We start from the raw sequence: 102,202 nt of genomic DNA on the forward strand, positions 1-102,202 counted from the left end.
TGGGCTTTTTAAGGATAATCTGGCGCGGATATCATCGTGGAGCTGGGAAGCTAGTGCTCCCAACAAGGACTCCGAATACATTAGCGCAAACCAACTCCGTTATTACTTAATTGTAGTTGCAATAACGGGGCGGACCATACATTTTTGTGTCTGATATTTGTCAACGCATATAAAAATGGCCGCTCAAACTAGCGGCCATTTTTATATTCTCGATATTTCGACTTTAAATCTCTTTCCACTCACCAGGCTGAAGCTGACCTACGTTCATGTCACCCATTGAATAGCGAATCAAGCGCAGGGTAGGGAAGCCGATATTTGCTGTCATACGTCTTACTTGGCGGTTGCGTCCTTCGATGATAGTAATCGCTAACCAGGTTGTCGGTATTGCAGCTCTAAACCTTACTGGAGGGGTTCTCTCCCAAACAGCAGGCTCTGACATTACTTCCACTTTAGCTGGCAGTGTCATACCGTCTTTTAGCTCTACACCTTTTCTCAATTTATCTAAATCTTCCTCAGAAGGTGCGCCTTCAACCTGTACCCAGTAAGTCTTTGGTGATTTTGAGTTCGGTTGAGTCAGCTTAGCTTGAAATATGCCATCGTTGGTCAAGACCAATAACCCTTCGCTGTCACGATCAAGTCGGCCTGCGGCATAAACATCTTTAACTGGAATAAAATCAGCCAGTGTCTTTCTGCCTTCTCCGTCGGTGAATTGGCTTAAGGTATCGAATGGTTTGTTGAACAAAATAACCTTGCGATCTTCGAGTGCAATTTTAGGTTTTGCGTTCGCCAGTTTCGCTTTGTATCTGTGTTTACTTGAGTGCGATTTCTTATGCGAGTTGCCAGTGTTATTTTTATCACTGTTTCGGCCTTGTCTGTTGCTGCTTTGTTTTAATGTGGCGCCAGAACGAGCCGGTTTGTCTGAACGAGATGCGCTGCGTGAGCGAGTAGACATGTTAACTACCTTGCAAAAATGTAAACGAAGTGTGCTGAAAAGTTTTCACTGAAACGGAATTGAGCTATCATTTGCGCGCCTAAAAGACACAAAATAGAACAAGTTTATGGACTCTTAAGCCTGATTTGTTTAATTATACCTACGTGTTTTATTATAACAACGCACTCACGGATTTGGTTCATGCTGTCATTAGATTGCATGAAAAATAAGATAGAGTACGACTATCGAGTAAGCAGTTTTCACTCTTAGAGTAGCTTACTGGTCAATTTATAACATTCTCACTATTTTAAGTGAGCTTGTCAGAACTATAGGGAAATTTCATGCCTACTGAAAAACCAACTATCATCTATACCATTACAGACGAAGCTCCGGCACTAGCAACTTATTCTTTGCTGCCAATCATTCAATCTTTTACGGCTTCTTCTGGTATTGACGTTGATACTCGCGACATTTCACTTGCAGGGCGCATTATTGCCAACTTCCCTGACTACTTGAATGAAGAGCAACGTATTGGTGATGCATTAGCAGAACTAGGTGAATTGGCTAAGACACCAGAAGCAAACATCATCAAGCTTCCAAACATCTCTGCATCTGTACCTCAACTTCAAGCAACCATCAAAGAGCTACAGTCAAAAGGCTACGCACTTCCTAACTACCCAGAAGAAGCAAACACTGACGAAGAGAAAGCAGTAAAAGCGACTTACGACAAGATCAAAGGCAGTGCAGTAAACCCAGTACTACGTGAAGGTAACTCTGACCGTCGTGCACCACTTTCAGTTAAAAACTACGCAAAGAAAAACCCACACTCAATGGGTGCTTGGTCTGCAGATTCTAAGTCTCACGTTTCAAGCATGGACGACAAAGACTTCTTTGGTAGCGAGAAATCGACAACAATCGAAGGTGCTACAGAAGTTAGCATCGAGTTTGTAGGTAAAGATGGCGCTAAGAAAACACTTAAGCCAGCTTTTGCATTGCAAGATAAAGAAATCATCGACACATCAGTAATGAACAAAGCTGCTTTGGTTGCGTTCTTCGAAAAAGAGATCGCATTGGCTAAAGAGCAAGGTGTACTGCTTTCTCTTCACATGAAAGCGACGATGATGAAAGTATCTGACCCTGTGATCTTCGGTCACGCGGTTAAGGTTTACTACAAAGACGTATTTGCTAAACATGGTCAATTGTTCGATGAGCTAGGTGTTGATGTTAACAACGGCATTGGCGACGTGTACGCTAAAATTGCGGCACTTCCTCAAGATCAAAAAGAAGCAATCGAAGCTGACCTACAAGCGGTATACGAGACTCAACCGCCACTAGCAATGGTTGATTCGGATCGTGGTATCACCAACCTACACGTACCAAGCGATATCATTGTTGATGCATCTATGCCGGCAATGCTGCGCTCTTCCGGTCAAATGTGGGATCCAGAAGGTAAGCAAAAAGATACCAAAGCAATGATCCCAGATCGCAGCTACGCGAGCATCTACCAAGCGGTCATTGATTTCTGTAAAGAGAACGGTGCATTCGACCCAACAACCATGGGTAGCGTACCAAACGTTGGTCTGATGGCTCAAAAAGCAGAAGAGTACGGTTCTCACGATAAGACTTTCATCCTAGAAGCTGCTGGTCAGGTTCAAGTGGTTGATGCTTCTGGTGCAGTACTTCTGGAGCAAGACGTAGAGGAAGGCGATATCTTCCGTATGTGTCAGGTTAAAGACGCACCGATTCAAGACTGGGTTAAGCTTGCGGTAACGCGCGCGCGCGCTACAGGTGTTCCAGCTGTATTCTGGCTAGATGCTTCTCGTGCACACGATGCAGAGCTTATTAAGAAAGTAGAAGCTTATCTTCCTGAGCACGATACTGATGGTCTTGAACTTAAGATTCTTGCTCCGCTAGAAGCAACTCAATACTCTTTGGTTCGTATCAAAGAAGGTCTAGATACTATTTCGGTTACTGGTAACGTACTGCGCGATTACCTAACTGACTTGTTCCCAATTCTAGAACTTGGTACATCAGCTAAGATGCTATCGATTGTTCCACTAATGAACGGTGGCGGTCTGTTTGAAACAGGTGCTGGCGGTTCTGCTCCTAAGCACGTGCAACAAGTAGAGAAAGAGAACCACCTTCGTTGGGATTCTCTGGGTGAGTTCTTAGCATTAGCAGCATCACTAGAGCACTTAAGCGTAGTAACTGGTAACGCTAAAGCACAAGTTCTAGCTGACGCACTTGATAAAGCAACGGGTGAATTCCTAGACAACAACAAGTCACCTTCACGTAAAGTTGGCGAGCTTGATAACCGTGGCAGCCACTACTACCTAGCAGCTTACTGGGCTAAAGCACTTGCAGAGCAAACAGTTGATGCTGAGCTAGCTGCTGAGTTCGCGGGTGTTGCGAGCCAACTGGCTGAAAGTGAAGAAGCGATTGTTGCTGAGTTGAACAACGCGCAAGGTGTTGCGGGTGATTTAGGTGGTTACTACCTACTTAATGATGCACTGGTTTCAACACTAATGCGCCCAAGCTCAACACTAAACGCATTTATTGATGCATAGTGATGGGGCTCATCGTTAGTAACTCATGAACGTGATTTGTTAACGAGTTACTTAGTTTGATGGCTAAGTAATAGATAAAGTCAAAACGAGAGACGCTTTAACGGTAACGTTAAAGCGTCTTTTTTGTTCTTTTGTCATCTCCTAGGCCTGGCTTGGTAGGAACACATCCTCGAACTCATTGTTTAGTGGGGAATCTTAGAGCTCCCAAAACGAAAAAACCGCTCACGTAATCCTGTATTACAGGTATTAAATGAGCGGTTTCAATATTCTGTTTACCTGTCAGCCGTTAAGCACGACGTATGAAGGTTAACATGAGTTGGCATTCGCCTATTTTGCGGCGCTGCCTTCTACAGGAACAACAGAGCTAGCGTGCGAGCCTTTAGGTCCACTTTCTACTTCATAGTCGACCTGCTGACCAGCCTTTAAGGTTCGATAACCTTCCATTTGTATTGTGGAGTAGTGCGCGAAAATATCGCCGTCTTCACCTTCTGGACAAATAAAGCCAAACCCTTTGGCATTGTTAAACCATTTTACTGTACCTGTAGCCATGCTATACATCCCTCATGCATTTTGTTACTAACGTTGTTATATCAATTGTTGTAAGTCAGATTGATATCATTCCTATCACCTAAAGAATTTCAGCTGATAGCTTGAATCTCATACATTGCTTACGGAAATTAACGCTACCCTGCGTAATTATTCCTTATTGTTAAGTTTTAAAGCGTGTTACTGGTTTTAAATCATGTTGCAAAAATGTATTAAAAAACCTTTTAGCTCCAATGTAGCTAATGATTGAGCACAGTCAATAGCAAATTGGTATAAAATTGATCAAATTTAATAACAAATCACATTCGAGATTAACTGCAAACTATTAACTAAATAGTAACTTAGCGGTGATCTTATCGTCAGTATCAATAGTTATGGCGTCTTTTTAATCAATCACATATGTTAATCCTGTTAATCGAGATCTTTTATTTGCAGCGATGGAAATGGTGGATTAGGCTCAGTATAGAGGAATATTTTTTGGTACTGTTTCTCGGTGCAGTTTCTTAGTACACCGTAAAGCGTGAATGTGGTAAATTTGAATTAGGCAAACACTCACGACTTCCGAAAAATAACCCTTAGCAAAGCGATATGAGCAGAAACTTTGAATGGGCATCTCCAGGCTCAGATTTACTGGAGAAAGAAGCAACAAAAGTAAAGCCACCGGCAATGTATAACGTTGTGTTAAATAACGATGACTACACGCCCATGGACTTTGTAATCGAGATCCTAGAGCGATTCTTCTCACTAGATATCGAAAAAGCAACGGAAGTGATGCTCAAGGTTCATTATGAAGGTAAAGCTATATGCGGCACGTACAGTGCTGAAATAGCGGAAACAAAGGTAGCGCAGGTCACGATGTACTCAAAGGAAAATGAGCATCCGCTACTATGTACAATGGAGCAAGTATAAATTGCTCGAACAACACTGTTGTTCCCTTAGGAGGTACTTATGCTAAATAAAGAATTAGAGTCGAGTTTAAATGGCGCATTTGCTCGTGCGCGAGACAAGCGACATGAGTTTATGACTGTCGAACACCTCCTACTAGCATTATTAGAAAATGATGCGGCCAAGGAAGCGCTCCAAGCTTGTCAGGCTGATCTCGATGCTCTTCGCAATGAGCTCGATATTTTTATCGATCAAACGACCCCACTTATCCCTGAAAGCGACGAAACTCGTGAAACTCAGCCAACATTGAGCTTTCAACGAGTACTTCAGCGCGCTGTTTTTCATGTTCAATCTTCAGGTCGCAGCGAAGTAACAGGTGCAAACGTACTTGTGGCTATTTTTAGTGAGCAAGAGTCTCACGCGGCGTATCTTCTTAAGAAAAACGACATCAGTCGCTTAGACATCGTTAACTTCATCTCACACGGCATTACTAAAGCCAGCAACGAAGGCGATAGTGCTTCATCATCGGATTCATTTGGTGGTGCAGAAAATGCTGAAGAAGCAAACTCCGAAGATCGTTTAGAAAATTTCGCGACCAACCTTAACGAAGTTGCGAAGCAGGGTAATATTGACCCTCTAATTGGTCGTGACAAAGAGCTTGAACGTACTATCCAAGTCCTATGTCGTCGTCGTAAGAATAACCCTCTACTAGTGGGTGAAGCGGGTGTAGGTAAAACTGCTATCGCTGAAGGTCTTGCATGGCGTATCGTTGAAGGGCAAGTGCCTGAAATTATTCAGAGCAGCGTGATCTACTCTTTAGATATTGGTTCACTGCTTGCGGGAACGAAATATCGCGGTGACTTTGAGAAACGTTTCAAAGCGATTCTTAAGCAACTAGAGAAAGAAGAAGACGCGATCCTATTCATCGATGAGATCCACACCATTATTGGTGCGGGTGCAGCATCGGGCGGTCAAGTTGATGCCGCAAACTTAATTAAGCCGCTATTAAGCAGCGGTAAATTACGTTGCATTGGCTCAACAACCTACCAAGAGTACAGCAGTATTTTTGAGAAGGAGCGTGCGCTATCTCGTCGTTTCCAGAAAATCGATATTGTTGAACCATCATTAGATGACACGACTAAGATTCTGATTGGTCTTAAGCCAAAATACGAAGCTCACCACGAAGTACGTTACACCAACAAAGCGTTGCGTGCAGCGGTGGAACTGTCTGCTAAATACATTAACGAACGTCACCTACCTGATAAGGCGATTGACGTAATTGATGAAGCAGGCGCTCGTAGTCGCTTAGCACCAGCAAGCCGTCGTAAGAAAACAGTAAGCGTGGCTGATATTGAGTCAATGGTTGCGAAAATGGCGCGTATTCCTGAGAAGTCAGTATCGTCTTCAGACAAAGATACGCTGCAGAAACTGGATGACCGCATGAAAATGTTGGTATTCGGACAAGACCCAGCTATCGATGTATTGAGCGAAGCGATCAAGCTAACTCGTGCAGGATTAGGTGCAGACAATAAACCGGTTGGCTCATTCCTATTTGCTGGTCCTACTGGTGTGGGTAAAACCGAGGTTACGGTTCAACTGTCTAAACTGATGGGCATTGAACTGCTGCGCTTTGATATGTCTGAGTACGGTGAACGTCACTCAGTGAGTCGTCTAATCGGTGCTCCTCCAGGTTATGTTGGTTATGACCAAGGCGGTCTACTGACTGACGCGGTAATCAAGAACCCACACTCTGTTGTGCTACTTGATGAGATCGAAAAAGCTCACCCAGACATCTTTAACTTGCTACTACAAGTGATGGATAACGGCACACTAACTGATAACAACGGCCGTAAAGCGGATTTCCGTAACGTGATCTTAGTGATGACAACCAACGCTGGTGTTGCTGAAACTGAGAAGAAATCGATCGGCCTGATCCAACAAGATCATGCGCCAGACGCGATGGGCGAAATTAAGAAGGTGTTTACTCCTGAATTCCGTAACCGTCTTGATAACATCATCTGGTTCAACAGCTTGGATCCAAGTGTGATTAGCCAAGTAGTAGACAAGTTCATTGTTGAGCTTCAGGTTCAACTGGACGCACGTGGTGTATCTTTAGAAGTTTCTGAAGATGCTCGTCACTGGTTGGCAGACAAAGGCTACGATAAGACCATGGGCGCTCGTCCTATGGGACGTGTGATTCAAGAGAAGCTTAAGAAGCCTCTTGCGAATGAATTGCTGTTCGGGAGCTTGGTTGATGGCGGTACGGTTAAAGTATCTCTGAAGAAAGACGAACTTGACTTCATCTACGTTGGTGCGAAAGAAGAGGTTATGCACTAAGCAATTGATGAATAGCTCAAAAGCTTAACTATAAAACGCATGACTTAGGTTGTGCGTTTTTTTATGCTTGCGAGATGCGAGATGCGAGATGCGAGATGCGAGATGCGAGATGCGAGATGCGAGATGCTGCGACGGAAAGGTTTTGCTAAAGGGCAATGTTCAGGCGATAAAAAACGGAGCATTAAGCTCCGCTTCTTATTGTATTCGCTAATTAATAATTAACGAGCACGGAAGACGATGCGGCCTTTAGAAAGGTCGTATGGAGTCATCTCAACAGTTACTTTATCACCAGTAAGAATACGGATGTAGTTCTTACGCATTTTACCAGAGATGTGTGCTGTCACTACGTGACCGTTTTCAAGCTCAACACGGAACATTGTGTTTGGTAGAGTATCAAGGACAGTGCCTTGCATCTCGATTACGTCTTCTTTAGCCATCTAATCCTCTTTCGAAATTTGGCGGTTTTCAACGGCTTGATTGTGCCGTTAAAATCAAAATATGTAAAGTTGTCGCGTATTCTACCCTTGCCACCGCTGATTTACTAGCCTTTGATGACGTTGAAATCGTACTTTATAGTTCATCGCAGGGCATTCATCGATTTGATAACCCAAATATAACCACTGTTTTTGCTCTTTCTGGGCATGTTGGATCTGGAATAGAACGCCAAGTGTTCCCATGGATATATCGATATCAGGATCGAAGAAGGTATAAAATGCGCTGGTGCTATGAGCCATAACATCGGTAACCGCGATTCCGATTAACTTGTTCTCGTCATAGATATGCATGAACTTTGTTGTAAGCCACTCATTTTGTGAGAATTGTAGAAACTCTTCTTTCTTTGGTGGATACATGGTACCCGAACGATGACGAGCGGTAATATAGCGACTATATAAATCAAACCAGTTGTCATCCATCGTGTCTTTTAGTTCCCAACGAAGTGATTTTGCCTTGTTGAGGACGCGTCGTTGGCTCTTAGAAAACTTAACTTCTGGAATAGAAAGACGAATGGCTTGGCACGCTGAGCAACTATCGCAATGTGGCTTATAGATCGTTGACCCGCTACGACGAAACCCGTTGGCAAGTAGAACTTCATAGTTATCTGAGGTGTGCATGTGTTCATCAAGCGTGACTGCCACTCTTTCTTCGAGGTGAGGCAAGTAGCTGCAAGCGTGATTGTCTGTTAATCCAATTCTGATTTGTTGTAAATCTGGATTCATTAAGGCGTTTCCTCTAGCCATTGGCTTTCAAAGCATGCATCGTCAACGGGCGTTTCTTTGAGTAACTCTAGAGAGCTCAGAAATTCGTCTCTCTCGACCTCGATAGCGCCTAAGGATTCCAAGTGAGGATTCATAACTTGGCAATCGATGAGCTTGCCACCGAATCGGGTAAAGTGTTTACAAAAGTACCATAGCGCAATTTTAGAGGCATTGGTCTTCAAGCTGAACATCGATTCACCGCAAAAGACTTGGCCTCTTTGTAAGCCATAAAGCCCGCCGATCAGTTCATCGCCTTGCCACACTTCAACGGAATGACAGAACCCTAATGAAGCGAGTTCACAGTAGGCCAACTGCATGTCATTGTTCAGCCACGTTTCTTCTTCGGGCCTTAGTGACGAGCAGTAACCAATAACTTTGTCAGTCGCTTGGTTTATGCTGACACGATAATTGTGTTTTCTTTGAAACTTTTTAAGACTTTTTGACGGTTCGAATGTCTTAGGATTAAATACCGCTCGCGGTGCTGGGCTCCACCAAAGTATAGGCTCACCTGGGCCATACCATGGAAATATACCTTGGCTATAAGCATTTAAAATTCGCATTGGTGACAAGTCACCACCAAAGGCGAGCAGACCGTTGGGTTCATCAAGCGCGTCGAAGGGCGAAGGAAACTCTATACTAGTAGTATCAAGTTCTGTTAGGTATATAGTCATAAGTACCGCGTTACAGATTAATCACTGACCAAGAGGTCTTTAGGAGTTTTACCATGAAGAAGTTGCTTTGGATTTTACTTGTTTTGCCCATGTTGGCAAATGCAGCTTACAACAGAAACGAAGCTCGACCAGTGAACGAAGTTGTTTATGGTGAGATCGATACGGTTAGATACATCACTCAACAAGAGATCGTTGAATCGAAAGCGAATGGTTGGGAAACCTTATTGGGCGCTGCGATCGGCGGTTTGATCGGCAACCAGTTTGGTGGTGGTACCGGCAAAGAAGTAGCGACGGCTGTTGGTGCCGTGGCTGGTGCTGGGATTGCTCGAAATCGAGGCAATACACAATATAAAATCGAGTACAAACTTGTCGAGTTATTGGTTAAAACCAAAGACAACAAGCTGGTTAACATCATCCAAGATGTCGATAACTCGATGTTGTTTAACCGAGGCGACGATGTGCGAATTCTCTATTTTTCCGATGGTGTACGTGTTGATCTAGCGTACTAGTATGTAAATACGATTGATTGGCTAATTAATCACCTTTATAAGGGGGATTAGCTCTGGAGTTCGTCGGAAAAGTTCGTTAGTCTGCAAGTACGAAGAATTATTCATCACCCGAAAATAAATACGCGCCAGTGACTTCGGGTGGTACAAGGACTATAAGATTTAATGGAAAGCCTTACGTTACAACCAATTCAAAAAGTGAGTGGGGAAGTTAACCTACCTGGCTCAAAAAGTGTTTCTAACCGTGCACTTCTTTTGGCTGCACTTTCAACTGGAACGACTCGCCTAACAAACTTGCTAGACAGTGATGACATTCGCCATATGCTGAACGCCTTGACTCAGTTAGGTGTTAACTATCAGCTGTCTGCTGACAAAACTGTTTGTGAAGTAACGGGTGTTGGTGGTGCATTCTCAAGCGATAAAGCTCTTGAACTTTTCTTAGGTAACGCAGGTACGGCGATGCGCCCGCTTGCTGCAGCATTGTGTTTAGGTCGTGGTGAATACGTTCTGACAGGCGAGCCTCGTATGAAAGAGCGTCCGATTGGTCACTTAATAACGGCACTACGAGAAGCCGGCGCTGAAGTCGAATATCTAGAAAACGAAAACTACCCACCACTGAAGATCACAGGTACTGGCCTTAAGAGTGGAACGGTTTCAATCGACGGTTCTATCTCTAGCCAGTTTTTGACGGCATTTTTGATGGCAGCACCGTTAGCTGAAGGCGAAGTGACCATTAAAATTGAAGGTGAATTGGTTTCTAAACCTTACATCGATATCACGCTACACATTATGAAACAATTTGGTGTGGACGTGATCAATAACGACTACCAAGAGTTCGTAATTCCGACTGGTCAATCTTACACAGCTCCGGGTGACTTCTTAGTTGAAGGCGATGCATCTTCTGCTTCTTATTTCCTTGCGGCAGCAGCGATTAAAGGCGGTGAGATCAAGGTGACGGGTATTGGTAAAAACAGTATCCAAGGTGATATTCAATTCGCTGATGCACTTGAAAAAATGGGTGCTGAAATCGAATGGGGTGATGACTATGTTATCTCTCGTTGTGGTGAGCTAAAAGGTATTGATATGGACTATAACCATATCCCTGATGCTGCGATGACTATCGCAACAACCGCACTGTTTGCGAAAGGCACAACGGCTATCCGTAACGTCTACAACTGGCGTGTGAAAGAGACTGACCGTTTGGCTGCGATGGCAACCGAATTACGTAAAGTCGGAGCTGAGGTTGAAGAGGGGGAAGATTACATCATCGTTAACCCAGTACCTGAACTGACACACGCGGCGATTGATACCTATGATGACCACCGCATGGCGATGTGTTTCTCGCTAGTTGCTCTTAGCGATACGCCTGTGACCATTAATGATCCAGGTTGTACGTCAAAGACATTCCCTGATTACTTCGACAAGCTGAAAATGCTGAGTCAATAAAATACGAAGTATATAAAGGTTCAGGAAGTAAAAAAGCTTGCCTAAATGGCAAGCTTTTTAATTATTGCTGAAGCGTAAACTCTTTCGAAAGATGGTGCGCTAAGTATTTAAACATGTTAAACACTGCGGTTGTATTCTCTGTCGGCATTCCATTGCTGTCTAGGAAGTATTCACCTTTGAAGATGAGTACATCGTCTTTCTCTACTACGCTGTTTGTGCGCATGCCTTCAATGTAGTCATCATGTGATTGGATAATTTGGTTTGCGATAAGCAGTAAATCAAATTCTGCTATTACTTTCTTTGTCATGAGTTTATCTCTGATAACTGAATATAACGTTGAGTTTATGGTGTCGAACTAGAAATTCAATGATTTCACAACCGATTAAGAGAGTCTTTTCGGATATCCACAATTTATTTTGTGATTTACGGCAAAAATAATTGAATGGGGCTCGCGTTAGATTCGCGGACAAGCTTAGTATGAGCCCGTTTAGACGTAATGCCTGATGAATAGGCTCTTGCAAGTATTCTTAATGAGTACTTTATAGCTTCTTTATATTGTGCCCCTTTTATCTATGAGTCGTCGAATTGTCGAGCGATCAGATCCAATTTTGAAAAAAGCGGTTGATCTTCTAGTAATCTCGCACAATAGTAAAAAAAGAAGCAATGAATTTAGAATATCATGCGTAAAAGCCCACAAGTTAAATTGTTGGTGCTGAAGCATCGTGATTAAGGACGTTAGAGTCAATATGGGTAAATCGCTCGTTATAGTGGAGTCGCCGGCCAAGGCTAAAACTATCAATAAATACCTTGGCAAAGACTTTGTCGTTAAGTCGAGTGTAGGTCACGTACGTGATTTACCAACGGCTGGTCAAAGTACTGGTAAAAAGGCTGCTGCAGTTTCAACAAAGGGTATGAGCCCAGAAGAAAAAGCTCGTATCAAGAAAGAAAAAGATCGTAAAGCTCTTATCAAAAAAATGGGTATCAACCCTTATAAAGAGTGGGAAGCGAACTACCAAGTACTACCTGGTAAAGAAAAAGTCGTTGCTGAATTGCAAAAACTGGCTGAGAACGCAGACCATGTTTATCTCGCAACCGATTTGGACCGCGAAGGAGAAGCTATCGCATGGCACCTTCGTGAGATCATCGGTGGCGATGAAACGCGATACAAGCGAGTGGTTTTTAACGAAATCACCAAGAATGCTATTCAACAAGCTTTCGAAACTCCGGGTGAGCTAAATATTGATGGCGTAAACGCACAGCAAGCACGACGTTTTATGGACCGTGTTGTTGGCTTTATGGTGTCACCTCTGCTTTGGAAGAAAGTAGCACGAGGCCTATCCGCTGGCCGTGTTCAATCAGTAGCCGTAAAGCTATTGGTAGAGCGTGAGCGCGAGATTAATGCCTTTATCCCTGAAGAGTTCTGGGATGTGCACGCTGATACCAAAACAGCAGAAAAAACCGACTTCAGACTGCAAGTTGCACAGAAAGACGGTGTTGCGTTTAAACCTGAAAATGAAGCGCAAACTCAAGCTGCAGTTAGTGTTTTAGAAAAAGCGCAATACGAAGTATGTAAACGTGAAGACCGCCCAACGAAGAGTAAGCCGTCTGCACCTTACATCACGTCAACACTGCAACAAGCGGCGAGTACACGTCTTGGTTACGGCGTAAAGAAAACCATGATGTTGGCTCAACGCCTGTATGAAGCGGGTTACATTACTTATATGCGTACTGACTCGACCAACTTGAGTTCAGAAGCGGTAGAAGCTGCTCGTGAATACATTGGTTCTGAGTTTGGTGCTCAATATCTTCCACCGAAAGCACTGGCATACGGCAGCAAAGAGGGCGCTCAAGAGGCCCACGAAGCGATTCGTCCTTCAAGTGTCGATGTTAAGTCGGAAGATCTAAACGGCGTAGACGCAGACGCACACAAGCTTTACTCGCTGATTTGGAATCAATTTGTTGCGTGTCAAATGACACCTGCACAATACGATTCAACAACGGTAAGCGTTAAAGCGGACGAGTACACGCTAAAAGCGAAAGGTCGTATTCTTAAGTTCGATGGTTGGACTCGCGTTCAACGCCCAATGGGTAAAAACGAAGACACGATTCTTCCAGCAGTGCAGATTGGCGATAAGCTTGATCTGATTGCTCTAGATCCTAAACAGCACTTCACTAAGCCACCCGCTCGTTTCACTGAAGCGGCGCTTGTTAAAGAGCTTGAGAAGCGTGGTATTGGTCGTCCTTCAACGTATGCATCGATCATCTCGACGATTCAAGATCGTGGTTATGTGAAAGTTGAACAACGCCGTTTCTATGCTGAGAAGATGGGTGAAATTGTTACTGACCGTCTAGATGGCAGTTTCAATGACCTAATGAACTATGACTTTACGGCTCGTATGGAGCAGAAGTTAGACCAAATTGCTGAAGGCGAAGCTAGCTGGAAAGGCGTGCTGGATAACTTCTTTGAAGATTTCACTGGCGATTTGGAAAAAGCGGATCTTGATGAAGATGCGGGCGGCATGAAGCCAAACCACATCGTAGAAACTGATATTGAGTGTCCAACTTGTGGTCGTAAGATGGGTATCCGTACTGCTTCGACAGGCGTATTCCTAGGCTGTTCTGGTTATGCACTTCCACCAAAAGAGCGTTGTAAGACAACGATCAACTTGGGTGACGAAGAAGGCATTATCAATGTGCTTGAAGAAGACGTTGAAACAGCAGCACTTCGAGCTAAGAAACGTTGTCCTATCTGTGAGACGGCAATGGATGCTTATCTGATTGATGATAAGCGTAAGATGCACGTATGTGGTAACAACCCTAACTGTGAAGGTTATGTGGTTGAGCATGGCGAGTTCAAAGTGAAAGGCTACGATGGTCCGCTTGTTGAGTGTGACAAATGTGGCTCTGACATGGTTCTAAAGAACGGTCGCTTCGGTAAGTACATGGATTGTACCAATGACGATTGTAAGAATACTCGTAAGATTCTGAAGAATGGCGAAGTTGCGCCACCAAAAGAAGACCCAGTGCACTTCCCTGAGCTTCCATGTGAAAACTCAGACGCGTACTTCGTGCTTCGTGACGGTGCTTCTGGTCTGTTTATGGCGGCGAGCAATTTCCCTAAATCACGTGAAACACGTGCACCATTAGTGGAAGAGCTGGTTCGTTTTAAAGACCGAATTTCACCTAAGTTCCAGTACCTGACGTCAGCACCAGTTGCTGATCCTGATGGTAAGCCAGCAGTGGTTCGTTTTAGTCGTAAGACAAAAGAAAACTACGTTCGTACTGAAGTCGATGGAAAACCATCTGGTTGGACCGCTCTGTATATCGACGGTAAATGGGAAGTTACGGATAAACGTAAAAAGCCCAAAGAAAAGTAACTGAACGTTATCGATTAAAAAAGCAGCCTCTGGCTGCTTTTTTTTGATCTAAATATGACTAATTATGCAACCTGTTGACTTGGTGTTTCGTCTGCGAGAATTTATTAAATTCACACTGTAAAATAAATGATGGAAATTAATAATATCTTCTTATGCAACTTTAACGAGAATGTAACTTAATTAAAATATTGTAAGTCACAGATCAGTGTTTAGTTGTATACCTGATGTGTGTCGGGTGTTAATGTAATGTTTCGCTCAGACGGTGTAATGTGAGCTGCTTTAAGTCTTAGGAAAGCAATCAGCTTACGTAGCACAGAATGGCGTATTAAAAATTGAAATCGGCAGGAAAGTCGATAACGTATATAAAACCAAGTGCAAAGAATAGTGCACGGACAACAACGTTTGGCTTAGGATACTGTCACTGTATGTGAATGGATATTCGCTAAGTACCGAAATAAGTGTTGGTGCTCATCCCCCAGAGGAAGATACCTCTACGAGCACTGACATCGACAAGCTATAAATATATGGAGAATAAAATGGCTGGTGTATTGGGAATGATTCTTGCTGGTGGTGAAGGCTCTCGCTTAAGACCTTTAACTGAATCTCGCAGCAAACCCTCGGTTCCTTTCGGTGGTAGCTACCGCTTAATTGATTTCGCTTTGAACAACTTCGTTAATGCTGATCTTATGAAGATCTATGTATTAACACAATTCAAGTCACAATCTCTGTTCCACCATATGAAAAAAGGTTGGAATATCAGTGGCATAACAGACCGTTTTATCGACCCAATTCCTGCGCAAATGCGTACGGGTAAGCGTTGGTATGAAGGTACTGCAGATGCCATCTATCAAAACCTTCGCTTCATGCAGTTGGAAGAACCAGATCAAGTTTGTATTTTTGGTTCAGATCATATTTACAAAATGGACATTAAGCAGATGCTTGATTTCCACAAAGAAAAGAAAGCTGCGCTAACTGTTTCTGCACTGCGTATGCCGCTTGCTGAAGCATCAGAGTTTGGTGTTATCGAAGTGGATGCGGAAGGTCGTATGATTGGTTTTGAAGAAAAACCAGCTAACCCTAAGTCAATTCCGGGTGACCCAGAATCTGCGCTTGTTTCTATGGGTAACTACGTATTTGAAGCAAACGAGCTTTTCGCTGAGCTTGTTGAAGATGCAGATAAAGAAGATTCGACGCACGACTTCGGCAAAGACATCATTCCAAATATGGTTCCACGCGGTGATGTGTTTGTTTACGACTTCAGCACCAACCGTATTACTGGTGAGAAAGAAGAAGTTTACTGGCGCGATGTAGGTACGATTGACGCGTACTGGCAAGCTCACATGGACCTTCTTGAAAAAGATGCGCCATTCTCTCTATACAACCGCAAGTGGCCACTACATACTTACTATCCGCCATTACCACCTGCGACGTTTACTGATTCGGCAAATGGCCGTGTTCAGATCATCGACAGCTTAGTGTGTAACGGTAGTTACGTACGCGGTTCTCGTATTGAGAAGTGTGTACTGGGTTTCCGCAGCAATATCGCATCAGCGTGTGATATTAGCGAAAGTATCTTATTGGGCGATGTGAAAGTGGGCGAGGGTTGTGTACTTCGTCGTGTTATCGTTGATAAAGATGCAGACATCGCACCTGGCACGCAGATCGGCGTAAACCTGAAAGAAGATAAAAAGCATTACCACGTATCTGACGATGGTGTAGTAGTTATTCCTAAAGGAGCACGAGTTGGTTACTAAGACTCTCTCGGTACTTTTTGTAGCGTCTGAAGTTGAAGGCTTGATTAAAAGTGGTGGCTTGGCTGATGTAGCCAAGGCACTGCCGAAAGCGTTACAAACACTCGAACAGGACGTTCGAGTGACCATCCCCGCTTACCGCAACATTCCAAACATTGATTCAGCAGAAGTCATCTTAGCGACTGAGCTAGACCATTGGCCTCATACCGCTTATCAAGTAAAAAAACTGAGTGTAGAAGGCGTTCAAGTCTTTGGTATTGAATGTGCCAAGTACTTTGACCGTCCAGAAATGTACGCAGAAAATAACCAAGCTTACGCTGATAATGGAGAGCGCTTCTCATTCTTCAGTGCAGCATGCCTTGATATGCTTCCTAAGCTTGGCTTCCAACCTGATATCATTCACGCGAACGACTGGCATACTGGCTTTGTTCCTTTCTTGCTTAAATCGCGTTACCAACAACACGACTTCTTTGAAAATACACGCAGTGTTATCTCAATTCACAATGCGGTTTTCAAAGGTGTGTTCTCTTACGATGAGTTGCAGTCTCTTCCTGAGATGCACAGCTACAATGTTCCAGAAGCTTCGGTAAGTGATACTCATGTCACCATGCTAAAAGCCGGTGTGATGTGTGCAGACAAAGTGAATGCAGTAAGCCCAACCTATGCAGAAGAGCTCAAAACTGAGCTTGGCAGCCATGGTATGGCAGCGGAGTTCCAACATAGATCTTCTGACTTAGTGGGTATTCTGAATGGCTGTGATTACGGCGCTTGGAACCCTGAAACGGATGCTTTCTTGCCTCGTAAATACAAAGCAACTAAGCACAGCATGGTTCGCGGAAAGTCAGCTTGTAAGCAAAAACTGCAACAAGATGTTGGCCTGCCAGTCATCGATTGCGCTGTGTATGGCATGGTTTGTCGCCTGACAAATCAAAAAGGCGTGCATTACTTATTGCCTATCATTGAGCAGTTTTTGAAGAACGATCTTCAGATCGTGATTGTAGGTACAGGCGATCCTGTGTTGGCGAGTCAGTTGAAAGAACTATCGGCACTTCACTCAGACAAGTTCTCGTTTGTAGAAGCATACAACAACGAGCTAGCGCACTTGGTTGAAGCGGGCTCCGATTTCTTCTTGATGCCTTCCGAATTCGAACCTTGTGGTTTAAACCAGATCTACAGCATGGCTTACGGTACGTTACCGATTGTTCGTTCTGTGGGTGGTTTAAAAGACAGCGTGAATGATTACGATCAGGATCCTGAGGTAGCGACTGGGTTTGCTTTTGAAGAGCCGACGCCGCAAGCGTTATTGGCTGTACTGCATCGTTCATTACTGCTTTATGCACAAAACCCATCTGAAATTAAGCGTGTTCAGCTTTATGCTATGCAGAAAGATTTTAGTTGGGAAGATGCGGCAAAAGAGTATCTTGCGATGTATCACTCTGCATTTTAACACCTTGTATTAGCGTCTAAAGTTAGCTGATGTATAGCAATTGTCTTTAATGAAAGAGGCGCTCTAATCATAGGGTGCCTTTTTGTTTTCTGGTCAGATCACATCACGTTTACAAAGACAAAGCTTGCAAACTCATTTTAGTCAGGTAGAAAAGGTGAGGTTGGTATTCACATGACTAATGACAGGTTTGACACTATTATCACTTAAAGTTCTTAATTGCGTGATATCCTTAGTCATCGCCTCGTGATGAGGCATAGCTCCATTTTAATAATTAAAGCGATAGGTATGTCTGAGAGTTTATTATTTCATAAAACATTTACTCACCCTACGAGCGATGAGTGGGTTGTATTTGTGCATGGCGCAGGAGGCAGCTCCTCTATCTGGTTTAAGCAGATCAAAGCGTATAAGCAGCACTTCAACTTGCTTCTCATTGATCTGAGAGGACATGGTAAATCAGACAACATACTTAAAGAGCTGATTTCGAATCGCTATACGTTCAAATCGGTCACGCTCGATATTCTTAAAGTGTTAGATCACCTCAAAATCCGTTCCGCACACTTCGTGGGCATGTCTCTTGGGACGATTATCGTTCGTAACGTTGCAGAGCTAGCAGCAGGCCGTGTTCGCTCAATGGTACTTGGTGGGGCGGTAACCAAACTCAACACTCGTTCGCAAGTGTTGGTCAAACTCGGTAACCTGAGTAAGCACATCATTCCTTACATGTGGCTTTATAGCCTGTTTGCTTACATTGTGATGCCGCAGAAAAGCCAGAAAGAATCGCGCCACTTGTTTATCCGCGAGGCCAAAAAGCTTTGTCAAAAAGAGTTTAAACGCTGGTTCATCCTGACGGCTGATGTAAACCCTCTGATGAAGTATTTCAAAGATAGAGAGCTACCAATCCCGACTCTCTACTTGATGGGAGAACGTGATTACATGTTCATCAAGCCCGTTAAAGAAATGGTAGAGGCACATGAGTCGAGTGAACTGGTTGAAATCGCAAACTGCGGTCACGTGTGTAATGTTGAAAACCCTGAAGAATTCAACCAACATTCTATCGAGTTTATCCAAAAGCAAATCCAGTGATTTTTTAGGTTCATTCTCTGAGCCGAGTATCAAATCGAATTGAAATAAAACGGGAAGCTAAGTTAGCTTCCCGTTTTTATTTGGAGGAGGTATCTGACTAAATCTCAGGTTGCCTTCGTGAGATATTATTCAGGAGAGGCGGCGCCACACTGCCAACAAGAACCGAATTGCGCTTCATTGACTTCATGACACTCACCACAACGCCACTCTTCATAGATGATCGAATCTTGCTGTTTTTGGTAGTCATTGACAATCGTTCGGGCTTTACTGGCCAATTCTGGCTCATATAACCATACGTAAGGGTCAGTTTCTTCTGTAAATGGGATTTCCCCTTTTAAACCAAACAAACCTTCACCACGGACTTCACACGCAATATTCTCACTTTCTAACAATCCACAGATGATATGGGCTTCTGTTGGATTCGATGCACTGAAGATTTTCATTGAGATAGAACCTTATTCGGCTTTAGGTGTTCGTAAGCTATATACGTTATTCAGCGACAGGTGTTGAGCGAAACTTGCTCATCAACCATTTGGCAATAATTGGGAATACACCCAGTAATGCAAACGATAGTAGTACTGAAGGTGAAACGATACCTGAAAGTGAATCAATTTCTGCGAGTTGAGTACCAGCATTCAAGAAAACAGCAGTACCAGGTAGCATGCCTATTTGGCTCGTAATGTAGTAACGAGAAACTGACATTGGGGTTAAACCCATCAGTAGATTGATAAGGAAAAACGGGAATACAGGAATTAGGCGAAGCGAGAATAAGTAAAATGCCCCGTCTTTTTCTACGCCCTTGTTAATTGTCGCTAATTTGTCACCAAATTTGGTTTGGATCCAATCACGTAACAGGTAACGGCTACTCAGGAAGGCGAGGGTCGCACCAATAGCGCTTGCGAAAGATACCAGCAGTAAACTGTTCCAGAAGCCAAACAGTGCAGCCCCTAAGAGCGTGACGACTGCAGCGCCAGGAATTGAGAAAGCAGTGATCATTACGTACGCGATAAAATAGATAGCAGCGGCGGCAATAAAGTTGCTGTCAATGTAGTCATTCAAAACGGCTTGTTGGGCCTTGGCGTTTTCAAGCGTTAGGTACTGGCCAAAATTGACGCCTAACAAGATGATGGTTACGACCAACACAATACCCAATATCATTTTCTTACTCATTGATACTTCCTCTAATTTTCAATGCATACCATTAGTATAGATAGACAGGCAAAGCATAGATTAACTTTCAGCAGATATAAAAAAAGCCGCAAAAAATGCGGCTTAGTTATATAAGTAGTTTGAACTGACAAAGTTAATTGACGCGATTGATAAGCTCTTCACGACGCTGCTGCGGTATAACAGACCAATGTGTTCCATTGATCGCACCTTCTAGCGCCCACAGTAATTCAATACTGACAGAGGACGCATGCGATTCCTTGATGGCGTTAAAGGCGTTTACAGAGCCAGATTCATATAAACGTTCAACGGAATCGATTCCTGCTTTTTTCAACATACGCTCAGTAGCGAGTCGAAGATTCGGCAGATCTTTGAGTCGAGTTGGCTTAGCAGAAGACTGTTCAGCTTTTTCTTCTTTAGCGAAACCCAGAGACGTCGTTGCAAGTTCCAAGATCTTCTCTTGGTCTTGCCACAAGCCTTCAGGTAAAGCGAAATATTTAGTAACGACAGGGAAACCACGTTTTTTGTAGACGTACGGTTGAAACCCTTGTTGTTCGAATTGCTTCGTTGTGCATTTGTCTGCCCGGATATGCAGCTGGTCATTAACAACCAGAGCAAACATAGTGTCATCAGCAAAAAGACCGAATCCACCAAACATTGAGCGTGACTTTATTTTTCCTAGGGGCTCAAATAACTTCATTGAGTCCTTTAGTATCGGTTTATCCATGTTATTTATCTCGGTGTATTTGAACTACGCCACCAAATAAGCAGGTCCGAGAGATTAGCAAAATGTTGCAATTAAATTGTCAATAGGCTGTAAATTACTAAATTATCAGTAGTTACTGCATTTTGCCATCGGTAACCCCGCTACCATACCAACGAGTGGTTTAGGCCGGAAGCTTTGCGTCCCACTTTTTCAAGTGGTTTGCCCTGTGCGTGACTGATTGAATAGAATAAAGTTTTTGTTGAATGAGGCTCACACTTGTTATTTCAAAATGTGACATTGCTTCAATTAATGATCTTCCTATTGTGCATATAGGTTCATTGTGGTTGTTGATAAAAAAAGCGCACCCAAAGGTGCGCTTAATGAAATAAAACTCGTTTTATCAATTAATTTAACGTTTTAACTGTACTTCGTTCAACAATCTCAGGATGCATTTCGAAGACACGCTTCTCGTGATCTTTGTCTTTTATGCGTTCTAATAAAATCTCGAATGCATTCTTACCAACACGACGTTTAGGTTGGTGAACCGTTGTTAACGGTGGAGAGAAGTACTCAGCCAGTTCGATGTTGTCGTAACCGATCACTGAAATATCTTCAGGGATACGGATGCCTTTTTCTTGCAGTCGGCTCATTAAGCCCAGCGCCATTGTATCGTTGAAACAGAATACCGCTGTTGGGCGATCTTTCATTTCGACGATTTGCTCTGCAGCAAGAACAGCAGTATCACACTCGAAGTTACCTTCAATGATCATGTTGTCATCGGCAGCAATCTTAGCTTCATTGAGTGCGCGTTTGTAACCTGCGATACGTTCTACACAGGCCGCTTTGTCTAAGTGGCCACTTAAACAAGCAATCTTAGAGTGACCGCGCTCAATAAGGTATTTGGTTGCTAGGTAGCCACCTTCTTCAGAGTTATCGATGATCTTGTCAGCTTGAGAACTCTCTGGGCCCCAGTCCATGATAACTTTAGGGATGTCAGCGTGACGATCTAACATCTCTCTTAGTTCTTCAGTTAGGTCTGAACACATAACTAAGATGCCATCTACACGTTTCTCTGCAAGCATTCGAATGTAGTCACGTTGCTTCTCATAGATACCACCCGTGTTACACAGGATCAAAGTGTAACCTTGACGGTAGCAGTAGCTCTCAACACCATCGATAACTTCAGAGAAGAATAGGTTGGTTGATTGAGTAACAAGCATGCCGATAGTGCGTGTTGTATTGCACTTCAAACTACGAGCAACCGCGCTTGGTGCATAGTTCAGTTCATCTACGGCTTTGTTTACTTTTTCTTGAGTCGCTTCTGCAACAAAACGTGTTTTGTTGATTACGTGAGAAACGGTTGTTGTTGATACGCCGGCTAAGCGAGCGACATCTTTTATAGTGGCCATGGTTTTATCCTATTAGAAGCTACTTTCCCAAAGTACGGAATGAAGTAGCCGTTAAGCTACCTAACTAAGAGCTTAAATTTGTAGGGCTCTTTGGGTACTAAAGTGCTAAAAAACAAAAAACCGCTATGAGCGGCTTGTCTTAACACCGAAATGCTCTGAACTTTAATAAGCATAGCATTTCGTGAATGTTTCATATTTTATCGTTTGCGGTCACAATTTTAGACTGACTAGAAATTACTCGCAATAAAATTCACCCAGAAATCCGGGTGAATTGTCACATTCTACTGAATTTATTTACTTAGTCGCCCAATAAGCTATTCACCAGCTAAATATTGAGTGTCCAACTGACAGAATGCGAGTAGCAGAGATGAGACTGAAGCGTAGAAACCGAATTCATCAACGTCATGACATTTAACGTTGAATTTTGGTACCCAAGTTAGGAGTTGTTGTTCGATAAACTGTTGTTGAACAGCAAATGACTTCTCTAGCTCTTCTTCAAGCTCTGTTTCGTTAGAACGAATGATCAAGTTACCAAGGAAGTCGAGTTCGATAGCAATGTGGTCTGCTGGCTCTTTCAGGTCTTGGTTAACCACTAAGTTGTGTTTAGCCATGATCTCTTCCATCTCTTTTGCAGGCTTATCGTTCAAAAGGCCTGTCTCACCGATGTACATAGAAGCGTATGGAAGGGCACCATGTTTATCTGTCTTTAAGAAAAGATCGCAAAAGTCAGCAGACAGTTCCAGTTGAGCGTCTTCACGTGTTTGCAGACGGTTTAGCGCGTCAACTAAGCTATCAATCGATGGCTTTAGTGTTTCATTTTCGCCTAAACCAGTTAGGAAAGAACGAATCTCAACAGAGTGGTAATGATCGAGTTCTTCTTGAGTGAGCTCTTTGGCGAATAAGCTTGATAGCCACCAGTAGATTTCTGCTCTTTGCTCGTTGAACGCTTTCGTATCTTTCATTTCTTGGATCCTGATTTAGTCTTGCGGCGTTTGTATACTCAATATCGTCAAGTGATTTGGGATATAAACACCAAGGCTGAATAACAAGGTTATTTGCGAAACGCAAAGTTACTCGTTAGTAGTAATGCCTATATTGAATTGCGATGGGCGATAAATAGCAAGGTTTAAGATTGTCTTGTATCAAAAAAGATTCATCTTTCTGGCTTTTATCTTCTGTAACACTAGAATTGTTACTAGTTATGAATAGAATAGTTACTGAAACTATTAAATAAGAAAAGTGGTGTAGATGAGCTATCACGTATTAGTCGTAGAAGATGATGTGGTAACCCGCAGTAAACTGGTTGGATACTTCCAGAACGAAGGTTACACAGTGAGCGAAGCAGAAAGCGGCGCTCAAATGAGAAACGTGTTAGATGAAAACAACGTTGACCTCATTATGCTGGACATCAACTTACCAGGCGAAGATGGATTGATGCTAACTCGCGAATTACGCAGTCAATCAGACATTGGAATTATTTTAGTTACTGGACGCACGGATAGCATCGACAAAATCGTTGGCCTTGAAATGGGCGCGGACGATTACGTTACTAAACCTTTCGAACTTCGCGAGTTATTGGTTCGAGTTAAAAACCTACTTTGGCGTATTTCTGCCGCTCGTAAAACGGCAGCAGGCGCAGTAGAAGAAACATCAGACGAGTCTGTGGTTCGTTTCGGTGAGTGGACATTTGATATCCCTCGTCGCGCGCTAAGCAAAAACGGCGAGCCAGTGAAGCTGACTAAAGCTGAATATGAACTGTTGGTGGCTTTGTCTTCTTACCCTAACCAAGTATTAAGCCGCGAGCGTATTCTGAATATGATCAGCCACCGAGTGGATGCACCTAACGATCGTACGATCGACGTATTGATCCGCCGCATGCGTGCAAAAATGGAATTCGACCCTAAGAATCCACAAATCTTTGTGACGGTTCATGGTGAAGGTTACATGTTCGCTGGTGACTAATGTTCTGCGTGAACTTCTAGTTAGTAACGGCATATGAACGAAAAAGCCGAGACATCAATGATGTCTCGGCTTTTTTATTGCTTAGCTTTTTTTATTACTTAGCTTTTGTCGTTATCGAACTGACAGCCTACGAATTGTTTTGCGATTTCGTCTGCCAATAATCTGAGTAAAACATAAGCAGAGAGAAACATCAGATTGAGTTTACTGTGCTGCAGAAACTTCACCGTCTTCCTCGATTAAGCTTGAAGGCTCAGGAACAACAAGTGGCTCTTCCGAAATATCGTTACTGGTGTCTAGCCAGTCACGTAGGCTTTGCCAAACCAATCCCATGGTCTCGTGCCAGTAACGCTCTGTCTGTTCTAGATAGATCGCTTTAGGCATGTACTTATTCCAAGGCTCAACAATACCTTCTTGTGCAAGGTAGTTGGTTGGTGCTGGTAATGGTTTCATGCCAGCAGCGTGGAATTCATTCAGCGCACGAGTCATGTGGCTCGCAGATGTCACCAATACCATCTTTTTGTTTTTAACAAACGCGGCAGCTTGGCGAGCTTCTTCCCAAGTGTCTTTTGCTGTCTCAAGCAAAATGATATCGGGTTTTGCAACGCCAAGGGCTAGGGCAACCTTAGCCATCATTCTTGCGTTACTCACTTCAGTACCAGCGCCGTAGCCTGACAAGATAAGCTTGGCACCAGGGTAAAGACGTAGAATACGAATCCCTTCACTCAAACGCATCAAACCTGTGCGGCTAAGTTCTGATGTTGGTGGGATTTGGTCGTCAACGACATGACCACTTCCAAGCACCATCACGTAATCGACGGTGTCGTCGACAGGTAAAAAAGCGGTGTGTTGCCTTTCCATTGGCATTAAAAGTTGGCTAGAAACTGGCTGGAAAGCGATTAGGAAAATACCACAGAGGGCTGAAAGGGTAATTAGGCAACCAGTCTTCCTTTTGGTAGTAAACATCACTAGGGCTAAGCCCAGAAAAGCGAGAATTAACATTGCTGGCAGTGGCATCAATAGTGAAGACACTACTTTTTTCAGCTCAAACATATCCGAATAGTCCGAAAAAACATCACTTAGTAGTAAAAAGAGACATCGCCTCTTTATTCCTGAAATTCCTGTGACAGAATAGCAGGCACGATAGGACATAATAACTCAAGTAGCCGTGACTGAAGACCGTAATTTCGACGATATTGCCCACAAATTTGCAAAAAATATTTACGGCTCTGACAAAGGAGAGATCCGTCAGATCATCGTATGGGAAGATTTAGAACAAGCTTTGAGCAAATTTGAGCATTCAGCGTCACCGCTGCATGTGCTTGATGCTGGGGGCGGGTTGGCACAGATGTCGCAAAAAATTGCGGCACTTGGTCATAAGGTTTCTCTATGTGATCTTTCTTCTGAGATGCTAAAGCTTGCAGAAGAAAGTATCAACGAAGCGGGTTTGTTAGAGCTGTATCGATTTATCCATTCTCCAGTGCAAAAAGTGTCAGAACACCTCGATGAAAAAGTCGATGTTGTGATGTTTCATGCCGTAATGGAATGGCTAGCCGACCCGAAAGAGGCGCTTGATTTATTGCTTGAACAAGTCAAACCGGGTGGCGTTGCCTCGATAATGTTTTATAACCACCACGGATTAGTCCTGAAAAATGTGATTTGTGGCAACATTCCTCATGTATTGAATGGGATGCCACATCGAAAACGGTTTAAGCTGCAACCACAAAAAGGCTTGAAGCCAGAAGAGGTTTACCAATGGATAGAAGACGCTGGTCTAGACATCTGTGGTAAATCAGGCATTCGCTCGTTCAGTGACTACATAGGTAATATGGAGTACATGGGCGATTACCAATTTGAAGATGTATTGGAACTAGAAAAACAGCTATGTCGCCAAGAGCCATATCTGTCGTTAGGCCGTTATATTCACGTTTGGGCTCAAAAACCTGCGCAATAACAGCGGTGAATGTGGTAAAAGAAGCCACAACATGCGCTATGCAATCGTAAGAAGCCCGCGTCATAAAGAAATAGGCGTCATATCTAACATGTTCGATATGACGAAGAACAGTAACAGGAACCACAATGAGTGAAATGACTCAAACTGCCGAAGAGCAGCCAATTGATGAGTTGGTGGGCTGGGTCAAGCAGCATGATTTTTCATTAAACTTGCCGCCAGAGCGCTTAGCATTTTTGATTGCTATCGCAGTACTAAGCAATGAAAGGTTCGATGAAGAGTTGGGCGAAGGTGAACTGCACGATGCATTTACCATCGTCACTCGACTGTTTGAAGATACTGGCGAAGCGTCTGCGTTTCGTGCCAACAACGCCATCAATGAGTTGGTTAAACAGAAGCTGATTAGCCGCTTTACTAGCGAAATCACCGATGGTGCGAGCATTTACCGTTTGTCGCCATTAGCGATTGGTATCTCAGATTATTACTTGCGTCACCGTCAGTTCTCAAAACTAAAATTGTCTATCCAGCTTTCTATGGTTGCCGACGAGATGGCGAAAGCTATTGAAGCAGCGCAGAAGGGCGGAACTCCAGGACATTGGAGAAAGAACGTTTACGGCGTGCTCAAGTATTCTGTTGGTGAAATTTTCGATCAGATCGATCTTAACCAACGTGTTATGGATGAGCAGCAGCAAACCGTTAAGCAGCAAATTGCCGATCTTTTAAACAAAGATTGGCGAGAAGCGATCAACAACTGTGAAACCTTGCTATCAGAAACCTCGTCCACGCTAAAAGAATTGCAAGACACCTTGCAAGCGGCGGGTGATGAACTGCAAACACAGATCCTCGATATTCAAGAAATTGTTTACGGTGACGATGAACTCGAGTTCGTTGGCGAAACCCTATTCGGCTTGCAGATGAAGCTCGACCGAATCACTAGTTGGGGCCAGCAAGCGATCGATTTGTGGATCGGCTACGATCGCCACGTTCACAAGTTTATCCGTACCGCGATTGATATGGATAAAAACCGTGCCTTTAGCCAACGCTTGCGTCAGTCGGTTACCGACTACTTCGATGCGCCTTGGTTATTGACCTACGCCGATGCTGAAAAGCTGACTGATTTGCGTGATGAAGCTTTGGTACTTCGTGATGATGAAGTCATGGGCCAAGCACCAATCGACGTAGAATACGAAGAATTTGAGCAAGTGAATGATCTGCTTTCAGACCGAATTGCAGAGATGTTAAAAGCTCACAAACAGCAAGGTGCGCCAATTGATCTAGGCCTTGTGCTACGCGATTACCTCGCTGCACACCCTCGCACACACCATTTTGATTTAGCCAGAATTGTTGTCGACCAAGCCGTGCGCTTAGGTTACTCAGAGTCTGACTATCAGGCTATTCAGCCAGATTGGCAGGCAATCAACGATTTCGGTGCAAAGGTACAAGCAAATGTCATTAACAAGTACTGATGATTACATGCCAGAGAAACTGGTAAAAGCGATAGCGAACCCATTGTTCCCTGCGCTAGACAGCATGCTGCGTTCAGGTAAGCATATTTCAACAGAAGACCTAGATAACCACGCGTTACTTTCTGATTTTGAAGTTGAGCTTCAGCATTTCTACCAACGTTACAACACCGAGCTTGTGAAAGCGCCAGAAGGCTTCTTTTACCTGCGTCCACGTTCTACGTCGCTAATTGGTCGCAGCGTTTTGTCTGAGCTAGACATGCTCGTAGGTAAGGTACTGTGTTTCTTATACCTAAGCCCAGAGCGTCTTGCTCATGAAGGTATCTTCACTAACCAAGAGCTGTTTGATGAGTTGATGTCGTTAGCGGATGAGAAAAAACTCATGAAGCTAGCAACCAACCGTGCGTCGGGTTCTGACTTAGACAAAGAGAAACTGTTTGAAAAAGTGCGTACTTCTCTACGTCGCTTACGTCGTATTGGCATGTTGATAGCGATTGGCGAGACAGGCAAGTTCCGTATCAGCGAAGCGGTATTCCGTTTTGGTGCTGACGTACGTGTTGGCGATGACATGAAAGAAGCTCAACTGCGTCTTATCCGTGATGGTGAAGCTGTGGTGCATACTCAAGAGCCTAACCAAGGTAGCTTGTTAAATGAAGAGCAAGCTGAAACCACATCAGAAGTCGATGCAGGCGTAGACGAAAACGGTCAACAAGACATTTTTAACGATCAAGCTGACTTTGACCTTGAGTCAAACGACGGCGAACCAACAAAAGTAGAAGGTGAAGCATGATTGAAAGAGGTAAGTATCAATCATTAACCATGGTCAACTGGAACGGCTTCTTCGCGCGTACTTTTGATATTGATGGATTGGTTACAACGCTTTCTGGCGGTAACGGTGCAGGTAAGTCGACCACAATGGCGGCATTCATCACAGCACTTATCCCTGACCAAAGCCTTCTGCATTTCCGTAACACAACGGAAGCGGGTAGCTCACAGTCATCTCGTGATAAAGGCCTTTACGGTAAGCTTCAGCCTGGCGCATGTTATGCAGCGCTGGATGTAGTGAACTCTCGTAATCAACGCTTGTTGTTTGCAGTAAAACTGCAGCAAGTTGCGGGTCGTGACAAGAAAGTAGACATCAAGCCGTTCGTTATTCAAGGCCTTCCAAGTCATGTGAAACCAACGGATGTATTGATTCAGAACGTTTCAGACAGCCACGCTCGTGTATGTCAATTGAACGATGTGAAAGCAGCGGTAGCGCAATACGAAGGCGCTCACTTTAAAGCGTTCTCTTCGATTGTTGATTATCACTCACAGATGTTTGAGTACGGTGTTGTACCGAAGAAACTGCGTAACAGCAGCGACCGTTCTAAGTTCTACCGTCTAATTGAAGCATCACTTTACGGTGGTATCTCAAGTGCGATTACACGTTCTCTGCGTGATTACCTTCTACCGCAAAATGGTGGTGTGAAGAAAGCATTCCAAGATATGGAATCGGCACTGCGCGAGAACCGCATGACGCTAGAAGCGATCAAGACAACTCAGTCGGATCGTGACTTGTTCAAACACTTGATCACTGAATCTACGAATTACGTGGCTGCGGACTACATGCGCCATGCCAACGATCGTCGTAACAAGTTAGATCAAACCATGAAGTTCCGTGGTGAACTGTTTGGTTCGCGTGAAACTTTACTTGAGCAAAACAACCTGTTGAATCGAGTTCAAGAAGAACTCGAACTGCTGGTGGATCAAGAATCAGCGCTAGAACAAGACTACCAAGCGGCTTCAGATCACCTTCAATTGGTTCAAACTGCACTTCGCCAGCAAGAGAAAATTGCTCGCTACAGCGAAGATCTAGAAGAGCTTAATGAGCGTCTAGAAGAGCAGATGATGGTGGTTGAAGAAGCTCAAGAGCGAGTACTTCTTGCAGAAGAGCAGGCAACCATTACTGAAGAAGAAGTGGATAGCCTGAAAACTCAGCTTGCTGATTACCAACAAGCGTTGGATGTTCAGCAGACTCGTGCGCTTCAATACCAGCAAGCGGTTCAAGCATTAGAGAAAACCAAGCAGTTACTAGGTGATGAATCTATTACTGCAGAAAGCGCGTTAACCTTGGTTTCTGAGCTAAAAGCACAAGAAGAATCAAGCACTCAGACGTTACTGTCGACTAAGCACAAGCTAGACATGTCTTCTGCAGCTTCTGCACAGTTCGACAAAGCACTGTCTTTGGTTAAGAGCATCGTTGGTGACGTTGAACGTAAGGAAGCGTCTCACAGTGCTAAGCAAGCTCTAGAAAAAGGCCGTAACGCTAAACACGTTGTTGAGAACGAACAGCAATGGCGTGCTCAGCACCGCGACATGGCTCGCGATGTCGCGCAGCAACGTCAAGCAAAAGAGCTTGCGACTGAATACCAAAAGCAACACAACATTTCACTGACTGACGAAGCGGTTTTTGACGAAGAGCGCGAACGTCATGCCATGCAGATCGAAACGCTTGAGTATGCTCAAGAAGAGCTGCGTGAAGCGAAAAGTGAACAACGTCGTGTGCAGCAAAACCACGATCAAGAGATTCAAAAGCTAGAGTCTATTGCTCCTGCTTGGATCACAGCAAACGATGCGCTTGAAGCATTGAGAGATCAAACTGAAGCTGAACTAGAAGATAGCCAAGCGGTAATGACTCAAATGCAGCAAGTACTTGAAGACGAAAAGTCTCAAGCGGTTGCAAAAGATCAATTGGCAACTCGCCGAGCTGAACTTGAGCAAGAAATCGAGCGTCTAGCATCTCCAGGTGGTTCTAACGATCCTCGTCTGAAAGGCCTAGCGGATACGCTTGGAGGCGTATTGCTTTCTGAGATCTACGACGACATCACGATTGGTGATGCGCCTTACTTCAGTGCGATGTACGGCCCGGCTCGTCATGCAATTGTGGTTTCAGATCTTGATGGCATCAAAGAGAAGCTGATTGATCTTGATGATTGTCCAGAAGACCTTTACATCCTAGAAGGCGATGTAGACGCGTTTGATGACAGCTCATTCAACGCGGACGAGTTAGAAGGCGCAGTATGCGTTCAACTGAACGATCGCCAAATGCGTTACTCTCGTTTCCCTGAGATCCCACTGTTTGGTCGTGCGGCTCGTGAACAGCGTTTAGAGAAATTGCGTGAAGAGCGTGATGTGGTTGTTGAAAACCATGCCAAAGCAGCGTTTGACTCTCAAAAACTGAATCGCCTATACCAAGCATTCAACAGCTTTGTTGCGAAGCACCTGCACGTTGCGTTCAACGCAGATCCAGAACAGGCGCTCGCGTCTATTCGCGATAAGCGTAACCAAATTGTTCGTTCTCTGGCAGAGCTAGATTCTAAAGAGCAACAACAACGCAGTCAGCTTCTACAAAGCAAACAGGCACTTGGTGCATTAGACAAACTCGCGCCTATGGTTCGTATTCTTGAAGACGAAACATTAGCTGAGCGTCTCGCTGAATTAGAAGCACAACTAGAGCGTTTGAGCGAAGCGAAGTCTTACTTGAACACTCATGGCAAAGCACTTGCGTCACTAGAGCAAATCGTTTCAGCACTCGATGCTGACCCAGAGCAATTTGAAGCTTTGGAAGCGGAGTACCGTCAGGCAGACAACGCACTACAAACGCTAAAAGGCAAAGTATTCGCACTGTCTGATCTGATTGAACGTCGTCACTACTTTGCTTACGCTGATTCTGTTGACCTGCTTAACAAGAGCAGCGAACTGAGCGAGCAGTTGAAAGCGAAACTGGTTCAAGCGGAACAAGCAAGAGCGAAAGGTCGTGATGGCCTGAAACAAGCTCGTGAACAGATGAACCAGTACAACCAAGTATTGGCAGCACTGAAGAGCTCGCACCAAGCGAAACAAGAAACGGTTCAAGAGTTCAAGCAAGAGCTGCAAGAGTTCGGTGTAAATGCTGATGAAGGCGCTGAAGAACGTGCTGTACGTCGTCGTGACGAGCTACAAGAGCGTCTACACACGTCTCGCAGTCGTAAGAGCGAATACGAGCGCACGATTACCTCAACTGAACTTGAGATGAAAGCGCTGGCTAAGCGTCTTAAGAAAGTACAGAAAGAGTACACCGAGCTTCGTACCTTCGTGGTTGCAGCAAAAGCAGGTTGGTGTTCAGTTCTACGTTTAGCTCGTGAGAATGACGTTGAACGTCGTCTACACAAGCGTGAACTGGCTTACCTAACGGCAGGCGAACTTCGCTCAATGTCGGATAAGTCACTGGGTGCACTACGTTTGGCTGTGGCTGACAATGAGGACCTACGTGATTCGCTGCGTCTATCGGAAGACAACGCGCATCCAGAGCGTAAGGTTCTTTTCTACATTGCGGTTTACCAACATCTTCGCGAACGTATTCGCCAAGACATCATTCATACGGATGATCCGGTTGAAGCAATCGAAGAGATGGAAGTTGAGCTAGCTCGATTAACAGAAGAGCTGACCCAGCGTGAAAACCGCCTAGCGATCAGCTCTGAGTCGGTAGCAAGCATCATTAAGAAGACGATTCAGCGTGAGCAGAACCGTATTCGTATGCTGAACCAAGGCTTGTCGAACATTTACTTTGGTCAGGTTAAGGGCGTACGTCTGAATGTTAAGATCCGCGAAAGTCACGAAATCTTGCTATCAGGCCTCGCGACTCAACAAGAGCAGCACAAAGACTTGTTCGAGACGACTCGTTTCACCTTCTCTGAAGCGATGGCGAAGTTGTTCCAACGTGTGAACCCACACATCGACATGGGTCAACGTTCTCCGCAAGTTCTAGGTGAAGAGCTACTGGATTACCGTAACTACTTAGAGCTAAGTGTTGAAGTTAACCGTGGCTCTGATGGTTGGTTACAAGCGGAATCGGGCGCACTGTCTACCGGTGAGGCGATCGGTACTGGTCAATCTATCCTATTGATGGTTGTTCAGAGCTGGGAAGAAGAGTCTCGTCGACTTCGTAGCAAAGACATTGTTCCATGTCGCTTGTTGTTCCTTGATGAAGCAGCACGTCTGGATGCGAAGTCTATCTCTACACTGTTTGAACTGTGTGACCGTCTAGGTATGCAGCTTCTGATTGCAGCGCCAGAGAACATCAGCCCAGAGAAGGGTACTACCTACAAGCTGGTACGTAAGGTCTTCAAAGATCACGAACACGTACACGTTGTTGGCCTGCGTGGTTTTGCACAAAACAAACCTGCATCGCCAGTGCAAGAGCTGATTGAAGAAGCTGAGCAGTAAGCTTTAAGCCGGTTTATCATATCAATTCAAAGCCCCTATTCACTTTATATACAGTGGTAGGGGCTTTTTAATATCTGAAATCTAATCTCCCTGATTACACCTGCCTTCCTCAAATTATCTTTATCTTCAATTTAATGTTTTCCATATACAGATAAGACCACTCATACCTTATGGTTATTATCAATGGAACTTGTTTGAGGTCACACGCACAAAACCATAATTAATGTATGGTAATTACATAGATTAAATAATATTAATAATATTGTATTACTTTATTTTTAATTATTGATAACTCGCAGTGTGCGAAAGGTAAAGGTAGGACAGGCTATGATTCAAATCGTCATTGATGGGAAATTTCGAATCGTCGAACAAGGGCAAACCGTTCTTGAGGCGGCAAAAACATGTGGTTTAGAGATTCCATCGTTATGTGGTTTGAACAAAACAGCGGACAAGGTGCCGTGTGATTTGTGTGTGGTTGAAGTGGATGGGATGGGCGTGACACGCTCTTGTGAGCTTGAGGTAGCCAATGGGTTGAACATCACCACTCAATCTAAACAGCTAACGGTTCATCGACAAGATGCGCTGAATCGTATCATGGCAGACCACTACGCTGACTGTGAAGCGCCATGCCAAACTGCTTGCCCTGCGGGAGTCGATATTCAATCTTATCTTCATCATATTGCGCAAAATGATCATACCAAAGCCATCGAAGTGATTAAGAAAACACTGCCGATGCCACTATCGATTGGTCGTGTGTGTCCTGCTTTCTGTGAAACCGAGTGTCGAAGAAATTTAGTCGATGATTCGATTGCGATTCGCCAACTCAAGCGACACGCAGCCGATGCCGATTTGGCTGCTCAAGAGAGCTACATGCCTGCGAAGAAACCCAGCAAAGGCAAGAGCATTGCGATTGTCGGCAGTGGACCTGGTGGTTTAACAGCAGGCTATTACCTGTCTAATGAGGGCTATGACGTCAGTGTTTATGAATCGATGCCCCAAGCTGGTGGCTGGTTGCGTTATGGGATTCCTGAATATCGTCTACCGAAATCGATTCTAGATAAAGAAATCGAACTCATGTGTCGTAACGGAATGGCAGTAGAGTGCGACAAGAAGCTTGGTGTTGACTTTACCTTGTCAGATCTTAGTCGTGACTTTGATGCGGTCTGCTTAGCAGTGGGTGCATCACAAGCCGTTGAGATGAATTATCCCGGTAGTGACCTTAGTGGCTGCTACCTAGGTGTTGATTATCTGAAAGATTATGTGACTGACAAACACTTCACTACGGGCAAAAAAGTCGCTGTGATTGGTGGTGGTAACACGGCGATTGACTGCGCTCGAACCGCAGTACGTGATGGTGCGGACACCACGCTGATCTATCGTCGCACACGAGATGAAATGCCAGCTGAAGATTATGAGATCGAAGAAGCTGAACACGAAGGTGTTAAGTTCCACTTCTTGACTAACCCGGCTGAGAACATTGCTGATGATAATGGCCATGTATCTGAGATTCGATTAGAACGTATGGCGCTTGGTCCTGCAGATGCTTCTGGTCGTCGTAGTCCTAAACCAACGGGTGAGTTCTTTGTTGAAGCGTTCGATACGGTTATCGCTGCGGTGTCGCAGAAACCAGATTTAAGCTTCATGGATAATGAAGAGATTGATATCCCACTAACTCGTTGGAACACTGCGGATGCTGATCCGCAAACTATGCACACAGGTACGGGCAATATATTTAGTATCGGTGACTTCCGTCGTGGTCCAGCGACAGCAGTCGAAGCGGTAGGAGACGGGCGTATTGCTGCGCAAGCGATCGACCGATTCTTCAATGGTGATATGGAAAATATTCCGGCTAAACCGTTTAACTCAAGAAAGCATAATCAGCTCAAAGCCGTTGATCCCGAGCAGTACAAGTCGATACAACGTATGGCACGTAAAATCATGCCAGAGCTAACACCAGAGCAGCGAGAGCAAAGCTTTGAAGAAGTAGAAACTGGCTTTGATAATACTGATGCAATCGCAGAAGCCACAAGATGTCTAGAGTGTGGTTGCCAAGCCAATACCGACTGCGACCTTCGTGATTACTCGACTGAGTACAAGGCAACCCAAACACATCCAGAATACAAAATTGATGTCGCTTCTAATGAGAGCTGGCAAGCTATTCGCGCAGAGGAATCCAAAGTTGGATCGACAAGGCAGAAGTTTGCTGTCGATGATAGCTCTGAATTCATCATCTTTGACGCCAACCGCTGCATCAGTTGTGGTCAGTGTATCCAAGCGTGTCGTGAACAGAACGTTCATGGCGTTCTAAGCTTCATGAATCAGTCTGACGGGAAGCCAGCTTCAAGACCTGAATGTCGCCCGAATTTTGGGGCTGACAAGACCTTAATGGGCGACTCTAATTGTGTTCAATGTGGCTCTTGCATTCAGGCATGTCCAACAGGTGCGATGGTGGATGCGAGAGATAAAAAACAAGGCGATACCGACATCCTTAAAAAGGTCGACACTATCTGCACCTACTGTGGTGTGGGCTGTAAGCTGACTATGCATGTTGACGAAGCGAAGAACAAAATCCGTTATATCGAGGGCGGTGATTCTCCGGTTAACGAAGGCATGTTGTGTGTTAAAGGACGTTTCGGTTTTGACTTCGTCGCTAGTGATGCCCGCCTTACAACACCGTTAATTCGTAAAGATGGCTGGTTACAACCTGCGAGTTGGGAAGAAGCCATTACGCTGATTGCCGGCAAGTTCACGGCGATCAAACAAGGTTTTGGTAGTAATGCATTAGCAGGTTTCTCATCGGCTAAAACCACCAATGAAGATAACTACGCTTTCCAAAAATTCATTCGTCGTGAACTTGGCACCAACAACGTCGACCATTGTGCTCGTCTTTGCCATGCTTCAACGGTAACCGGGCTTGAAGCTTCGCTAGGTAGTGGAGCGATGACCAACGATATTCCAAGCATCAAACACTCGGACGTGATCTTTATCATTGGTTCTGACACCACATCCGCGCACCCAATTATCGGCTCACACATCAAACAGGCAGTAAGGCATAACGGTGCTCGACTGATCGTAGCAGATCCTAAGAGAATCGATATTGCCGATCATGCTGAGCTTTACCTAGCACACCGACCGGGTACAGACGTGATGCTGATTAATGGTGTGATGCAGCAGATCATCAAGCACGGTTGGTACGACCAAGAGTACATTGATGATCGTGTCGATGGCTTTGATACCTTGCTACAAGAGGTAATGTCACCAAGCTACTCGTTAGACAAAGTAGAGTTGGTGACTGGTGTTAAAGCGGAAGACATCTTCGCGATGGCGCGCTTGATAGGTACTGCAGAACGCACTGCGGTGTATTACTCCATGGGTATCACGCAACACACCACTGGCCATGACAACGTTCGCTCGATTGCTAACCTGCAGCTCTTGTGTGGCAACATCGGTATCGAAGGTGGTGGCATCAACCCGCTGCGTGGTCAATCGAATGTTCAAGGTGCATGCGACATGGGCGCGTTGCCAAATAACTTGCCGGGTTATCAGAAAGTCTATAACCCAATGGTTCGCCAAAAATTCGCGATGGAGTGGGGCGTTGCTGATTTGCCTGCTGAAACGGGCTTAACACTGACCGAGATTATTGATGGCGCGTGTAATCGAGATGTACGTGGTTTATATGTGATGGGTGAAAACCCTGTGCTAAGCGATCCGAATCAAGCACACGTTATTGAAGGGCTTGAAGCGTTAGATTTCCTTGTGGTGCAAGACATCTTCTTAACCGAAACGGCGCAGTATGCCGATGTGGTTCTACCGTCTTGCTCGTTCGCCGAGAAGTCTGGTCACTTTACCAATACTGAGCGACGCGTTCAGCGCATTAACCCAGCGGTATTGCCTCCAGGTGACGCGAAAGAGGATTGGGTGATTATCCAAATGCTAGCCAACGCGATGGGTGGTGGTTGGAGCTACGATTCAGTTGCGGATATTACCAATGAGATTGCTCGCGTCACGCCACAATATGGTGGTTTACGTTGGGAAAACATCACGGTTAATGGCGTGCAATGGCCAAGCAATAAGAACAACCCTGACGGTACTCGTATTATGCACCAGACTCAGTTCACTCGTGGGCGTGGTCAGATGGAAGCGATTCCGTTTCGATATGCGGCAGAGCTGCCAGATGCAGAATACCCGCTAGTATTAACGACTGGGCGTATCCTAGAGCAATTCCATACAGGTACTATGACGCGCAAAACGAAAGGTCTGGATAACTTAGCAGGGCCACGTGCTATGGTTAGTGTTCATGATGCTGAGGCGTTAGGGATATCGAATGGTCAGATGCTCAAAGTATCGACACGTCGTGGTGAAATTGAAATCGCGGCGTTTGTAACCAAGCGAATGCAGAAAGGCGTGGTGTTTATTCCATTCCACTTTGTGGAATCACCAGTCAACCGTTTGACAACCACAGCGACCGATCCGCATGCCAAGATCCCAGAGTTTAAGGTAGCGGCAGTGCGTATTGATCCGATTCGTGAGCCTGAAATTGAAGCGACAGAGGCTTAGCCCAACCAGTTAAATTAATGGCAGATACTAAAAAGCCGCGTAACTCTGAGAGTTATGCGGCTTTTTTATTGAGCTCTATTAGGTATCAAGTGACCTAGTCAGCAAATAGCTTAGTTTGGAACAATCTCGTTACCGTGAACACCGAATTGCTTAGCAGCGTATGCCACGCGCTCTGCAGGTTTCGGGTATTCAGCTGGTGTACCAAGGTTCTCAATATGGTGCAATCGAGGTAGCAGACCAGCACCGTTCGCTATTTGGATAGCTAAACCTGGACGTGCGTTAAGCTCAAGTACCATTGGGCCTTCTTCTTGGTCTAGAACCATGTCAGTACCCATGTAGCCAAGACCTGTCATTTCCCAAGCGCTTGATGCCAGTGTTAGCAGTTTTTCCCAATGCGGCACTTGAAGTAGTGCCAACTCTTTACCCGTATCTGGGTGGTGAGTGACTGGGTGGTCAAACTGAACTGCACGAACGGCTTTACCCGTCGCGATACAAATACCTACACCTACAGCGCCTTGGTGCAAGTTAGCCTTGCCGTCTGAAGCTGAAGTAGATAAACGCATCATCGCCATAACAGGATAGCCCTTGAATACGATGATTCGTACATCTGGCACACCTTCGTAACTGAAGCCATCGAAACACTCATCAAACTTAATGAGGTTTTCAACTACCGCCACATCGTTCTTACCACCAAGTGAGAAAAGACCCGCAAGAGCATTACTGATGTGACGCTCTACGTCTTCTTCATTGATAGTTGAACCTGATGGCTTGGTATAAACGCCATCCTTGTGAGAAGTCACAACAAGGATGCCTTTACCACCACTGCCTTGAGCTGGCTTGATTACGAACCCCGGCCACTCTTTTACCATCTTGTGGATTGTTTTTACTTCAGCTTGGTGACCAATAACGCCAATCAGCTTTGGCACCGTAGCGCCAGCCTGTTCAGCAATGATCTTAGTCTTAAGCTTGTCATCAACGAGTGGATATTTGGAACGATCATTGTAGCGACCAATGTAACTATGGTTACGCTTGTTCATTCCCATTATGCCTTTGTCTTTCAACCTAAACGGTGAAGTAAACTGATCAAACATAACTTAGTCCTCCGCTAGCGGTTTAAAGCGACGAAGCTCAGTTAGACGGTAGCCTGTGTAGTTACCTAGTAGCAAGATGGTCGCTAGAATAACAAGCTGTAAACCAATAAAGTTAAACGTTAAGTGCTGAATGAACGGGTTAGTCATGCCTAAGTAAACAAGAACCGCAGTGAATAGAGAACCACCACCTTGTAGCATTACTTCTTTCGCGCCTTCTTCTTCCCATAGGATAGACATACGTTCGATAGTCCAAGATAGGATGATCATCGGGAAGAACGTAATTGATAGACCTTCAGTTAGACCGACTTTAAACGCGACCACGGTAAACACAGAGATAATCATGATTACCGTAATGATTACGGCGGATATCCTGGCTACCAGTAGCAAGTTGAGTTTGGATAAGTAACTTCGAATAATAAGACCCGTACCAACGATCAGTAGGAAGCCCACAATACCTGTTACCAGTTGTGTTTGAACAAAGGCCACCGCAATCAGAACTGGCATGAAGGTACCAGACGTTTTCAAACCGATGATGACACGCAAGAACACAACAATAAGCGCACCGATAGGAATCAGCATGATGGTTTTAAACATCGCTTGCTCTTCCAACGGTAGGCTGTGAATTGATAGGTTTAACAGCTGATCAGCAGAAACTTTACTGTTGGTTGCTTCAGTCGGTGAAACCTCTTGAGCAATCATAGAGAAGTGAACTTTACTGTTCTGACCGCCCACTACATCTAGCAGAGACACGTTTGACTCGTCCCAGATCAGTAGGTTTGGTTGAACTTGTTGTTCGCTGGATTCAGGAGAGAACAGGATCCACTCATCGTTATCCCAAATCTGAATCATGTTCTGAATAGATTGACGACGACGACCATCTTCTAGCTCGATAACACCAACCACTTTGTTGTGTATTTTCGCTGCTGAAAGTAGCTTGTGTGTCGCTTCCACTTTGGTCATGTTGTTCAGAATCAGCGCCGAGTTTTGGCTGTCTGGATCATTAAGCGTTTTGATGAGCTCACGAGTGAACGTTAGATTGTCTGCAGAACGCTTTGTTGCTCTATCAATCAGAGCAAGAGACGCCGCTTCTTCCGGACCGTCGAAGCTTGGTTGAACCACTTCACCTTCTGGTGGTGTGTCGTTCACTTTAGCTTGGTTGTCTACGAGGAATTGTGTCTTGTAGTAGATGGTTTGAGGGCCATCTGCGTAGCGAATAGACCACTCAGCACGACGACCTGACTCAGTATTTAAGTAAGAAATACCGTAACCTGGTGATGAAGCCGATTCGCCGATAAGTGTGTAGTTAGACTGAGTATGAGGAGCCGCTAAGGAAACTTTCGCTTCTTTGCCTACAGCGTTGAACTCAATGCGAGCTTCAACGTCCCAAACCTGCCTGGTTTCCCCTGGAGTCCAAGGTACACCGTAGGTCGTATGTCTGAACATACTCAGTGTTATACCTGCCACGATAAGCAGGAATATAGAGATATAAAATGGAATTCTTGACGTCATAGCTTACCCTACTATTGTTATTTAACTTCCGTTTGTACGTACTTTTTACTTACATCTACTAGCGCTATGTCTTTGATAAATTCGCGCCCTAGTAATACAGGGTGACTCATTTGAGAGCGATCCGCCAATGTAAATTGCGCTTTTTCATGGATTTTTCCAACTTTAACCCATAATTCAATCACAGCTCGACGTTCTGTCTGATCATTCGTTGATTGACGGATTTTTACATAACGTACAACAGGTGCTTCAATCCATTTTTGGTCTTCTGCCGCTTGTCCTTGGTCTTCTAGGTGGAACTTAACCCAATTCTTACCATTTCGTTCGAATTCTTTGATATCTACTGCATTTAAAGAAGAGGTCGTTGCGCCAGTATCAACTCGAGCATCAAAGCTTTGTTTGATTGAGTCGATAGACACTTTTTCGATTCCGCCAAGGATAGTTGGTTGTGAGGTAGGAGCGATAGGAGCCGCTGCAACTGCCACGGGTTCTTCTTCCTCTAGCTCTTCAATGACTTTATGTTCCATGCTGGTTAGATGAACATCTAACTGATTTGAAAGGGTGATGATTTCGTCTTCTAAGCTTTCAATGTAATCACTTTGATTGCTGACTTGCAGTTCAAGATTTTGAACCTTATTTGCGATGTTTGTCTCTGAGCGGGCAATAGCATCGAGAGTTTCTTGGTGGTAGGCGGCACCGTTAGTAAGGGTACAGCCAGAGAGCAAACCAACCGCCACAATAGGCGATAATCGCTTAAACATAAAAAAACCTTTGGAAATTAGAGAATAGTTCAGACTATTTAGAAGTTTAGCCCACAAAAAAGGATGCGTGAAGCATCCTATTGTAAGAGTCTGGTCATATTGAATCGCAATGTGAGCGCTACGCCAATTATTGTAATTTGAAATAGCTCACTTATTAAACATAAGTCAATTTTCGTTCAATTTACGCGCATTTTTGTGAAAGCTAACAGCGAAGCAAAAGGTGGTGCTGTAGCCACCAAAAAGCCATTACTCTGTTATCAACTAAATAATGGCTTTCGGACATCACATTTATGGCTTGGTCGCCACAAGAATGGCACGTCTTGGTGCTGGGTGACCTTCAACCGTTTTACTTGGATCATTCGGGTCTAAGTAATCTGGTAGTGAGTTGTGTGTCATCCATTCTGTCGTGCGTTGCTCGCCGATTGTTGTGACATTCTCATCCACGATACGAACATCTTCAAATCCAACTTGTTCAAGCCAACGTTTTAGTGCGCGAGCAGAAGGGAAGAAGTACACGTTTCTCATCTGCGCGTAGCGGTCAACAGGAACCAGAACAGCATTTTCATCGCCTTCAATCACTAAGGTTTCAAGCACCAATTCACCGCCAGACACCAATTGGTCTTTCAGTTGAATCAAGTGATCAAGCGGTGAGCGACGGTGGTATAGCACACCCATGCTGAATACAGTGTCGTACGCTTCCAGTTTTGGTAGTTGTTCGATACCTAAAGGTAACAGGTGCGCACGTTGGTCATCGCCCATTAACTTACGGATCGCTTCAAACTGAACCAAGAAAAGATGAGAAGGGTCGATACCCACGGTTAAACGTGCGCCTTCGCCAAGCATGCGCCACATGTGGTAACCATTGCCACAACCTACATCGAGCACAGAACGGTTTTTAAGTGGTGAGATATGTGGAAGCACACGATCCCATTTCCAGTCGCTGCGCCATTCCGTATCGATATGAATGTCGTGAACCGTGTAAGGGCCTTTTCTCCAAGGGTGGAAAGTCTTCAGTAAGCTTTCTAACTTTTTAAGTTCACCCGTGTGAAACGGTGTAGAACTGCTAATGGTCACTGAGTTTTTCAGATCAACTTGGTCGGGCACACCTTGTGGAATCTTGTTCAGTGCACGTAACCAGCGGTCGAAGTCGCCGTGTTCTGCATTTTGCCAATCCGTCAGCTGTTGAGGAAGAACATTTAGCCACGGCTGAAGGCGAGTATCTTGGGCAATAAGTTGATAAAAATTGGCAAAATTAAACATTAGAACAAGTTCCTAAATTTTGTTACCCGATACTATCGTCATCCTCGAACGCGAGTCGACGAGTGCATCGGGGATCTATAAATAGATGCTAGAGTGTTTTGTTAAGGGGCGCTTTCTGAGTCGCTCGACACTCATAAAAATACTAGTGATTAAGGTAAAGCTAAAAAGAGAGATTCCCTATCACGTTCGTCCCTCACAGTAGGGAATGAAGGGTATCATTCAGTATCACTTAGCTAGACTATTTAATGGCGAACATCGAACCAAAGTTGAAACACTGGAACCATACTTCGCTGCTAGAGAAGCCAATCTTATCAAAGCGCTCTCTGTGCACAGGGATAGAATCAGGACGCATCACGTTTTCGATCGCGCTACGCTTTTGGCTCACTTCTAGCTCGCTGTATCCGTTAGCACGTTTGAAATCATGGTGCAGATCGATCAGCAGTTCATTTGAGCTTTCGTCTTCGAATACGTATTTTTCTGACAGGATTAAGATGCCACCTGGGCGCAAGCCTGCGTGAATTTTCTCGAGCAAAGCGTATCGGTCGTCTGGAGACAAGAATTGCAGCGTAAAGTTAAGCACCACAATAGAAGCGTCTTTGATTTCTACTTCACGAATATCAGCTTCGATGACTTCGACCGGCGTGTCGCTGCGGTAAGCGTTAACGTGCAATTTGCAGCGCTCAACCATCGCTTCTGAATTATCGATAGCGAAAATTGTGCAGCCTTCTTGTTGGATGTGACGACGCATTGAAAGCGTTGCAGCACCAAGAGAACAACCAAGGTCGTAAATATTTGAATGCGGCTTAACGAAGCGCTCAGCCAGCATGCCGATTGCAGAGATGATGTTGCTATAACCAGGCACCGAACGTTGAATCATATCCGGAAATACTTCAGCAACCCTTGCATCGAAGGTGAAGTCTCCAATTTTATCAATAGGAGCGGAAAAGATATTGTCTGTGTTGCTCATGGCATTCTCTCTCGACAGTCAGCGTAATTGGCACAGAATTCGTACCAAATAAAAGGGGACGTATTTTACGTAAAAAAAGGACTGCTGTCACGAAAACTGAGATTACTGCTGAGGATTACAGCCAGATGTACAAGAAGACTTAAAACATTGAGATTTGATGGTTGCCTTTCTGAGCAGGAAACTGAGCAAGATCGGGCAATAATAATGACGTATTTTCAGACACTTGCTTCTGCAATAGCTCGTAAATAGCAATCGCGAGTTCAGGCGCATGGTTATTGTCTGGGGTGTGAATCATTAAATACGGCTGTTTGCCTTCACTGAGCCAGGTTGGAATTTTGCTAAACCATGGCTTAAAAAACTCGATGTTAGGCTCTTGGTCAGGATGGCCAATAAAGCGAATCATCGGGTTGTTGGCAGTCGCTATGGCATGAACGGGCACGCGTGGTTTTTTCTGATGCGCATCGATCACTGCCTCTGTGGTTGGCGGCGCGGAAAAAACGGGGCGGCTATCCATAATAATGCGATTGATACCTTCTTCAACCAGCCATTGATTGAAACGCTTTTCGTCGTCACCTTTGTCAAAGAAACCCAAGTGGCGAACTTCAACACCCAACTGCATGTCTTTTGGAAACAAAGTACAAAACTTTTGCAGGGCAGGGAGCATGCTCGGTTCAAAACTGTGTGGTAGCTGAATCGTCCATTGACCAATGCGATCATGCAACGGTGACATGGTCATTAAGAACTCTTTGAGTTCGGCTTGGCAGTGTCTCAGTTGTTGCTGGTGCGTGATGAACTTGGGTAGTTTAAAGGTGAACCTGAAGTCATCGTGGCTTGCCGCTTTCCAGTTATGCACTGTAGTCATACTCGGCGTCGCGTAGAAGGTCGTATTGCCCTCTACGGTATGGAAAACTTGAGTGTACTTTTCAAGGCGTTCTGCGGGTTTGGTGCCTTTACCGTAGAACTGACTTTGCCACTCAGAATGAGACCACATGGTTAATCCAAGTCTTAAAGGTAAAGTGTCCATCGTTTTTGCACCATTAGTCATCACATTACTGCTTTTAATCGAAACGAAAATCTACTTTACGAGAGTTTTGCTGATTAAGGTACTTTCGAGATATAATTATCGCAATTTTTTCGGTTTTGATGAATCTTTGCGCACTTGGTGGGCTAAAAAGCAGCAAAGCCAGATAAAACACAATAAATTCGAATGTGGAAGGTCGATTTTAACCGAGTTTCCGCGTATAAATGTTTCTTTGCTCTGTTGTGTGGAATGACCACTGACAGCTTGGAAATTAGTAAATAATTAAGAGATTGGGAAATTCATTATGCGTACCCATTACTGTGGTAACCTGAACAAGTCCCTGGCGGGACAAACTGTAGAATTGTGCGGCTGGGTAAACCGTCGCCGTGATTTAGGCGGTCTTATCTTTATTGATATGCGTGATCGTGAAGGCATCGTTCAGGTTGTTGTCGATCCAGATATGAAAGATATCTTCCTGATCGCTAACCAACTGCGTAATGAATTCTGTATCAAATTTACTGGTGAAGTACGTGTTCGTCCTGACAGCCAAGTAAATAAAGACATGGCTACTGGTGAAGTAGAGCTTTACGCGACTGGTCTAGAGATCATCAACCGTTCAGAAGCGCTTCCACTAGACTTCAACCAAACAAACTCTGAAGAGCAACGTCTTAAGTACCGTTACATCGATCTTCGTCGTCCAGAAATGAGCGACCGTATCAAGCTTCGTGCACGTGCTTCTAGCTTCGTTCGTCGTTTCCTTGATGAGAACCTGTTCCTAGACATCGAAACGCCAGTACTAACTAAAGCGACGCCAGAAGGTGCTCGTGACTACTTAGTACCAAGCCGTGTTCATAAAGGCAGCTTCTACGCGCTTCCTCAATCTCCTCAGCTGTTCAAGCAACTGCTGATGATGTCTGGTTTTGACCGTTACTACCAAATCGTTAAATGTTTCCGTGATGAAGATTTACGTGCTGACCGTCAGCCTGAATTTACTCAGATCGATATCGAAACATCGTTCATGTCTTCTCAAGAAGTACGTAACATCACTGAAAAGCTAGTTCACGATATGTGGAAAGAGCTTCTAGATGTTGAACTTGGTCAATTCCCAGTAATGCCTTTCTCTGAAGCGATTCGTCGTTTCGGTTCTGATAAGCCAGATCTACGTAACCCACTAGAGCTAGTTGACGTTGCTGACTTAGTTAAAGATGTTGAGTTCAAAGTATTCTCAGGCCCTGCTAACGACGAAAAAGGTCGTGTAGCGGTTATCCGTGTACCAGGTGGTGCTAAGCTAACTCGTAAGCAAATCGACGGTTACGCAGAACACGTAAACATCTACGGCGCGAAAGGCCTAGCTTGGATGAAGGTTAACGACCGTGCTGCAGGCATGGAAGGTATTCAATCTCCAGTTGCTAAATTCCTAAGTGAAGACGTAATCAACGGTATTCTAGATCGCACTCAAGCTGAATCTGGCGATATCATTCTGTTCGGCGCAGACAAAGCGGGCATCGTTGCTGAAGCAATGGGCGCACTTCGTCTTAAACTTGGTACTGATCTAGAGCTAACAGACACATCTGCATGGGCTCCATTGTGGGTTGTTGACTTCCCAATGTTCGAAGAAGACGGCGAAGGTAACCTACACGCAATGCACCACCCATTCACATCGCCACTAGGTGTGAACGCGGAAGAGCTAAAAGCGAACCCTGCAGCAGCAAACTCTGATGCATACGATATGGTAATCAACGGCTACGAAGTTGGCGGCGGTTCTGTACGTATTCACAATGCAGAAATGCAAACGGCTGTATTCGGTATCCTAGGTATCGAAGCACAAGAGCAACAAGAGAAGTTCGGCTTCCTACTAGATGCTCTTCAATACGGTACTCCACCACACGCTGGTCTAGCATTCGGTCTTGACCGTCTAGCTATGCTACTTTGTGGTACAGAGAACATCCGTGACGTTATCGCATTCCCGAAAACAACAGCTGCAGCATGTCTACTAACAGACGCGCCAAGCCTAGCGAACCCAGCATCACTGGAAGAGCTAGCAATCGCAGTTAAACTAGCGAAGAAAGAAGACTAATCAAACGATTAGCCTAACTTTCTAAAGAGCTTATTTTTTTTAGAACTTAGCTTTTTAGAACTCAGTTTCGCAGTAGAACAATAAAATGCCCGTTAATTTGACGGGCATTTTTTTTTGCGTTCGATATACTAAGCTCATAAAGCATGTATAAATAATCAGTATTTGAAGTTATGTCTATTATCTTAGGGATTGACCCTGGCTCACGCATTACCGGTTACGGTGTTATTCGTCAAAATGGCCGCCACCTATATTACTTAGGGAGTGGTTGCATTCGCACCTCAGAAAAAGAGTTACCGGGTCGACTCAAGCAGATCTATGCAGGTGTGAGCGAAATCATTACTCAGTTCCAACCAGATGTGTTTGCGATAGAGCAGGTCTTCATGGCGAAGAATGCGGACTCGGCACTTAAGCTTGGTCAGGCTCGTGGCAGTGCGATCGTAGCGGCTGTAAATGCGGATCTGCCTGTTCATGAATACGCGGCTCGTTTAATTAAGCAAGCGGTGACAGGTAATGGTGGTGCAGACAAGTCTATGGTTCAGAACATGGTGATGAGTATGCTTAAGTTACCTGCTAAACCACAGGCCGATGCGGCAGATGCTCTGGGCGTAGCGATCACTCACGCTAACACCAACAAAACCTTGATTGCACTGGCGGGTAAGGCGACAGGCGCAAGAAAAGGGCGTTACCGTTAATTCCCATTCTTCTGTTAGCTCCTACATACAGTATTTTAAACCAATTCTACTGATGAGCCTCACGCCCTGTTTGGCTCATATCAAAACACTACGCAGCTAAATCCTTGATGAAATGAGATCTTTCGAACACAAACCAAATAATAACATTGCGTATCATTTAACATGTTATTAACATTGGTCGGAGGTCTAACAAGTTAATCAAGGATGATCACTGATGAACCCTATAAAGCTGTGGCGTGCGCTGTTTTTACCCAAAAGTAATGGGTGGAGTAACAACGAAGTCAGACAAGCCGATATCTTATTACTCTTTACCTTTATCGCCTTCTTTGTGGGTGTCTACAGCTTAATCAAATGGACAAAGCACGAAGAGCAACTCCTGATCGCCACATCTGTATTCCTTATCGTGTTTGAACTGATCTCCGCACTGCTGTTGCGTGTTACCAGTAAACCCAGCCTTGCACTCAATTTTGGCTTTGTAGGGATGGCAGTGCACGCGCTGAATATCATCTACCAAAGCGGTGGTGTGGTGGCATCGACACAGGCTTATTGGGTGCCTTTGTTAGTGGTCGCTTTTTTCTTGTCAGGAACACGCATTGTCGCCTTGGTATGGAGTGGGTTGGTGATTGGTGTGTCATTGGTGATGACGTCGGCTCATCTTGATGGTTTTGAATTTCCGCAGTTAGTACTTACTCCGGAAGCGGTGGTGGTTGAAACCTGGTCTGGTGTGATCATGCCGCTGGTGGTGATTTGCATTGCTCAAGCGTTTACTGCCAAGCAAAAAGAAGTGGCAATCGAAATGGCCGAAGAAGCGATTTCAGAAAGCCAACAGATTGCCAATCAAGCGACTCAAAGTGAAGGGCGACTATCGGTTGTGCTAGACCAAGCTAATTCTAACTCTGAAAGCTTACAGGGGGTGTCTGTGCATCTAGACCAACAGTCGCGAGACTTACATTCCCAAGTTGAAGTGCTGAACATCAACTGTGAATCTCAAGCAAGTGCCGCAGAACAGATGAGCCAACAATTGCACCAAATGACCCAAGGTATCGAAGAATCCAACTCATTTGTCGGTGAACTGAAAGAGCGCAGTGAAGCGGTGGGCACTAAAGCGCAAAAGAGCTCTGAGTCATTAGAGGCTTCAACCAGTGCAATCACTCAGATCATTCAAAGTAATCAAGAGATCATGAAGGTCGCCGATTTGATTACTTCAGTAGCGGAACAAACTAACTTGTTGGCATTAAACGCGGCAATAGAAGCGGCTCGCGCAGGTGAACAGGGAAGAGGCTTTGCGGTAGTCGCTGACCAAGTGAGGGAGTTATCGGCGAAAAGCAGTCACTCCGCAATAGAGATTCGAACCTTGTTGGATCGCAGTAAAGACGAAGTGGAGCATGGTCGAGCGATTATTGAAACCACGGCGAATGAGATGAATGGCATCATCTCAGAGGTGCAAACTATCTCGACTGATGTGAATCAGCTGACCAACATTATGGCGATGCAGATGAATTCCTTGAAAGAGCTCGATCTCGCGAGTTCAGAAGTGGCGCAAAGTGTCGCGGAAACTAAATCTGTTTCAGGCTTAGTGGCTAATTATGGTTCTGAACTCACAGGACACGTTACCTCTGTCAAAGAGCTGGTCGAAAGCTTAAATAACGTGGTTTCACAAGCCAAACAAGCGTAAATAAATCACATGAATAAACACAAAGAACTGGATAAGCATCCAGTTCTTTTATATTCTGTCCCTCAAATTATATTCCATCAAGAGAGTGAATTGTGATCGGACGTCTACGCGGTACATTAATAGAAAAACAGCCACCAGAGTTATTAATTGAAGTGAGTGGCGTTGGCTATGAAGTTCAAATGCCAATGAGCTGTTTTTATGAATTACCAAACGTTGGCGAAGAGGCAATTATCTACACTCACTTTGTTGTTCGTGAAGATGCACAACTGCTTTACGGCTTCAACACAGTAAAAGAACGCGCGCTGTTCCGTGAAGTAATCAAAGCGAACGGTGTTGGCCCTAAACTTGGCCTTGGCATCCTTTCAGGTATGACGGCGAGCCAGTTTGTTCAGAGTGTTGAACGTGAAGATATTTCTACGCTAGTGAAATTACCGGGTGTTGGTAAGAAAACGGCCGAGCGTCTTGTTGTTGAAATGAAAGACCGCCTGAAAGGGTGGGGTGCAGGTGATCTATTTACGCCTGCAACGGATGCAGCACCGATTGACTCTATGCCAACCGTTCACGACGCTGAAGAAGAAGCGGTAAGTGCACTACTTGCATTAGGCTACAAGCCGACTCAAGCTTCTAAGGTTGTTTCTCAAGTGGCTAAAGAAGGCATGACAAGCGAACAACTGATTCGTGATGCCTTGAAGTCGATGGTTTAATTAAAACCAACACTGAAATCGCGATGTAAGCTCTGTGCTGCATCGCGTTAATCTCTAGCGAGTACGATCTCGTTAGAATATGCTTAGTATTCATGTGCTTCACTATTGGTGAGCGACTAAGCAAGAATTAAAGATAACAGAGTTAACACTCTTAAATTGGAACCCTCTATGATTGAAGCTGATCGCCTCATTGCTCCTGATAATCCGGTCTTTAAAGATGAAGATGTTATTGACCGCGCGATACGACCGAAAGCATTAGCCGACTATCAAGGTCAGGATCACGTTCGTGGTCAGATGGAAATTTTCATTAAAGCAGCTCAACTTCGTAATGAGGCGCTCGATCATCTGTTGATATTTGGTCCTCCAGGCTTGGGTAAAACTACCTTGGCGAACATCGTTGCCAATGAAATGGACGTTAACATTCGTACCACTTCAGGGCCTGTATTAGAAAAAGCAGGGGACTTGGCGGCATTGCTGACCAACCTTGAAGAAAATGATGTGCTGTTCATCGATGAGATCCACCGTTTAAGCCCTGTGGTTGAAGAGGTGTTGTATCCAGCGATGGAAGATTACCAACTGGACATCATGATCGGTGAAGGCCCTGCGGCACGCTCAATCAAGATCGACCTTCCACCTTTTACTCTGATTGGCGCGACGACTCGTGCTGGTTCTCTGACGTCTCCGCTGCGTGACCGTTTTGGTATTACCCAGCGTCTTGAGTACTACAAAGTTGAAGACCTGCAAAACATCGTTCAACGCAGTGCCGATTGCTTAGGTTTATCTATGGAATCTGAAGGCGCATTGGAAGTTGCTCGCCGTGCTCGTGGCACACCTCGTATTGCTAACCGTTTACTGCGCCGCGTTCGCGACTATGCGGAAGTGAAAGGGGATGGCCATATTTGTCCAGAGGTTGCCGATAAAGCACTTAACATGTTGGATGTCGATGCTAAAGGTTTCGACTACATGGATAGAAAGCTTCTGCTCGCAATTATGGAGAAGTTTGGTGGTGGTCCAGTAGGTATCGACAACATGGCAGCCGCGATTGGTGAAGAGAGAGACACCATTGAAGATGTGTTAGAGCCTTACTTGATACAGCAAGGTTATCTACAAAGAACGCCAAGAGGCCGAATCGCGACCGACAGAGCGTATTTACACTTTGGAATAGATAAACCTTCTAATCGTTAAATTATTCATTTTAAAAGATCCCAGTTGCATAAGCACTGGGATTTTTTGCTTTTTACTGAATAACAACTCTTTGAGCGAGTCGATAAAAAGGTCGAAAAGGGCGCTTCAAAAATGAAAACTTTGATTTCAGGTTTGATTTGGATAACAGAAAATGAAATAAGTTGTCATATTTTTTGTTAATACTTTATAGGTAGTTGTAATTCGTATGTTGAGGTGGTGCTGAGCATTTGTCACAGATATCATGCGCTGTTATTAAGACAAGCATAATTGGTGTGATTTTAATCATAATTGTACAAAAATAACTCTAATTTGCTCGAATAAATTTGATACAAATCAACGCAGGGTTCTCCCATAAACCTTTTGAAACATACTGATTTTACCAGTAATATTAGCGCCAGCTATATTAGCTCATGCTTAACAATAATCTAACTATAACGGTACGTTTTTGCTACAAATTTCAATTTGTAATAACAATTACATAAATTGTTTTAACATGGATTTTTGAGGTGAATAATCACACAAGTGTCATTCAGCCGACACAAAGGAGTTACCATGATTGATGTTGTTGATCTGTCGCGATTGCAGTTTGCATTTACAGCGATGTATCACTTCCTATTTGTTCCACTGACTTTAGGTATGGCATTTCTACTTGCCATTATGGAGTCAGTTTATGTAATGACTGGCAAGCAAATTTACAAGGACATGACCAAGTTCTGGGGTAAATTGTTTGGTATTAACTTTGCTCTTGGTGTAGCGACAGGCTTAACCATGGAGTTCCAGTTTGGTACTAACTGGTCTTACTATTCTCACTATGTTGGCGACATCTTTGGTGCTCCGCTAGCTATCGAAGCGCTTGTTGCATTCTTCCTAGAGTCTACTTTTGTTGGCCTATTCTTCTTCGGTTGGGACAGACTGTCAAAGCGTCAACACTTAGCGGTAACTTGGTTAGTAGCACTTGGCTCTAACTTCTCAGCGCTTTGGATCTTGGTAGCAAACGGCTGGATGCAAAACCCAGTGGGTGCGGAATTTAACTTTGAAACCATGCGTATGGAGATGGTGAGCTTCGCTGAAGTTGTACTAAACCCAGTAGCACAAGTTAAATTCGTACACACAGTAGCGTCTGGTTACACAACGGGTGCAATGTTCATCCTTGGTATCAGCTCATACTACATTCTTAAAGGTCGTGACCTTGCCTTTGCTCGTCGCTCTTTCGCGATTGCAGCATCTTTCGGTATGGCGGCGATCCTGTCAGTAATCGTACTAGGTGATGAATCTGGTTACGAGCTTGGTGAAGTTCAAAAAGTGAAGCTCGCTGCTGTAGAAGCAGAATGGCACACTGAAGAAGCACCAGCAGCATTTACTGTTTTTGGTATTCCAAACCAAGAAACAATGAATACTGACTACGCAATTAAAATCCCTTACGTAATGGGTATCATCGCAACACGTTCTTTCGATAAAGAAGTAACGGGCCTGCGTGACCTACGTGATGACCACGTTGATCGTATCCGCACGGGTATGTACGCGTACGAATTGCTTGAAAAGCTACGTGCAGGCGACAAGTCTGAAGAAAACATGGCTGCTTTCGACGAAGTGAAAGGTGACCTAGGTTACGGTCTACTTCTTAAACGCTACACAGACGAAGTTGTTGATGCAACAGAAGACCAAATCCAAATGGCTGCGGATGATTCTATCCCAACAGTTTGGCCTCTATTCTGGTCATTCCGTCTGATGGTTGCTTGTGGCTTCATCATGTTATTCGTATTCGGTGCTGCGTTTGTTCAAACGTGTCGTCAGAAGATCGAACAGAAACCATGGGTACTTAAAGCTGCGCTATTCTCAATCCCACTGCCTTGGATTGCGATTGAAGCAGGTTGGTTCGTTGCTGAGTTTGGTCGTCAACCATGGGCGGTTGGTGAAATCCTACCGGTTAACGTTGCTGCATCAGCACTAACTATCGAACAGCTTTGGACTTCTCTATTCGCTATCCTTGCACTGTACACAGTGTTCTTGATTGCTGAAGTTTACCTAATGCTGAAATTCGCACGTAAAGGTCCAAGTAGCTTGAAGACAGGCCGTTACCACTTCGAACAAAACGATAACTCTGTTGAAGACAAAGTTAGCCGTTCAGTTGAAGTATAAGTGAGGGAATATTATGTTTGATTACGAAAGCTTACGACTTATTTGGTGGGTATTGATCGGTGTTCTACTGGTTGGTTTCGCCGTAACTGATGGCTTTGATATGGGTGTTGCAGCTCTGTCACCTGTTATCGGTAAGAGCGACACTGAACGTCGTATTATGCTGAATACTATTGCCCCTCACTGGGATGGCAACCAAGTATGGCTAATTACGGCTGGTGGTGCATTGTTCGCTGCATGGCCACTGGTTTACGCGACGTCTTTCTCTGGTTTCTACTTTGCAATGTACGTGACGCTAGCAGCACTTTGGCTACGTCCACTTGCTCTTGATTACCGTTCAAAGATTGAAGAGCCAAAATGGCGTAAGGCTTGGGACTACGCACTTTGCTTCAGTGGCACAGTTCCGCCAATCATCTTCGGTGTAGCATTTGGTAACCTAATGCAAGGTGTTCCATTTGACCTAAACGACCTGATGATGTCTAAGTACCACGGTACGTTCTTTGCTCTGCTAAACCCATTTGCATTGCTATGTGGTGTGTTGGCTCTAATGTTGTTCGTGATGCAAGGTGCAACATGGCTTCAAATGAAGACAACAGAAGAACTGCACAACCGTGCACGTAACGTTGCTCAGATCACTGGCCTAATTGCTATTGCTCTGTTCGTTATTGGTGGTTTCTGGGTTCAATCTATCGAAGGCTATGTGATTACAAGCACTATCGATACGTTTGCTGATTCAAACCCACTAAACAAAGAAGTATCACTTCAAGTTGGTGCTTGGATGACAAACTTCGAAACCTATCCAGCAATGTGGGCTGCGCCGATTCTTGGTGTGGTAATGCCACTGCTTGCTGTGATTGCATCTCGCTTTGAGCGTGGTGGTTTCGCATTCTTGTTCTCAAGCCTATCTAACGCTGGTGTTATTCTAACGGCTGGTTTTGCAATGTTCCCATTCGTAATGCCATCAAGCCTGAATCCTAACCATAGTTTGACTATGTGGGATTCAACAGCGAGTGAGCTAACGCTTGGTCTTATGACTGCAGTTGCGGCGGTAATGGTTCCTGTGATTCTTGGCTACACAACTTGGACATACTACAAAATGTTCGGTCGCCTAGATAAGAAACACATCGAAGATAACGACGTTTCAGCTTACTAAGCTAGAAGTGAAATAACTTAGGAGAAATTTTATGTGGTATTTCGCATGGATTTTGGGTGTACTTCTAGCATGTGCATTCGGCATCATCAATGCTCTATGGCTAGAGCATTCAGAAATGATGGACAAAGACAGTGAGTAATCTCGCAGAGCAAGTTGCTAAGCTGCATCAACCAATGGACAAGACTCTGTTAAGAGCTTTATCTCTAGTATTGGGTTTCATGCATGTTGGTTTGGTAATGTGGGATCCTGAAGCGTATGCGACAAGCATCGGTGGCTTTAACGCGATCATCGGGCCAATGTTTATCTGGGCAGTATGCTCAAGCATGGTTTACGGTATCGGATTTAAGCCAAGAGCTTGGATGTGGCAGCTGCTGTTTAGCCCGTACGTTTCGCTCACAATTTTGCTCTACCTAACGGTGCTGCGCCTTATCTAAATAAGGTTATGAATTAGGTTTATAACAAAGTAAACCTAGGTAACTGTTGGGTTTTTAGTCAAAAAGAGGTCATCTTATACAGATGGCCTTTTTTTTCGTCTCTAAACTCAAAAAATTCACTGCCATATACTATTAATGATAATGAGTTAGGTTATAGTAATCTCTTTACCGTTTTAGGGTTGTGGAATCAATTTGCAGGGATTATCGAAGCCGTTTACGTGGCCAGTAACCGTATATTACGAAGACACCGATGCCGGTGGCGTGGTGTACCATTCTAACTATCTCAAATTTTTTGAACGCGCTCGAACTGAGATGTTGCGCTCAATTGGCGTTTCTCAGCAGGTATTATTAGAACAAAACATCGGTTTTGTAGTCCGACATATGGACATAGATTTTATTCAAGGCGCGCGCCTTGATGATTCTTTACAAGTCATTACAAATATTTACGAGTTGAAGCGAGCTACCTTGGTCTTCTGTCAAGAGATCGTAAATCCTGATGGCAAAGCATTGTGTAAAGCAATGGTTAAGGTAGCATGTATCGACAATCAAAAAATGAAACCAAAGGCAATGCCAACATTTATTCTTACGGAGCTAACGAATAGTGACTGCTGAAATCTCAATCTTAGGCCTAATTTTAGAAGCTAGTTTACTAGTGAAGATGGTCATGCTGACTCTTATGGGCATGTCTGTTGTGTCTTGGGCGATGATCATAAAAAGAAGTAAAGTGTTATCTCAAGCTTCTAAACAAACTGAAGTGTTTGAAGATAAGTTCTGGTCTGGTGTTGATCTGGCTAAATTGTATCAAGAGAGCAATAAGCGCAAAGATGAGCTTTCTGGTACCGAAGAGATTTTCTACGCAGGATTCACTGAATTTGCTCGCCTTCGTAAATCAAACGCAACGTCTCCTGACTTCATCATGGAAGGTACTGGCCGTGCAATGCGCGTTGCCGTAGCTCGCGAAGTCGACGAACTAGAAACAAACTTACCTTTCTTAGCGACAGTCGGTTCTATCAGCCCTTACATCGGCCTATTTGGTACGGTTTGGGGCATCATGCACTCATTCATCGCTTTAGGTGAAGTGAAGCAAGCGACACTTGCTATGGTTGCTCCTGGTATTGCAGAAGCACTTATTGCCACGGCAATGGGTCTGTTCGCCGCAATCCCGGCAGTAATGGCGTACAACCGCTTCAGCAGCCGAGTAGGTAAGTTAGAACACAACTACGCAACTTTCTCTGAAGAGTTCCACAGCATTCTTCACCGTCAAGCGATGGCTGGCAGGGAATAATAGATGGCTGGATACCAACCTAAAAAACGTAAAATGACAGCAGAGATTAACGTTGTACCTTACATCGACGTTATGCTTGTTTTGCTGATCATTTTTATGGTGACTTCACCGTTCGTGACTCAAGGTGTCGACGTTGAATTGCCTCAGGCTTCAACGGCTAAGTCTGCACAAGATCTTTTGGGTGACGACAACGCGAGCTTTATTATCGTTGAAGTGAACAAAGACGGTGAGCTTGGTTTGAGTGTGAATGACGAAGAAGTACAACGTGGTTTATCCATGGAAGATATTATCGTCCGAGTGAAAGCTGAGTTGTCTTTGAAGCCGAATTCTCCAGTGGCGGTTGGCGGTGATGCCGCAACGCCTTACGCTGAAGTGGTTTTATTACTTGATGAATTAAGCCGTGCAGGTGTGCCAAAGGTTGGCCTTTTAACGGATATAAGGGAATAGCTCCGTAGCATTCATGAAAGCGACTAATAAAAAATCCAATAGTTTCAGAAAACCGCTTCTTATTTCACTTGGGCTGCACGTCATTCTATTCGTTGCGCTCATTTGGGGAGCGGATTTCACGATGTCAGAACCTAAGCCGACAGGCCAAATGGTTCAAGCTGTGGTGATTGATCCTCAGTTGGTTCGCCAACAAGCTCAACAGATTCGTCAACAACGAGAAGCCGCGAGCAAGAAAGAGCAAGAACGTCTAGACAAGCTCAGACGTGAAAGCGAACGACTTGAAAAAAATCGTAAAGCGGAAGAAGAAAACATCCGTAAGCTAAAAGAGCAACAAGCGAAGGATGCAAAAGCCGCTCGAGAGGCTGAAAAACGACGTGTCGAGAACGAGAAGAAACGCAAAGCTGAAGAAGCGCGTTTACAGCAAGAACAAAAGAAAGCCGCTAAAGCCGAAGCTGACCGCAAGTTGAAAGAAGCGGCGTTGGTGAAAGCTGAAAATGAGCGTAAAGCCAAAGAAGCTGCTATCGCGAAAGCTGAACAAGAACGCGTGGCAAAAGAAAAAGCCGCGCAACAAGCTGCTGAAAAAGCGCGTAAAGAAAAAGAAGCCGCTGAGCGTGCTGAGAAGCAACGTATAGCGAAAGAGAAAGAAGCCGCCGCTGCAGCAGAGAAAGCCCGAAAGGCGAAAGAAGCGGCAGCAAGAGCGGAAAAAGAGCGTAAACAGCAAGAAGCAGCATTGAATGACATTTTTGCTGGCCTTGAAACTGAAGCGACTCAAAACTCTTCGGCAAGACAACAATTTATTAGTGATGAAGCACAGCGTTACGGCGCTATTTATACCCAACTAATTCAGCAGAACCTATTGTTAGAAGACAGCTACAGAGGGCGCTCGTGCCGAGTGAACTTGAAGCTTATTCCAACGGGATCAAATGCTATTTTGGGTAGCTTAAGTATCTTGGATGGCGATAGCCGTTTGTGCGCAGCAACCAAGCGTGCGGTGGCACAAGTGCAATCTTATCCATTGCCTAAAGACCCTGACATCGTGAAATCACTGAAAGACATTAACTTAACTGTATCACCAGAGTAAAAGGACGAACTTGTGTTAAAAAAACTATTACTGAGTTTTGTTTTTGTAATAGCGACAAGCAGCCAGTTTGCACATGCGGCGCTGGAGCTGGTTATTACAGACGGCATTAACTCTGCACGACCTATCGCTATTGTACCTTTCCGCTGGGAAGGCGCAGAGCCGCTACCACATGATGTATCAGCAGTTATTGCTTCTGACTTACAACGTAGTGGTAAATTCAGCCCAGTTGCGACAAGCAAAATGCCTCAAACGCCTTACAGTGAAACTGAGGTGAATTTTGATGCTTGGACCAACCTAGGTGTTGACTCATTACTTACCGGTAGCATCACCAAAAATGCCGAAGGGCAGTATGTGGTGAATTACCAATTGATCGACATTGTTCGTGGTCAACTGACCAAAGGACAAAGCCGTGCACTAAGCGATGAAGGCCAATTGGTTCTTTCTAAAGATCACGTGTTGTTCAACAAGAAGGCTACGGTTCCAGGCAAACGCTTGAGAGAGTACGCACACCGAATCTCAGACTTAGTGTATGAAGAGCTAACTGGTGAGAAAGGCGCGTTCTTAACTCGCATCTCTTACGTGGTAGTGAACGACAAAGACAAGTACCCGTACCAACTTCGTGTTGCAGACTACGATGGCTTTAACGAGCGTTTAGTGCTTCGTTCTAAGCAGCCTCTAATGTCACCTGCATGGTCACCAGATGGTAAAAAGCTGGCTTATGTGAGCTTCCAGAATGGCCAAGCTGAAATATTCATCATGAATATTTACACCGGTGAACGTGAGAAAGTGACGTCATACCCTCGTCACAATGGTGCGCCAAGATTCTCGCCAGATGGTAAAACATTGGCATTGGTATTGTCGAAAACGGGCAGCCTTCAGGTGTACACACTTGACCTTGCTAGCCGTAAGCTGACTCAAATTACCCGCGGCCGTTCGAACAATACTGAACCATTCTGGCACCCAGATGGCAAGTCTCTAATTTTCACATCGGATCGTGGTGGTAAACCACAGATTTATAATGTAAATTTGTCAAATAATTCGACTTCTCGTATTACTTGGCAAGGTAGCCAAAACTTAGGTGGCCAGATCACACCTGATGGACGATTCCTAATCATGGTAAATCGTAGCAACTCAGGCTTTAACTTGGCTAAGCAGGATTTGGAAACAGGTGCGGTTCAGGTACTAACAAAAACATTGTTAGACGAATCTCCAAGTATTGCACCGAATGGAGGTATGGTTATCTATAGCTCTATTTACAACAAGACAAACGTACTATCGATGGTTTCTATCGATGGCCGTTTCAAAGCTAGATTACCGGCAACCAACGGACGTGTAAGAGCGCCTGCATGGTCACCGTTCCTCTAGTTTAAGTGATACATTCTATTAGCTATTGATAGTGTTAACTATTGTGGCGTTTAACTATCTATAGCACTTAGTCGCTGTAGAAACTAAGTTTGATAACGTAAGGAAAAAAAGATGCAACTTAACAAAGTTCTTAAAGGCTTGATGATTGCACTACCAGTGATGGCAGTAACGGCATGTAGCTCAACTGATGAAGCAACATCTGCAACATCTGGTACTGAAAGCAACCAAACAACTTCAGGTTCAGAAGGCAACGTAGACACAACTGTTGTAACGCCAATTGACGCTAACGGTCAACTGTCTGAGCAAGAGCTTAAAGAGCAAGCGCTACGTGAAACTCAAACAATCTACTTCGCATTCGATAACTCTACTATCGCTGGCGATTACGAAGAAATGCTAGCAGCTCACGCAGCTTACCTAGTTAAGAACGTTGACATGAACGTTACTATCGAAGGTCACGCTGATGAGCGCGGTACTCCTGAGTACAACATCGCACTTGGCGAGCGTCGTGCACAAGCTGTAGCGAAATACCTACAAGCTCTAGGTGTTCAAGCAGACCAAATCTCTATCGTAAGCTACGGTGAAGAGAAGCCACTTCTTCTAGGTCAATCTGAAGATGTGTACGCTAAAAACCGTCGCGCAGTACTAGTTTACTAATTTTAGTAGACTATATAATTGAGGAATTGCCTCATGTTCAGTAACACAAAGCGAGTCATTTTGCTTTCGTTACTGGCAAGTGCAGCGAACACATCGTTCGCTGCACCAGCTCCAGTATCCGATCTCAATAGCACCGCAACCAATTCATCATCTTCCTCTCGAGCAGCGTCTGCATCTAACGAATCAGATATTGAGCGTTTAGAACGCCTGCTTCAAAATCGCAACCTTGTTCAGCTTCAAATGCAACAGCAAATCGACGACATGTCACTGGAAATCAGTGAACTTCGTGGTGAGCTGGAACGAAACAGCTACGATATGAAGCAAATGCTAGAGCGCCAACGTGAACTGTTCATTGAACTGGATCGTGTAAGAGGCGAGGTGAAAGCAGCAGGAACCGCAACGGTAGCAGTGGCAGCGAGCGAAGGCTCTAAAGATGCTTCTGGTACGTTCAGTACTGATGTCGATGAGCAAACTGCTTATCAAAATGCTGTAGATATGATTCTAAAGCAACGAGACTACACGGGTGCGATTGCCGCATTCCAAAAGTTTCAAAAAGACTTCCCAGATTCAACCTTCACTCCTAACTCACATTACTGGTTAGGTCAGCTTTATTTCGCTAAAAAGCAAGATAAAGAAGCTGTGAAGAGCTTTGCCGCTGTTGTGTCGTACAAAGACTCAAACAAGCGAGCAGATGCACTGGTTAAGCTTGGTGACATAGCTGCGCGCAACAATAACGCGACGCAAGCTAAGAAATATTACCAACAAGTCGTGACCGAGTACCCAAATAGTGCTTCGGCAAAAGTGGCTAAAACCCACTTATAAAACAAAATAGGGGTGCTTAGGCGCCTCTTTTTTATACCCTCTCTAATACTTATCTGTACTTGCTTACAACCAATCCTTTTTGATCCCAATCGCTGTCCTGTGTAGAATACTCGGATTCTCGGAAGAAGTTGCGTAGAGCAAGAGCAATGAGCCATATACTAGATAAAATCGATACAGTTTACCCGTTTCCGCCTAAGCCAGTTCCATTGAGCGACGCTCAGAAACAGGCCCACATCGCAAACATCAAAAAACTACTTCAAGAAAAAGATGCAGTTCTAATTGCACACTACTACACAGACCCTGAAATTCAGGCTCTGGCAGAAGAAACTGGTGGTTTCGTTGGCGATTCATTAGAAATGGCTAAATTCGGTAACCGTCACTCAGCAAGCACTTTGATCATCGCTGGTGTTCGTTTCATGGGTGAGTCTGCAAAGATCCTTACTCCTGAAAAACGCATTCTAATGCCAACACTTGAAGCTGAATGTTCACTTGACCTTGGTTGTCCTGCTGATAAATTCACAGAATTTTGTGATGCTCACCCTGACCACACAGTGGTTGTATACGCGAACACCTCTGCGGCTGTTAAAGCTCGTGCAGACTGGGTGGTTACGTCGAGTATCGCTTTAGAAATCGTAGAAAGCCTAGACGCTGAAGGCAAACCAATTATTTGGGGCCCAGACCGTCACCTAGGTTCTTACATCGCAAATCAAACTGGCGCTGACATGTTGCTTTGGCAAGGTGAGTGTATCGTTCATGATGAGTTCTCAGCTGATGCTTTGAAGAAAATGAAATCGGTATACCCAGAAGCGGCTATTTTGGTTCACCCAGAATCACCAGCAAGTGTGGTTGAACTGGCTGACGCTGTAGGTTCAACAAGCCAACTGATTAAGAAGGCGAAAGAGCTTCCTCATCCACAGATGATTGTTGCGACTGATAAAGGTATCTTCTTCAAGATGCAGCAATTGGTTCCTGAAAAAGAACTGATTGAAGCGCCAACAGCTGGTGCTGGTGCAACTTGTCGTAGCTGTGCTCACTGTCCTTGGATGGCGATGAACGGCCTTGAAGCGATTGAAAATGCGCTTGAGAACGGTGGTGAGCAACACGAGATCTTCGTTTCTGACGAACTACGTGTGAAGTCTCTTATCCCGTTGAACCGCATGCTAGATTTTGCCGAGCAGTTAAATGTGCAGGTAAAAGGTAACGCGTAAGTCGTTCTTTTATCTAACCAACGAAAAACCAGCCAATAGTGCTGGTTTTTTTGTATCTAGAGATTGAACGCTACTATCAATCTTGTGGTCATGTATCTTTTTCTGATGATACATCTTGTTGATATCAGGTATTTTTTCTAGCATGTAAGTAAGATCGAAGGATTTGAGGCTCGAATGATAATCTGGTTACAACTCAAACGTTGGGTCAAAGCAAATATCTTTGTTTTGAATGGAAAAAACTTACTGTTCACCTTCTTAGGCTACGTATTTCTGTCGTGGTCGAGTTTGTATTTAGCGGGTGAAACAGCGCTAACCAGCTCGTTTACCACGTTCGCTTACTATCTAGTCGTGACGGCTTCTACTGTTGGCTACGGTGATTTATCACCCACGACAGAAGCTGGGCAATGGATTGTTATATTGTTTGTGATTCCGGGTGGACTGAGTCTTTTCGCGGCCTTGCTGGGTAAGGTAGCGACAGAAGGTGTTGAATATTGGCGAGCGGGCTTGCTAGGAAAAAGGAGAGTTAGAGTGGACAACCACATTTTGATGCTTGGATGGAATGAGCAAAGAACCATCCACCTCATTCGTATGTTGCAGCATGAAGAAACGGGCAAGCGACCAATCGTGTTATGTACTCGTTCAGATATCGAGAACCCGTTACCCGGCGAAATCAATTTCGTTAAAGTGAACAGCTACACTGATGGCAAAGAGATGGAAAAAACCGGCATCGAGTCTGCCAGTTGTATCCTCATTGATAATCCTGAAGATGATATTACTTTATCTGCGGCGCTTTACTGTGCGAACCGTAACCCTAAAGCTCATCTTCTGGTGTACTTTAAAGACGAAGCATTGAGCGATTTGCTACACAAGCATTGTCCTAACTCCGAATGTATTCCTGCTGTTGGTGCGGAAATGCTGGCTAAAGCTGCGGTCGACCCGGGTTCAAGTGCGCTTCACCAAGAGCTATTGAGCTCAACACGGGGCATGACACAGTATTCGACCTATTACCCAGAGAATTCTGAACCAGTGACGGTTGCGCCGATTTTCTCTGTGTTTAAAGAGAAGTATCAAGCCACTTTGATTGCGATTGATACGGGAAGTGGTATTGAACTTAACCCAGCACTCGACCAAGTTGTCAGCAGTGGCACTAAGCTGTTCTATATTGCCGATGAACGGATTGATCATTTTGATTGGAAAGGCTTTTAAATCAGCCAATTACCTTCAGAACTAAAAAAGGCCTCGTTAGAAGCCTTTTTGTTATTGTCTGATCGAGTTAAGCAGTGAGCTTAATTCTTTTGCAGAACTTATTGAGATTATTGAGCTTCTGCCAATGCGATGCCACGCTGCGTTAGACCGCAAAGCATCACAGGAACCGCGTTAAAGATCTCTTCGAACTGCTCTAGACCTTCGATGCCTTGTTCAGCAAGTGTTGCGATTGAGGTTTCTGGATCGTAAAGCATGCTCAGTGAAAGCAGCACACCGCCAACCAGAGCATTGTCTTCGCTGTCTTCAGGCATCAGTGTTTCCCAATCATCACGGGCAACCTGCCAGCCTTGAAGCAAGCCTTCACAAAAATCGCGAGCCGCTGTGTTAACAACTTCTTCATCATCCAACTGACAAGCTTCAGGCCAAACCCAAGTGCCTTCAATCAGCTCTGGGCGTGTCTTATTCCAAAGCGCGATGATAACTTCAATGTAGCTTTCAAGTTGCTCACCATCAGTAAAAGGAGCGACTTCTTCGCCACCCCAAAGGAACGGTAGCCACTCATGCGGGGTTAACACATTGGGTGCCGCTGCCATTGCAGTGACAAATCCGATGGTTTTGTGTTCTGTGATTAGCTTTCCTTCCAACTCTGGAAGCGCAAGAATATCTTGTAAAGTCAAAGTGAGGTACCGTAAAAGGGAACATATTTGCGCTTATAGTACCAATGAACTTGTGCCAATCAAGCTTCAATCTAAAAAGCCTTGATGTCATGGATGATAAACACTAGTTTTAACAGAAAAGAAAACAATAAAAGAATTATGCAGATACGGTCGTCTCTTAAGAAAAAAAGCATGGTAGCGCTTGGGCTGTACCTTGCTATGTTTATTGCCATTGTCGGTAGTGTGACGTATTACGTCGTAGAATCCCCTGTGCGCGCCAAATTACAGCAAAACCTCGACTTGCGCACGCAACTGTTATCGGCATTGATTACAGAGCCACTCAGCAGCTCTCAAGGCTTTGTTGATAGTTTAGTTGGTTTTGCTCAGGCACATCGTAAAGGTGAAGATGTCATCCCGCTATTCAAGTCGATGTTAGCCGCGAGCGATGACACAATCGTGAGTGCTGGTATTTGGCCAGAACCTTATGCGCTGGATTCCGACAAGCTCTTAAACAGTTATTTTTTCAACAAAGCTGACGATGGCACGATTGACCAGCTGTTCTCTTACAACAATCCTAAAAACGCCCCTTATCACGAAGAGTATTGGTATACCTCGGTTGTAGACAAGCCACAGGGGACCATCTCTTGGAGCGATGTCTATATCGATCCCTATACTCATGTTCGAATGATTACGGCTTCGTCACCTTATTACTACGACGGCACCTTTGCCGGTATTGCGACGGTGGATCTCTCGCTCGAAGAGTTACTGGGTTTCATTAAAAACCACGCAGAAGAGTACAATCTTGGTATCACCCTGAGAGATAAACTCAACCAGGTCTTGGTTTCGCATAACTTCAATCTGGTTGAAGGGATCTATATCAGTAGCAATCAATTTGGTGAGTTTGGCTGGCAAGTGGATGTGGTTAACTCAAAATCACGTGTAGCAGATGAAGTGTTTCGTCAGGTCATGAGTATTGAGGGCGGTATTGTTCCGCTGTTACTACTGTGTGTCATGGCTGGTTATTACTTATTGAATCGCTACTTGATTAGCCCAATTACTAACATTGCCGCTAAGGTCGGCGGCTCTAGAGCTGGTGAAATCATTGATGTGGAATACTCAAGTGACGACGAAATTGGCCATTTGATTAAAACCTTCAACGAGAAGACCATCTACCTCGAAGCGGAAAAGGTTAAGGCTCAGGCATCAACCAATGCTAAAACGGCTTTCCTCGCGACCCTGTCACATGAAATCCGTACACCGATGAATGGTGTATTGGGTACCGCTCAGATCCTTTTGAAAACGCCTTTAAATTCTGAACAAGAGAAGCACCTGAAGAGCCTATATGAGTCAGGCGATCATATGATGACACTGCTCAATGAGATCTTGGATTTCTCGAAGATCGAGCAGGGCAGGTTGGATCTCGATGAAACTCGATTCCCTCTGGATTCGATCATCGGCAGTATTAACAGTGTCTACTACACCTTATCTTCTGAAAAAGGCCTCCAATTCAAAGTGTACTCTGAAGTGCCTTCGGGTCGTTGGTACTTCTCGGATAAAGCACGCCTGCGCCAAATCTTATTTAACCTATTAAATAATGCCGTGAAGTTCACCTCTAGAGGCTTTGTTGAGGTGTACTTTAAAGAAATCGTCGAGGGCAGTGACACCTATCTGAGTATTCGAGTTCGTGACACCGGCATCGGTATTTCTAAAGAAGCTCAAAAACGTATTTTCAAACCTTTCGAACAGGCAGAGTCGTCGACCACAAGACGTTTTGGTGGTACTGGCCTTGGCTTAGCGATTGTGAAGAAGATTGCCCAGCTCATGGATGGCAGCATTACCGTCACCAGCGAAGAGGGTATAGGCACAAGCTTTGATGTTCGATTGAAGATTCAACCGTGTCAGCCCGGTGAGATAGAGAGCTTGCCACACAAGAAATTAGATTACTCCGGTTTGAAGGTGTTGATTGTAGAGGATAACCGAACCAATACCGTCATCATTGAAACCTTCATGAGCAGCAAGGGGTTCACATGTAAGAGCGTAGAAAACGGTGAGCTTGCTATACAAGCTGTCGTTGCTGAGCATTTTGATTTGGTGTTGATGGATAACCACATGCCAGTGATGGACGGTGTGGAATCAACCACTGCGATTCGCGCTTTAATTGGCGATGTTTCATCCGTCTTAATATTTGGTTGTACTGCTGATGTGTTTAAAGAGACTCGCGAGCGTATGCTCGGTGCGGGTGTCGACTACATCATTGCAAAACCAATCGATGAGCGAGAGCTCGACGATGCTTTATTCCGTTATTCGAATAAGCTTTACCAGTTCCACGAGGAAGAGAGCAATGATGAGCAGAGCGATAGTGCCGACTATAGCGATGATCAAGCTATTGATGAAAGAGTAAGTCATGGAACAGAAAACCATGAGCTAGAAAGCAATAACGCTAAAAATCCAAAAACACACCTTCATGGGCAAAAGAGTCAAAGTCGCTCGCTGCCTAAACCTGACTTACGAAACAAAGACAATACTGAAGAGTTGTTAGTAACACTTTATGTGGCTCTTGAAGACAACAACCTTGAGTTAATTCAATTTGCCTTAGAGAGCTTGCGTGTTCATGTCAAACCTATGAACAATGCTGAACTGACCTACCAAGTGGATAAGGCTTTAGAGCAGGTTTCTCAGGGTGCCCCTCCTACTCAAGATGTTATTAATATCATTACTGTTAATCTGCCCATGGCCTAGTTGTTGTTTAATTACAGAAAGTAAACAACGAATTGTCCATTATTTGACCTTGATATGATTTTTTGGTGGAAGTGACTGCTTTTTAAGTGGTTTTTGGTTGTTAATTTACAACTTAATTTTTAATTTGGAATGTATGACTGCCTATCTTGTGATTTAATAGCGACATTATCTGGTAGGGTGTGAAAACACCTTGTTTATATGTTACTAAATCACTAAATAGGTAGTGATATATTTTAGGTTTGTCATCAATGAAGTCTCGTGGTCCATTTTGTATCCGTAACGCAGCGGCGGATACATTTGCTATGGTAGTTTTCTGTTTTATCTCTGGCATGATCGTAGAAGTGTTTATCTCTGGAATGACGTTTGAGCAATCTCTTGCTTCACGAACGTTATCTATTCCGGTAAACATTGCTATCGCATGGCCTTATGGTGTCTTTCGTGATTGGTTCTTGCGCAATGGTGCAAAACTTTCACAAAGTTCGTTGATGAAGAACTTGTCTGATCTTATGGCTTACGTGTTATTCCAATCACCTGTGTATGCGGGTATTTTGTTGGCGGTGGGTGCTTCAAGCGATCAGATCGTGACCGCGGTAACCAGTAATGCAGTTATCTCATGTGGTATGGGCGTACTTTACGGTTACTTCTTAGATATGTGCCGTAAATGGTTTAGAGTTCCAGGCTACTATCAACAAGCTTAAGAAAAGCAACAAGCGTAAGTGTAGCGATAGAATAAAATTTGGTTTGTTTTTGATCTAATGAGTTAATTTGTAATCGAACGAGCTGAAAAAGGCACTTTTTTTGAGAATGCCCCTTGACCAAAGCAAGCAGAATCAATAAAGTAGCGCCTCGTTGAGTGACAAGCTCAACGCACAATTTGTGGAAGGATGGCTGAGTGGCTTAAGGCGCTCGCCTGGAAAGCGAGTATACGTTTATAGCGTATCTGGGGTTCAAATCCCCATCCTTCCACCACTATTCAAAACCCTAGCAGAAATGCTGGGGTTTTCTCGTTTCAGAGCCCCTATATTCCGCACTCCCTTCATACTTCCCTAATATGACTTTCTTTAATCATTTCTTAGTAGTTATTTCCTCTATTTATACTGACGTAAATTGATCCAGATTAGCCGTTTTTGTCTCCGATAAATACTTGATTTTTTGGCCTAGATCTTGATTATTAAGGGTAAGCAACATTATGAATAATCTCACCACTAGGAATTTATTACCTCATGACAGAAACCCTCGTTTCTCCAATGCTCTCCTTTACCATCGCGATCTCTTTACTGTTTATCGGTAAAGGTTTGATCGAGCGATCGGAAGTATTAAGGAAGTACTCACTACCAGAGCCGGTTATTGGCGGCTTCGTTTGTGCTGCAACGGTAGCAGCGCTTTACTATCTGTTTGAAATTCAGATTACTTTTAGCCTAGATGTCAGAGACTTTTTGCTTCTTTACTTTTTTGCTGGCATCGGACTTCAAGCGGATATAAAAACACTGATAAAAGGTGGGCGACCGCTGTTCATCTTGTTATGTCTTGCTGCTGTTTTTATCGTGTTGCAAAACGTGGTTGGCATGGCTGTCGCGTCAGGCTTTGGAATGGATGCGAAAGCAGGTTTGCTCTCGGGTTCAGTGAGCTTGATTGGCGGTGTTGGTACTACGTTGGCGTGGGCACCGATGTTCGTGGAAGAGTTTGGTATTGCTAATGCGCTAGAACTTGGTGTGGCTTCCAACACGGTTGGTCTGATTGCGGCGTGTGTGATTGGTGGTCCGATTGCTAATTACCTTCTCAATAAACACAAGGTCAGCCCTTCCAATGAAGAAGAGGTGACGGTTGGTGCATACCAAGAGAGTGAGACAAAAACAGAGCTAAGCCACTACGGCGTTTTATGGGCATGGTTGATTCTTAACTTAACACTGATGCTGGGTTACAGCTTGAGTGAAGTTATCGACTCAATGGGTTTGAAACTGCCACTATTCGTTAGCTGTTTAATCGCAGGTATCCTAATCGGCAACGTTGGACGTGCATTGTTCAAGAAACGTCGCACACAAGAGAAAATCGCGCAAGGCCGTAAAGGCTTAGCAATGATCTCTGATATCTGTTTGGGCATGTTCTTGACCATGGCATTGATGGGACTACGTATCTGGGATCTTGACGGCCTGTTTGGCTACATCTCAGTGGTCATGAGTATCCAGATTCTACTTTCACTGCTGTTTACCATCTTTGTCGTTTATTACTTGATGGGAAGAAACTATGACTCAGTGGTGATATGTTCTGGCTTCGGTGGTATCACTCTAGGCTCGACTGCCACAGCGATTGTTAACATGACTGCCGTGACTCATCGTTATGGTGCAAGTCCACAAGCATTTATCGTGGTGCCATTAGTATGTGGCTTCTTTGTCGATTTGATTAACGCGTTGGTGATCAGTTTCTTTGTTGGTATGTAACACTAATCAAAAGCTGTGTTCTTAAACTTAAAAGCCTAGCTGTGATGCTAGGCTTTTTTATGTTTAAGGCTGAACGTCATCTTCTACAAGGTGAATGCTTAGTTCTGAAGGTAACTGTGTCTTGTTAGTATAAATACGATCAAAGTCATCCAGCGGAGCGACTTTGAGAGCAGCAAAGCGTCCCCATTTACTGGCATCTGCAACAAGCCAACTTTCACGACTATTGTTAATTATCGACTTGGATAGGTCAGCTTCAACTTGCTCATGTTCCATGGCGAAATGGCTGTCTGTTACTGAGCCACAACCACAAATGCCAATGTCAGCTTCAAAATCGGAAAAGAAGTGGACTACGCTGCTTCCCACCATATCTTGGTGTTCTCGCCTGAACAAACCGCCAGCCAAATACACTTCAATTTGCTCATTTGCTTCAAGGATACGAGCGACTTGCAGGTTGTTGGTGATCACTCGCAATGCAGGCTTAGCCAACAAATATTGAGCGATGCGAGTGACGGTCGTACCAATCCCCATCATGACGGTTGAACCTTCAGGTATCGCGTCGGCAACTGCCATCGCAATACTGTCTTTAGTTTCAGACTCAACACCAGCACGGAATCGGTAGCTAGTATTAGTGAGCGTAGTGGGTAAGCTCACGCCTCCGTGTACTCTTCGCGCAAGGCCTTGCTCACACAAGTGGTTTACGTCACGACGAATGGTTTGAGTGGTGACAGAAAATAACTCGGCTAAGTGGTCGATCTGTATGTCTTGGTTAGCCTTAAGTGTTGCGAGTATTTCTTTCTGACGATGGTTCAGTTCCATAGAAGCTCACTAAAATTGGTTTGGTACGTCGGTGATGATGTTATCGACGCCAAGGTTGAAATATTTAGCCGCCAATTGAGGATCGTTCAGTGTCCATATTTTAAGAACTGCGCCAGAAGCTTTGATCGCTTTGGCCGTTTTCTGGTCAAGAATTCGGTGGTCGATATGAATGCTGTAAAGATCGAGTGATTTAAGTGACTCTAGGCTGAAATCATTCCAAACTTCGCAGATAAAGCCTCTTTTAACTTCTGGCATCATCTGTTGGCAAAGGCTTAGTGCCTCTTTTTTGAAGCTTGAGATGAGTAGCTTTTCAATAGGGAACTGTTTTTGTTCAATAAGTTCGGCGACTTTCTCAACTAAAGGTTGGATAGCCTTATCGTCGTAAATTTTGATCTCCAGGTTCAAAGTCACATCGAGCTCTAAGCACTTGTCGAGCGCTTCACTCAACGTAGGAATCGTTGTCCCTGCGAATTCGCTACCAAACCAACTGCCAGCATCTAATGCCTTGAGTGCGGTTAAATCTAAATCTGCGATATTGCCCGTTCCGTTAGTGCAACGATTTACCGTCTTATCATGAAAAACCATTGGGGTGCCATCAGCGCTTAATTGGGTATCAATTTCAATCCATTTAGCACCAGCTTTCGCTGCTTGTTCAATACTCACTAACGTATTTTCTGGTGCTAAAGAAGCGGCACCGCGGTGGCCTGTGATCATAATTCAATCTCGATGTTCATTTGAAAATTCAGGAAACAGTAGCTCTACTTTATTACAGATTTATTATTTATCCGCTATATCTACTTATTTTAAATGAGAGCTAGCTTAAAGGTGTTGTACAGAGTTTGTACAATAGTGAGACCTTATGCTCACAATGTTCAAAGCGGTAAGATTAATGTTCATATGAATGTAATAATTCACTTACATACTCTACGAAAACTTAATAACACCCTCTATATTTAGAAAACGATAGCCACGAAAAGGTGATAAAAAATGAAAAAGCTATTAGGTACAGTAATTATGGCGGCAACGCTACTTGTTGGTTGTGGTGAAGCTGACAAGGCTGGTTCTGAAGCTAAAGATGAGCCGATCAATATCAACATGAGCCTTGTGTTCACTCAAAATGAGTTGTTAACACAAGAACTTATCAAAGCGACCGACAAAATTAGAGAAAGAACCGATGGTTCGGTAAACATTAAAGTTTTCCCCGGTGGTCAGTTACCTGTTTACAAAGATAACTTGGAACAAGTGGTTAACGGCGCAAACTGGATTGCTGTAGAAGATTTGACTTACCTAGGTGATTACGTACCTGATTTTGCAGCACTGGCAGGTCCAATGTTGTACAACACTTACGATGAATACTTAGCGATGATGGACACTGAATTTGTCGCTGGCCTAAAAGCTAAAGCCGAAGAAAAAGGCATCAAAGTATTGAATGCTGACTTCATGTTTGGTTTCCGTCACATGATCACAAATAAAGAGATTGTGAACTCTGAAGATATGAAAGGCATGCGTATTCGTGTTCCACAAAGTCAGCTGTTCATTAGCACGCTTTCAGCAATGGGTGCAGCACCAGCTTCTCTTCCATTCCCTGAAACCTATGCAGGCGTTCAACAAGGTGTTGTTGACGGTCTTGAAGGTTCTATCCTGACCATGTACTCAACCAAAATCTACGAAGTCGCAAAGAACATGTCTTTGACTAAGCACTTCCTAGGTACTGTGGGTATCTACATTTCACCAACGCTTTGGGACAAATTTACGCCAGAGCAACAGCAGATCATCAATGAAGAGTTAGAGGCGGGCGCTGAATCTAATACTGCTGAGCTAGTTAAACTGGATGTTGAATACACTCAGAAACTTGAAGAGCTAGGCGTTACCTTCAACGAAGTGAATTCTGATGAGTTCAACCAACTGACTGCCGATGTATACAACCAGTTCCCAACATGGAGCGAAGGTATACACGCGACGATCATGAAAGAGTTGGAAACGATTCGAGCGGCACAGTAGTCCTGCATACTTAAATTAATTAGTTAATGATTACGGCCTAAATATCTTTAGGCCGTTATATTCCTGAAATACCCACGTTGTATTCGGTATTTCGTTGGAGAAGTCTTTTGTTTTTATTGAAAAATATTGAAGAAATCCTCGCTTCTATCGCTATTTCGATCACCGTTTTGGTTGTTATCGTTAACGTCGTCTTGCGTTATGGATTTGGCTTTGTTGTCCCGTGGAGTGAAGAGCTGTCGGTTATTTGCTTCATCTGGGCTGTCTACTTAGGGATTAGCTCCTGTTACAAACACAAGCTTCACATGGGTGTAGACGTGGTGGTCGCCATGTTGCCAGAAAAAGCAAAAATCCCATTTAGGTTATGTGTTTCCGTTTTCCTACTGGCTCTGAACCTCTTGATGGCGGTTCTGAGTTATCAATATCTCATGCTATCTAACAAGGTAACGCCAGTCATGGGCGTGTCATATTTTGTTATCAATGGCGTGCTGTTGCTTTGTTTCTCATTGATGGCGATTCACACTATTCGATTTATCGCGAGCGATGTCGCATCTCTAAAGCGCTCTTCTAAGTAGGTACGATTTATGGAAAGCTATCTTCCAATCCTTATTCTGTTCGTTCTGTTTCTATTGAACATACCCATCGCATTTTCTCTGATCGCATCGGCGATGGTTTACTTTCTTTTTATCAATGACTCTATTCCTGTGAGCTTGGTAATGCAGCGTTTTATTAGCTCAGCTGAGTCCTTTCCGCTGTTAGCCATTCCGTTCTTTATCATGGTGGGTTCGGTGATGAACTATGCAGGGATAAGTAAAAGCTTACTTGCCTTTGCCGACTCAATGATAGGTCATAAAACCGGTGGTCTGGCTCAAGTAAATGTTGCGTTGAGTACTCTGATGGGCGGTATCTCTGGCTCTGCAAATGCGGATGCGGCGATGCAATCAAAGATTCTTGCCCCTGAAATGACCAAGCGTGGCTATGACTTGCCATTCACGGCGGCTGTGACTGCTGCTTCATCAAGTATCAGCCCTGTTATCCCGCCGGGTATCAACTTAATCATTTTTGCTTTGTTGGCGAACGTATCAGTCCATCAAATGTTTATTGCGGGTTACGTTCCGGCATTTTTGATGGCGCTGTCGCTGATGGTAACTATTGCCTTCATCGCGCGTAAGCGTCGTTACAAACCTTCTCGTTCTGAGCCTGCGTCTGCCAAAGAGCGTTTCCATTACTTCTTGAAAGCGATTCCAGCACTGTTGATCCCATTTGGCATTATTTTAGGCATGCGTTTTGGCTTGTTCACGCCTACTGAAGCGGGTGCGATTGCTGTATTACTTTGCGCGATTATTGGCATCTTCGTTTATCGTCAACTGGGCTTCCGCCATATCCCGCTCATCATGCGTGAAACAGTGCAGGGCACCAGTAGTGTCATGTTTATCATTATCGGTGCCATGGTCTTTGGTTACTACATGACGCTAGAGCAGATCCCACACAATGTTGCGTCTGCTTTGATTGAGCTTACCGATAACAAGTTAGTCTTGCTGTTGTTGATCAACGTGCTGCTGTTAGTGGTGGGCATGTTTATCGAAGGTGGGGCTGCGATGATCATACTCACGCCACTGTTGCTGCCTGCTGTGCTTAACCTAGGCGTTAACCCGGTTCACTTCGGCATTATTGTGATTGTGAATATCATGATTGGTGGTGTGACTCCACCATTTGGCTCGATGATGTTTACGGTTTGCTCGATTTTAAAAGTTCGTATGGTCGACTTCGTGAAAGAAGTGGCTCCGTTGTTGCTAGCACTACTCACGGTTCTGATGTTGCTGACTTTCTCTGAAAGCTTAGTGATGTTTTTACCGAATTTGCTTTAACACTGTTTAGTGATTGATTATTTAGAGGTGTAGAAATGAATTCGGTATCGAATGAATTGAACCAAAATTGGAAAAAGATAGATTGGGTGTTAACCGACGTGGACGACACCTTAACGTGGCAAGGTCAATTGCCGCCTGAAACCTTGATTGCGTTAAGCAAACTTCGTGATTCGGGGAAAAAAGTGGTTGCGGTAACAGGCGCTTGTGCCGGTTGGTGTGATCATATTGCTCAGCTGTGGCCAGTCGATGCGGTTCTCGGTGAGAATGGCGCGTTCATTATGGAAAAGAAAAACGGTTATCTGAAATTGCGTTCTGATATCCCTTTGCCAGAAGTCAGTGCCAATCAGAATAAGTTGAAAGAACAAGTATTAGCTATTTTGAGCGATTACCCAGAGCTCAGTTTAACGCTCGATCAGTCTTACCGTTTGTGTGAGGTCGCTATCGACATCGGCCAAAACCGTCCAAAAGTCGATGATGCGATTATTGAAGAGATTGTCTCTAAAATTCACGCGTTAGGCGCTCACGCTACAGCAAGCTCTATTCATATCAATGCTTGGTATGGTGAGCACTCTAAGAAAGCGACATCAACCGCCTTTCTCAAAGAGAAGGGGCTATCTGACCAAGAAATAGTCGAGCGTAGCTGCTATGTCGGTGACTCGATGAACGACCAATACATGTTTGAAATATTGCCGAACAGTGTTGGTGTAGCAAATATTCAGCATTACTGGGAACGACTAGAGCATCACCCATCAGTGGTGATGAGGAAACCCGGCGGGTACGGTTTCTCAGAGTTTGTCGATAAACTGCTTGCCTTGAAATAACGACTGGTTATCGGCTTCAAACAGCCGATAGTGAACATCAAACACAGCTCTTTTCTTCGTTGGATTGAGCTGTGTTTTTGTTTTATTAGAGGCGAATACTTACTGCTTCTATATGGCGTCTATCGTTCTTCAAAGACTTGTGTTGGTGACTCAGCCCACAACTTGCAAACTTGCTAGGTCGGGTAAATGGGAAAACTATGAGACGCTTGCCTTGTGTCAGTCGAATCACAAGGAAGTTTCATGCACCATTTTAATCTCCGTGCGCTTGAGTATCTGAATGCGTTATCAAAATATGGGTCACTGCGTAAGGCATCTAAGATGATGAACGTTGACCCTGCGGCAATGAGCAGAATGCTGACGCAGCTCGAAGCACAAGCGGAAATTAAAGTATGGGAACGCAACAATCGTCAATCACTGCTGACTGAGGCGGGCAACGAATTGTTGAACTACTACCGTTCTATTGTTCGAAGTGAAACGGCGGTACTAGCACGTCTAACCAAGTTGAAAAATCTCAAGGGCGGTAATGTAAGTATTGCGATTGGGGAAGGGTTTATCACTAACTTGGTCTCTAAACTGATGCAAACTTTCATGGCTCGATACCCTGATATCAATTTATCGATTGAGATTGCGGGTGCATTGGATGCCGTGAAAATGTTGGAAGACCAACAGATCGATTTCGCGATCACTTATGCGTCTGCACCGCACCCAAAACTGCATTCACATGTCGAACGTAGCCATCCTCTCGAGCTTATCGCTCCAAAAGGGCACGTACTGACGATGCAAGAAACACCTGTGACACTGCAAGACATTAGAGAGGCTTCTATTGCTTTGATTGATAACTCGACCGGTATGGGGAGGCTAGTAAAGCAGGCTGAACAAAACTCCCATCTTACCTTGCAACCGAAACTTCAAACTAACTCGGTAACCGCGCTCACAAACTTTGTTTCGGCAGGGCTTGGCGTGACTTTTATGCCCAAACTCACGGTGCTCGATGAGATTAAGTCCGGACAAATAGAAGTGGTTGCGACTGAGTTAGACATGTTCTCGAAAGCAACTGTGAAAGTTCAATCCCTCAAAGGACGAGCCCTGACTCTGCAAGCCGAAACATTTTTAGATTTCCTGCTCGAAAACGCCACTTTCTTAAGCCACGATGCCCACAATATTTAGATTGAAGTGGGTTGGTGTAGATAATCACATCACCTAACTTCATTCCGCCATAGCTTCAGTATTCCTATCCTCGTAGAGTGCTTTCTCTTAGCAGTAAGCCTATTCCTTGAAGCTCTATAAGCGCTTCAACATCACACTTCCAAAACTCATTCACCCGATTTACCTGTTTATTGACTTTTTATCAACACTATATGCATTGTTAAGTCAACGCGTGCTGAATAAGTTACAAATTATTAACGAAGATAGTTTGAAACAGACAACAGTGTTCGACACATTTTGCTGTGTCGGGTATTAGGGGAAGATAATGGAAGTAATTGTAATTGGCAGCGGTGTGATTGGGTTGACCAGTGCTTGGTATCTGGCGAAAGAGGGTCATTCGGTGACGGTTATCGACCGCCAGGATAGCAGTGGTAAAGAAACCAGTTTTGCGAATGCCGGGCAAATTTCTTACGGTTATTCATCACCATGGGCGGCGCCGGGTATTCCGTTGAAAGCGATGAAGTGGCTCACTCAAGAACATGCTCCCTTAAAGGTGCAGCCGTCACTTTCCCCTGAATTAGTTTCTTGGGCGACCAAGATGCTCGCCAATTGCAATGAAGCTAAATACGCTGTGAATAAGTCACGCATGTTAAGAGTGGCAAATTACAGCCGAGACTGTCTCACTCACCTACGAACCACTGAAGAATTAGCTTATGAGGGTAGGCAGAAAGGGACGCTGCAAGTATTCAGAAGCGAGAAGCAACTGGACGCGATTCAGCAGGATATGAAGTTACTAAAAGAGAGTGGAATCGAACACTCGCTGTTTGGTGTTGATCAGTGCCTGTCGGTGGAGCCGGGTTTAGCTGACGTGAAAGACAAGCTGGTGGGCGGCTTATACTTACCTCATGACGAAACGGGTGATTGCCATCAGTTCTGTTTAGCTTTGACCGAAAAAGCTAAGAAGCTTGGCGTTCAGTTCGTGTTTGATACTGAAGTGGTGAGTTTGAATCATCAGAACCAAACGATCAAGAGCATTACGACAACTCAAGGTGAATTCAAAGCGGACGCTTATGTGGTGGCTTCGGGAAGCTATTCTCGTGAGCTGCTCAAGCAAGTGGATTTATCGATCCCTGTATATCCCGTGAAGGGCTACTCCCTGACACTGCCGATCGTGAGTGCAGATAAGTCGCCGACTTCAACAGTAATGGATGAGACCTATAAGGTGGCGATGACTCGTTTTGATGATCGTATTCGTATTGCTGGGACGGCAGAGCTTGCTGGTTTCAATTACCTGATTCCAGAAAAACGCAAAGCTACGATTGATATGGTGATCAGAGACCTTTTCCCACAGGCGGGAGATTTCTCTAAAGCAGAATACTGGACAGGGTTAAGACCGATGACGCCAGATGGCACACCTATCATCGGAAAGACGCCAATAAAGAACCTGTTTACCAATACTGGGCATGGAACATTGGGTTGGACGATGGCATGTGGTTCAGGAAAGCTACTAGCGAGTGTGGTCAGTGGTTCTGATTGCGATATAAAAGCAGACGACTTGAGCATCCATCGTTACATGTAGTTCATCCAAATCCTTGGTGATACGAATCAGCCCATGTTTATTAAGCATGGGCTGATTTGGTTTGAGTGTCGCGGCTTATCGGGTAGTGGTTTCTAACACATGCGTGAATCGTTCCCACGACTTTTGGTCAGCTTCATTTTGGTAATTATTGGAGCCGAACACGGTAAACGCATGTGGAGCGCCACTGTAGGTGATCATTTCATGGGGAACTTTGGTCGTTTCAAGTTCAGCGGCGAGGCTGCCAAAATCTTGCATTGAAATCATGGCATCAGCCGTGCCGTGGAATACGATAACCGGAGCCTTAGTTTGCGAGTAGTCTTGGCCTTTTGGTGTTGATAAACCGCCATGGAAGGTGACATAAGCCTTCGAAGGAATTCCCGCACGAGCGGCTTCCAATACAGCAGCCCCACCAAAGCAATATCCCATCATCACGTTGTTATCTAAGTTGCCGCCAAGTCTTTTCGCTTCCATGGCTCCAGCCTTGAGTAGCGCACGCATTTTCTCTCGGTCTTTGTACAGTTCACCTGTGTGTTGTTTTTTGTCTTTCACTTCGGTTGGGCGAATACCTTTACCAAATAGGTCGATGGCGAACACGTTGTAACCGAGTTCGTTGAGCATCTCAGAACGCTTCTTTTCGTAATCGGTTAAGCCATCCCAATCGTGTATGAGTAGTACCAAAGGCGCTTGGTCGCTGGCTTCACTCCAATAACCTTCGTAGTCCATACCGTCGACTTGGTAAGTGACGTTTTCTCCAGATATTGCTGAAAAGGGTAGTAAAACTGAAAACAGGCCGAGTGTAGTGAGTTTTCGCATGCGTTATTCCTTTAGATGACAATGACGTTCCAATCGAAAGTATAGATAACGTGATGATTCTCGCCAGATTTCTGTTTCTAATTTGAAGTGCAAGCGTAGAAGTGAAATATGAAAGTGAAATGCTAAAACAGCCATCACGTATGTAGTGTGATGGCTGTTTGTCGGTGTTTTCATAAACAGAAATTCAATTAGCTTGAATTAGAAGTCGGAAGAGCAATTACCAAGAAGCGTTGGTCGTGCTGCGGCACATATCTGGATATTTTCGCTGATAGCGTGGCAGCATGGATTCGTTACCTAAGATGCCACCTTGGTGGATATAGATGATGGTTTTGGTTGGGTTATCTTCTTGCCATTGTTGTAAGCATTGCCACATCAATGGATCGTAAAGCAGGTCAAACTCGATGTCGGTTTGTTCTTGTAGATCTAACCAAGTTTGATAATCCTGTTGATACAATTTTCCAAAGTGGTGTTTGGTTTCGAGCGATAAGATCTGTGGATGATCGGTTTCATCTAGCTCGTTAAATTGTTGCGTTAAATAGTCGCTGCCACCAACACAAGCGCAGGTTAACACTGGGATGTTGTGCAGTTTTAAATGCTTATGAAGATAGAGAGCCGTGCTGCCAGTCCCTGCGGGCAATGCGACCACAAAATCGTGTTGGTTTTCGAAGCGAGTCCAGCTCAGTATTTCCATTGCCAGTTGCTTAACACCATACTCAGCAAGTTGAGAGCGTCCACCTTCTGGTAATACTATACAGTTGGAGTCAGGTTGTCTGACTTGCTCAATATACGCTTGTGGATGAAGTTCAGAGCCTGTCTCTTTGACTGAAATCACCTTAGCGCCAAGATCAATGGCACCACGGTAATTACCGATTGGGCGTTCTAGTAACCACTGGGGAAGATGATCGACGTAGAACTCAAGCGTCCAACCTTTGATCTTTGCCAGTGCCGCGAGTGAGAACAGAGAGTTAGCCTGCGCAGAACCATAGCTGATCAAGGTTGTGGTTTCTGGGTGTTCGTCTTCCAACAGCTTCATGAACTTGCGGGCTTTGTTACCACAAAAGTGGGAGTGAAGCTGATCGTCACGCTTTAAGAAAAAGGTGTGGTCGTTAAATTGATGCTGAGTTACAGGGCTATTATTTAGTTTCATCGCACTTAAACAAAATGCTGACTAAAGAGCCAGCATTTTTAAATCAAATAGGACGGACGAGTATCTAGTAGCCAGAGGCGGCTGTAAACCAACTAAATCAAATTTTCGTTCGATATTGACGCAGATGAATCGGCTTGAAAGGTGATCTTGGCGGTGCATCCACCACAGCTGCGATTGAACAATTCAAAGTCCCAATCAAAACGCTGACACAAGTCATCGACAATCAACAAACCTAGCCCGTGTCCATTCGGGTTGTATTGCTCCTGTAGGCCTTCACCTTGGTCTTCAATAACAAGGCTGTCTTGGGAAAGGATGATCGTTACTGTTCCGCTATTAGTGGCTGCAATCGCGTTTCTCAACAAGTTTCCAACCAACATATTCATGATCGCGCTGGTGGCTTGAATGGTTGGTTCTGATTGAACTTGTAAGGTTATCTCGACTTCCTTTTCGTCAGCCTGCAACGAATTTTTAGAAACGATAGTCTCTAGCTCTTGCTGGCTAAACAAACGTAGTGGTGCATCGTCACTGTTTCTTTCATAGCGAACCAGACCAAGCAGGGCATCGACCATTTCAGACATTTGAACAATGGCTTCATCAATACGTTCAACCTGACGAGATTGAAACTCGGTTGTTTCGCTGCGAAGAAGCAACTTATTTGCCCCGCGAGCAACGGTCAAAGGTGTTCTCAGCTCATGACTTGAGTAGCGAGCAAAGGCTTGTTCGCGTTTGACTAACGAATTGATTTCACGGCGATATTGATTGAGCTGATCGGTCAATTGACGGAATTCCACCGCCGCATCGTCACTCACACCAAACTCTTCGTTTAGATTGAGCTTATTGGATTCGAGTTGTTCAGATAGGGAGTTGAAAGGCTCAATTAGGCGCTTAGACAATCGATAGAGCAGCGCCCCAAAGCTAAAAATCAGAATGGAGAGTAGGGTTAGTACAAAAGTGGTCGCGTACACCAATTCGTAAATATCAAATTCAACGCGGTCTATTTCAGAAAGCAGGATGATTGGGTGGGTTTCACCTTCATCAGAATACTCACCGACATACACCATGCGTGAGTCTGGTTCTTCTCCGACCTCACCAACAAAGCTTTCTTTGCCTTCAATGTACTTCAAGTATTCGGGAGGTAAGAATGAAATGTCGTTGTAGGCGATGGTTAGGTCATCAATTCTTAACTCGCCACTCTCACCGGCTTGGAATAAACCAACCGCATAGTTACGGTCAATCAGGATGCGTCTTTCACCGACTCGGTCTTCTGATAAGTACAGTGCGGCGATAAAAACCACATAGACGAATGCCGACACAATCACGGCCATTAACCCAAAGAAAAGCGCTAGGCGGCCGGTTAAGGTTTTGGTGCTTGTGAGAACATTTAAGATCAATTCGACGACTCCAAACGGAATCCAATTTTAGGTACGGTAATCAACATTTGCGTGTCGAAAGGCTTGTCGAGTTGATTACGTAGTTGATAGATGTGACTGCGTAACACATCGTTATTGGGTTCGTCTTCTTCCCACAGCTTGTATGAAATGTCTTCGCGAGTGACCACTTCAGGTGCGTTTTGGCACAGCATCTCAAGTATGGTGTAAGTCGTTGGGTTCAGCGCAAGTAGCTTGTCTTGGCGGTAAGCTTTGCGTGTCTTTTGGTCGATGGTGAGTTCATCGAACTGAAGCTTAGAAGAGGCGACTTTTCCACGGTAACGACGAACTAGTGCGTTCATTCTCGCTTCTAGAATATCTAAATCAAAAGGCTTGGTGAGGTAGTCATCAGCACCATGCTCAAAGCCTTTCAACATATCTTCGCGGCTATCCAGTGCAGTTAGCATCAAAATGGGTGTCGCGTTGCCTTGATCTCGTAGTTTATTACAAACCGTTAGGCCGTCCATTCGTGGCAACATCAAATCTAAGATAATGATATCAAATGAATTATCCAACGCGAGTTGCAGGCCAAGCTCGCCGTTGTCCGCGTAATCGAGTTCCATGGCAATACACTCAAAATAATCAAACAAGACACCTGCAATTTCACGGTTATCTTCGACTAATAGAACTCGTTTCATTTTGATTCTCATACAGAAATAGACAGTAACATTATCCTGAGTGAGCGTGAAAAATATGTCAATAACATAACTTTCACTTATGAGAGGGTAGATTGGCTCCAGATTAAAAAATAGAAGAACATATTATGTCTGAACTTCATATTAGCCGCCCTAAGATAACCACATCGCAGATCAATCCTGCGGTCTCTTTGTCTATCATTGTGCCTTTTTACGATGAACAAGAGGTGTTGGAAGAGTTCCATTCTCGCCTCACTAAGGTTCTCGATAGCTTACCGATCACGAGTGAGATTGTTTATGTCGATGATGGCAGCAAAGACAACAGCTTGGACTTGGTGAGTTCATTCACTTCAATCAATAGCTCCATCTCGGTGATTGGTTTAAGCCGCAACTTTGGTAAAGAGTCTGCCATGAGTGCTGGCCTTGAGCACTGTCGTGGACAAGCCGTGATCCTGTTAGATGCAGACCTGCAAGACCCGCCTGAGCTTATCCCACAAATGGTTGCCAAGTGGCGTGAAGGCTATGATGTCGTCAACATGCAGCGCAGCCAGCGTGACGGTGAAACCTGGTTTAAGAAGTTTTCAGCGGCGAGCTTTTACAAAGTCATGAACGTGGCTGCTAAGATCGATGTTCCTGAAAATGTCGGTGATTTTAGACTGTTGAGCCGTGAAGTCGTCGACCATATCAATCAACTTCCTGAACGTAATCGCTACATGAAAGGCATTTTCTCATGGCCGGGTTTCAGACAAGCGACGATCCAATTTAAGCGCGACGCTCGCTTTTGTGGTGAGACCAAGTGGAACTACTTGAAGTTGATTGGCTTGGCGATGGACGGTATTACCTCGTTCTCTATCCGACCACTGCGAATTGCAACGGCAGTCGGTGGCCTCGTTGCCCTAACGGCTTTTGTGTATGGGATGGTCATCGTGTTCAAAACTCTGATGTTTGGTGAGCCTATCACGGGTTACCCATCAATGATGGTCGTTCAACTTGCCCTTGGCGGCATTCAACTTCTGAGTATTGGTTTGATGGGAGAATACATAGGTCGTATTTTTATCGAAACCAAGAATCGCCCTTTGTATCTGATCCAATCCGTGGTCGATACACCTGCACTAAAAACACACTTTAAATTAGAGGAGTCAGCATGAGCCTGAACCGAACGCACTTATGGTACTTGTTGGCTTTTGCATTGGTTCTAAGGCTTTTATCTCTGGCAACTTATCCGTTAATGGACACCACCGAAGCGCGCTATGGTGAAATGGCTCGTTTAATGGTGGAAACAGGAAACTGGTTAACACCGCAATTCGACTACGGTATTCCTTTCTGGGGTAAGCCGCCGCTGTTTACATGGATGAGTGCTGCGGGCATTGAGTTGTTCGGTTTGAGTGAATTTGCCGTTCGTGCACCTCATTGGTTAGCGGGTGTCGTAACGATCTTGTTGACGGCTTACATGGCGAAGCGAACTGGGCAAAGTGCTTTGGTCGCAGCCGTTGTATTGGCGACATGCGGTATTTTCTCGATCGCTGCGGGTGCGGTGATGACAGACATCGCGTTAACCTTGGCGATGACTATTGCCATGTTAGGTTTCTACCTATGCTGGAAGGGAGAAGGGAGTGCGAAGAGCAATAGAAATTGGGGTTACGTTGGCTTTATTGGTTTAGCGCTAGGCTTACTTGCAAAAGGGCCAGTAGCGATTGTGATCATGGGTATCGCAGTATTTCCGTGGTTGGTCTTACAACACGGCTTCTTCGGTGCTTTCAAAGCGCTTTGGCAACGTTTCCCATTGTTGTCTGGTTTAGGTGTGATGTTAGCGATCGCTTTGCCTTGGTACATCATGGCAGAAATGGCGACACCGGGTTTTATTGATTACTTTATTGTTGGCGAACACTTTAAGCGCTTTGTTGTGAGTGGCTGGGAAGGGGATCTTTACGGATCCGCCCATGACGAAACTCGAGGCATGATTTGGGTATTCTGGATCCAAGCTGCTGCGCCTTGGTCGATTGTATTACCGATATTGGCGTTTGCTCGACGTAAGAAAATTGCAGAAATTAACGCTGAGAATAGCGGACTGTTTTCATTCCTTGTGTTTTGGTTGATTTCACCTCTGATTCTTTTCACCATGGCGGGCAATATTCTTCCTGCTTACGTATTACCGGGCATTCCAGCTCTTGGTTTGTTGGTTGCTATACTTGTGGTGGAAAAAGATAAGAAGTGGTTCTCTAGCGTGGCTTTGGTTCTGCCAGTGTTGCTGATGATAGCGATGGTTTACCTAAACTTAGGTAAAGCGAACGAGAAGAGTGACCGTATCATCTTTGAGCAGATCACCGATTCATCTCCGAGTTTTTATGTAGGAAAACGACCGTTCTCAGGGCAGTTTTACAGCCACGGGCAAGCGAAAAAACTGCTTGATATCGAGCAACTAGATGGCATCGACAAGTTCTATTTGATTGGTAAAAGAGCAGAAGTAGAAACCAAGATTAAAGACAATGCGTTAACCTGTATTTTGGAACCAACGGTGAAAATAAAGCGCGCTTTGTTTAGTTGCCATAGCCAAAACATCAAACCAAATTTGTCGCTGAGCCACATTAGAAGTGCAAGTGATGTTCAGCGTTAACTCAGGGCTGCAAATGTTCAACAACAAGCTTCAGGCATACAGTCAAAGGCTTCATTCCCATCACAAGATGGTTCGGTTCGCTGTGGTTGGTGTTGGTGGGTTTGTTGTTGATTGCGCAGTATTTGCCTTGCTGCATTACATTGTTGGTTTGCCTTTGATGACGGCGAGAATTGGCTCTTTCATTGCTGCAGCAACGACAACTTGGTTTGGTAATCGTGTGCTGACTTTTGGGTTCAAAGGGCAGGGTAGTTGGTCTGATAAACTGATTCAGTGGCAAAAGTTCATGTTCTCAGCGTCGATATCAGCAGTACCGAATCTATTGTGCTTTAAGCTGATGACTGAACTACTGCCAGCGTTTACAGGTGCTGTGTTTATCGCAATGGCCGTTGGTATTTTGGTCGGCATGGTGACGAACTACCTGTTTAGTCAGTATTGGGTCTTTACCCGCTAAAAAAAGAAAGAGAAAGGCAAGTCGTACAATGACTTGCCTTCTTTATTGAATCTCTGTGATAGCTCTGAAGGTAAATTTAACTCTGCTCTTTGCCTTCGTTCGCTTGTGTAGGTTGAGCCTGTTTTGTTCGAGCCGCTTTTAGTTGCCAATTCTTTATCGCGTAGCAAATTAAACCTAAACACAATCCCCAAAATGCGCTGCCTACTCCGGCAAAATTAATCCCAGAAGCGGTAAGCAAGAAGGTGAGGAGCGCAGCTTCCCTATGCGTCTCATCAGCAAGTGCCGTCGTTAGGCAGTTCGCAAGAGTTGGCAATAATGCCAATCCCGCAATGGTAATAATGATGGCTTGCGGAACCGATGAGAACAGAGACACAAAGGTTGTGCCTAATATCCCTGCTAACAGATAGAAACCACCCATCGCTAGTGCTGCCTTGTAGCGACTTTTCGGATTAGGATCGGCATTTGGGCTCATACATATTGCGCCTGTTAACGCTGCCAAGTTAAAGGCAAAGCCGCCAAAGGGAGCAAGTAATAACCCCGTGATGCCTGTTGTGGTGATAATGCGTGACGCTGGTGGGTTATAGCCATTAGCTTTCAATACTGCGAAACCGGGCAGGTTTTGTGATGCCATTGTCACCACAAATAACGGAATGCCAACACTCAATAAAGACGCCAGATCAAAATCTGGGGTGATGAACATAGGTTGAGTCAGCGTTAAGTTCACATCCGATAAATCGAGTTTCCCAGCGACGCCACTCATGATGACGGCAAGCAATAAGATAAACGGAATCAATAAATTACCAAACTTAGGCTTAGCAAAAATATACGCGGCTAACATGGTGCCGATGATAATCGCCTCTTGAGACAAAGAGGTAAATATCCCGATGCCAAACATCCACAACACACCCGCTAGCATTGCAGAGGCAATCGATGTAGGGATTCGCTTAAGTAGCGTGTCAAAGATGCCAGTTAGACCCGTAATAGTGATTAACAGTGAGCTAAATAAGAATATAGCTACAGCTTGCTCTACGGTGAGCCCATCCAACGAGGTGATAAGTAGCGCAGCACCCGGCGTAGACCATGCGGTCACGACTGGCTGTTTGTATCGCCACGAAAGCAAAATCGTCGACACACCCATGCCAATTCCGAGAGCCCAAAACCATGACGCGATCTGTTGTTGACTTGCTCCTGCACTGGTTGCTGCTTGGAAGATGATCGCCGCCGCACTCGCATAACCGATAAATACTGCAATAAAACCAGTACTGATGTGAGAAAACTTAATCTGACCCATACTAACCACTCTCGTTGTGCGTTATAACATACATAGAACTTAACTTAGCACCTGTGCGTTATAGCGCACAAGTGTTATTTGTATAAATTTTGTTCGTGATAATTTTAGTCGTGAGCAAACTTAAGTAGGTAGATGAACGAAAACATGCCGAAGAACATGAATGTAAATGTAGAAGCTAGCGTTAATCTAAAAGAGAGTTTGAGTGGTCAAGACGAGTTGCAAGTCAGCCACAACTTAAAACGCATTCGTAAAGAGAAAGGGTGGAGCCTCGACGCGACCGCAAAGGCAACCGGAGTCAGTAAAGCGATGCTCGGTCAGATTGAGCGTGGGGAGTCTAGCCCAACCGTAGCCAAGTTGTGGCAAATCGCGACGGGCTTGAACGTTTCATTTTCGAGTTTAATTCTGTCTTGTTCTAGTGATGAACTGGTGAGCTTGTTCCGAGACGCTAATGAACTGCGTGATGAAAGCCTGAATAAGGGCTTCTCAGTCAGTGTTGTTTTTCCTTTTGAACCCTCATTAGGCTTTGAAGTGTATGAGCTTGGGCTGGCAGAAAACTATGAGCACTTTTCTGAACCACACAGTACTGGAGTGATTGAGCATATCTTGTGTATCTCAGGTCGTATGGCGGTGTTCTTTGACGATAGCTGGTATGAATTGAGCCCGGGACAAGCGGTACGCTTTAATGCCGAACAACTTCATGGATACAAGAACATCGGAACTGAACAAGCGGTTTTCCATAACATCATCCATTATCCTGACCAGTGGCAGCGTGCATAACTGTGCTGGTTACGGCTTGGAAAACCTTCAAGACACAAAAAAGCGCAGCTAAATAGCTGCGCTTTGTATTTTATTATGACTAAGTTTATTGGCTCACAATATTAGCGTTGTGTCGCGCGTTGGCGATTCTTTCCGTTGCCAGCAGGTTTGCCACCTTGACCATTGCCGGCTTTGTTGCGGTTTCCGCCGCCATTGCCTTGTGATTGACCACCAGGACTTTTCTTAATGAAGCCAGTCGCTGGCTTACGAGCGTTGCCATTACCGCCGCCGTTTTGCTTACCGTTACTTTGGTTAGCGTTGCCTTGGCTACCGTTGCCGTTACCATTCGGCTTCTTACCACCAGGCTTATTGCCAGCAGATTTGGAATGGTTACGTGGCTTCTCGCCGCCTAAACCCGGTTGAGATTTGCTGTGCTTAGTTGCAAAGCGTTGTGAGCCATGACGACCAGACTTACGACGTTGTGCAGGTGTTTGTGCGTCAAAGTCTTCTTCCGGAATCAAACAGCCCGGCTTATCACCGATAAGGTGTTTCTTACCCATATCGATTAGTGCTTCACGGATGATCTTCCAGTTTTCTGGATCGTGGTAACGAAGCAGTGCTTTATGCAGACGACGCTGACGGTCACCTTTAGGCACTGGCACATCTTCACGCTTCTTATATTTCACACGCTTCAGAGGGTTCGTCTCTGAGTAGTACATCGACGTTGCATTACACATTGGCGATGGGTAGAAGTTTTGTACTTGGTCACACTCGTAGTTGTGCTTTTTCAGCCACAACGCAAGGTTAAGCATGTCTTCATCTTCTGTGCCCGGGTGAGCTGAGATAAAGTAAGGGATTAGATACTGTTTCTTACCGGCTTCAGCGCTGTACTTCTCGAACATCTCTTTGAAGCGATCGTAAGTGCCCATGCCCGGTTTCATCATCAGATCCAGTGGGCCTTTTTCAGTATGCTCTGGAGCAATCTTCAAGTAGCCACCTACGTGGTGCGTTACAAGCTCACGCACGTATTCTGGAGATTCAATCGCTAAGTCGTAACGAACACCAGAAGCGATCATGATCTTCTTAACGCCCGGTACTTTTCTCGCAGAGCGGTACAGGTCAATCGTGTGTTGGTGGTCTGTGTTTAGCTTCTCACAGATTTTAGGGAACACACATGAAGGACGACGACAGTTAATTTCTGCTTTCGGATCTGAACAACCTAAACGGTACATGTTCGCCGTTGGACCACCCAAGTCAGAAATCGTACCGGTAAAGCCAGGTACTTTATCTTTGATGTCTTCGATCTCATCCAAGATAGATTCTTTCGAACGGTTCTGAATGATACGACCTTCGTGCTCTGTGATTGAACAGAAAGAACAACCACCAAAACAACCACGCATGATGTTCACTGAGGTTTTGATCATGTCGTAAGCAGGAATCTTTGCTTTGCCGTACATAGGGTGAGGAACACGCTTGTAAGCAAGGCCAAACACGTAATCCATCTCTTCAGTCGTTAATGGAATTGGTGCTTGGTTAACCCAAAGTTCACGGTCACCGTGACGTTGAATCAAAGCACGACCTGAGTACGGGTTTGTCTCTAGGTGCAAGATACGGCTAGCGTGAGCGTAAAGAATACGGTCGTTGTTTAGCTTTTCGTAAGCTGGGATACGAACGGCTGTCGTTTTTGCATCGTGACGAGAAGGACGAATCGTAATCGGCTGCGCTTTTACTTCTTCTTTCTCATCTTTCTTAGTATCACATTGTGTTTCCACTTCGTACGGGTTTACCGGTACGTAAGCTTTGTTCGGCTTTTCGATACGAGAAGAGTCGATGATTTTGAAGCCTTCAGGCGCTGCAGCAAGGTTGATTGCCGTACCACGAATGTCTGTCAGCGTTGACATGTCTTCGCCATCAGCAATGCGGTGTGCTACTTCAACCAGTGCACGCTCAGCGTTACCAAAAAGAAGGATGTCCGCTTTTGCATCAAACAATACAGAGCGACGAACTTTATCCGACCAGTAGTCGTAGTGCGCAACACGACGCAAGCTCGCTTCAATACCACCAAGAACGATTGGTGTACCTTTGTAGGCTTCGCGACAACGCTGAGAATAAACCAGAGTTGCACGGTCAGGGCGCTTACCACCTTCGTTATTTGGCGTGTAAGCATCATCGTGACGTAATTTGCGATCAGAGGTGTAGCGGTTGATCATGGAGTCCATGTTACCCGCGGTGATGCCGAAGAATAGGTTAGGTTTACCTAGCTTCATGAAGGCGTCTTTATTGTCCCACTTAGGTTGAGCAATAATGCCCACGCGGAAACCTTGAGCTTCAAGAAGACGGCCAATGATAGCCATACCAAAGCTCGGGTGATCGACATAAGCGTCACCAGTTACAATAATAATGTCACAGCTATCCCATCCAAGAGCATCCATCTCCTTTCTACTGGTAGGCAAAAAGGGTGCAGTTCCGTAGCACTCGGCCCAGTATTTTTTGTGTTCATGAATAGGAGTGATATCGCTGTACATATTTCGACCTCTGATTTTTGAGGCGGGAATTATAGCGGCATGCGCCCTGACTAGCCAGTAGAACATGCCCCTGTTAGTTCTGGTGTCTTTCGCTACATCGCTTTTAAAAGCAGCAAAAGAGCCATACAACAGCATAGTTGAAGCCTTGAATAACGTCGCTAATTTGTGATTTTGATTAGTGTTCGCAGCAGTTTTTGATATTATTCGCGAAAATAAGTCTGAAGAAGTAGATCCACAATGGTCGAAACGTTATTAGTACAATTTGCTCCGATGCTTTTAGGAGCCCAACTGATCTTAACCCTCATCTTGGTGAAAGGGGATATTTGCCCGGGGCAACGTGGCCGTATTCACAAGATGTTGCCTGCAATTGGCGTGCTGTGGCTGGCGGTTGCCTCAGTGAAAATTGAAGCCTTTCTGGTCGTGTTCGCAATCTTTTATTTCTATTCTCAAGTTCAAACCAAGAAGACTCGTGATTCTGGCCCTATCTGGGTAATGTATTTGGCGTGTGGTTTGGCGCTGTCGTACGTTGCAATCCAAGCAACGGAACAAGCAACCACAGTCGGCATCATTACGACTCTGCTGTTGGTGGTGTTGTTAGGTGCTGCGTTCGGTCATTTACTGCTGACGATCGCAAGAACGCGTTTGCAAGCGTTCCACCGTGTTTTGCCTGTGGTGGGTGTATTGACGGGTATGTTGGTGGTACTGGCGACAGTCGTGAATGTTTACTCACTCTCTGAAGCTCAGTTAGAGCCAGTAATTTCCACCTTGCTATTTAGCTTCGCTTTGTTGATCTCGTCTATCGTGGTGTGGTGTTGGCATCTACTGTTTGTTAAGACACCTGAAAAGCTTCAACTGACGGTTTCATTGTTGATGTTATTAGCGGCTGCTGTGGGTTTAACGCCAGTTTGGGCATTGTAACTTTGGGTATTGTAACTTCGGGCATGGTAACCACGTATCTGATTTAAGAAGTGTGATCTGTTTTTTAGCGTGACTTTGGTAAGCGTTCTAAACTTAATTCTAGTCAGTGTGTTCGTAAGGAGTACGAGATGGATTTAAGCAACGTCAAAAGTCTGGATAGCATTATCTTGCTGGGAATAGTGAACGAGAAACTGCGCTTAGAGTGTGACAGTTTTGAAGAGCTCATTAGCATGTATGAGATGGATATAGAAAGTGTCGTCGGTAAGCTGGATATGCTTGGCTATCAATACGACCCACTGACTAACCAGTTTAAATCTTACGCAAGATAGTCTATTTTTCGCGAATCAACAGATATCGAAAATCATCGGTACTGAAACTAAAAAGTCACAGATTATCTGTGACTTTTTTTGGTTCTAGCATTTGTCTATTGCATTTGGCGTAAGCGGAGTTAACTGATGATGGTGATTGTTAAACGACTTCAATGCCATCAAGGTGACTCTTACTTTGCTGTCTTGCTGTACTGAAGAAAGCTTGCAGGTAGCGCTTGTCTTTTTCTGAGTTTCTTACCGCTGCGAACAGTCTTCTCGAGAGTCCTTTCCCTAATGGCTTACTGGCGATTAAGCCTTGTCTTGAAAACTCACTGATTGCCCAATTTGGCAATGCCGCGACACCTAACCCTGCAGATACCATTTGAACCAACATCAATGTGTTGTCTGCCTGTTTCCATTTCTTCGGCTCAATACCTGCAGGTTGTAAAAAGTGCTTCACAACATCCAAACGCTGCTTTTGAACAGGGTAGGAGAGCATAGTGAGATCGCTAAGATCTTGCGGATCAATGCTCGGTTTGTCAGCCAAAGGCGAGTTAATTGCAGTGATCAAACGCATCTCGAAATCGAAAAGTGGCTCATAGTGAACCTCTGAACGTGGCTGAATGTCTGAGGTGATCACCAAGTCTAATTCACCAGCCATTAATGCGGGTAGAGGTTCAAAACCGAAGCCGGATGAAAAATCTAATGTCACGCTTGGCCAAGCAACTTGGTACTCCTTCAAAGCGGGCATTAACCATTGGAAGCATGAGTGACACTCAATCGCCATGTGCAAACGACCATTCACATCCTCTTTCAGGCTTGCGAGTTCGTTCTCTGCTTTAGCGATTCTTGGCTGTATCTCATCGGCGAGCTTAAGCAGAATCTCACCTTCAGAAGTGAATTTAACTGGCCTAGTCTTACGAAGGAAAAGCTGACCGCCAATACGCGCCTCAAGGTCTTTCAATTGATGAGAAAGCGCCGACTGCGTCAGATGAAGAGAGGTTGCAGTTGCTGTCAGTGAGCCGCTGTCTCTCAAGGTAGTCAATGTTCGAAGGTGTTTAAGCTCTATCATGAGTATTCCTCATATTCCCTAAGCCAATTCAATATTTCTTAATAATCACCCTACGGGGTTTTTTATCATTTGTAAACGTCTAGATGTCCAGATGGATTTAAGTTCCTCATCTTTGGGTTATTCAAGATGAATATTTTTAATAAACAAGATGAATATTTGGACGTTGTTCATTATTCCGATTGGGTAGATAGTTTAGCCATCCAGACGCCTTTGAGTAATCAACATTACGACAGGCAGTTTCAACAGAAACTAATAATTATTGAATAAGGAACAGGCTCATGACTACGACAACGCATATTCTTGGCTACCCACGCATCGGTGAAAAACGTGAACTAAAATTCACACTAGAGAAGTACTGGCGCGGTGAGATTGACCAATCACAACTTAAGCAGCTCGGCAGCGAACTGAGAAATCGTAACTGGAATGTACAAGCTGACGCGAATCTAAGCTTTGCAACTGCGGGTGACTTCGCATGGTACGACCATGTGTTAACAACGACTTTGCTTTTAGGTCATGTACCAAAACGTCACGCTGGTGGATCTGAAGAAGAAAAAGCCTTCCCAGACTTAGATACCTTGTTCCGAGTGGGACGTGGGCAATCACAAGTTGAAGCTACTTGTTGTGGTGGGAAACACGTGTCTGAAGGCACGAAAAAAGGTGCAGCAGCATCTGACATGACCAAGTGGTTCAATACTAACTACCACTATATTGTTCCAGAGTTCAGTAAAGATGATTCGTTTGAAGTGAGCTGGCCGCAACTGTTTGATGAAGTGAATGAAGCCATTCAAGCTGGGCATAAGGTTAAACCAGTCCTTCTTGGCCCGTTGTCTTACTTGTACTTGGGTAAGGAAGTCGAAGAGGGCTTTGATCGCTTAGCCTTACTTCCACGTCTACTTACTGCCTACCAAGCGATTTTAGCTAAGCTTGCCAAATTGGGTGTTGAGTGGGTGCAAATCGACGAACCTATTCTGTCGCTCGAGCTTGAAAAACAGTGGGCAGATTCATTCAAATTGGCTTATCAAGTGATTCAAGGTGATGTGAAGTTACTATTGACCACTTACTTTGATTCGGTGACGGACACCTTAGACAAAATCGTAAAACTGCCAGTGAACGGTTTACATATTGATTTAGCCACTGCGCCACAACAGCTCGATGAAGTCTTGAGTAAACTTCCGGAAGAGTGGGTGCTGTCTGCTGGTGTCATCAACGGACGTAATGTTTGGCGAGCAGACTTGGCTACCCAGCTAGCGAAACTGCAACCTGTGAAAGATAAGTTAGGTGACAAGCTGTGGGTGGCAAGCTCATGTTCGCTGCTGCACAGCCCGGTTGACTTAGAGTTGGAAGATTCACTTAGCGATGAAGTGAAAAGTTGGTTTGCTTTCGCGAAACAGAAAGTCACTGAGGTTAGCTTATTGGGTGCGGCGCTAGACGGCGATCAAAATGCCATTTTAGCGTGTGAGACTTATAGTCAACCGATTGTTGCCCGCAAGAGCGCGACTCACGTAAACAAGCCGCAAGTGCAGGATCGCATTAATACTATTACCAAAGCATTAGCGGAGCGCAGTGCACCTTATGCAGAACGCGCCTCGCATCAATCTGAAGTTTTAGGTTTACCTTTATTGCCAACCACAACGATAGGTTCGTTCCCACAGACAGGTGAGATCCGTGTTCAACGCAGCGCTTATCGCACCGGAAAGTTGAGTGAAGCGGAATACACCACCGCACTAAAAGGTCACATTGCCGACGCGGTGAAACGCCAAGAAGCACTCGACTTAGATGTGTTGGTTCATGGTGAGGCGGAACGTAACGATATGGTGGAATACTTTGCTGAAAACCTAGCAGGTTTCCAAACCACCAAGTTTGGTTGGGTGCAAAGTTATGGTTCTCGCTGCGTAAAACCTGCGATTGTGGTGGCAGATATTGAACGTGAAAAGCCAATGACGGTGGAATGGTCGACTTATGCGCAATCTCTAACTTCAAAGCAGATGAAAGGCATGCTAACTGGCCCTGTCACTATCTTGTGTTGGACGTTCCCACGTGAAGATATCTCGCGCAAAGAAATCACTAACCAGCTGGCATTTGCGTTGCGTGATGAAGTGTCTGACCTGCAAGATGCCGGAATCAACATTATTCAGATTGATGAACCAGCGATTCGCGAAGGTTTACCTCTTAAAAAACGCGACCATGCAGAATACTTAGAGTGGGCGGTAGATGCCTTTAAGATCTCAGCTGCGAGTGCTAAGCCAGAGACTCAGATTCATACTCACATGTGTTACAGCGAATTCAACGAAATCATTGATTCAGTGGCCGCACTAGACGCCGACGTGATTACCATTGAGACCTCTCGTTCGAATATGGAACTGCTTAAAGCGTTTGAAGAGTTCAATTACCCGAATGCGATTGGCCCGGGTGTTTACGATATTCACTCGCCAAACATTCCATCGCAAGAGTGGATCATTGGCCTCTTGAAGAAAGCAGCTGAGAAAATTCCGGCAGAACGCTTATGGGCAAACCCAGATTGTGGTCTTAAAACTCGTAATTGGGCAGAAACAGAAGCAGCACTGACCAATCTTGTTTCTGCAACTAAAACGTTACGAAAAGAGTGGGAATCCGCTGAGGCATAATTCAGTCTAGGATTTTGATTGCTTAATAAAAAGGCCTCGCAAATGCGAGGCCTTCTGGTTTTATACTTGTTCGAATCTCGAATCTCGAATCTCGAATCTCGAATCTCGAATCTCGAATCTCGAATCTCGAATCTAGCTGCTGCTCTGGCAAGTATCTTTGCTGATCAGCTTCTCAACCATCAGTTGTCCGCGTGTGTTACGAATCTTGATGTTGTATGCCAATCCCATGTCTAGGTTTGCTCTTACTTCTGAGTTAGTGCAGTAGCTATTCACACTCATATCGACAACTTGGTTTAAAGGCTTCGCACCTTTAGCATCTTGGTTGTAAATCATCATGATCTCAATAACGGTGTTTTTTGCGAGCACTCGCATGACCGACAACGGGCCATACTCAATTGGTAGGCCTGCAGATAAAACGCCAGCACGGTGCTGCGCCATCATCTCGAGTTGTCTTTGTTGGTCTTGCTCACTTGAAGCACAGCCTGCAAGCAGAGCCATAGCTAGTGAGCCAATAATCCATTTTTTCACGTTAAAATACTTTCTTGAATGGTTTTACGATGACATTTTGGTAGACACCAGCTTCGATGTACGGGTCTGCGTCTGCCCATGCCTGTGCGTCTTCTAAAGAGTTAAACTCAGCAATCACAGTAGAACCTGTGAAACCCGCTTCGCCAGGGTTATCCGAATCAATTGCTGGCATTGGACCTGCTGTCAAAAGTCGACCTTCATCGTGAAGTGTTTGTAGGCGTTCTAGATGTTGTGGGCGAACACTTAGGCGCTTTTCTAATGAATTTTCGACGTCTTGAGAAAAAATCACGTACCACATATTGAGATATCCTTATTTTACTTCACTGAATTGGGGCGTTTAAATTCGCTATCTTGCTAATTTACGCGAACTAATTGGTATTGGAAGGGCTAATGATAAGAAATTGTGAAATGGTGCGAGAGAGCAGTATGGTCTTTAGCGATTTCATTTGCTGAAACTAAAGACCACTGACGTATGTGACTTAGTGAAAAGTACTATTTGTTGATAGGGCGAGGCTTGCCACTTTCATCAACTGCCACGTAGTTGAAGGTCGCGCCACAAACTTTGTAACGGTCGCCGATGCCGTGATCAAGCACAGGCTTAACCCATACTTCTAGGTCGATATTCATCGAGCTACGGCCAATCTTAGTACAGTCGCCATACACACACACCACATCGCCAACCGATACCGGCTGTTTGAATTCAATGCTTGATACTGAAACAGTCACTATCTTGCCGTTAGAGATCTCTTTCGCCAAGATGCCGCCAGCTAGGTCGAGCTGAGACATTATCCAACCACCGAAGATCTGACCCGCTGCATTAGTGTCAGAAGGCATCGCTAATGTGCGAAGAAGTAAAGAACCAATAGGGTTCAAAGTTGATTGAATCGTCATTGTAGTACTCTTGGTGGTATTGATTATCTTAAATAAAAACTGATGTGTTGGCTGGTTGAGCACATTAGCAAATGAGTGCAATGAACAACAAGAAACCAGATGACCGCTAATTTAGTGAGACTGTCATTAAATAATAGGCTTTATTTTGACCAGTTTCCGCAACACAAAAAAAGCCAGTGGCCAATGATCACGAGTATCATTGGCCACTGTTAAATAGCGTATTGATAAGAATTGTATCAAAAAGGGAATGAGGACTCATCCCTTAGGGTTACTTCTCGTCGGTATTTTTATCCGTTAACTCTTTCTGCTGGTCTTTTGGTAAATGCTTATAGATGTATACACCTGTTAGTAATGTGAACAATAAGGTCGCGATGAGCAGACCAAACACCTTGAAGTTAACCCAAACATCCAACGGCAGGCTGAAAGCAACGTAAACGTTGAGAATGGCGCACAGGGTAAAGAACAGAGTCCAAGCCCAGTTGATCTTGCCCCACACGGCATCAGGCAGAGTGATCTCTTTACCCAACATGCCTTTAATGGCTGATTTGCCCATAAGATGGCTGACTGTCAGGCCAATAGCGAACAGAGCATAAACGATCGTCACTTTCCATTTAATGAAGTTGTCGTCGTGTAAGAAGATGGTCATGCCACCAAATACGGCAACCATAATGAACGTGACCACCTGCATTTTCTCTACTTTTTTGTAGATGAAGTACGTCAAAACAATCTGTACTGCAGAGGCAACAATCAAAGCACCTGTCGCGGTGTAGATGTCGTACATCTTGTAGAGCGCAAAGAAAATAATGAGAGGGATGAAATCAAGAATTTGTTTCATGTGGACTGACTATCCAGTTAGTTGAGTTGCAAACAGTCTAACTAAAATTGCCCCGATGCTAAATAGCCCGAGGCAATTGGCTGTGAAACTAATTTTGTTCAGAATTAGTCAGCGGATTGACGACGTTTGGTAGCGAGGAATCAACTTCTTGATGTCTTCTAAATAGCCTTCGCTTTTCAAATTATCTAAGGTGCTCTCGAGCTCTTGCTCGCTCATGGCAAAACACGTTGATTTTCCCGTCGTCAGGTCGAGATATTCGTGATATTCACGCTCAGTAAAGTGACCAACTCTATCCATTAGCAAGGTCTTAATTCCGTGGTGAATCAAGCCGTAATACGTATGTCTTTGTAAGGTCATAGCCTATCCTCCGTGACAAGCTGCATGATGAATAAGATGCAACCTGCTGTATATTGGTTGGGTTATCTATGACAAAGCAATTCGAATGCCATTTTCTCTATGAGGACAGATCTTTTAACCTAACGAAATGATTTGATTTGTATTTTCATTGAGCTAAGAGAAGGTTTCGTCTGCTCTCACCCAAACAATACGTTGTGGAAGAGGAATAGTTTTATTTTGAGAATCGATTTCTTACATCAATTTGGGAATCACTTGATTCTCATTCTGACGAGCGAAGGCACTTTCTTTTTCTAACTCCATGTTTAAATTGACCTTATTGGATTCGTTTCCATTATTCCTTTAATCAACGAGCCAATCTACCAGAGTCGATAACGACGCATTTTGACGATTTTTAGGTTGCAGCAAGAAGTAACCGTTGCCGGAGAACACGCTGCCTTCACTCACTTTCACCAATCTCCCCAAATCGATATCTTGCTTAGCGAGTGTGATATCGCCTATCGCTATACCAAATCCTTGAATGGCCGCGTTCATTGCTTGGTCGAGCGTGGCGAACTGTTGGTTGTTCTTACTGGAAAGATCATGGCTGCCGATGTGTTCTAACCAAAGTCGCCAGTCACTTTGTTCATTGTTGGCATGTAACCAAGTGTACTGAGCAAGCTTGTGTGGCTTGATAACAGTTGAAGTGCTGTCAATCAGGTGGCTTGGCACAATGCTCTGTGCTTGGCAGATAGGGGCTAGTTGTTCGTTGAACAGCAGTTGACTAACAATTGAATGCTGGCTTGGTTTCTTGCCATAGGTGATCACTGCATCGAAGGGATCAAAGCTTGGCTCAAAAACGTGCTTGATGGTCGATGTGAGCTCGACGTCAATCTCAGGATAGGCCTGTTGAAACGACATCAACTTAGGTAATAGCCAAGAGGTAATACAACTCGGGGCATTGAGTTTTATCTTAGAGGGAGAACTCGCGACCTGATTAAGTGCCGATTGCAGTTGCTGAATGGTCCCTTGAATGAGAGGAACCAGTTCTTCCCCTTTAGGCGTTAATGACAAACCACGAGCATGGCGATAGAAGAGATCACACCCAAGGCTTTCTTCAAACGACAATACCTGACGACTCACCGCACCTTGCGTCACGTTTAGCTCATGCGCCGCGCGTGTAAAGTTGAGATGCCTTGCGGTAGACAGGAATGCGAGCAAGGTTTTGGTTGAAGGGAGTGTGTTGTTCATATCATTACCTATGACTTTTTATCATGGCTATTATGTGATTATTTCGATTCATTTATCAATAGTGTTCTGTTTGAATGTAAATACTTACTCATCATTAGTGATTCAATATGTGTATAAATCACATTTTTTGAATATGAAAGCAGTGGTGAAGACATTGTGATTATGTGAAAGGGATAGCTTCTTGACATCTTTTATTGATAAATTAGTGCCTCAGGCTGTAAAAAAATTAATACCTTATCAATCAGCAAGAAGAATTGGTGGTGATGGACGTGTCTGGTTAAACGCAAATGAATTGGAAAGCGCTCTGTTTCAAGGAGAAGCCAGTCATAATCGTTACCCAGACTTTTTACCGCAAGACATTGCCAAGGCTTACCAAGCTTATTGCGGAACTGACGCAGCAACCGTTGCGGTGCGTGGTGCTGATGAAGCGATTGATTTACTGATCAGAACATTTTGCAAACCCGCTCAAGATAATATCCTTATCTGTTCACCAACGTATGCCATGTATGAGTTTTGCGCTGATGCATTAGCGATTGAAACGCTCGACTCTCCTTTGCAGGAAGATTTCAGCTTAGATGTTGCAGACATCGTGAATAAAGCTGAGTTGGCTAATATCGTTTTCCTTTGTTCGCCGAACAACCCAACAGGCAATGTGATTCCGAAATCGGACTTGATTCAGGTGCTTGAGGGGACTCAAGGTAAATCTTTGGTTGTGGTGGATGAAGCGTATATTGAGTTTGAACCTCAAACATCAGCGGTGAACTTGATTGAACGCTACCCACATTTGGTTGTGATTCGCACCTTGTCTAAGGCATTTGGACTTGCAGCAGTACGCTGTGGTTTTATCTTGGCGAGTCAAAATGTGATGCAGTATGTCTCTAAGCTCATTCCGCCATACCCAATGCCAGATTGCTCGTCTCAGATAGTTTTAGAGGCGTTATCTAATGAGCGTGTAGCCGTGATGCAAGAAGCAACCTCAAAGTTGGTTGAACTGCGTAATCGCTTTGCTTCTGAGCTGAATCAGTTTGATTTCATTGAGCAGGTTTACCCGTCTTCAACCAACTTTGTGTTATTACGCCACAAGCCTGAACATGAGCTATTTAGTGCATTGGCGAAAGATGGCATTGTGACAAGGAATCAACATCATGAGTCTGCATTACGTCACTGCGTTCGAATCAGCATTGGTAGCCCAGAGAGCATGGCGGAAGTGATAGCGTCACTTACAAGTTACCAAACCGAATTAGAAAAGAAGCAACAAACTCAACAGCTTCAAGATAAAGAACCTCAATTTCAACTCGACAAAGATCATATCTAGGATGGCAATGATGAAAAAGATAATACTAGGACTTGCTTGTGCGGCCGCTTTACTTGGTACAACGGTACAGGCGAAAGAAATCCGTTTGGCGTCAGACTTTACCTATCCGCCATTCAACTACAAAAATAGTGAAGGCGTGCCTGTCGGGTTTGATATTGAGATAGCTGATGCTCTGTGTGAACAAGCCAAACTAGATTGTACTTGGGTATCACAAAGCTGGGATTCGTTGATTCCAAGTCTATTGGCAAGAAAGTCAGATGTGATCATGGCTTCTATGCGTATTACCGAAGAGCGTAAGCGAAAAATCTTGTTTACTGATAAGTACTACCAAACACCAGCCGTGTTTGTTGCAGCCAAGAGCACAGAATTTGCAATTGATGAGACGGGCTTAGCGGGTAAAACCATCGGTGTTCAGCAAGGCACGATCCACGACCGTTACGTCACCGATAAGTTTGGTAGTGTTGCCAACATCAAGCGTTACACAGGGCAAGATGAAGTGTATTTGGACCTGCAAAATGGCCGTTTAGATCTCACCTTCGGTAATTCCGATCAACTGTCGCTCGCTTTCTTAGATAAGAAAGAAGGAGAGGGCTTTGAATTCAAAGGTAAAGCGGTAACCGACAAAGCCTACATCGGCGAAGGCACGGCTCTGGCGCTGAGAAAGCAAGACTCAAAACTGGCAAAACAGTTCAACAACGCGATTGAAGAGATCAGAGCCAATGGTACTTACGACAAGATTGCTTCGAAGTACTTCACGTTTGATATTTATGGTAGTGATTTGTAATTGAGCTAGCGCCTAAAGTTAAATCACCAAAAAAATCCGAGAGCTGTGAGGCACTCGGATTTTTGTTACAAACAATTCTACCCAGTAAGATCCCCACCATTGCCCTCATACCCGTTGATCCACTCTTGTTGCCAAAGCTCTACCTTTATCACCTCTGGCAAGCGCAGTTAACAACACACTTTTCGACCGATGAAACCTTCTTTGTCCATGCTTTGAAATTGGACTTTAAGTCTTAAAATAACACAAATTTGCGTGTGATTTTTAGTTAAGATCTTGTTCTTAAAGCAGTTGAAAGTCCCCAGAATTCCAAATAAACCCTAAATCAGGCTAATTCATGGCTTACTTAGTGCCAAATATGATTGGTATCACAATCAATTCAAGCATCAGGCTCACATACGAACCTTAGTTCACAAAATATACAGATGTTATTGTAATACAAAACTCATAGGGTAAGAATATTGTAATGAAGCGTTACACGAGTGAGTGGTATGCAATTGATTTTTAGATCTCAAGCTCAGTTCTAACGTGACATATAAAACTGTACCTCTTACAAAAATGGATTCTGGAGAAGAACATGAAAAAACACCTACTGACGATTGCTGCAGCATCAATTCTCATGGCATTTGGAGCTCAAGCAAAAACTTTGACCCTAGGGCATGCAATGTCACTAGAAAGCGCTGCTCACCAAGGCATGGTGATCATGGCTGATAAAGTTAAAGAAAAATCGAATGGTGACCTTACTATTAAGATCTTTCCGAATGGTCAACTAGGCTCTGAGCGTGACCAAGCTGAGCAAGTTGTTACTGGCGCGATTGATATGGCGAAAATCAATGGTGGATTAGCTGAATCTTTTGAACCAACGTTTAAGGTTAATGCACTGCCTTTCTTATTCCGTGATGTTCCACATATGAGAACGTTCATGCGAAGTGAAGCTGCACAAGAGATGCTGCTCTCAAGCGAAGGTAAAGGTTTCATTGGACTTACATTTTATGACTCAGGTACACGTAGCTTCTACGCTAAAAAAGCAATTAACTCGCCGGCCGATCTAGCAGGAATGAAAGTTCGAGTTCCTGGTTCTCCAACCATGATGGAAATGGTCAACCTATTAGGTGGTAAAGCAACACCTGTACCTTTCAATGAGGTATATACAGCACTGCAACAAGGCGTAATTGATGGCGCTGAAAACAATATTTCTAGCTTAGTTGAAATGAAACACAGTGAAGTTGCTAAATTTTACTCTATGGACCAGCACATGATGACACCTGATGTGATCATCATTTCAGAATATAAATGGGCTTCACTAACGCCAGACGAACAAAAAATCTTAAAGGAAGCAGCAGCAGAGTCTCTTGAAGAGCAGATCAAGATCTGGGACGCAACAGATGACATGAACAAAGAGAAAGGAATGAAAGCAGGCGTAACGTTTGTTGAGGTTGATAAAGCCCCTTTCCGTGCAGCTGTTAAACCTATGATTGATGAAGCGAAAAAAGATCCTAAATTAGCTTCATTCATTGAAAAAATTGAAGTTCTTTAACCAGTATTAGTGAAAATATAATTTTGCCTTGGCTTTGCTAAGGCAAAATTTTTTGAGGTATCACCCCATGTTAGCAACTTTCAGAAACCTACTTGATAGGTTGATTCTTTTTGTCTCTTCTTTTGCACTCATGTTACTGGTCGTGACGGTCACTTGGCAGGTTTTTAGTCGATATGTTTTGAATGACCCAAGTAACTGGACTGATGAACTTGCTCGTTATGCGATGGTATGGCTGGGGTTATTGGGAGCAAGTTACTTATTTGGTATCAAAGGACATTTAGCAATAACGTTATTGGACGGTTATCTTAAGGGCAAAGCACACATAGCACTGCATTTACTCATCAATGTAATTTCTGGCGCATTTGTCTCTTTAGCAATGCTTCAAGGTGGTATTGCCTTAATGGGAAGAACCACACAACAACTATCCCCAGCACTGCAATTACCGATGTCGACGGTTTATTCAATATTGCCAATTTCAGCCGTTATTATCCTCATCTATTTGGTCATGAATACGTTTGATCTTTTTTGTGAACCCAATAAAAAGTAAGTTATAAAAGGACCTTATATTATGGATTTGTCCATTGGTGTTTGGCTGCTAGGCCTCTTCTTATTCATGATCGCGATAAGCATGCCCATTGCGATTGCAATTGCTATGTCATCTTTAACGATCATGTATTTCATCTTACCGTTTGAAGTCGCAAGTATTACTGCGGGTCAAAAAATTATTACCGGTATCGATAGTTTCAGTTTATTAGCAATCCCTTTCTTTATCCTCGCTGGGAATATAATGAATGTGGGTGGTATAGCGAGTCGACTGATCAACCTTGCAAAGCTCTTGGTGGGTTGGATTCCTGGTTCACTTTTCCACGTTAATATCTTTGCAAATATGATGTTTGGCGCCGTTTCAGGATCAGCCGTTGCAGCTGCAGCTGCGGTTGGCAAAACCTTAGGCCCTGAATTAGAAAAAGATGGTTATGATAAAAACTTAGCTACAGCAGTAAACGTTGCATCTTGCCCGGCTGGTTTATTAATACCGCCGAGTAATTCACTGATCGTGTTTTCGGTGGTATCGGGTGGAACATCTGTTGCGGCACTGTTTATCGCAGGTTATGTCCCAGGTATTTTAATGGGTTTAAGTTGTATGGTCGTAGCCTATTTCATCGCTAAAAAGAAAGGCTATAAAACAAGTGCCAATGACGGCTTTACAACGAAGGATGCGCTGAATATCGTTTGGCAAGCAACGCCAAGCTTAGGGCTTATTGTTGTTGTTATTGGCGGTATTATTGGTGGTGTGTTCACTGCAACAGAAGGGGCATGTATAGCAGTTCTTTACTCTTTTATACTGTCACTCTGTTACCGAACCCTCAAGTGGGAGCACTTCCCGGTAATTTGTAGAGAAACCGTTCAGGTTACTGGCATCATGTTGTTCTTGATTGGTGCTTCTACGATTATGTCATGGGCAATGGCGTTTACAGGTCTACCAACAATGATCAGTGATTGGATGCTCTCTATTTCAGATAATCCGATTATCATCTTCATTCTGATGAATCTGATTCTACTGATTGTGGGTATGTTTATGGATCTGACGCCAGCCGTATTGATCTTTACCCCTATCTTTATGCCGATAGCCGAGCATTTAGGCATGCATCCCATTCACTTTGCGATGATGATTATCTTCAACTTATGTATTGGCATTGCAACGCCACCCGTTGGTACTGCGCTATTTGTAGGTTGTAGTGTTAGTGGTTCTAAAATTGAGAATGTTATAAGAAGTATCATGCCGTTTTGTGCCGTATTGATCGTCACATTGTTGGCCATTACGTTCATTCCAGAAATCAGCTTGGCTCTTCCTCGTGCATTTGGGTTAATCAATTAACCTTTCAAGTACGAGATTAAACGACTCAACCAGAATAAGTATCTAATAAAAAACCGCCTTAAAATAAGGCGGTTTTTATTGGCTCCTCAAAACCACCGCCTAGGGCGGTGGTGATTGCTCCTTGAGGCTATAGCCTGAAGAAGTGCCCATGTTAGAAGTAACCTCTTATTCACCACAAGTAAGAGGAAACAACCACATGGGCGATTACAGAAGTTCATCAC

At 44.5% G+C, this 102,202-nt stretch carries 88 protein-coding genes, 1 tRNA gene and 1 riboswitch; of the genes, 55 read left to right on the top strand and 34 right to left on the bottom strand.

The features are described from left to right. Positions 1 to 223 precede the first annotated feature (223 nt). Positions 224 to 952 carry a pseudouridine synthase gene (locus L1D37_RS18745; RefSeq protein WP_239848770.1) on the bottom strand — a complete coding sequence of 243 codons (729 nt, stop codon included), beginning with the start codon at positions 950 to 952 and terminating at the stop codon, positions 224 to 226. 320 nt (positions 953 to 1,272) lie between these two features. Between L1D37_RS18745 and L1D37_RS18750 the strand changes: the two genes are divergently transcribed. Continuing rightward, positions 1,273 to 3,498 (top strand): NADP-dependent isocitrate dehydrogenase, encoded by a 2,226-nt coding sequence (locus L1D37_RS18750; RefSeq protein ID WP_239848771.1) that lies wholly within the window; start codon positions 1,273 to 1,275, stop codon positions 3,496 to 3,498. 327 nt (positions 3,499 to 3,825) lie between these two features. Here the strand turns inward: L1D37_RS18750 and cspD are convergent, their stop codons facing one another. Beyond that, positions 3,826 to 4,047, bottom strand: a complete 222-nt coding sequence (cspD, locus tag L1D37_RS18755; protein WP_004736548.1) for a cold shock domain-containing protein CspD — start codon at positions 4,045 to 4,047, stop codon at positions 3,826 to 3,828. A 585-nt stretch (positions 4,048 to 4,632) separates the two neighbouring features. Between cspD and clpS the strand changes: the two genes are divergently transcribed. Next, positions 4,633 to 4,953 (top strand): ATP-dependent Clp protease adapter ClpS, encoded by a 321-nt coding sequence (gene clpS, locus L1D37_RS18760; protein WP_004737430.1) that lies wholly within the window; start codon positions 4,633 to 4,635, stop codon positions 4,951 to 4,953. A 39-nt stretch (positions 4,954 to 4,992) separates the two neighbouring features. After that, positions 4,993 to 7,266 carry an ATP-dependent Clp protease ATP-binding subunit ClpA gene (gene clpA, locus L1D37_RS18765; protein WP_176680149.1) on the top strand — a complete coding sequence of 758 codons (2,274 nt, stop codon included), beginning with the start codon at positions 4,993 to 4,995 and terminating at the stop codon, positions 7,264 to 7,266. A 218-nt stretch (positions 7,267 to 7,484) separates the two neighbouring features. Here clpA and infA read toward each other — a convergent pair whose 3' ends face one another. From infA to aat, 3 genes are all read right to left on the bottom strand, one after another. Continuing rightward, positions 7,485 to 7,703 (bottom strand): translation initiation factor IF-1, encoded by a 219-nt coding sequence (gene infA, locus L1D37_RS18770; protein WP_001040192.1) that lies wholly within the window; start codon positions 7,701 to 7,703, stop codon positions 7,485 to 7,487. Positions 7,704 to 7,784: 81 nt separating this feature from the next. Then, complete coding sequence (locus tag L1D37_RS18775) at positions 7,785 to 8,483, bottom strand: arginyltransferase (RefSeq protein WP_239848772.1); 699 nt, start codon at positions 8,481 to 8,483, stop codon at positions 7,785 to 7,787. Beyond that, positions 8,483 to 9,193 carry a leucyl/phenylalanyl-tRNA--protein transferase gene (aat, locus tag L1D37_RS18780; RefSeq protein WP_239848773.1) on the bottom strand — a complete coding sequence of 237 codons (711 nt, stop codon included), beginning with the start codon at positions 9,191 to 9,193 and terminating at the stop codon, positions 8,483 to 8,485. The genes L1D37_RS18775 and aat overlap by 1 nt, the downstream gene beginning before the upstream one ends. Before the next feature lie 53 nt (positions 9,194 to 9,246). On the opposite strand from aat, the gene L1D37_RS18785 reads away from it, so the two are divergent. Continuing rightward, positions 9,247 to 9,702 carry a glycine zipper 2TM domain-containing protein gene (locus L1D37_RS18785; RefSeq protein ID WP_017630859.1) on the top strand — a complete coding sequence of 152 codons (456 nt, stop codon included), beginning with the start codon at positions 9,247 to 9,249 and terminating at the stop codon, positions 9,700 to 9,702. A 162-nt stretch (positions 9,703 to 9,864) separates the two neighbouring features. Beyond that, on the top strand, positions 9,865 to 11,145 hold the full coding sequence (aroA, locus tag L1D37_RS18790) for a 3-phosphoshikimate 1-carboxyvinyltransferase (RefSeq protein WP_239848774.1): 1,281 nt from the start codon (positions 9,865 to 9,867) through the stop codon (positions 11,143 to 11,145). 61 nt (positions 11,146 to 11,206) lie between these two features. Here the strand turns inward: aroA and L1D37_RS18795 are convergent, their stop codons facing one another. Then, positions 11,207 to 11,452 (bottom strand): YciN family protein, encoded by a 246-nt coding sequence (locus L1D37_RS18795; RefSeq protein WP_017630857.1) that lies wholly within the window; start codon positions 11,450 to 11,452, stop codon positions 11,207 to 11,209. Between the two features lie 439 nt (positions 11,453 to 11,891). Here L1D37_RS18795 and topA point away from each other — a divergent pair, with 439 nt between their 5' ends. The 4 genes from topA to L1D37_RS18815 all read left to right on the top strand — a co-directional run bounded on the left by topA (position 11,892) and on the right by L1D37_RS18815 (position 18,803). Next, positions 11,892 to 14,522 carry a type I DNA topoisomerase gene (gene topA / locus L1D37_RS18800; protein WP_239848776.1) on the top strand — a complete coding sequence of 877 codons (2,631 nt, stop codon included), beginning with the start codon at positions 11,892 to 11,894 and terminating at the stop codon, positions 14,520 to 14,522. Positions 14,523 to 15,046: 524 nt separating this feature from the next. After that, positions 15,047 to 16,276 carry a glucose-1-phosphate adenylyltransferase gene (gene glgC / locus L1D37_RS18805; RefSeq protein WP_128644363.1) on the top strand — a complete coding sequence of 410 codons (1,230 nt, stop codon included), beginning with the start codon at positions 15,047 to 15,049 and terminating at the stop codon, positions 16,274 to 16,276. Beyond that, positions 16,266 to 17,720, top strand: a complete 1,455-nt coding sequence (gene glgA, locus L1D37_RS18810; protein ID WP_176680144.1) for a glycogen synthase GlgA — start codon at positions 16,266 to 16,268, stop codon at positions 17,718 to 17,720. The genes glgC and glgA overlap by 11 nt, the downstream gene beginning before the upstream one ends. 285 nt (positions 17,721 to 18,005) lie before the next feature. After that, positions 18,006 to 18,803 (top strand): alpha/beta fold hydrolase, encoded by a 798-nt coding sequence (locus tag L1D37_RS18815; protein WP_017630854.1) that lies wholly within the window; start codon positions 18,006 to 18,008, stop codon positions 18,801 to 18,803. 125 nt (positions 18,804 to 18,928) lie between these two features. Here L1D37_RS18815 and L1D37_RS18820 read toward each other — a convergent pair whose 3' ends face one another. From L1D37_RS18820 to torD, 5 genes are all read right to left on the bottom strand, one after another. Beyond that, complete coding sequence (locus tag L1D37_RS18820) at positions 18,929 to 19,246, bottom strand: DUF2007 domain-containing protein (protein WP_017111051.1); 318 nt, start codon at positions 19,244 to 19,246, stop codon at positions 18,929 to 18,931. A 46-nt stretch (positions 19,247 to 19,292) separates the two neighbouring features. Then, entirely contained in the window at positions 19,293 to 19,973 is a 681-nt protein-coding gene (locus L1D37_RS18825; protein ID WP_239848777.1) for a TVP38/TMEM64 family protein, read from the bottom strand. Between the two features lie 133 nt (positions 19,974 to 20,106). Next, complete coding sequence (locus L1D37_RS18830) at positions 20,107 to 20,697, bottom strand: TfoX/Sxy family DNA transformation protein (RefSeq protein WP_176680141.1); 591 nt, start codon at positions 20,695 to 20,697, stop codon at positions 20,107 to 20,109. 127 nt (positions 20,698 to 20,824) lie between these two features. Further along, a riboswitch (cyclic di-GMP riboswitch) is annotated at positions 20,825 to 20,910 on the bottom strand. A gap of 170 nt (positions 20,911 to 21,080) precedes the next feature. Further along, positions 21,081 to 22,085 carry an HTH-type transcriptional repressor PurR gene (gene purR, locus L1D37_RS18835; protein ID WP_239848778.1) on the bottom strand — a complete coding sequence of 335 codons (1,005 nt, stop codon included), beginning with the start codon at positions 22,083 to 22,085 and terminating at the stop codon, positions 21,081 to 21,083. Positions 22,086 to 22,399: 314 nt separating this feature from the next. After that, positions 22,400 to 23,047 carry a molecular chaperone TorD gene (gene torD / locus L1D37_RS18840; protein ID WP_239848779.1) on the bottom strand — a complete coding sequence of 216 codons (648 nt, stop codon included), beginning with the start codon at positions 23,045 to 23,047 and terminating at the stop codon, positions 22,400 to 22,402. A 286-nt stretch (positions 23,048 to 23,333) separates the two neighbouring features. Here torD and torR point away from each other — a divergent pair, with 286 nt between their 5' ends. Beyond that, positions 23,334 to 24,047: a two-component system response regulator TorR gene (gene torR / locus L1D37_RS18845; protein ID WP_017631175.1), complete on the top strand. Its 714-nt coding sequence runs from the start codon at positions 23,334 to 23,336 to the stop codon at positions 24,045 to 24,047. Positions 24,048 to 24,248: 201 nt separating this feature from the next. Here the strand turns inward: torR and elyC are convergent, their stop codons facing one another. Beyond that, the gene (gene elyC, locus L1D37_RS18850; RefSeq protein WP_239848780.1) at positions 24,249 to 25,097 is read right to left on the bottom strand and encodes an envelope biogenesis factor ElyC; all 849 of its coding nucleotides are present in this window, start codon (positions 25,095 to 25,097) and stop codon (positions 24,249 to 24,251) included. A 115-nt stretch (positions 25,098 to 25,212) separates the two neighbouring features. Between elyC and cmoM the strand changes: the two genes are divergently transcribed. From cmoM to fdhF, 5 genes are all read left to right on the top strand, one after another. Then, positions 25,213 to 25,998, top strand: a complete 786-nt coding sequence (gene cmoM, locus L1D37_RS18855; protein ID WP_239848781.1) for a tRNA uridine 5-oxyacetic acid(34) methyltransferase CmoM — start codon at positions 25,213 to 25,215, stop codon at positions 25,996 to 25,998. A 125-nt stretch (positions 25,999 to 26,123) separates the two neighbouring features. After that, positions 26,124 to 27,461, top strand: coding sequence for a chromosome partition protein MukF (gene mukF, locus L1D37_RS18860; protein WP_017055049.1), 1,338 nt, complete (start codon positions 26,124 to 26,126; stop codon positions 27,459 to 27,461). Next, positions 27,442 to 28,248 (top strand): chromosome partition protein MukE, encoded by an 807-nt coding sequence (gene mukE, locus L1D37_RS18865; RefSeq protein WP_239848782.1) that lies wholly within the window; start codon positions 27,442 to 27,444, stop codon positions 28,246 to 28,248. The genes mukF and mukE overlap by 20 nt, the downstream gene beginning before the upstream one ends. Next, positions 28,245 to 32,705 (top strand): chromosome partition protein MukB, encoded by a 4,461-nt coding sequence (gene mukB / locus L1D37_RS18870; protein WP_239848783.1) that lies wholly within the window; start codon positions 28,245 to 28,247, stop codon positions 32,703 to 32,705. Before mukE ends, mukB begins: the two co-directional genes overlap by 4 nt. Before the next feature lie 327 nt (positions 32,706 to 33,032). Further along, positions 33,033 to 37,262, top strand: coding sequence for a formate dehydrogenase subunit alpha (fdhF, locus tag L1D37_RS18875; protein WP_239848784.1), 4,230 nt, complete (start codon positions 33,033 to 33,035; stop codon positions 37,260 to 37,262). Between the two features lie 110 nt (positions 37,263 to 37,372). Here fdhF and L1D37_RS18880 read toward each other — a convergent pair whose 3' ends face one another. From L1D37_RS18880 to L1D37_RS18905, 6 genes are all read right to left on the bottom strand, one after another. Next, positions 37,373 to 38,353: an alpha-L-glutamate ligase-like protein gene (locus L1D37_RS18880; protein ID WP_026084277.1), complete on the bottom strand. Its 981-nt coding sequence runs from the start codon at positions 38,351 to 38,353 to the stop codon at positions 37,373 to 37,375. A 3-nt stretch (positions 38,354 to 38,356) separates the two neighbouring features. Then, positions 38,357 to 39,862, bottom strand: coding sequence for an inactive transglutaminase family protein (locus tag L1D37_RS18885; protein WP_065585128.1), 1,506 nt, complete (start codon positions 39,860 to 39,862; stop codon positions 38,357 to 38,359). Between the two features lie 17 nt (positions 39,863 to 39,879). Beyond that, a complete protein-coding gene (locus L1D37_RS18890; protein WP_065585129.1) occupies positions 39,880 to 40,620 on the bottom strand; it encodes an ATP-dependent zinc protease in 741 nt (246 codons plus the stop codon). 288 nt (positions 40,621 to 40,908) lie between these two features. Next, a complete protein-coding gene (gene cmoB / locus L1D37_RS18895; protein ID WP_086775336.1) occupies positions 40,909 to 41,880 on the bottom strand; it encodes a tRNA 5-methoxyuridine(34)/uridine 5-oxyacetic acid(34) synthase CmoB in 972 nt (323 codons plus the stop codon). Positions 41,881 to 42,118: 238 nt separating this feature from the next. Further along, positions 42,119 to 42,847 carry a carboxy-S-adenosyl-L-methionine synthase CmoA gene (cmoA, locus tag L1D37_RS18900; RefSeq protein WP_239848785.1) on the bottom strand — a complete coding sequence of 243 codons (729 nt, stop codon included), beginning with the start codon at positions 42,845 to 42,847 and terminating at the stop codon, positions 42,119 to 42,121. 139 nt (positions 42,848 to 42,986) lie between these two features. After that, positions 42,987 to 43,871: a DUF72 domain-containing protein gene (locus L1D37_RS18905; protein WP_239848786.1), complete on the bottom strand. Its 885-nt coding sequence runs from the start codon at positions 43,869 to 43,871 to the stop codon at positions 42,987 to 42,989. Between the two features lie 301 nt (positions 43,872 to 44,172). On the opposite strand from L1D37_RS18905, the gene aspS reads away from it, so the two are divergent. The 18 genes from aspS to L1D37_RS18995 all read left to right on the top strand — a co-directional run bounded on the left by aspS (position 44,173) and on the right by L1D37_RS18995 (position 61,992). Then, positions 44,173 to 45,945 carry an aspartate--tRNA ligase gene (gene aspS, locus L1D37_RS18910; RefSeq protein WP_239848787.1) on the top strand — a complete coding sequence of 591 codons (1,773 nt, stop codon included), beginning with the start codon at positions 44,173 to 44,175 and terminating at the stop codon, positions 45,943 to 45,945. A gap of 170 nt (positions 45,946 to 46,115) precedes the next feature. Beyond that, complete coding sequence (gene ruvC / locus L1D37_RS18915; RefSeq protein ID WP_008219936.1) at positions 46,116 to 46,637, top strand: crossover junction endodeoxyribonuclease RuvC; 522 nt, start codon at positions 46,116 to 46,118, stop codon at positions 46,635 to 46,637. A gap of 214 nt (positions 46,638 to 46,851) precedes the next feature. Beyond that, the gene (locus tag L1D37_RS18920; protein ID WP_239848788.1) at positions 46,852 to 48,312 is read left to right on the top strand and encodes a methyl-accepting chemotaxis protein; all 1,461 of its coding nucleotides are present in this window, start codon (positions 46,852 to 46,854) and stop codon (positions 48,310 to 48,312) included. A 92-nt stretch (positions 48,313 to 48,404) separates the two neighbouring features. Next, entirely contained in the window at positions 48,405 to 49,016 is a 612-nt protein-coding gene (ruvA, locus tag L1D37_RS18925; RefSeq protein WP_008219934.1) for a Holliday junction branch migration protein RuvA, read from the top strand. Positions 49,017 to 49,184: 168 nt separating this feature from the next. After that, positions 49,185 to 50,201, top strand: a complete 1,017-nt coding sequence (gene ruvB / locus L1D37_RS18930; RefSeq protein ID WP_017062078.1) for a Holliday junction branch migration DNA helicase RuvB — start codon at positions 49,185 to 49,187, stop codon at positions 50,199 to 50,201. A gap of 552 nt (positions 50,202 to 50,753) precedes the next feature. Next, entirely contained in the window at positions 50,754 to 52,340 is a 1,587-nt protein-coding gene (gene cydA / locus L1D37_RS18935) for a cytochrome ubiquinol oxidase subunit I (protein ID WP_029405340.1), read from the top strand. 13 nt (positions 52,341 to 52,353) lie between these two features. Next, positions 52,354 to 53,490, top strand: coding sequence for a cytochrome d ubiquinol oxidase subunit II (cydB, locus tag L1D37_RS18940; RefSeq protein WP_176680130.1), 1,137 nt, complete (start codon positions 52,354 to 52,356; stop codon positions 53,488 to 53,490). 31 nt (positions 53,491 to 53,521) lie between these two features. Continuing rightward, on the top strand, positions 53,522 to 53,629 hold the full coding sequence (cydX, locus tag L1D37_RS18945) for a cytochrome bd-I oxidase subunit CydX (RefSeq protein WP_000270284.1): 108 nt from the start codon (positions 53,522 to 53,524) through the stop codon (positions 53,627 to 53,629). Continuing rightward, positions 53,622 to 53,924: a cyd operon protein YbgE gene (ybgE, locus tag L1D37_RS18950; RefSeq protein WP_017630632.1), complete on the top strand. Its 303-nt coding sequence runs from the start codon at positions 53,622 to 53,624 to the stop codon at positions 53,922 to 53,924. The genes cydX and ybgE overlap by 8 nt, the downstream gene beginning before the upstream one ends. A 192-nt stretch (positions 53,925 to 54,116) precedes the next feature. Continuing rightward, the gene (ybgC, locus tag L1D37_RS18955) at positions 54,117 to 54,536 is read left to right on the top strand and encodes a tol-pal system-associated acyl-CoA thioesterase (protein WP_009846376.1); all 420 of its coding nucleotides are present in this window, start codon (positions 54,117 to 54,119) and stop codon (positions 54,534 to 54,536) included. Continuing rightward, the gene (gene tolQ, locus L1D37_RS18960) at positions 54,526 to 55,209 is read left to right on the top strand and encodes a protein TolQ (protein WP_017062073.1); all 684 of its coding nucleotides are present in this window, start codon (positions 54,526 to 54,528) and stop codon (positions 55,207 to 55,209) included. Before ybgC ends, tolQ begins: the two co-directional genes overlap by 11 nt. A gap of 3 nt (positions 55,210 to 55,212) precedes the next feature. Continuing rightward, positions 55,213 to 55,656, top strand: a complete 444-nt coding sequence (gene tolR / locus L1D37_RS18965; RefSeq protein WP_017062072.1) for a protein TolR — start codon at positions 55,213 to 55,215, stop codon at positions 55,654 to 55,656. Between the two features lie 13 nt (positions 55,657 to 55,669). Further along, on the top strand, positions 55,670 to 56,737 hold the full coding sequence (gene tolA, locus L1D37_RS18970) for a cell envelope integrity protein TolA (RefSeq protein WP_239848790.1): 1,068 nt from the start codon (positions 55,670 to 55,672) through the stop codon (positions 56,735 to 56,737). A 12-nt stretch (positions 56,738 to 56,749) separates the two neighbouring features. Then, on the top strand, positions 56,750 to 58,102 hold the full coding sequence (gene tolB / locus L1D37_RS18975) for a Tol-Pal system beta propeller repeat protein TolB (protein ID WP_210473833.1): 1,353 nt from the start codon (positions 56,750 to 56,752) through the stop codon (positions 58,100 to 58,102). Positions 58,103 to 58,213: 111 nt separating this feature from the next. After that, positions 58,214 to 58,756, top strand: coding sequence for a peptidoglycan-associated lipoprotein Pal (gene pal, locus L1D37_RS18980; protein ID WP_017062069.1), 543 nt, complete (start codon positions 58,214 to 58,216; stop codon positions 58,754 to 58,756). A 33-nt stretch (positions 58,757 to 58,789) separates the two neighbouring features. Next, the gene (gene ybgF, locus L1D37_RS18985; protein ID WP_239848792.1) at positions 58,790 to 59,578 is read left to right on the top strand and encodes a tol-pal system protein YbgF; all 789 of its coding nucleotides are present in this window, start codon (positions 58,790 to 58,792) and stop codon (positions 59,576 to 59,578) included. A gap of 146 nt (positions 59,579 to 59,724) precedes the next feature. Next, entirely contained in the window at positions 59,725 to 60,786 is a 1,062-nt protein-coding gene (gene nadA, locus L1D37_RS18990) for a quinolinate synthase NadA (protein ID WP_017062067.1), read from the top strand. Positions 60,787 to 60,960: 174 nt separating this feature from the next. Beyond that, a complete protein-coding gene (locus L1D37_RS18995; RefSeq protein ID WP_239848793.1) occupies positions 60,961 to 61,992 on the top strand; it encodes a potassium channel family protein in 1,032 nt (343 codons plus the stop codon). 107 nt (positions 61,993 to 62,099) lie between these two features. Here L1D37_RS18995 and L1D37_RS19000 read toward each other — a convergent pair whose 3' ends face one another. After that, positions 62,100 to 62,669 (bottom strand): UPF0149 family protein, encoded by a 570-nt coding sequence (locus tag L1D37_RS19000; protein ID WP_017630625.1) that lies wholly within the window; start codon positions 62,667 to 62,669, stop codon positions 62,100 to 62,102. A 171-nt stretch (positions 62,670 to 62,840) separates the two neighbouring features. Here L1D37_RS19000 and L1D37_RS19005 point away from each other — a divergent pair, with 171 nt between their 5' ends. The 4 genes from L1D37_RS19005 (at position 62,841) to gltS (ending at position 67,825) form a co-directional block, all read left to right on the top strand. Next, on the top strand, positions 62,841 to 65,387 hold the full coding sequence (locus L1D37_RS19005) for a hybrid sensor histidine kinase/response regulator (RefSeq protein ID WP_239848795.1): 2,547 nt from the start codon (positions 62,841 to 62,843) through the stop codon (positions 65,385 to 65,387). Positions 65,388 to 65,635: 248 nt separating this feature from the next. Beyond that, entirely contained in the window at positions 65,636 to 66,085 is a 450-nt protein-coding gene (locus L1D37_RS19010; protein WP_102423554.1) for an L-alanine exporter AlaE, read from the top strand. 180 nt (positions 66,086 to 66,265) lie between these two features. Beyond that, positions 66,266 to 66,356 (top strand) — tRNA-Ser (locus tag L1D37_RS19015). A 254-nt stretch (positions 66,357 to 66,610) separates the two neighbouring features. Next, entirely contained in the window at positions 66,611 to 67,825 is a 1,215-nt protein-coding gene (gene gltS / locus L1D37_RS19020; RefSeq protein ID WP_176680126.1) for a sodium/glutamate symporter, read from the top strand. Positions 67,826 to 67,888: 63 nt separating this feature from the next. Here gltS and L1D37_RS19025 read toward each other — a convergent pair whose 3' ends face one another. Both L1D37_RS19025 and L1D37_RS19030 read right to left on the bottom strand, forming a co-directional pair. Further along, positions 67,889 to 68,641 carry a DeoR/GlpR family DNA-binding transcription regulator gene (locus L1D37_RS19025; RefSeq protein WP_239848797.1) on the bottom strand — a complete coding sequence of 251 codons (753 nt, stop codon included), beginning with the start codon at positions 68,639 to 68,641 and terminating at the stop codon, positions 67,889 to 67,891. 9 nt (positions 68,642 to 68,650) lie between these two features. Continuing rightward, a complete protein-coding gene (locus tag L1D37_RS19030; RefSeq protein ID WP_239848799.1) occupies positions 68,651 to 69,355 on the bottom strand; it encodes a glycerophosphodiester phosphodiesterase family protein in 705 nt (234 codons plus the stop codon). Between the two features lie 273 nt (positions 69,356 to 69,628). Here L1D37_RS19030 and L1D37_RS19035 point away from each other — a divergent pair, with 273 nt between their 5' ends. From L1D37_RS19035 to L1D37_RS19060, 6 genes are all read left to right on the top strand, one after another. After that, the gene (locus L1D37_RS19035; RefSeq protein WP_239848801.1) at positions 69,629 to 70,642 is read left to right on the top strand and encodes a C4-dicarboxylate TRAP transporter substrate-binding protein; all 1,014 of its coding nucleotides are present in this window, start codon (positions 69,629 to 69,631) and stop codon (positions 70,640 to 70,642) included. A 107-nt stretch (positions 70,643 to 70,749) separates the two neighbouring features. Next, the gene (locus L1D37_RS19040; RefSeq protein WP_239848802.1) at positions 70,750 to 71,214 is read left to right on the top strand and encodes a TRAP transporter small permease; all 465 of its coding nucleotides are present in this window, start codon (positions 70,750 to 70,752) and stop codon (positions 71,212 to 71,214) included. Positions 71,215 to 71,223: 9 nt separating this feature from the next. Next, entirely contained in the window at positions 71,224 to 72,507 is a 1,284-nt protein-coding gene (locus tag L1D37_RS19045) for a TRAP transporter large permease (protein ID WP_017062048.1), read from the top strand. 35 nt (positions 72,508 to 72,542) lie between these two features. Then, complete coding sequence (locus L1D37_RS19050) at positions 72,543 to 73,328, top strand: HAD-IIB family hydrolase (protein ID WP_239848803.1); 786 nt, start codon at positions 72,543 to 72,545, stop codon at positions 73,326 to 73,328. Positions 73,329 to 73,568: 240 nt separating this feature from the next. Then, a complete protein-coding gene (locus tag L1D37_RS19055; RefSeq protein ID WP_239848804.1) occupies positions 73,569 to 74,495 on the top strand; it encodes a LysR family transcriptional regulator in 927 nt (308 codons plus the stop codon). Positions 74,496 to 74,799: 304 nt separating this feature from the next. Further along, entirely contained in the window at positions 74,800 to 76,053 is a 1,254-nt protein-coding gene (locus L1D37_RS19060; RefSeq protein ID WP_239848805.1) for a D-amino acid dehydrogenase, read from the top strand. 75 nt (positions 76,054 to 76,128) lie between these two features. Here the strand turns inward: L1D37_RS19060 and L1D37_RS19065 are convergent, their stop codons facing one another. The 4 genes from L1D37_RS19065 to L1D37_RS19080 form a co-directional block, all read right to left on the bottom strand. Then, positions 76,129 to 76,866, bottom strand: a complete 738-nt coding sequence (locus L1D37_RS19065) for a dienelactone hydrolase family protein (protein ID WP_239848806.1) — start codon at positions 76,864 to 76,866, stop codon at positions 76,129 to 76,131. A gap of 217 nt (positions 76,867 to 77,083) precedes the next feature. Then, the gene (locus L1D37_RS19070) at positions 77,084 to 78,013 is read right to left on the bottom strand and encodes a pyridoxal-phosphate dependent enzyme (protein ID WP_239848807.1); all 930 of its coding nucleotides are present in this window, start codon (positions 78,011 to 78,013) and stop codon (positions 77,084 to 77,086) included. Between the two features lie 92 nt (positions 78,014 to 78,105). Next, positions 78,106 to 79,404 carry a HAMP domain-containing sensor histidine kinase gene (locus tag L1D37_RS19075; protein WP_239848808.1) on the bottom strand — a complete coding sequence of 433 codons (1,299 nt, stop codon included), beginning with the start codon at positions 79,402 to 79,404 and terminating at the stop codon, positions 78,106 to 78,108. Then, entirely contained in the window at positions 79,401 to 80,078 is a 678-nt protein-coding gene (locus L1D37_RS19080; RefSeq protein ID WP_239848809.1) for a response regulator transcription factor, read from the bottom strand. The genes L1D37_RS19075 and L1D37_RS19080 overlap by 4 nt, the downstream gene beginning before the upstream one ends. A 125-nt stretch (positions 80,079 to 80,203) precedes the next feature. On the opposite strand from L1D37_RS19080, the gene L1D37_RS19085 reads away from it, so the two are divergent. Genes L1D37_RS19085 through L1D37_RS19095 form a run of 3 tightly spaced genes read left to right on the top strand, consistent with a single transcriptional unit; the run spans position 80,204 to position 83,140 of the window. Next, a complete protein-coding gene (locus L1D37_RS19085) occupies positions 80,204 to 81,223 on the top strand; it encodes a glycosyltransferase family 2 protein (RefSeq protein WP_017630946.1) in 1,020 nt (339 codons plus the stop codon). Further along, positions 81,220 to 82,689 (top strand): glycosyltransferase family 39 protein, encoded by a 1,470-nt coding sequence (locus L1D37_RS19090; RefSeq protein WP_239848810.1) that lies wholly within the window; start codon positions 81,220 to 81,222, stop codon positions 82,687 to 82,689. The genes L1D37_RS19085 and L1D37_RS19090 overlap by 4 nt, the downstream gene beginning before the upstream one ends. Beyond that, complete coding sequence (locus L1D37_RS19095) at positions 82,676 to 83,140, top strand: GtrA family protein (RefSeq protein ID WP_239848811.1); 465 nt, start codon at positions 82,676 to 82,678, stop codon at positions 83,138 to 83,140. Before L1D37_RS19090 ends, L1D37_RS19095 begins: the two co-directional genes overlap by 14 nt. A 76-nt stretch (positions 83,141 to 83,216) precedes the next feature. On the opposite strand, the gene L1D37_RS19100 is transcribed toward L1D37_RS19095, so the two are convergent. After that, positions 83,217 to 84,431 (bottom strand): benzoate/H(+) symporter BenE family transporter, encoded by a 1,215-nt coding sequence (locus tag L1D37_RS19100; protein WP_239848812.1) that lies wholly within the window; start codon positions 84,429 to 84,431, stop codon positions 83,217 to 83,219. 132 nt (positions 84,432 to 84,563) lie between these two features. On the opposite strand from L1D37_RS19100, the gene L1D37_RS19105 reads away from it, so the two are divergent. Further along, a complete protein-coding gene (locus L1D37_RS19105) occupies positions 84,564 to 85,208 on the top strand; it encodes an XRE family transcriptional regulator (RefSeq protein ID WP_239848813.1) in 645 nt (214 codons plus the stop codon). 101 nt (positions 85,209 to 85,309) lie between these two features. Here L1D37_RS19105 and L1D37_RS19110 read toward each other — a convergent pair whose 3' ends face one another. Next, positions 85,310 to 87,712 carry a YgiQ family radical SAM protein gene (locus L1D37_RS19110; protein WP_239848814.1) on the bottom strand — a complete coding sequence of 801 codons (2,403 nt, stop codon included), beginning with the start codon at positions 87,710 to 87,712 and terminating at the stop codon, positions 85,310 to 85,312. 237 nt (positions 87,713 to 87,949) lie between these two features. Between L1D37_RS19110 and L1D37_RS19115 the strand changes: the two genes are divergently transcribed. Then, complete coding sequence (locus tag L1D37_RS19115) at positions 87,950 to 88,630, top strand: hypothetical protein (RefSeq protein WP_176680109.1); 681 nt, start codon at positions 87,950 to 87,952, stop codon at positions 88,628 to 88,630. Positions 88,631 to 88,758: 128 nt separating this feature from the next. Continuing rightward, a complete protein-coding gene (locus tag L1D37_RS19120; RefSeq protein ID WP_004741624.1) occupies positions 88,759 to 88,959 on the top strand; it encodes a DUF4250 domain-containing protein in 201 nt (66 codons plus the stop codon). Positions 88,960 to 89,098: 139 nt separating this feature from the next. Here the strand turns inward: L1D37_RS19120 and L1D37_RS19125 are convergent, their stop codons facing one another. Next, the gene (locus L1D37_RS19125; protein WP_132742993.1) at positions 89,099 to 90,010 is read right to left on the bottom strand and encodes a LysR substrate-binding domain-containing protein; all 912 of its coding nucleotides are present in this window, start codon (positions 90,008 to 90,010) and stop codon (positions 89,099 to 89,101) included. A gap of 278 nt (positions 90,011 to 90,288) precedes the next feature. On the opposite strand from L1D37_RS19125, the gene metE reads away from it, so the two are divergent. Then, positions 90,289 to 92,634 carry a 5-methyltetrahydropteroyltriglutamate--homocysteine S-methyltransferase gene (metE, locus tag L1D37_RS19130; protein WP_239848815.1) on the top strand — a complete coding sequence of 782 codons (2,346 nt, stop codon included), beginning with the start codon at positions 90,289 to 90,291 and terminating at the stop codon, positions 92,632 to 92,634. A 132-nt stretch (positions 92,635 to 92,766) separates the two neighbouring features. Here the strand turns inward: metE and L1D37_RS19135 are convergent, their stop codons facing one another. The 6 genes from L1D37_RS19135 to L1D37_RS19160 form a co-directional block, all read right to left on the bottom strand. After that, the gene (locus L1D37_RS19135) at positions 92,767 to 93,162 is read right to left on the bottom strand and encodes a GspS/AspS pilotin family protein (protein ID WP_176680106.1); all 396 of its coding nucleotides are present in this window, start codon (positions 93,160 to 93,162) and stop codon (positions 92,767 to 92,769) included. A gap of 1 nt (position 93,163) precedes the next feature. Beyond that, positions 93,164 to 93,460, bottom strand: a complete 297-nt coding sequence (locus tag L1D37_RS19140; RefSeq protein WP_017631803.1) for a YciI family protein — start codon at positions 93,458 to 93,460, stop codon at positions 93,164 to 93,166. Positions 93,461 to 93,654: 194 nt separating this feature from the next. After that, complete coding sequence (gene yciA, locus L1D37_RS19145; protein WP_017061510.1) at positions 93,655 to 94,053, bottom strand: acyl-CoA thioester hydrolase YciA; 399 nt, start codon at positions 94,051 to 94,053, stop codon at positions 93,655 to 93,657. A 268-nt stretch (positions 94,054 to 94,321) separates the two neighbouring features. Further along, on the bottom strand, positions 94,322 to 94,888 hold the full coding sequence (locus tag L1D37_RS19150; RefSeq protein WP_239848816.1) for a septation protein A: 567 nt from the start codon (positions 94,886 to 94,888) through the stop codon (positions 94,322 to 94,324). Positions 94,889 to 94,996: 108 nt separating this feature from the next. Next, positions 94,997 to 95,245: a hypothetical protein gene (locus tag L1D37_RS19155; protein WP_239848817.1), complete on the bottom strand. Its 249-nt coding sequence runs from the start codon at positions 95,243 to 95,245 to the stop codon at positions 94,997 to 94,999. Between the two features lie 339 nt (positions 95,246 to 95,584). After that, entirely contained in the window at positions 95,585 to 96,472 is an 888-nt protein-coding gene (locus tag L1D37_RS19160; RefSeq protein WP_239848818.1) for a LysR substrate-binding domain-containing protein, read from the bottom strand. Positions 96,473 to 96,653: 181 nt separating this feature from the next. On the opposite strand from L1D37_RS19160, the gene hisC reads away from it, so the two are divergent. The 5 genes from hisC to L1D37_RS19185 all read left to right on the top strand — a co-directional run bounded on the left by hisC (position 96,654) and on the right by L1D37_RS19185 (position 101,981). Next, complete coding sequence (gene hisC / locus L1D37_RS19165; RefSeq protein ID WP_239848819.1) at positions 96,654 to 97,787, top strand: histidinol-phosphate transaminase; 1,134 nt, start codon at positions 96,654 to 96,656, stop codon at positions 97,785 to 97,787. Positions 97,788 to 97,797: 10 nt separating this feature from the next. Beyond that, complete coding sequence (locus L1D37_RS19170) at positions 97,798 to 98,571, top strand: ABC transporter substrate-binding protein (RefSeq protein ID WP_239848820.1); 774 nt, start codon at positions 97,798 to 97,800, stop codon at positions 98,569 to 98,571. 574 nt (positions 98,572 to 99,145) lie between these two features. Continuing rightward, on the top strand, positions 99,146 to 100,105 hold the full coding sequence (locus L1D37_RS19175) for a TRAP transporter substrate-binding protein (RefSeq protein WP_176680100.1): 960 nt from the start codon (positions 99,146 to 99,148) through the stop codon (positions 100,103 to 100,105). Between the two features lie 67 nt (positions 100,106 to 100,172). Next, positions 100,173 to 100,652, top strand: a complete 480-nt coding sequence (locus tag L1D37_RS19180) for a TRAP transporter small permease (protein WP_239831084.1) — start codon at positions 100,173 to 100,175, stop codon at positions 100,650 to 100,652. Between the two features lie 21 nt (positions 100,653 to 100,673). Further along, a complete protein-coding gene (locus tag L1D37_RS19185) occupies positions 100,674 to 101,981 on the top strand; it encodes a TRAP transporter large permease (protein WP_239848821.1) in 1,308 nt (435 codons plus the stop codon). Positions 101,982 to 102,202 lie beyond the last annotated feature (221 nt).

Source organism: Vibrio sp. Isolate33 (assembly GCF_022397895.1).
In the GTDB taxonomy this organism is placed as follows: Bacteria; Pseudomonadota; Gammaproteobacteria; order Enterobacterales; family Vibrionaceae; genus Vibrio; species Vibrio pomeroyi.

Excerpts from the sequence above, each read along its gene's own strand:
- cydB (WP_176680130.1), top strand. The coding sequence starts at position 52,354 with ATGTTTGATTACGAAAGCTTACGACTTATTTGGTGGGTATTGATCGGT.
- aat (WP_239848773.1), bottom strand. The coding sequence starts at position 9,193 with ATGACTATATACCTAACAGAACTTGATACTACTAGTATAGAGTTTCCT.
- clpS (WP_004737430.1), top strand. The coding sequence starts at position 4,633 with ATGAGCAGAAACTTTGAATGGGCATCTCCAGGCTCAGATTTACTGGAG.
- L1D37_RS19125 (WP_132742993.1), bottom strand. The coding sequence starts at position 90,010 with ATGATAGAGCTTAAACACCTTCGAACATTGACTACCTTGAGAGACAGC.
- L1D37_RS19180 (WP_239831084.1), top strand. The coding sequence starts at position 100,173 with ATGTTAGCAACTTTCAGAAACCTACTTGATAGGTTGATTCTTTTTGTC.
- L1D37_RS19090 (WP_239848810.1), top strand. The coding sequence starts at position 81,220 with ATGAGCCTGAACCGAACGCACTTATGGTACTTGTTGGCTTTTGCATTG.
- mukB (WP_239848783.1), top strand. The coding sequence starts at position 28,245 with ATGATTGAAAGAGGTAAGTATCAATCATTAACCATGGTCAACTGGAAC.
- L1D37_RS19050 (WP_239848803.1), top strand. The coding sequence starts at position 72,543 with ATGAATTCGGTATCGAATGAATTGAACCAAAATTGGAAAAAGATAGAT.
- L1D37_RS18820 (WP_017111051.1), bottom strand. The coding sequence starts at position 19,246 with ATGAAAATCTTCAGTGCATCGAATCCAACAGAAGCCCATATCATCTGT.
- cmoA (WP_239848785.1), bottom strand. The coding sequence starts at position 42,847 with ATGAGCAACACAGACAATATCTTTTCCGCTCCTATTGATAAAATTGGA.
- pal (WP_017062069.1), top strand. The coding sequence starts at position 58,214 with ATGCAACTTAACAAAGTTCTTAAAGGCTTGATGATTGCACTACCAGTG.
- L1D37_RS19105 (WP_239848813.1), top strand. The coding sequence starts at position 84,564 with ATGAACGAAAACATGCCGAAGAACATGAATGTAAATGTAGAAGCTAGC.
- L1D37_RS19060 (WP_239848805.1), top strand. The coding sequence starts at position 74,800 with ATGGAAGTAATTGTAATTGGCAGCGGTGTGATTGGGTTGACCAGTGCT.
- ruvB (WP_017062078.1), top strand. The coding sequence starts at position 49,185 with ATGATTGAAGCTGATCGCCTCATTGCTCCTGATAATCCGGTCTTTAAA.
- L1D37_RS19175 (WP_176680100.1), top strand. The coding sequence starts at position 99,146 with ATGAAAAAACACCTACTGACGATTGCTGCAGCATCAATTCTCATGGCA.
- L1D37_RS18825 (WP_239848777.1), bottom strand. The coding sequence starts at position 19,973 with ATGAGTAAGAAAATGATATTGGGTATTGTGTTGGTCGTAACCATCATC.
- L1D37_RS19170 (WP_239848820.1), top strand. The coding sequence starts at position 97,798 with ATGAAAAAGATAATACTAGGACTTGCTTGTGCGGCCGCTTTACTTGGT.
- L1D37_RS19155 (WP_239848817.1), bottom strand. The coding sequence starts at position 95,245 with ATGACCTTACAAAGACATACGTATTACGGCTTGATTCACCACGGAATT.
- purR (WP_239848778.1), bottom strand. The coding sequence starts at position 22,085 with ATGGCCACTATAAAAGATGTCGCTCGCTTAGCCGGCGTATCAACAACA.
- L1D37_RS18995 (WP_239848793.1), top strand. The coding sequence starts at position 60,961 with ATGATAATCTGGTTACAACTCAAACGTTGGGTCAAAGCAAATATCTTT.
- topA (WP_239848776.1), top strand. The coding sequence starts at position 11,892 with ATGGGTAAATCGCTCGTTATAGTGGAGTCGCCGGCCAAGGCTAAAACT.
- gltS (WP_176680126.1), top strand. The coding sequence starts at position 66,611 with ATGACAGAAACCCTCGTTTCTCCAATGCTCTCCTTTACCATCGCGATC.
- L1D37_RS19100 (WP_239848812.1), bottom strand. The coding sequence starts at position 84,431 with ATGGGTCAGATTAAGTTTTCTCACATCAGTACTGGTTTTATTGCAGTA.
- L1D37_RS19030 (WP_239848799.1), bottom strand. The coding sequence starts at position 69,355 with ATGATCACAGGCCACCGCGGTGCCGCTTCTTTAGCACCAGAAAATACG.
- L1D37_RS19065 (WP_239848806.1), bottom strand. The coding sequence starts at position 76,866 with ATGCGAAAACTCACTACACTCGGCCTGTTTTCAGTTTTACTACCCTTT.
- clpA (WP_176680149.1), top strand. The coding sequence starts at position 4,993 with ATGCTAAATAAAGAATTAGAGTCGAGTTTAAATGGCGCATTTGCTCGT.
- L1D37_RS19140 (WP_017631803.1), bottom strand. The coding sequence starts at position 93,460 with ATGTGGTACGTGATTTTTTCTCAAGACGTCGAAAATTCATTAGAAAAG.
- mukF (WP_017055049.1), top strand. The coding sequence starts at position 26,124 with ATGAGTGAAATGACTCAAACTGCCGAAGAGCAGCCAATTGATGAGTTG.
- L1D37_RS18775 (WP_239848772.1), bottom strand. The coding sequence starts at position 8,483 with ATGAATCCAGATTTACAACAAATCAGAATTGGATTAACAGACAATCAC.
- L1D37_RS18920 (WP_239848788.1), top strand. The coding sequence starts at position 46,852 with ATGAACCCTATAAAGCTGTGGCGTGCGCTGTTTTTACCCAAAAGTAAT.
- L1D37_RS19185 (WP_239848821.1), top strand. The coding sequence starts at position 100,674 with ATGGATTTGTCCATTGGTGTTTGGCTGCTAGGCCTCTTCTTATTCATG.
- aspS (WP_239848787.1), top strand. The coding sequence starts at position 44,173 with ATGCGTACCCATTACTGTGGTAACCTGAACAAGTCCCTGGCGGGACAA.
- L1D37_RS19110 (WP_239848814.1), bottom strand. The coding sequence starts at position 87,712 with ATGTACAGCGATATCACTCCTATTCATGAACACAAAAAATACTGGGCC.
- L1D37_RS18890 (WP_065585129.1), bottom strand. The coding sequence starts at position 40,620 with ATGTTTAAGCGATTATCGCCTATTGTGGCGGTTGGTTTGCTCTCTGGC.
- metE (WP_239848815.1), top strand. The coding sequence starts at position 90,289 with ATGACTACGACAACGCATATTCTTGGCTACCCACGCATCGGTGAAAAA.
- L1D37_RS19150 (WP_239848816.1), bottom strand. The coding sequence starts at position 94,888 with ATGAAACAAATTCTTGATTTCATCCCTCTCATTATTTTCTTTGCGCTC.
- fdhF (WP_239848784.1), top strand. The coding sequence starts at position 33,033 with ATGATTCAAATCGTCATTGATGGGAAATTTCGAATCGTCGAACAAGGG.
- cydA (WP_029405340.1), top strand. The coding sequence starts at position 50,754 with ATGATTGATGTTGTTGATCTGTCGCGATTGCAGTTTGCATTTACAGCG.
- cydX (WP_000270284.1), top strand. The coding sequence starts at position 53,522 with ATGTGGTATTTCGCATGGATTTTGGGTGTACTTCTAGCATGTGCATTC.
- L1D37_RS18750 (WP_239848771.1), top strand. The coding sequence starts at position 1,273 with ATGCCTACTGAAAAACCAACTATCATCTATACCATTACAGACGAAGCT.
- torD (WP_239848779.1), bottom strand. The coding sequence starts at position 23,047 with ATGAAAGATACGAAAGCGTTCAACGAGCAAAGAGCAGAAATCTACTGG.
- ruvC (WP_008219936.1), top strand. The coding sequence starts at position 46,116 with ATGTCTATTATCTTAGGGATTGACCCTGGCTCACGCATTACCGGTTAC.
- L1D37_RS19120 (WP_004741624.1), top strand. The coding sequence starts at position 88,759 with ATGGATTTAAGCAACGTCAAAAGTCTGGATAGCATTATCTTGCTGGGA.
- L1D37_RS18795 (WP_017630857.1), bottom strand. The coding sequence starts at position 11,452 with ATGACAAAGAAAGTAATAGCAGAATTTGATTTACTGCTTATCGCAAAC.
- L1D37_RS18785 (WP_017630859.1), top strand. The coding sequence starts at position 9,247 with ATGAAGAAGTTGCTTTGGATTTTACTTGTTTTGCCCATGTTGGCAAAT.
- L1D37_RS19005 (WP_239848795.1), top strand. The coding sequence starts at position 62,841 with ATGGTAGCGCTTGGGCTGTACCTTGCTATGTTTATTGCCATTGTCGGT.
- L1D37_RS18815 (WP_017630854.1), top strand. The coding sequence starts at position 18,006 with ATGTCTGAGAGTTTATTATTTCATAAAACATTTACTCACCCTACGAGC.
- L1D37_RS18905 (WP_239848786.1), bottom strand. The coding sequence starts at position 43,871 with ATGGACACTTTACCTTTAAGACTTGGATTAACCATGTGGTCTCATTCT.
- L1D37_RS19095 (WP_239848811.1), top strand. The coding sequence starts at position 82,676 with ATGTTCAGCGTTAACTCAGGGCTGCAAATGTTCAACAACAAGCTTCAG.
- L1D37_RS18830 (WP_176680141.1), bottom strand. The coding sequence starts at position 20,697 with ATGGATAAACCGATACTAAAGGACTCAATGAAGTTATTTGAGCCCCTA.
- L1D37_RS19055 (WP_239848804.1), top strand. The coding sequence starts at position 73,569 with ATGCACCATTTTAATCTCCGTGCGCTTGAGTATCTGAATGCGTTATCA.
- tolR (WP_017062072.1), top strand. The coding sequence starts at position 55,213 with ATGGCTGGATACCAACCTAAAAAACGTAAAATGACAGCAGAGATTAAC.
- L1D37_RS19035 (WP_239848801.1), top strand. The coding sequence starts at position 69,629 with ATGAAAAAGCTATTAGGTACAGTAATTATGGCGGCAACGCTACTTGTT.
- L1D37_RS19115 (WP_176680109.1), top strand. The coding sequence starts at position 87,950 with ATGGTCGAAACGTTATTAGTACAATTTGCTCCGATGCTTTTAGGAGCC.
- torR (WP_017631175.1), top strand. The coding sequence starts at position 23,334 with ATGAGCTATCACGTATTAGTCGTAGAAGATGATGTGGTAACCCGCAGT.
- cspD (WP_004736548.1), bottom strand. The coding sequence starts at position 4,047 with ATGGCTACAGGTACAGTAAAATGGTTTAACAATGCCAAAGGGTTTGGC.
- L1D37_RS19045 (WP_017062048.1), top strand. The coding sequence starts at position 71,224 with ATGGAAAGCTATCTTCCAATCCTTATTCTGTTCGTTCTGTTTCTATTG.
- L1D37_RS18880 (WP_026084277.1), bottom strand. The coding sequence starts at position 38,353 with ATGTTTGATCAGTTTACTTCACCGTTTAGGTTGAAAGACAAAGGCATA.
- aroA (WP_239848774.1), top strand. The coding sequence starts at position 9,865 with ATGGAAAGCCTTACGTTACAACCAATTCAAAAAGTGAGTGGGGAAGTT.
- L1D37_RS19080 (WP_239848809.1), bottom strand. The coding sequence starts at position 80,078 with ATGAAACGAGTTCTATTAGTCGAAGATAACCGTGAAATTGCAGGTGTC.
- elyC (WP_239848780.1), bottom strand. The coding sequence starts at position 25,097 with ATGTTTGAGCTGAAAAAAGTAGTGTCTTCACTATTGATGCCACTGCCA.
- L1D37_RS18885 (WP_065585128.1), bottom strand. The coding sequence starts at position 39,862 with ATGACGTCAAGAATTCCATTTTATATCTCTATATTCCTGCTTATCGTG.
- ybgF (WP_239848792.1), top strand. The coding sequence starts at position 58,790 with ATGTTCAGTAACACAAAGCGAGTCATTTTGCTTTCGTTACTGGCAAGT.
- cmoB (WP_086775336.1), bottom strand. The coding sequence starts at position 41,880 with ATGTTTAATTTTGCCAATTTTTATCAACTTATTGCCCAAGATACTCGC.
- L1D37_RS19010 (WP_102423554.1), top strand. The coding sequence starts at position 65,636 with ATGAAGTCTCGTGGTCCATTTTGTATCCGTAACGCAGCGGCGGATACA.
- L1D37_RS18745 (WP_239848770.1), bottom strand. The coding sequence starts at position 952 with ATGTCTACTCGCTCACGCAGCGCATCTCGTTCAGACAAACCGGCTCGT.
- L1D37_RS19160 (WP_239848818.1), bottom strand. The coding sequence starts at position 96,472 with ATGAACAACACACTCCCTTCAACCAAAACCTTGCTCGCATTCCTGTCT.
- L1D37_RS19070 (WP_239848807.1), bottom strand. The coding sequence starts at position 78,013 with ATGAAACTAAATAATAGCCCTGTAACTCAGCATCAATTTAACGACCAC.
- tolA (WP_239848790.1), top strand. The coding sequence starts at position 55,670 with ATGAAAGCGACTAATAAAAAATCCAATAGTTTCAGAAAACCGCTTCTT.
- glgC (WP_128644363.1), top strand. The coding sequence starts at position 15,047 with ATGGAGAATAAAATGGCTGGTGTATTGGGAATGATTCTTGCTGGTGGT.
- infA (WP_001040192.1), bottom strand. The coding sequence starts at position 7,703 with ATGGCTAAAGAAGACGTAATCGAGATGCAAGGCACTGTCCTTGATACT.
- L1D37_RS19085 (WP_017630946.1), top strand. The coding sequence starts at position 80,204 with ATGTCTGAACTTCATATTAGCCGCCCTAAGATAACCACATCGCAGATC.
- yciA (WP_017061510.1), bottom strand. The coding sequence starts at position 94,053 with ATGACGATTCAATCAACTTTGAACCCTATTGGTTCTTTACTTCTTCGC.
- nadA (WP_017062067.1), top strand. The coding sequence starts at position 59,725 with ATGAGCCATATACTAGATAAAATCGATACAGTTTACCCGTTTCCGCCT.
- mukE (WP_239848782.1), top strand. The coding sequence starts at position 27,442 with ATGTCATTAACAAGTACTGATGATTACATGCCAGAGAAACTGGTAAAA.
- L1D37_RS19025 (WP_239848797.1), bottom strand. The coding sequence starts at position 68,641 with ATGGAACTGAACCATCGTCAGAAAGAAATACTCGCAACACTTAAGGCT.